Genomic DNA, 114,140 nt, shown 5'->3' with positions numbered 1-114,140 from the left:
TGTTCTCGTGCTTCACCAGCGCGTCGAGTGCCTCTTCCATCACCGCGCGCGCGCTCGCCGTGTACCGGTAGAGCAGCCCGTGCACCTCACGGTCCGCGTCGTTGCGGTTCTCGCACTGCTTCGAGTACTCCTCGAAGGCCTGCAGGCTGCTCACGATCTGTGACAGGTGATTGGGGCACTCGCACTTCACGCTGCTCGCGTACTCCAGCAGCGTGCCCAGCTGCTCCTGCGTATAGCGCGGCGGCTTGGGTTTGGCCGACACCGTCACCGTGGCCATCGTGGCCGAGCCCGGCGCGTTCATCTGGATGGGCGAGACCGGCGCCGGTGGCGGCGCGGGCGGAGGCGGAGGCGTCCGGGAAATCTCCAGCACCGGGGCCGTCTGGGGCTTCAACACGTCGTCCAGCACCGCCAGGTGCACGTGCGCCCGCAGCAGCGAGAGCGAAATGGGCCCCTGCAGCAGCCGCACCTTGCCCGCCGGATACTGCTGCAACACCCCGCGCCGTGCGAACCGGTACGTCACGATCGCGTGCTTGGCCCGCGAGTTCTCCAGCAGCGCCGGCACCACGTCCGTCTGCACCGCGTTCAGCTCCAGGAAGTCCAGGGCCAGCACGTCCGGCCGCATCGCCGGCACTTCGTTGCGGAAGGCCTCGATCGACGTTCCCGACCACACCACCTGCACGTCCCGAAGCGCCTGCGGATTCTCCCGCAGCTGCGACGGAAAGGACTCTCCCAGAAGGGCCAGCTTCACCATGACACTCACCTCGTGATCGCCGCCCAGCGTGAACCGATCCAGCCTCCCGTTCAACGCGCCCCGCGCTCCCCTCCCGGAGAGCGGGGACAGGCATCCACTTCCCGACGCCTCACCCCCTCGGAGCGTCCAACAATGAACGTCTCCCGTGTCTCCCCGGTTGCTCCCTCGGACTCCAGGACAGTGAGCTCCGGAAGCCCCCTGACACAGCCGCGTCCACGCCTCCCGGACAGGGTCTGGGCCCCGTGTTGTTGGCCAGGTCACCTTCCCCCCCCACCGCGGTGGGGGCGCGTCCGTTCACCACCGGGCGGCAGCCTGCCCGATCCCTTCCGCGAGGCGGGTGGGGGCTACAGGTTGGCACCTCGTGGACCACTCGGAAGCCGGGTGGAGGTCGGGGCATGGGCAACCGGTGGTGGAGTGCACAGGGATGGGTGAGCCTCGCGGTGGTATGGCTGGCCTGCGGAGGGACGCTCAAGGATCCTTCCCAGACGAGGAGCGGGCTCTGCCAGCCGCGGACGTGTGAGGAGCAGGGCTTCAACTGCGGGGTGACGATCGACGGCTGCGGGGGCGTGCTGCGCTGTGGCACCTGCCCCTCGGGCGAGGCGTGCGGCGGAGACGGCCAGCCCAACGTGTGCGGTCCGGCCAGCTGCACCCCCGCCACTTGCGACTCCCTGGGCGCCCACTGCGGCGACGTGCCGGATGGTTGCGGCGGGCAGTTGCACTGCGGCACGTGCACCTCGCCGGACACCTGCGGCGGCGGCGGCGTGGCCCATGTCTGTGGCCGGGCGCCCTGCACCCCCACCACCTGCGCGGGGCTGGACAAGAATTGCGGCACCCTCTCGGATGGCTGTGGCGGAACGCTCGAGTGCGGCACCTGCGCGGCGGGCGAGACGTGTGGCGGCGGCGGCGCGCCCAACGTGTGTGGCCAGGCCCCCTGCACGCCCACCACCTGCGCGGCGCTGGGCAAGAATTGCGGCATCCTCTCGGATGGCTGTGGAGGGACGCTCGAGTGCGGCACCTGCACCGGCAACGCGACGTGCGGCGGCGGCGGCGTGCCCAACACGTGCGGCCAGCCCCCCTGCGTGCCCCATACCTGCTCGGAGAAGAAACAGGACTGTGGCCTGCTGCCGGATGGGTGTGGCGAGGCCGTGCTGGACTGTGGCACCTGCTCCGCGGGCGAGACGTGCGGCGGGGGCGGCGCACCCAACACGTGCGGCCCGGCCTCGTGCAGCCCCGCCACGTGCGCCGCCCAGGGAAAGAATTGCGGCCTGGTCTCCAACGGCTGTGGCGGCCTGCTCGACTGCGGCATGTGCTACGGCGGCCAGACGTGCGGCGGCGGCGGCATCCCCAACGTCTGTGGCAGCGCGCATTGTCTGCCTTCCACGTGCGAGGAGTTGGGCAAGGACTGTGGCCTCGTGCCGGACGGCTGCGGGGGAATGCTGGACTGCGGCACCTGCGCGGCGGGCCAGACGTGCGGCGGTGGCGGCACCCCCAACGTCTGCGCGGTGGCCGGGTGCAGGCCCTCCTCGTGCGGCCTGCTGGGCAAGAATTGCGGCACGGTGGCGGACGGCTGCGGCGGAACGCTCGAGTGCGGCACCTGCGCGGCGGGTGAGACGTGTGGCGGCGGCGCGGGCGGCGCCAACGTGTGCGAGCAGACGGCCAGCGTGTGCGTGGATCAGGACCTGGGCAGCGCGCTGCCCGTGCGCCTCAAGGGCAGCACGCGCAACGCCCGCGATGACCACCAGGCCTCCTGCGGCGGCCAGGGAGCGCCGGACCGGGGCTTCCTGTGGACGGCGCCGCGCACGGGCACCTACGGCTTCGACACGGCACGCTCGGCGATGCACACCCTGGTGAGCGTGCGGCAGGGAGGCTGTGGGGGCGCGGAGCTCGCGTGCGCCACGGGTGGCATCAGCTACGGAGGCGGGGCCCGGGTGTCGGTGCGCCTCGCCGCGGGACAGCGGGTGCTGGTGGGGGTGGACTCGCCCCAGGGCGGCGACTTCAGCGCGGGAGACTTCGAGCTGCACATCACCGAGCAGACGGCCGCCGAGGCCACCAGTTGCTTCGACGGCGCGGACAACGACGGGGACCGGTGGGTGGACTGCGCGGACACGGACTGCCACGCGGACGTGCTGTGTGACGGGCGCGGGTGCGCGGACATCAACCTGGGCAGCGCGCTGCCCGTCACGTTCCTCGGGGACACGGTGCACGCGGGGGACGGCTTCCAGGGCACGTGCGGGCAGCTGCTTCAGCAGGACCGGGCACACCTGTGGACCGCGCCCCGGGATGGCACCTTCGTCTTCGACACCTCGGGCGGGGACACCTCGGGCAGCGACGGCAACGCGCTGTATGTGCTCACCGGGTGCCGGGGCCAGGAGCTCGCGTGCGCGTCGAGCCGCACGGGCACGCCCCGGGTGAAGCTCACCCTGGAGAAGGGGCGCACGGTGCTCGTGGTGGTGGACGGCATGGCCCGGAGCGACACGGCCTGGCCCATCCGCTACACGCTGCGCATCTCCGAGCACGTCGCCAGCCCGTGACGAAACACGAAGCGCCGGGCTCCCCCAGGGGGAACACCGGCGCTCGCGCACGTCCTCACGTCATTGTCCCGCTCAGACGTCTGGCTCAGGCGTCTGGCTCAGACCTCGTAGCCGGTCTGCTCGAAGACAATCACCTTGTGCGACTGGGGGAAGAGGATGACGGTCAGCCGGAACCAGCCCGTCGAGCCCGCCGCCACCAGCTGCTCGTAGTAGTGCGTCACCACCTGCACCGTCTCCGTCCCGTTCCCGTAGGTGGAGAGGATCTGGGAGTGCAGCGGCTGGAACTCCGAGTACAGGGTGTTCTTGAAGTCCGCGTAGGAGAGGGCCTGGGTCGAGCCGAAATAGGCATACGCCTCGTGCTCCTGGAACCCGAGGACGGCCGCGTCCGCCTGGGCGAGGGTCGCCGAGCCCGAGAAGTCGAAGCGGCGCAGCGAGCCCTCCGTCCAGCGGTACTTCGCGTTGCCCGTATTGAGCGTCGACTGGAGCGCCGAGGTGATGGAGCCCTCGGACAGCGCGAGCTCCGCGAGTCCCTGGCCCACCTGGGCCGCCGTCTCCTCGCGCGAGGTCTCCACGTCCCCACCGCACGCCGCCAGCACGGCCACAGACACCAGGCTCAACGTCTTCATCACGTGACGCATCATCGGACACCCTCTCGAGTTGAAAGCCGATGCCATGTGTCACGCGCCCCCCCTGAATTCAAGTGACAGGAATGAGAATCATTTCATGAGAAGGAATGAGTCTCACGAGGGCTCGCGATCGAGCGCGTCCAGGGGCGTGCGCGCCTCGAGATCCTCCTGGCGGTGGGCCTGGACCTCGGCCACTTCCTGGCGGCGGATCCACCCCTGGCTGGCGGCGTGGCGCGCGGCGGTGACGGTGTCGTCCACGGTGAGCATCTGGCTGCCCGCCGCGCGGATGTCCTCGGCGATGGCCGCCAGCTCCCGCTCGCGGCCCGAGCGATGCCACACATTGCGGATGTACACGCAGCGCACGCGGCCGGGGTACTCGCGCACGATGGTGCGGTAGTGCTCGGCGTCCTCCTGGCCGCTGTCCCCGATGAGCAGGAAGGGCAGCGGGGCGAACGCATCCATCAGGCCGCGGATCTTCTCCAGCTTGTGGCCATGCCCTCCCCCGGGCGCGAAGCCGGTGCGGCTCAAACCCCAGTCACGCAACAGCAGCGGACCCGCGGGGATTTTGTGCAGGCCGAGGAACTCGTCCAGGTGCTCGTACAGGTTCCACGGGCTGGAGGAGACGTAGAAGATGGGGTTGCACGCCGAGCCCGTGCTGCCCTGGCTCAGCGCCTGGTAGAAGGCATCCACGCCCTCGAAGGGCAGGCGCGTGCGGTGCTCGGTGAGGAAGAGCGTCCAGAAGCGCTTGAGGACGTTGGTGACCTCGGTGACGATGACGGTGTCGTCGATGTCGCTGATGACGCCCAGTTCCGCCTCGGAGCCGGACACCAGCACCGGAGCGCACACGCGCGTCACCCCCCGCCGGGACCGGGGCGAGAGCAGCTCCAGCTCCACGTCGTGCCAGCCCGCCTTCACCCCCTCGGGAGGCTCCACCCACAGCTCGAGGAAGCCCTCCTCGTCCGTCGTCCCCTCCCAACGCTTGTCTCCCCAGCGCACCGCCACCCGGGCGTTGGGGATCTCCAGCGTCATGTAGCGCTTCCACGAGGCGATGGCGCTGCCCACGAGCGTGTAGCGCTTCCAGGGCGGGCGCACCTTGCGATCCTCCAGCACGCGCGCCTTGATGAGGCTCGCGCGCGGCGTCCCATAGCCCCGGTAGGGCAGGATGCGCGGAGGACGGGCCAGCCGGAGCTTGTGCCGCAGCCGCCAGCTCAAGGTCTCGGCGTGGTGCTCGAGCTGGAAGGCGAGCCGGACCAGGGCGTTGGGCCGTTTGCGGGTCATGCACCTAGAGCTACTGACTTCCGCCCGTGGTGACAATGGCCCTGACACGGCTTCTCACCCGCGTGGCCGGGCCGGCGCTCGCGCCAGGAGCACCCGCGGGTGGAGCAGCAGCGCGGCCGCCTCGCGCAGTGTCCAGTAGAAGCGATCCGTGGCGCTCAGGGTGCGCCCGGGCATGAGCGCGGGACTCGTGGCCACCTCCAGGCCGTGGAGCCGGAAATACTGGCGGGCCCGGAGCAGGTGGAAGGGATCCGACACCACCACCGCGCGCCGCAGCCCGAGCGTTCCCAGCACCCGCGCGCACAGCCGCGCGTTCTCCTCGGTGGAGCGGCTCTGGTCCTCCAACAGGCAGGCATGCTCGGGAACGCCGAGCCTCATGGCCAGCTCGCGCATGACGTGGGCCTCGGCGGGCGGGTGCAGGCCCACGCCCCCGGAGAAGAGCAGCCGGGGCGCCAGCCCCTGGTGGTAGAGCGCCACCGCCCGCTCCACCCGCGCGCGCAGGGCCGCGGAGGGCTCGCCTCCGGGCAGCACCCGGGCCCCGAGCACCACCACCACCTCGGCGGCGACCGCCCGCTCCTTCTGGCCGAACCGGTCCACCACGAAGGCCAGGCCGAACAGCCCCCCGGTCAGGGCGCCCACGCCCAGCAACAGCCCGCGCCGGAGCGAACCCGGCGTCTGACGCAGCGCGAGGGGAGGCATCGTCCGGCGGACCCTAGCAAAAGCCCGCAAAAGGAATCGGGGAGGAGCCGTCCCCACGGCTCCCCCCCGACTCACTTTCCCCTGCACTCCCCCGAGTGCACTGCCCCGTACGTCCTCCCCATGTTCAAGTGTTGATGCGAATCCCCGACCCGCCGCCCTCGACCCGACGCCCGTCCAACCCGCCGCCCACCGACCCCGCCACACTCACCCTTCACCGTCGCGAGCAGAGGTAAAGCACTCCGCATGCCAGGAATGGAGCCCCGGTCTCTCTCCTGATTCCAGGCACTTACGCGTGCCCCAGCTCCCCGGACCCCGCGCGGGGCGGTAAAAACGACTTACCGGCTCCAAAGCGGGACAGACCTTGCTTCCACGAAGACGGGCAGCGGGGCGCCGTCCCGCCCGGACGGCCGCCTCGCGCTCGCCTCCTCGCTCGCCGGGTACCCCTCCCAAGACGTAGGCCAATGTGACGCGCCCTTGATTCCATCCCCTGCGCGGGGTTAGTTAGTTAGCAATAGCTAACCAATTCAGCGGGCGGTTTCATGGGGCGTCCCCGACAGGTCCTGGACGAGGAGATTCTGGAAGCGGCACGGGCCTGCTTCATCGAGCACGGGTCGTCCGTGAGCACGGAGACGATCGCCGCGCGCCTGGGCGTCTCCGGTCCGGCGCTGCTCAAGCGCTTCGGCAGCAAGCGGGAGTTGCTCAAGGCGGCCTTCGCGGTGGGAAGTGCTCCCCCGTGGCTGCCCATGGTGGAGGAGGGACCGGACAATCGGGACATCTCCGTGCAGCTGCGTGAGCTGGCCCTCACCATCGATGCCTTCTTCCGCAAGATGGTGCCGGCCTTCTCGGTGCTGCGCGAGGCGGGCCTCACGCCCGAGGAAATCCGGGGAGACTCGGAGGACTCTCCGGCGGCGCGGGCCCAGGACTCGATGACGGCCTGGTTCAAGCGGGCCCAGGAGCGGGGCCTGCTGCGTGAGGGAGACCCCAGCCTCATGGCCGGCCTCTTCATGGCGGGGGTGCAGTACCGCTACTTCCTCGCCCACATCACCCAGCAGCGCGTGCCCACGGAGGAGGAGGATCCGTTCGTGGAGCGCCTGCTCAACACGCTCTGGCGGGGCATCGCGCCGCCGGGGCAGGCCTCATCCGCCGGGTAGCCGCCCCCGGAGCACGCGCCCACCGGGCAGCCGCACCGCCCACCTCCACCGCCGCGCCTCCCCCATGCGCAGCATCCGGAAGACGAGCCCCCGGCGCGGGGCCAGTCCACCCGTGGCGGTGATCCGCCAGCGCACCCCGAAGCCGAGCACCTCCGCCTCCGCCTCCCGGGGAAGACGTCCCTTCTCGTGCAGCGCCAGGGCGAAGCGGTAGCCCTCCACGCCCGCGTGGGGCTCGAAAGCGCGCGGGGGATTCGCCCGGGCCCAGGCATCGAACTCCCCCGCGAAGGCCTCTCCGAGCGCCCGCTCGAGCACGGGCCACGCGCGCCGCACTCCCCGCCGGCGCTTGGCGAGCAGCGTGTCGGCCGTGATCCGGACCCGCTCGGCGTCGAAGCCCGCGGGCACCGGCTCCCCCAGCTCCAACGCGCGCATCAGCTCCGCCTGCGCCCGGGCCAGCTCCTCGCGCGCGCGGCTCATGCCGCCTCCCGGCGCGCCACGCCCCGGGCCATCGCCGCCCGCATCGCCACCAGCTCGCCCGCGAGCTCCTCCACGGGCGGGAAGCGATCATCCCGCTCCAGCAGCGCCGGCACCGGGCCCACCCGCGCCGTCAGCTCCTCCAGCAGGGCCAGGGGTCCCTCGGGCAGCGCGTGCGCATGCGTGTCGTGGTACAGCCCGCCGTGCCGCACCCCGCCCGCCACGTGCACGTAGGCCAGACGCTCGCGCGGCACCGCCGCCAGCACCGCCCGCGCGTCCGTGCCCAGGTTGAGCGCGTTGGCGTACAGGTTGGCCACGTCCAGCAACACCCCCGCCCCCGTGCGCTCGAGCACCCCCGTGAGCAGCCCGGCCTCGGAGAAGGCGGGATCGGGCCACTCGAAGAGGCTCGCCACGTTCTCCAGCGCCAGGGGCACGGGCAGCGCCGCCTCGGCCCGCCGGATGTTGTCCGTGAGCACCTCCAGGGACGCCTCGTGGCGCGCCACCGGCAAGAGGTGCCCGGACTCCAGGCCCCCCGCGCGCACGAAGGCCAGGTGCTCGCTCACACACACCGCGCCCAGCCGCTCGGCGAGCCGCGCCAGCCGGGAGAGCCGCGCGGGCGAGGGAGGCTCGGCGCCACCCAGCCCCAGCGACACCCCATGCACCACCACCGGCACCCCGCGCTGCTTGAGCCGCAGGAGCGGCTCGGGCAGCGCGCCCCGGTCATCCAACTGCTCGGCCAGCACCTCCACGAAACCCAGTCCCTCCCAGGTGTCGATGAAGTGCGCGAGCTGCCGCCGCCAGCCCAGTCCCACACCCTCGAGCCGCTTCAATCCCCACCTCCTCCGCCTCCCCCACAGCCGCCGCAGCCGCTGCTCCCGCTGCTGCAACTGCTCGAGCTGCCGCAACTGCTTCCACCGCTGTCACTGCTCGAGCTGCTGTCACTGCTCGAGCCGCTGTCACTGCTCGAGCCGCCGCAACTGCTGACACCGCCGCAACCGTCGCTGTCGCTGCCGCCTCCGGAACCACCACCTTCCACGGGGCTCGGGGGCATCAGGTAGGAGCGCAAGGGGTTGCCGAAGAGCAGGGCGATCCCCCCCACCCCGAAGAGGCCCGCGGCCATGGCCACGTCGCGCGCGCTCATCGTGTTGCCGCTGCCCTCCGAGGAGGCCGTGGTCCGCAGGGGCGTATAACGGATGCGCAGCATCCTCAGCGCCTCCCTGCCCCGGGGGGTGAGCCGGGCGCGTCCGCTCAGCAGCAGCAGTCCCGACGCTCCTCCCAGCAAGAGCAGCAGCACGAGGTAGCTCACGGGCCTGTCGCGCCACAGGCCCACCATCACCTTCATGACGCCGAGCGCGAGTGCCGCGACGAAGAGCAGCCGGGGATGGAGCCTGTAGCGGGCGTCCTGCTCGGGCGTGCGCATGAAGCCGCGCCCCTGGAGGGAGTGATGAAGCCGGGAGAACTCCGCCCGGGCCGCGTCGCGCAACCCCTGGATCGACGCCTCGCCCCTGGCCACCGTGGCATGCACGATGCGCTCGAGCTCCAGCGCCCGTGAGGGCAGGGCCTTGGCGACACTCAATTGCCCTCCCTCGAAACTCAACGCACCGTCGTGCACGAGCGCCACCACGGCCGCGTCCACCGCGGCATTGTCACTCTCCAGCGTGGCGGCCAGGTAGGGGCTCAGGTCCAGGTCATCGGGCGTGGGGAGGCTGGAGGGCAGGTTGAGCAGGCGTTTCCAGATCAGCGCCCCCACGAGGACGAGCAGGAGGAACGGCCCGTACACGAAGAGGAACTGCTGCCCATTCCAATCCAGCGGATTCATCGAACGCTCCCGGGCGCCCCCCCACCCTGGCACTCCGCCTGGAAGGGGGCAGCGCGTGTCCCCACTCTACACCGGGCCCACGTGACGTCGCCGTGACATCCCCGGGACACTCCTGGCACACCGGCCCCGGGGAAGCGCGCTCAGTCGCCCGCGCCGAGCGCCCGGTCCAGGTTGTACGCGGCGCTGATGAGCGACAGGTGGGTGAGGGCCTGGGGGAAGTTGCCGAGCGCCTCGCCAGCGGGGCCCGTCTGCTCGGCGAACAAGCCCAGGTGGCTGGCGTAGCCGAGCATCCGCTCGAAGAGGAGCCGGGCCTCGTCCAGCAGGTCCGGCCGGGTGACGCTCGCGCGCGTCATCGCCTCCACGAGCCAGAAGGTGCACAGGTTGAACGTGCCCTCGCGGCCGGTGAGCCCGTCCTGGCTGGCCTCCGTGTCGTAGCGGAACACGAGCCCGTCCGACGTGAGCCCCCCTTCCTTCGGCGGCTTGCGGATGAGCTCCACGGTGGAGAGCATGCGCGGGTCCACCGGCGACAGGAAGAAGACCAGCGGCATGAGCAGCACGGAGGCGTCCAGGGCCTGGGAGCCGTAGTACTGCACGAAGGTGCCCCGCTCCTGGCACCAGCCCTCGTTCATGATCTCCTCGAACATGGCGTCGCGCTCGTGGATCCACCGGGCCAGGTCCGAGGGGAAGCTGCGCTTGCCGGCCAGGCGGATGGCCCGGTCCAATGCCACCCAGCACATCATCTTCGAGTACACGAAGTGCTGCCGCCCCGAGCGCACCTCCCAGATGCTCTCGTCCTTGCGCCGCCAGTTGTCGCACAGCCAGTTCATCAGCCGGCGCAGGTGGCTCCAGAAGTCATAGCTGATGGGCGCGCCGTGCTTGTTGTACAGGTACACGCCGTCCATCAGCTCGCCGTAGATGTCGAGCTGGAGGTGGTTGTGCGCCGCCTCGTTGCCGATGCGCACCGGACGGGAGTCGCGATAGCCCGCCAGGTGCGACAGCTCCTCCTCCTGGGGCACCTTGCTGCCATCCAGCGCGAACATGAGCGGGAGCGGCTCGTCCGGGCCCAGCTCCGCGATGCGCTGCTCCAACCAGCGCATGAACGCACCCGCCTCGTCCGAGAACCCGATGCGCAACAGCGCGTACACCGTGAAGGCCGCATCGCGGATCCACACGAAGCGGTAGTCCCAGTTGCGTCCGCCGCCGGGGGACTCCGGCAGGCTGCACGTGGGCGAGGCCACGATGGCCCCCGAGGGCTCGAACGTCATCAGCTTGAGCGCGAGCGCCGAGCGGTACACCACCTCGCGCCAGCGCCCCCGGTAGGTGCACTGCGACAGCCAGTGCCGCCAGTAGATGACCGTGTCGCGGAACAGCCCCTCGGCGGACTCGTGCCCCATGGCCTGCCGGGCGCAGGACTGGGGCGCGCCCTCCGTCAGGGCGAACACCATGGACTGGCCCTCGCGCAGGGTGAAGCGCGAGGTGACCCGCTTGCCATCCGTCTCCAGCTTCGCCTTCGTGGCGAGCGTCAGGCTGAGCGTGGGAGACAGGAAGCTCGCCCCGTGGTCGAGCATCCGCACCGAGTGCTCATCCCGCGCGTAGTTGAAGGCGGGCAGGCACTCCATGCGAAAGGTCATCTCCCCGCGCACCACGCGGATGCGCCGCACCACCATGCGCACCGACTCCTGGGTGCCCAGGGGCATGAAGTCCACGAGCTCGCCCACGCCGTTCTCGCTGTAGAAGCGAGTCACCAGCACGTTGGTGTCCGGCCAGTAGAACTGCTTGTGCACCACCTCCGGATGGCCCGGCAGGTGCTCCGGCTGGATGCGGAAGTGGCCTCCCTTGTCCGCGTCCAACAACGCGGCGAAGACGGTCGGGCTGTCGAAGTGCGGAAAGCACAACCAGTCGAGCGTGCCGTCAGTCGCCACCAGTGCCACCGTGCGCAGATCTCCAATCACGCCATGGTCCTCGATGGCGGGTGGTCGTGCTGTCTTCTCCCCGTTCATGGGCCTCTCCCTCACTGCACCTGGAGGTAGGGAGTGGACCCCGGCACCCGCCAGCCCGAAGCACTCACGGAGGCGCTGGGAATCCTCCAGATGTCCGCATGCCGACCCTCCGGCGCGCCGGGCGGAGGGTTACCCGAGGGCCGAGTCCCGGAGCGTGCGCACCAGCGCCCGCGCGGGCGAGCCCCACTCGGCCTTCACCTTCAAGGGCAGACACACCAGCTCGTGCACGCCCACCTTCACCTCGCTCAGGTCCAGGCCCTCGATGAGCCACATCCCGGCCTCGCGCAGCAGCTGGTGCACGCCGAGGCCCTCCGCGTGGAAGCCCGCGCGCGACACGTAGTCCACGCCCACGCACGCCACGCGCCGCTCCACGAGCAGCCGCGCCGCCGCGTCCGACAGCATCACGAAGTCCTCGCCGTGCGGCCGCTTCCACCACTCGCGCGAGGAGTTGCGCGTGCGCAAGAGCAGCCGCTCTCCCTCGCGCGGCTCGTACTCGGCCAGCGAGTCAGCGCGGATGCAGTCCACGTCATCCAGGTGCAGCACGCGCGCCTTGCCCACCGTCGCGCTCAAGGGCAGCCGCTCGGTGTCCTCCAGGTCCAATTCCAGACTCGGAGGCGCCGTCACATACGTCCCCATCCACGCGGCCCGCTTCAACCACTCGGCCTGTTGCGCGGCGCTCTCGGGCAGCGACGCCCGAGCCGCGGCCACTTCTTGTCCGGACGGCTCCTCCGCGAACGGTATCGAGATGTCCAGCCAGGCTCCTTGCATGCGTTCCTCCTCGAGTGGTCAGACGGGCCCCCCCGCATCTCACCCTAAACCCCCGCCCCCCAGCGAGGCGAGGGACGCATTGTCACCCGCTTCTCACCCTCGGGAAAAGACGATGACGTCCTTGACGCCGCTCTTTTTGTCACCATCCACCACCTCGGCGTAGTCCTCGGGAGGATGGCGCGCGGTGATGAGGGATTCGAGCGGCCCGGACCACTTCTGCTGGAAGTGCCGCAGGTCCTCCAGCGCCGCGTCGAAGTCCTCCGCCGCGGCGTTCACCGTGCCGAGCAGCACCTGATTGTCGAGCACCACCCGCTTCATCAGCGCGCCCTCGTCCACCTTCTGCTTCTCGCTCGGCGGCACGCCGGTGAAGACGAACACCCCGTTGGGCGCGAGCCCCTTGAGCAGCTCGAAGGCGGCACTCGCCACGCCCGCCGCCTCGTACACCACGTCCGCTTTCCCCCGCTGCTTCACGAGCTCCTTCACGGGGTGCTCCTCGGAGGACACGTAGGGCACACCCACCGCCTCGCTCAGCTCCGCCTTCTTGTTGGGCTTGCGGGAGTGCGAGTACATGGTCGTCTGGTAGCCCGCGCGCACGAGCGCCATGGCCCCGAGCAGCCCCACCGGCCCGGCGCCCAGCACCACCGCGTGCGAGGCCCGCTCGCCCTTGAAGGGCACCCGCTGCTGGATGAGCTTCACCTGGCGCAGGCTCTTCTCCGCGATGGTCAGCGGCTCGGTGAGCACGGCCACCTCGCGCAGCTCGCGCGGCACCCGGTGCAGGTAGCGCGCGTCCTCCACGAAGAACTCCGCGCAGAAGCCGTGCGCGCCCTGAATCCCCCGCTCCGTGTACTCCCCCGTCACGCAGAAGTCCGAGTGGCCCTCGCGGCACGGCGTGCACTGCTCGCTCGGACAGGGCCGGCGCACCCGCGGCACCACGAGGTCCCCGGGCTTCAGGTCCTTCACCGCCTCGCCCACCTCCACCACCTCGCCCAGGCACTCGTGGCCGACGATGAGGTAGTCCTCTCCCTCGGGTGCCGCGCCATGCTCGCCCCGCGCCACCTCCCGGTCCGTGCCGCACACCCCCACCTCCAGCGTCCGCACCCGCACCTGCGTGGGGGAGCCCAGCCGCGGCTCGGGTACATCGATGACCTTGACCTCGCGGTCCTTGAGGAACACCGCTACCGCCTTCATCGCACCACCTCCCGTGGGCCCCTGTCGTGCATCACCTCGCCCCCGGGTGCAGCCCCCTCGTGTGCGTCCCCCGCGGGTGGTGGACACTCGGCGGCCCCGGATGCGCACCGGTCAACAGGGCCGCCCACGCGTTTCTCGCGTGCCCTGACCCCGGGTCCAGGTCTATGAGGGGAGCGTGAGCGATACCCCGTCCCCGAAAACCTCCTCACGCTCCCTGTTCATCGGAGGCGCCAGCTTCCTCCTGCTCTCGGTGCCCTTCTTCGTCTTCGGCCTGGGCTTCCTCGACACCAAGGCGCGCATCGAGCTGAAGTGCGAGCGGGGCGGCCCCTGCACCCATACCCGCGTGGGCTGGCTCACGCGCGAGGCGCCCACCACCTTCCAGCTCGGCGAGTTGCAGGGCACGCGCATCGATCGGCGCCGCAGCTCCCGGGGCGAGGACGAGAGCATCTACCGGCCCATGCTCGTCACCACGCGAGGCGACTTCCCCATCGCCGCCCACTGGATGGAGCAGGAGAAGCAGGCCCGGAGCGCCACCGTCTCGGTGGATCGCTTCCTGAACACGCCCGGAGCGCCCGGCTTCAGCATGTGGCACGACGACCGGCCCCGCGCCAGCCGCATTGGTGTCCTGTTCACCGCGACGGCCAGCCTCGTGATGCTCTTCGGGCTGTGGCTTACCTGGCGGGCCGTGCGCCGCCGGGGCGAGGAGCGCCGCGCGAGTTGAGCCGGGCCCCCTCCTCCTCCAGGGGGTTCGAAGCCTAACGTTGCCCTCCGGTGCCGAGCCCTGGAGGAGTGCGCCATGATGAACCTTCTGTCCGATGACATGCGCCGCGATCCCTATCCCGCGTATGAGCGGGCGCGCGACGTCTCTCCCGTGCTTCACGAGCCGGGCGCGGATGTGTGGATGGTTTTCGACCACGAGGGCGTCAAGCGCGCGCTCCACGAGCACGAGACCTTCAGCTCGGTCGTGTCACCGCCGGACAACAAGACTTCCCGCTGGCTCGTCTTCACCGATGCACCGCGCCACACGAAGCTGCGCGCCCTCATCATGCGAGCCTTCACCCCGCGCGCCGTGGCCAACCTCGAGCCCCGCATCCGGGAGTGGTCCCATCAGCTCCTGGATGGGCCGCTCGAGCGGGGGAGCATGGATCTGGTCGAGGAGCTGGCGGTTCCCCTGCCGCTGTGGGTGATCACCCAGATGTTCGGCGCGCCCCAGGAGGATCTGCCACGGTTCAAGCGCTGGAGTGATGTGATCATGGCCCTGAGCTACTTCCTCGCGGGAGGAGCGGAGGCCGAGCGGGCGGGGCGGGAGTTCCGCGCGGTGACGGACGAGATGCAGGTGTATCTCACGGAGCTGATTTCCCAACGGCGGGCGGAGCCGAGGGAGGATCTGCTCACCCAGCTCGTCGCGGCCGAGGTGGATGGCGAGCGGCTGACGGAGGAGGATCTCCTCGGCTTCTTCCAGTTGCTGCTGTCGGCGGGGCACGAGACGACGACGAACCTTCTCAGCAACGCCCTGCTCTGCCTGCTCGAGCATCCAGAGCAGCTCGCCCGTCTGCGGGCGGACCCGGGCCTGTTGCCCCTGGCCATTGAGGAGGTGCTGCGCTACCGCTCGCCCGTCCAGACGATGTTCCGCGTGACGAGGCGGGATGTCGCGCTGCACGGCCAGGTGATTCCCGCCGGCAAGCTGGTGATGCCGATGATTGGCTCGGCGAATCGGGACCCGAGGAAGTTCCCCGACGCGCACCGCTTCGACATCACGCGAGACCCCAACCCGCACCTCGCGTTTGGCCATGGCATCCACTTCTGCATCGGGGCACCGCTGTCACGGCTGGAAGCGCGGATCGCCCTGGGCGTGTTCCTCGAGCGGGTGAAACACTTCGAACTCGCGAGTGACACCCCCTGGGAACCGCGCCGGGCCATCCACGTGCACGGCCCCGTCCGCCTGCCCCTGCACCTGGAGGGAGTCAGGCGAACCACACGGCCCTGACACTCCATTTCGTCCTCGGGCGTCTCCAAGAGGTGGACAGTCGCGAGGTCGCTGAAATCTTCATCGGGTGATGTGCACGAGCCCTCACCCTCGGGGCGCGCGCTTGGGCAGCTCGATGATCATCTCGGTGAACTCCCCCTCCACGGACTCCATGCGGAGACTCCCCTGATGGCCTCCCACGATGATGTCGTGGCTGAGCGAGAGTCCGAGCCCGGTCCCCTCCCCGACTGACTTCGTCGTGAAGAAGGGATGGAACACCTTGTCACGCAGCTCACGGGGAATGCCCGTGCCATTGTCGCGGATCCTCACCCGCACGGTCTCCCCGAGATCCTCTGTGCTGGCCTCGAGCCGGGGAGTGAACGCCTCTCCCGACAGCTCCTTCTTCCGCCGCAGCGCGTGACAGGCGTTGTCCACCACGTTGATGAACACCCGGCGGATCTCCGGCACGACCAGGTCCACCTCTCCCACCCGCGGATCCAAATCCTTCCGCAGCTCGAGCTGGAAGTCCGGCTCCCTGGCGAGGAACGCGCGGTGGCTCAGCGAGATGCTCTCCTCGAGCACGGCGTTGAGCTTCGCGGGCTCCCGAGTGCCGGTCCGCTCCCGCGAGTGCACCAGCATGCCATTGATGATCTGCGTCGCGCGCCCCCCGTGCTCCTGGATCTTCTCCACGCTCTGCCGCAGTTGCGCGAGCACATCCTCCAGTTCCTCCGTGCCCTTCCACTCCGGCCGCGCGGCCAGTTCCTCCTCCATCTCCTGCGCGAACTCCTCCGAGAGCACCGCGAAGTTGTTGATGAAGTTGAGGGGGTTCTTCAACTCGTGGGCAATCCCCGCCGTCAGCGAGCCGAGCGAGACCAGCTTCTCCTGGGCCATGAGCTGCTTCTGCATGTCCCGTAGCTGCGCCATGGCCCTGCCCAGCTCCTCGTTCTTCGCCTGGAGTTCTCGCGTGCGCTCGTCCACCCGCTGCTCCAGCGCGTGGCCGCGCTCCTCCGACTGAGCGAAGAGGAACGCGTTGCGCAGCGCGAGCGCCGCCTGGGCGCAGAGCACACGGAGGGCCTCCAGCCGGCCCGCATTGAAGGCTCCCGTAGTGCTGTTGTCCTCCAGGTAGAGGATGCCCACCAGCTCGTCCTGGTGGAGCAGCGGCGCACAGGACACCGACCGGAGACGCCGCTCCATCACATGGGCGTCCTGGGTGAAGAGTCCCCGCGCCAAGGCGTCCTCCAGCACGATGCTCTCGTGCGTGCGTGCCACGGAGTGCACGATGGCGGCCGGCAACAGGGCCGTCCCCTCCACCGGCTCGGAGAGACGGAGGGTCGAGGCCAGCTCGGCCCGCTGCTCGGCCACGATGACGAGCCGTCCCCCCCGCGCGAGCACGAGCAGCCCCCGCTGGGCACCGGTGCTCTCGAGCACGCTCCGCATCAGCCGCTCGATCAGTGGCTCGAACAGAAGCTCTCCGGAAATGGCTCGCGCGGCCTGGCTCACGGCGGCCAGCTCCCGCACCTGTCCTTCCGTGCCACTCACGGAACGATTGCTCCCGAGGGAGCTCCGGGCCTCCAGGGGCGCTCGCTCGAAGGCCTCCGGGTAGCGTTTCTCCAGATCAGCCACCTTGGCCGTGGCGCCCCAGCGGCCGTATGCCACCGCGGCTTCCCGGAAGCTGTCGTGGGCCAGCCGGCTCCGCCCGAGGGAGAGGAAGAACTCTCCCTCGAGTTCATGGCCCAAGGCCTCCTCGTTCCAATAGAGATTCTCCCTCGCGCTCGCGATGGCCTGCTCGTAATACCCGGCCGCCGCGGGTGAATCCCCTCGCACGCGGGCCCGCTCGGCCTCCACCAGGTGATAGCGGTGCAACGAGTTCATCGGTGCGTTCTCCGCCCAGCGCTTCAGCCGCTCCTGGTTCGCCGCGACCTTCTCCAGGTAGCGCACCCGCTCCGGCTCGGAGGCGCCGCGGTACGCCGAAAGCAGCGCGAGCGACTGATGAAAATTGAATTCCAGATAGGCGAGCTGGCCAAAATGGCTGTGCACGTACGGCTCTCCCGCCTCCGACATGGCGACCGCCAGCGCCGGGTCCCGGAAGTAACAGGCCAGCACGGTCTTCAGCAGGTAGATGCGTGAGATGCCCTTGTTGTACCCCGTGGCCTGGAAGGCGGGCAGTTCCGCCTCCTCGTCGAAGGCCTCGCCCTCGAGGCGCGTGGGATTCCCGGAGCGGCCCATCAAGTTGAAGCAGGCCTGCTGCACCGGCCTGATCGCGAGCATGCCCACCTTCAACTTCCACTGATCCAGCAACTCCAGGGCGCGCGCGTTCTCCCGGACCAGCTCGTCGAGCGACTGGCCGGCGAAGAAGCCATGGGTGGAGAGGCTCATGGCGCAGTAGGCGATGAACTCCACGTCTCCGGCCTCCACGGCGGCCAGGATGGCCTCCCTCAACAGGGGAAGCGTCTCTCGCAGGTGCCTCTTCCAATGGAGGATGTAGCTTGCCCGGACCATGGACACGTTGGCCTCGAGGTGTTTCGCGCCGGTGCGCTCGAGCAACTCCATGGCGACGTCGCTGTAGAGCAGGCCGGTGTCCACGTCATACAGACGGTTCGCCAGCGTCGCTCCATAAATGGAGTAGAAGATCGGTGCCTCGCGCGCATTGCCATGCAAAAGGCACAGCTTCATCATCTCCATCGAGACGAGCTCCTGCGAATAGCCCGTGTTCATGAAGAGCGCCGGCATCAGTCTCATGGTGGCGTTGCAGGTTGCCATCCAGCGGGGATCGGTCATCGGAGGCAGGTTCAACAGCGCCTCCTTGCTCCAACCCTTCATCTGCTGCCGCATCTGGGCGAGGAGCTTGTCGAACTCCGGCGGGGACAAGCGCGTGGGGAGCTCCAGCCCCAGCAGCTCCAGGATCTTGTGGCTGTATTCGATGGCCCGCTGGATGTCCTTCTCCGCCCACGCGAAGGCGATCCGGGTGTTGTAGACCTTCACCTGATCCAGCGGATCACTGACCCTGGCGAGCACGAATTCACAGAGCGCCTCGCCCGGCCCGGTGCGGGAGTTGAGGTTCTCGGCCTCCATGGCCTCCAGGTGCAGGTCGAAGCAGAGCGGATAGTGCCGCGTCCACGCGTCACCTGGCAGGAAGGACAATCCCGTGGAGAAGAAGCGCAGGGCCGATTCGAACGCCGCGCGGGCCTTGGCCTTCCTCCCCGCCAGGAGATTGAGCCGCGCCACCTCGCAACGCTCCGCCTCGTCCCTGACGAAGGCACATCCCAGATTGAACTGGTGGGCCAGTTCGAGCGCCTGCTCCTCCACCTGCTCGGCGGGCGTATGTGCCAGCAGGAGCCGCCCGATCCGCAGGTGCAGCTCCGCACACGTGCCCTCCGGGATGGTGGAGGAGATGGCCTGTTGGACACACGCATGCACGAAGCGGTACGTGACGTCCGCCTTCGCTCCCCGCTCCGCCAGCCACCAGTCGGTGTCCAGGGGAAGGATGAGACCTGCTTCCATGGCGGGGTACAAGGCGGCGGCCGTTGCCGCGGGTGGCTGTTCGCGCACGGTGGCCAGGGACGCGAGCTGGAACCGGTTGCCGATGCACGCGGCGAGCTCCAGCGCATGCCGCGTGTCCTCGGGCAGCTTCCGAAGCCCGCGTGTCAGCCATGGGAGGACGTCACCGGCCGGCCCTTCCGCGTGGAGGGCCTCCATGTCCCAGGTCCACTCGGCCGCCTCCGGGCTGAAGTCGATGAGTCCATCCTCGTAGAGCGTGCGCAGCAGCTGTCCGATGAAGAAGGGGTTGCCCCTGGAGCGCTCCCAGAGCAGCCGCGCGAGTGGCGCCGCGCGTCCGGCGTCCCAGTGGAACATGTCCGAGACGAGCTGAACCACGTGGCCAGGTTCGAGCGGAGGCACCGTGAGGGAGGTGACGCGCGTGCCGTGCTGCTCCAGCTCCTCCTTCATCCGCGACAGGGGATGGGGACTCCCCACCTCGTCTTCGCGATAGGCGCCGACGAGCAACAAATGGTTCAGCCGCGGCTCCATCAGGAGCGTGCGGATGAGCTGGAGCGAGGCCGCATCCGCCCACTGCAGCTCATCGAGGAAGAGCACCAACGGGTGTTCCTTCGAGACCAGGGCCGCCACGAAGCGCGGGAACACGACATCGAAGCGATTGCGTGCCTCCTGGGCGAACAGTCCGGGCACGAGCGGCTGGGGACCGATGAGCTGCTGGAGCAGGGGCAGCACGTCGGTGATCACCTGGCCGCTGTCCCCCAGGGCCTCGGAGATCCGCTGGCGCCAGGAGTCGCGCTGCTCCTGGCTCAGGTTCAACAGCTTCTGGAGGAAGTCGGAGAAGCCCTGGAGCAGCGGTGCATGGGGAATGTCGCGCCGGAGCGGGTCGAACTTCCCCGAGACGAAGTGGACGCGTCGCTCCAGCGTGGGCCGCTGGAGCTCGTGGATCAACACGCTCTTGCCCGCCCCCGGCTCTCCCCCCACCAGCACGAGCTCGGCCGGTCCACGCGCCACCCGGTCGAGTGTCTTCAGGAGCAGTTCCACCTGGGGCTCACGGCCATAGAGCTTGCGCGGGAGCTGGAACTGGCCGGGGACATCCTCCTGGCCCAGGACGAAATCCCGCCGCCCCGTCTCCAGCTTCGGCTCCCGCTTCGAGGCGTTGAGGCAATGCTCCAGATCCGCCTTGAGCCCGAGGGCACTCTGGTACCGCTCCTCGGCCATCTTCGCGAGCAGCTTCATCACGATGTCCGAGAAGGGGCGGGGAATGGCGGGGTCCAGCTCATGCGGAGCAACCGGCCGCTGGGCGATGTGCAGGTGGACGAGTTCCATCGCGTCCGCCGACTCGAAGGGAACCCGGCCCGTCATCATCTCGTAGAGGGTGACGCCCAGGGAGTACAGGTCCGAACGGGAGTCGATGACGCGGTTCATCCAGCCGGTCTGTTCGGGCGAGAGGTAGCGCGGGCTCCCCTCCAGGAGGTGAGCAGCGAGCACACCCGGCGCCTCCCGGGGCAACAGCGAGGCCCGGGCGAAGTCGATGAACCGGACCTCACCGCTCCTGGGTTCGATGACGATGTGGCAGGGGTTGACGTCCTCGTGGATGAGCTGGCGCCGATGGAGGGAAGCGAGCGCCGCGGCCAGCTTGATGCCGAGTTGGAGGGCCTCGTCGGGGTGGAGCCGGCGCTCGTCGAGGAGGGAGCGGAGCGACCGGGCACCGGAATCCTCCATCACGAGGACCCAGCTGCTCCGCACCGGCTCCAGGGCCAGGAACACCACCGCGCCATCCCCCGAGACCCTCCGGCCCAGCTCGTACTCGCGCTGGAAGCGGACCGTCTCCTCGAGGCTGGGAGACTCCCGTGCCAGGAGCTTGAGCACCACGGGCCGCCCATCACTCTCTCGATGCCCTCGGTAGACCAGGGTTCGAGCGCTGCCGTGGAGCCGTTGCTCCAGCGTGTATCCGGAAATCCCCAACACCACTCACTCCTCGAGCCGCGTGTCGAGGGTCGAACGGCTACCCTTCTCCACTCGCCCTGGAAGGAGGCAACTGCTGGCCATTGCCGATCAGCACGGAAGCGGTCGACTCCGAGGTGGACACCTCTTCCTTCTCCTTCTTCTTGTAGTAGCGCACGTCGTAGACGGTCACCGGCTCCTTCGTTCCAGGCAGCTTTCTCTCGCCGGCCCCCACGCACTCGAAGCTGCCCTCCACCTGCTGACGAAGGCTGTCCCGGATGAGGATCTGATCCCGCTCGGCCGATGAGGCCAGCCGCGCCGCGGTGTTCACCGCGTCCCCGAGCACCGTGTAATCCAGCCGGCCCAGCCCCTTGGCGCCGATGCTGCCGGAGAGCAGCTCCCCCGAGTCCAGACCGATGCTGGCCCCATGGACATACGGGGACTGCTCGCCATAGCGCGAGGCCATCGTCCGCAGCTGATCCCGGGCCGCCAGGCAGGCCACCAGCGCCCGCTCGAGGTGCCCCGACTCGCGGAACACGGCCATCACCGCGTCGCCCACGAACTTGTCCACCACGCCGCCCCGGGCGAGCAACTCGGGGACGATGACCTCGAAGTTGGCGTTCAGCCTCCGGATGACGGCGTCGGGCTGCTCCTGGCGCGTCACCGGCGTGAAGTCCTTCACGTCGATGAAGGCCACCGTCGCCTCCACCCGCTCTCCCGTCACCACGTCCGGGCCGCGCAGCAGGGGCAGCGCCCGCTCGATGATGCCGCTGTGGACGAACATCCGGAACAGGAGGTTCTCCTCCATGGAATGCAGCATCTGGCGCGACGTCTTCACGTGCTGGATCGTCTTGGTGATCGTCACCTCGAGATCCTGGAAGTCGATGGGCTTGACGAGGAAGTCGAACGCACCGCGATTCATCGCCACGCGGATGTTGTTCATGTCGCTGTAGGCGGAGACGATGATGACCTTGACGAGCGGATTGACCTCTCCCACCCGCGAGAGGAACGTGAGCCCGTCCATCCGCGGCATGTTGAGGTCGGACAGCACCACATCCGTGTCGGGATGCTGGCGCAGCTTCTCCAGGGCGTCCTCGCCATCGCAGGCGAAGACGAACTCGTAGAGCGACTCGCGGATCTGCTTGCGGAAGCGCTGCTTCATCAAGAGCTGCACATCCGGTTCATCATCGATGACCAGGATCTTCGCCGCCCGGGAGGCACGGCGCTGATCCACCAGCGCGGCGAAGGCCGCCGCCATCTCGCTCGCGGACTGGAAGCGGCGCGCGGGCTCCGTTTCCAGGGCGCGCTTGAAGAAGGCATCCACCTCCTTGCCCAGCTCGGGCAGCAGGCTCGAGGGGGACTCGGCGACGAGGGAGGCTCCCCGGGAGACGAGCGCGCTGGGGGCGTCATCGCGAAAGGGGAAGAAACCGGTGAGCGCCCGGTAGGCCACCACCGCGAGCGACCAGAGATCACTGCGGTGGTCGATGCCGGCTCCCCCCAGTAGCTGCTCGGGGCTCATGTAGCGCGGCGTTCCCATCACCTCGCGAGGCGGCTTCATCGCGACCGCGCCGCTGCTGCCCAGCCGCGCCAGCCCGAAGTCGAGCACCTTCACCACTTCCTCGGTGTCGACCCGGGCCAGGAAGAGGTTGGCGGGCTTGAGATCCCGGTGGATGATGCCCGCCGCATGCGCGGAGGCCAGGGCCTTGGCCACCTGGTTGAGCAGGGAGGAGACCCCCGCCAACGGCAGCCGGCCCTGCCGGCCGAGCCGGGTCTCGAGATCCTCTCCCTCGAGCAGCTCCATCACGATGTAGGGCGTTTCCTGATCGACGCCATAATCGTGGATCTGCACCACGTGCGGGTTGTGCAGCCGGGCAACCGCCTTCGCTTCCTGCTCGAACTGGTAGCGGGCCGAGGGCGAGGCGACGAAGTGCGGGGCCATCAGCTTGACCGCGACCCGCCGCTGGAGTTGCGAGTCCAGGGCCACCCAGATGGCCCCCATGCCACCACCCCCCAGGTTGTGCTCCAAGCTATACCTGCTGGCAATCAGGCGTCTGGACATGGACAAGCGCTTCGAGGCCTCGCTGGAGGGTGACCAGTTGGGGGTGAAACGTGACAGCGGCCATCACGTTGGGAGCGCATCATGGCACAGTCTCCCGCCGAAGTAGAGCAGGGCTGGCGGGCCCCTCTCCCCTGGAAAAGGGTTGCGAGATGATGCACTTGCTCGCTCCTTCCGCTCCCCAGAATCCCGGGCGGCGCTCGTGGGAACAGGGCTCGAAGGAACATGCGGCGGGGCCCGCCACTTCCCTCTCCAGCCGATGGAGAGCGATCCTCCGCCCCCGAACCTCGCCTACCGAGCAGGCATCCCCGGGCCTACCCAACGGTCAGGCCATACGCTCGTGGCCACCTGCCGAGTGTGTCGGCCTTCGTGACAGACATTCCTCCAATCACCGCGGTGGCGCTGGACACCTCCAGCGCATCGACGCCTGGCGATGTGATTGCGACCAGGAACCGTGGGACCGCCATGGGCAGGCTTGAGCTCGCAAGACGCGACCTGAAAGGGACGGAACGAACGGAGGTGTGTTTTTTACAGGGTGCCCACGCCATTGTCCTGGAGTCGGACCCCACTCACTTCTCCATCTCCTTGAAATCACTCGTGTTTCAAGCGTCACGAGGGCTCGGCACGACGAATGCTATGACCCTTCCCCGTGGTCGACAGGGGTCGACACGAAGTACGGGGCAGGTCGGGCAGTACGGGGCAGTACGGGGTTGGGCGGGTCGGGGCAGTACGGGGTTGGGCGGGTCGGGGCAGTACGGGGTTGGGCGGGTCGGGGTAGTACGGGGCAGGGCGGGTTGGGGCAGTACGGGGCAGGGCGGGTCGGGGTAGTACGGGGCAGGGCGGGTTGGGGCAGTACAGGGCAGTACGGGGTTGGGCGGGTCGGGGCAGTACGGATGTGACGAGCGGCGAAAGCCACTCGAGAAGACGGCTCGGGGTATGGGGAGAGGGATTGGGGAGCCGGTCCTTGACGGCACAGTCAAGTCGCGAGGACCGGTTTGCCCGCCCCATCAGAAGCGCGTCTCTTGTCTCAGGGGCTCGGCGAACTCGGGCCTCCGGCGACGAAGGAGAGGAATGAAGGCACGGCGCGGGGCTCACACCACCCGCGCACCGTGTCCCTCTCCCGAAGCCCGAACAGGAGACGTCCATGTCCACGTCAGACGAAAACCCTCCCTCGATGAAATGGATCAGCACCTTGGAGCACGAGGCGCGCACGCTGTTGGATGCGTTGGACACGCATCCCGCCGCCCGGCGGCTCTTCGAGGGAAGCGTCGACCCGGAGAGCTACGCGCATTACCTGGTGCAGACGTACCACTACGCGCGGTGGAGCACGCCGCTGCTGGCCGAGGCGGGTAAGCGCATGCTGCGTCTGGGCCGGCACACCGCCTTGGGACAACTGCTCCTCCGGAAGGCTTCCGAGGAGCACGGGCATGAGCGCTGGCTGCTGGCGGATCTGAGGAACCTGGGCTGGTCGGCCGAGCGCATCGAGCGGACGGAACCCAGCCCCGCGGTCACCGCCTACGTCGCGTGGAATCGCTTCACCTCGCGCCATGGCAGGCCCGAGGCGTTCCTCGGCACGGCCTACGTGCTGGAGTACCTGTCCGTGCACCGCGCCAGCCAGGCCGTGGAGCGGCTGCTCGCGGCTGGACGCATTCCCCGCATCCACAAGGCCGTCACCTTCCTGCGCGCGCACGGGAGCGCGGATGTCGGGCACGTGGAGGAGCTGACGTCCCTGCTGAGTCCCCTGACGGACCCGGAGGAGCAGTCCGCGCTGCTGCTGTCCGCGCGCACCACCCGCGTTCTCTATCTGGGACTCTTCGCGCAAGGAATGCACGAGGACGCGGCGCATACCCATTGAGGGGTAGGCTGGAGTGCCTCAGGGACGCAGGGCCCGGGAGATGAAGTCCGCCCGGCCATCCGCCCCCACTCGCTTGTAGATGGCCCGCAGGTGCGTCTTCACCGTCTCCACGGAGTACTGCTTGCGTGCCCCCTTGAGCAGCCGGGTCAATTCCTCATCATCGCATCCCTCGCGCACCAAGCAGGTGGCCACCTCGATCTGCCGCCGGGTCAGGAGCGGAAGCCATTGTCTGGGCAGAAGCATGAACTCCTCCATGGTGACTTCCCAGAACCGGCCATTCTCCAAGCGCGGCAGGCGCCTGAACGTCACCTTCAATTCCTCACCCGGGCGGTAGAGCCTCCACGTGTCCCTCCCCGGGACCGGGTTGCGCTCCGTGCGCACCAGCTCCGTCAACCGCTCCACCCAGTCGCGGGGAATCCCCGAGAGATTGAGCGAGGAGCGGGAGAACCATTTCTCCAGCAGCGGGGTGACGGGCGCCGTTCGCAGCAGTTCCCGCGAGTGGTCCGTCAACACCAGGGACGCGGAGGTCTGATGCGCGAGCGCCTCCAGGAGTTGTTGGCGGGAGCCCAGCGAGGCGAACCGCAGGACATTCCGGAACGCGCTCTTCAGAAAGGGCGTGTACCACTGGAGGATGAGCCGGTGCTGCTCGGAGAAGGGTTTGGAGCGATCACTGTACAGCGCGACCGCGCCCTGGCGCTGCTGGCTCTCGGGGGAGATCAAGACCGACAGGACATGGCGCAGCCGCAGGTGCGCCTGACGGCTGCGCCGGTACGTCTCCGTGTTCTCGAGCTTCTCCCCCTGGAGCATCTCCGTGTCGCTCAGCGCCGTGTCGGGCCGTCGAGTGAGCCGCTGGAAGACGAAGTCCTGTTGGTACCACTGGTAGTAGCCCTGGAGGAAAGGGCCCGTCTCCCTGGCCTTCCAATCGAAGAACTTGGGGAGCGCTGGATCCATGAGGCACAGCGCCACATGGTCCGCCTGGAAGAGCCTCGCCAGGCCGGCCTCCGTGGACTCGTGGAGCTCCGACAAGGTCCATGAGTCGAGGAAGGCCTGCATCAACTCATAGGCGAGCAGGTGCTGCTTCTTGTTGAAGTCCGGCATGTCCATGCTGGGGCCCTCCATCGCCCGAGGCGGCCCCCAGGCCGTATCCCGGGAATGATGCGCGGGCCGCAAAGGGCAGAAAGCTCACGGTGGCGCCCTCCGTCCATCCCCCGAAAGGAGTAGGCCAATCCGAGCCGCCTCCCGAGCGAGCGGGGCGCCTCACCCGGAGGCGCCGTACTCGAGGCCTTGGAATGTCATGGGTGGAGATGCGCCGTGACCCACTCCACGATCTCGGCGGCGCGGTCTCGGGCGAACATGTGGTCTCCGCCAGCGAGCACCCGCATCCGAGCCCTGGGCAGCAGTTGCTCGAGACGGCGGCCGACCCCCACGGGGCTGATCGGATCGGCATCGCCCCAGAGGAGCAACGTCGGGATGGAGATCCGGTGGAGTTGCGTCGTGAGATCCGTCCGCTCGGACAGGATCCAGTCCGCGGCTCTTGGATATTCGACGCGATAGGCACTGCGCCAATCACTGCCACCCAGGCTCGAGACATCGATGCCGCCGGAAGTGGCCACGAGGATCAGATGGCTGATCCGCTCCGGATGGGCGAGCGCCAGCCGCACGGCGACCAATCCGCCCATGGATTGGGCCACGACCACGCTCGGCTCTTCCAGCCTGCTGGCGGCATGGGCGACAGCATCCTCCAGGCTCTGGATGACGGGCTCATGCGGCTCGTGGCCAAGGCCCGGCCAGTTCAGATAGGTCTTACGCCAACTCGCGGGCAGCAGCGCGCCGAGCGGATGCCAGAAGGACGCGGCACCGCTGGCACCGGGCAGGAACAGAAGGTGAGGAGTCATGGCACCGATGACCTTGCCACAACACGTCCGTTCGCGTCAGGCGGACCGAGGGCCAAGCTTCGCGAAGGCGCGGGCCTCGGTGAGCTGTTGGGAGCCAGGAAATATCTGGCGGGCACGCTCGGAGATGAGCGTGGCCTCCTCCGTCTTCTCCTGCTCACCGAGCGCCTCGATGAGACCCGACCAGGATTCTTCCAATATTTCCAACGCCCGCGAGGAGGCTTCACGGTAGAGCGCTTCCGCGGCCTCGGGAGAAGCGCGCACGACGCTCATGAACCGGGCCAGTCCCATGAGGGATTCAGGGGATCTGCCGGAGGCGTCGACGGCGTCATGAAGCATCCGTTCGACCTGCTCGAAGACGGCGTCCGTCCGCTCCGCGTCGTCTGGACCCCAGAGCTGGGCCCGGCTCGCCAACAGCAGGGCAGGGACGAACGTAGGACAACGGGCCCGGAGGGTGTCGAGTAGCTGTAATTGCCGGGGACTGCCCAGCTCCAGGTTCCTGGCTTCGGCGAGCAACTGCTGCAATTCGCGTGGACTGGAGTGCATGGCTCCTCAAATCTTCTCAAGAAGGCGCGAATTGTCTTTCGCGACATCTTTCAAGAGCTTCAACGCGGTCTGGATTTCCTTCTTCGAGGCCAGACTGAAGTCGTTGCGGTCGTACATCTTCTGGATTTGAAAACGGCTGAAGTCCTTGAGCTTCGCGGGGAAACCAGGAACTCTTTGCAGCCGCGCGGGAATCTCTCCCAGCTTGAGTGAAAGGTCCGCGATCTGCCTTCTCAAGGCCGTAGCGGCCGACTGCTCAATCAGCCCCGAGGACGCGGATTGCGCGATCAGGGCCTCCGCTTCCACGAACTCACCTTCCACGATGAGATGGTTGATACGAGCTTCCGCCGTGTTACGGCCAAAACCAGCGCCCCCACCTTCATCTAGATGTGCGCACGACGGTAGGACGGCCCCCAAAAGCAAAGTGGTCACAAGGAGGAAGCTTCGCTGCCTCTCAGGGAAGCAAACAATCCTTGGTAACGCGGGGCCCATGACGGGATTTTATCGAAGTTCAAACCTCGCTTCAACCCACACTGCCTCACCGGAACCTTGCTGAGCAGCAATGTCAACGATGCATCACTTCAGTGAATTGAAGACCCTTGCCCTCCGCCGCAATCACGCCACCTCCGCTCCCATCTATACCCCATTTGGGGCATGGCCGGGGCGGGACGGATTCCCTATGACGGCCGTACGGTTCAAAGGAGACAGCATGGCCGTGCAGTACGATCCGAAGATCATCGCCCAGCATGCCGAGGCGCTCTACCGCCGGGCCTCGCGCATCGTTTTCACCTCCGGCGTCATCGGATTCATCGTGGGCGCCGGGGCCCTGGGCGCCGCGTCGAACAGATCCCCGAGCAACACCGTGCTCACCCTGGTGGGCGCGCTGCTCGGCGCCCTGATGGGCATCAGCATCGGCCGGGGCCGCGCGTTCGTCTATCAACTCCAGGCACAGCAGGCGCTCTGCCAGGTGGAGATCGAATTGAACACGCGGCGCGCGGCCACCCTCACCTCCGCGCTGGCCGTGAAGAGCGATTGAGCAGGGATTTCACGGCGCGCAGCCGGGCGCGGGACCCGGGTCCGTTCCCACGATCCGCGTCGCCCACTCCTGTGCCACGGCGAACCACCGGGGCGCCTCTGGAATGAGGTTGAGCATATGCCCCTCACCGGGCAGTATCCGAGCCTCGACACACGGCACCCGTGGGCCGAGCCGGGGCGTCTCGGCGGCGAGCAACGTCTGGGCATCCGAGCAGATGCCGCTGGGAGTGGGACCGCAGAAGATCTTGTCCTCGGTGCCATTGACGAGCAGCACCGGGACGCGGATGTCCAACGGGCGCGCGATGATGGCGGACAAGGCGGAGAGCTCCGCGAGCGTGATCGTGCTCTTGGTCCGCTCGTCGAGGGCAATCACCGCGGGGTCGGCCCGGCTCGGGAGATAGAACACGGGCTCGCGCGTGCCGGGCATGGTGGTCAGGTACGCCGAATCATAGCCTCTGCCGGAGAGGATCGGATCCACCTCGGCGGGATGCAGGGACCTCTGGAATTTCTCCACACCGGCAGGCGCGGGAGTATGGCTCACGCCGCTGAGGATGACGGCATCGACATCCTGGTAGTCAGTCACCTCGTACCAGGAGGTGAAGGAGCCGTAGGAGTGGCCGACGAGCACCACCTTCTGGAAGCCGAGCGCGCCCCTGGGTCCCCACACCGTGCCCGCGCGCAGCGCCTGGACCACCTGGTGGACGACGTATGCGTTGGCCTCGATGGTGACGAGCTCGCCCGGCGGATGTGAGCTCGCTCCGCTGCCAATGCGATCCATGGCCAGGGTGGCGAAGCCCGCGTCCAGCGCCGCGTTCACGTAGGAGTAGCGCCGGGTGCCACCGGTGGGGTCCGGGAAATCCCAATACAGATGAGTATACGTGGCGCCGTGCACGAGCAGCTGCACCGTGGCGGGGGGAGGACCCCCTGGCAAGCACAGACGTGCGAACACCTGCTGATTCCTGGGCAGATCTGGCGCGAGCGCCACCGGGATCCGGTTGTTCTGGCAATTCCATCCGGCCGCGAGCGCCGGATCCCCCTGCCCAAGAAACAATCCCAGCGCCATCACAACCAGAGCCGTGTGGGTGAGCGATCGCCACGTCCACGTCGTCGTCATGTTCATACCTCCCGGGGTCAGGCGGGGATACCCTAACGCCGGGGAAAGGCTTTACACGAGGGCCCCCTCCCTCCAGGCCGCGGCAGGTGGACGAACGGGGAGGACCCAAGGCGTACGCGGGAGCTACCCGGGGGAATGTCAAAGGACTCTTCCCGACACCTCACCCTCCTCGAATTGTCTGACACCCGGGACTGTCAATCATTGTCACCGTCATCCGACCCGGGCCCGGGGCCGGCGTATCTTCCGCGCGCCGCACGCCCGGGCATGCCGCGCCAGGGCCTCGTCGAGCGCCGCGTCGTCCAGCTTCACGCCCTTCTCCCTCCACAACTTCTCCACATACAGCACGTCCTCCTTCACGCGTGCTTCCAACCTGCCCACAAGTTGTCCACGGTGCAGCAGCGGGCACACGTACCACCCCCAGCGCCGCTGCTCCCCGGGCTTGTACACCTCCCACACGTACTCGAAGCCGAAGAGCTGCTTCACCAGCCCCCGGTCCCACAGCAACGGGTCCAACGGGCCCAATATCCGCATCCGCTCGTCCGGTGCCGTCACCGGCCGGGAGCGGAAGCCCGCCGGAGCCAGGTAGCGCCGCGGTGACAAAGGCAACATCACCTCTTCCAGCACGCCCTCGCGCACCAGGGTCTCCGGCAGCGCGGAGCCTCTCACCGGGGACAGCATGGACCAGTGCGCCCCCGCCGCGCGCGACAGCAGCCCCGCCGCCTCCACGCGCTCGCCGAGCGCCCAGCGCAGGAAGCCCTCCTCCGTGGTGTACCCCGGCGCGGCCCGCGCCACCTCCGGCAGCGCCCGGCGCGGCACGTCGTAGCGCTTGCCCCCGGGCGTCCGGCCGCACACGACGATGTCACAACGCGTCCACAGCACCTCGAGCGCCATGGTGGTGGCCTTCGCCGTTCCCTTCCACCCACTCCAGTCGAGGGGATCCACCGCGCCGTGGTCGGTGAGCTCCGCGGCCGTCAGCGGGCCATGGGCCTCCAGCTCCTCCAGCACGGCGCTCAGCACGGAGGCGGGCAGCCGCTCGAGCCGCTTGACGTGGCGCCACCACGGCGCCTCCAGCGAGCGCTCGCGGTAGTGGGGAAAGGCATAGGCGGGCAGCAGGCAGCGCTCCTTCGCCCAGTGCTCGAAGGCATGGCCCGGGTAGAGGTGGCGGTACACGTCCCCCCGCGCGAGGCCGTCCACCCGCGCGAGCGCCACCAGATCCGCGTTGGTGCCGATGACGTCGAGGGGATCCAACTGGATGTGGCGCAAGTGGCGCAAGAGCGCGCGCACGCCCTCGGCCCCCGAGGGATACACGGGCGCGGCGAGGGCGAGGTGGCTGACGAGGAACGCGCGCGCCTCCTCGGCGGGCAGCGTCATGGCGGGAGGAGTCGTCTTCGGCACGGGTGGGCACGGGGCAAGGCGGACCCGCTCATCCTACCCTGGGCAACGGCTCAGCTCCTCGCCCGTCCAGCACCACGCGCCCACCGCGGCGCGCAGCTCCTTCAATCCCCCGTCACCCCGCCAGCCCGTCCGCGCGCCTCCCTCCCCGAGCCAGGACATTCCCCGGGGCAGGCGCAGCTCGAGCTGGCCGGACGAGGCCAGCACCGGCACGAGCCAGGCCTCGCCCGCGAGGCCCCGGCGGCGCGAGCACCCCATGAACGCGCAGGGAGAGCCGCGGATCCGCTGGCGCCGCTCCTCCCCGGCGCCAAACCACATCCCCACCTTCTTCACCGCGAGCTGCCGCGCGCCCGCCACCTCGTCGAACTCCAGGATGCGCAGCCAGACGTCTCCCCGGCTCCCCTCCGGCTCCTCCTGGCGCGTATAGGAGAGGAAGGCGTGCGCGGGCCGTCCCACCAGCGACGTCACGTCGAGCACCCACAGGGGAGCGGTCTCGTACCGGGGATCGTCCTGGAAGCGGTAGCGGCGGCCGTTCTTCAGCAGGAAGCCGAAGGGGCTGTCCCGCCCCACGTGCATGAGGGCCGAGGGCGCTCCCGGGGGAGGCCGGCGCCAGGCCAGCCTGCCCGAGGCCCGGAAGGCCAGGGCCTTCAACGCCATCACCTCGGCGGGCGGAAGCGCCTGGGGCGGCAGCCGCGCGTGGAGCCCGGCCAGCGGCGCCAGCTTGGAAGGCATCCGCTTCACATGGCGGGGGGCGCAGTCCAGCGGCGTCCGGCTGCACACGGCGGCCCGGCGGTTCAGGCACCTGCTCACGAGCCTGCTTCCCGGCTCGCCCCCCGTCACGGCCTCGCAGAGCGCGCGCCGCGTGGCCTCGTCCCTCGCCGGCAGCCAGCAGGACACGCCCCGGCGCCAGGGCTCGCGCAGGGAGAGCTTCACATCCGCTCCGACCGCGCAATGATCCTCCGCGTCCCCGGGTGGCTCCCCGGGCCGGGGCAGCGGCTCGATCGAGACCTCCACGTCGTGCATCGTCTGGAGCAGTTGCTGGACACGCTCGTCGGCGGAAGGGGAGTCACCCCCGCCCGGCGCACCGCCCAGTACCGCCGCGAGACACAGCACGAGGAGCATCGAGGGCATCACCCTTCTGCACGGAAATCCAAGGCAATACCCTGCTGCCTCAGTTGCTGTCCGTCCAACAAAACCCGCTCCGAAAAGGCTCACATGTGGAGCTTTCAGGACGAAGGGCCCGTCCGCACCCCTGCCTGAGTTGAGTCTTTTCTCACAGCACGAGTTTCCAATTTATCCGGGTTGTACATCTTTATGTATTGAGTGTTGTCGGCTCGAGTCGGCGCGGGTGGGCGCGACCGAGGCCGGCTGTGCCGTGCACGGGGGAGAGCCATGGACAAGAAGAGGATCGTCCGCGGGTGGGTCCGCGGGAGCCTGATGGTATTGGCGTTGGCCGGCTGCGGGCAGAAGGCCTCGAGTGGCGAGCAAGCACCCGGTGTCCAGAGCGGACCGCTCACGGGAAGCTGTGAGGTGAGGCCCCCCGTGCCCCCCGTCTTCGAGCCCGAGCTGGAGTGGGCCTGGACGGGCAGCGACGTCATGCCCTCGCACACCAACGTGATGATGGCGCCCGTGGTGGTGGACACCAACGGGGATGGCGTTCCGGACGTCGTCTTCAACTCCTACGCGGGGGAGAACTACGTCAGCGACGGCATCCTGCGCGCGGTGGATGGCGCCACGGGCGTGGAGTTGTGGGCGGTGACGGCGCAGGAGCACCGGGTGCGCGGCGCGTCGAGCATCGCGGCGGGTGACATCGACGGAGACGGGCGGGTGGAGATCTGCACCGTGGCCCAGGACAGCCGGGCCCTGCTGTGCTTCGAGCACGACGGCACCTTCAAGTTCCGCACCGCGGGGCCGGGCAACAACTGGGGGGGCCCGTCGCTGGCGGACCTCGAGGGAGACGGGCAGGTGGAGATCATCAACGGCCCCGCCGTCTTCGATCACACCGGAGCGCTCAAGTGGTTGGGCACCGATGGCGGGGGAGGCACCACCAGCGGGCCGCTCTCCTTCGCGGTGGACATCGATCAGGACGGCCAGCTCGAGGTGATCAACGACCGGGCCATCTACGAGCCCGACGGGCAACCGCGGTGCGTGAACACCGACATCGGCCATGGGCTCGCGGCGGTGGCCAACTTCGACGCCGATCCCCAGGGCGAGGTGGTGGTGGTGTGGAGCGGCTATGTGACGTTGATGGATGACCACTGCCAGTCCTTGTGGACCATGCCCATTCCGGGCGGCGGCGTGGGGGGCACGCCCAACATCGCGGACTTCGACGGGGACGGTGAGCCGGAGATCGGCGTCGCGGGCACGGATCGCTACACCGTCTTCGAGGCGGACGGCGAGGTGAAGTGGGTGAGCACCATGCGCGATCACAGCTCCAACCGCACGGGCTCGTCCACCTTCGACTTCGAGGGGGATGGGCGCTCGGAGATCATCTACGCGGACGAGGTGCGGCTGCGCATCTACGACGGCACCACCGGCGCGGTGCGCTTCGAGGTGCCCCACAGCTCCTGCACCGCCTACGAGCAGCCCATCGTCGCCGACGTGGATGGAGACCACAACGCCGAGCTGCTCGTGGCGCAGAACACCACCTGTGGCTTCGGCCCGTTCGCCGGCCTGCGCCTGTACCGGGACAGGAAGGACGGGTGGGTGAACACCCGGCGCGTCTGGAATCAGCACGCCTACTCCATCACCCACGTGAACGAGGATGGCACCCTGCCCACCCACCCGGCCACCGCCTGGTTGAGCGGCTTCAATTCCTTTCGTTCCAACAGCCAGGGCAGCCCCGGCACGTCCGCCTTCGCGGCGCCCGATGTCAGGGTTTCGGACGTCACCGCCACGTGTGACTCCACGACCTGGGCGCTGACGCTCCAGGCCCGCGTGCGCAACGCGGGCGACGCGTCGGCCTCGGCCGGACTGAGGGTGGCCTTCTACCAGGGAGATCCCGCCTCGGGCGGCCAGTTGCTGGGCGTCGCCTCGCTGCCCCAGGCCCTGCCCCCGGCGGGTGAAGCCAGTGCCACGTTGAAGCTCGCCACCGCCCCGGAACCGAGCGCCCCGCTCTGGGCCGTGGCCGATGACGACGGCACCCCGGGGACGGGCCGCGAGCTGGAGTGCGACGAGGGCAACAACGCCGCCTCCTCGGACATGGGCCTGCGCTGCGCGCCTCCCCCGGCCAGGACGTGGGTGCGCCGCGGCGCCCTGCTCCTGCCCCGGCTGAGGCACGAAGCGGTCCTCCTGGCGGATGGCCGGGTGCTGGTGGCCGGCGGCTTCAACCGCTCGGCCGAGGTGTACGAGCCCCTCGGCGCGACCTGGTCGGCCACCGGAAGCACCCTCACCTCGCACCGCGGCCACGCCATGACTCGGCTCGTCGATGGCCGGGTGCTGCTCGTGGGCGGCTCCACCCGCGCCAACGCCGAGCTGTATGTCCCGGCGCTCGGCGCGTGGGGGGCGGCGGGACTTCTCCACAAGTTGCGCTACCACCCCACCGCCACGCTCCTGCGCGATGGCCGGGTGCTCGTGGTGGGCGGCTCCACCTCCGAGGATGGCGGCGAGGTGCTGGGCTCCAGCGAGCTGTACGACCCCGCCCACGACACCTGGTCGCTCACGGGCACGCTGGGCACGGCGCGCACGCGGCACACCGCCACGCTCCTGCGCGATGGCCGGGTGCTCGTGGTGGGCGGCGTGGATGGCTCGGGCAACCCCCTGGCCTCGGCCGAGGTGTTCGACCCCGCCACGGGGAGCTTCTCGCCCGTGAGAGCCACCCAGGTGGGCCACGGCGGGCATACCGCCACCGCGCTGGCCGATGGCCGGGTGCTCGTGGTGGGCGGCCTCGGCTCCGGCGTCCCGTCCGCCGCGAGCGCCGAGCTGTACGACTCCACCACGGACACCTGGACGGCCACGGGCCCCGTGCGCACGCCCCGCCGCGCGCACACGGCCACGCTCCTGCCCGGCGGCGAGGTGCTCGTGGCGGGCGGCTACCACCCCTCCACCGGCATCCTCACCGCCGCGGAGCGGTTCGATCCCGTCAGCGGCACCTGGAGCGACACGGCCCCCATGAACGTGGACCGCTACGGCCACACCGCCACGCTGCTGGGCGATGGCACGGTGCTCGCGGTGGGAGGCGTGAGCAACCACGACTCCGCCTCCACCGAGTCCTACTCCCCCTGAGGGCCCACCCCCGGGGAGCGCTGCCTCACGCCTCGCCTCCCCGGGGCGTCGTCGCCTCGCACAGGTGCTCGATGAAGTCCGGCAGCAGCTGGGCGGAGAGGATCCAGATGCGGCCCTCGCCCAGGTCCGTGAGCTTCGCCTCGCCGAGGTAGTCCCGGTGCTCCTCCTCCACGTAGTGGATGAACACGTCCAGACCGCGCGCCCGGTACCACTCGGCGGCGCCGGCCAGGAGCGCCAGCATCGCCTGCTGGGCCTCGGGCAGCGACGCGTCCACCAGGGGGATGATGCGCAGCCCGTTGAGCACGTGGAACAGGTTGAGCCCCGCGTGCGCCGCCTCCATGACGCCCACCGCCACCGCGCGGCCGTCCTTGCGCGCCACCAGCACGTGGCGCTCGCGGCCCAGCTTCGCCCCGCTCCACTGCTGCTTGAGCCCCGCCAGGTCGAAGCGCTCGGGCACCAGATCCAACGCCTCGCGGTAGGCCACCGGGCGCGTGCGCTCGAGCCGCGCGAACAGCGCCTGCTTCTCCTCGGCCGTGGGCTCGCCCAGGCTGAAGCCCTCGGGCATCGTCCACTCGCGGCGCGCGTCCGCCTCCATCAGGTGGAAGTTGAGCACGCACGCCTGGCCCGTGTGCTGGTACCACTCGGCGAAGTCGAGCGCCGTGAAGCGCACCCAGCGCACGTTCGCCTCGCAGTACGCGAGGAACCACTTGATGTCCGGATCCGTCTGCGCCGGCTCGAAGCCGCGCAGGTAGATGTCGCGCAGGGCCTCGCGCGCCGTGCCGCGGCAGCGCTCGCCGGCGGGCAGGTGCCGCGCCAGGTGGTGCGCCATCCAGCTGCCCGAGTACGGCTTGAGCCAGGACAGGCTCGCCTCCACCGTGTCGCTCTGGGGCACGGGCCGCACCACGCGGTAGCCCAGCCGGGGCGCCCGCTCCAGGCGCTCGTGCGCCTCGCGGTACTCGGCCTTCATGCGCTCGAAGTCCGCGGGCGTCTTGCCCGACAGCCGGAAGTAGCCCGAGCGCTCGTAGAGATCCCACGTGCCCTGATCCCACTGCCCGGACACGCGCGTGTTCGGATGGCTCAGCTCCTCCACGAGCGTGCGCCAGGCCGCCGCGTCGCCGATCGGCTCCACCTTCATGCCGCAGCGGCGGCCCGCGCTGGTACCGCTGATGTTGCGCACCTCGGCCTTGACGTACACCGGCGCACGCCCCGGCAGCTCCACCTCCACCTCGGGCAGCACGAGCCCCGGGTAGAGCAGGTCCTCCCCCGGCTCGGTGGCGAAGGACAGGCCCTCGTAGCTGATGTCCATCAGCTCGCGCTGCACGCGCACCTGGGGCCAGAGCGGATGGGCGAAGCGCGCCACGCAGCCACCCCACGCCGGGGCGCGGCGCAGCCGGCGGTGGCGGTAGCGCACCACCTCGGAGGGCAGCTTCACGCTCCACAGCCCGTCCTCGTGCAGCGCCTCGTCCACCTGGAAGCGCAGCACGGAGCTGAAGCCATACACCTCCAGCAGCAAGGGGCCGGGGGGCAGCACGCCCCCACGCACCTCCCAGGCCACCCGGGCGTCGTACTTGTCGAAGAGCGCCGCGGACAGCTCCACGTCCCCGTGCTCCGAGCGCGCCATGCCCCGGCAGCGCCGCGCCGTGAGCGCCTCGAAGATGCGGCCGATGCGATCCGCGCGCACGATCCGCTCCTTCCAGATGGGGCTCGTGCGCGGCAGCTCCAGGTGCCCCTTGTCGCGCCAGCCCTCCAGCATGGAGACGATGTGGCGGCCCTGCGCGAGCTGCGGCGCCACGAAGCGCAGGCTCAGCTCCGGCAGCGCCTCGGGCGCCGGCCGATGGATCTTCATCACCTCGGCCCTCAGGGCCGTTGCCTCCCCTCCCACGCCCAACACCACGTTGGCCCGCTGCCCCGGCTTGAGCGCCGTGGGCTTCTGCAGGCACACCGTCAAATGCTCCGGGGACAGTTGCACCAACCGCCCCGCCGGAGAACGTTCACCTTCCACGGACGCCACCGCCACCAACCCCGGACCCATGCGATAGCCCAGGACGTTGTCTCGGGCACGCACGCGCTCCGCCACCTTTTTCGTCGCCATGGGGAACTCCGCCTTCGGAATTCCGCCAATGTGGACACACTCCCCGGCTTGTGCAGCCTCACCGGATGTCGCCGGGCCCTCCAATCGTCGAGCACCCGTCGCCCCCCCCGCAGGTGCTCACCCGACGACATTTGCCTCGTCCCGCGGGCGGGGCTTGCACTCCTCCCCCTTCGTGCGCAGGGCGGTCCCCTTCTGCCACCTCCCCGACATTTTCCCGCCAGCCCCGGGAGTCTCAAGAAACGGGTAAAACCCGTTCCGTTGATCGGTGGAAAGCAGTAAAACGAGCGTTCAAGGTTTCACTGGAAGGCACTCCAGTTACGCTCTCACGCGAAAAACACGGGGATGGCTTCCGCCTGGGGCGGCGGGTCCTATAGGCTTGGTTTTCTCGAATGGCTGGTTCGATGCTTCCCTCCGCGCAGGACGATGTGCGCGGCCGGCAGATGGGCAACTACGAGGTGCTCTGCCGCCTGTCCACGGGAGGCATGGCGGAAATCTTCCTCGCCTCCAGGCGTGGCCTGGCGGGGTTCCACAAGCCGGTGGTGCTCAAGAAGATCCTCCCGGACATCCAGGGCCAGGAGGAATTCGTCCAGATGTTCCTGGACGAGGCGCGCGTCACCGCGGCCTTCAACCACCCGAACATCGCGCAGGTGTTCGATCTGGACGTGGCCGGGGGCGAGCTGTTCCTGGCCATGGAGTTCGTGCCGGGGGCGACGCTCCTGGAAGTGGCGCGCGCGTGCCTGGCGGCCAAGGAGCCCATGCCCATGGGGCTGGGGCTGGCCACGGTGCGCGACACGGCGCTGGCGCTGCACTACGCGCACACCTTCACGGACGCGCTGGGCGAGCCCTCGCCCGTCATCCACCGGGACGTGGCCGAGAAGAACATCATGGTGACGTACGAGGGCGTCACCAAGCTGCTCGACTTCGGCATCGCCAAGAGCCTGATGGAGGTGAGCCGCACCCAGGTGGGCATGGTGAAGGGCACGAGCGGCTACATGTCGCCGGAGCAGATCCTCGGCCAGCCGCTGGACGCGCGCAGCGATCTGTTCAGCCTGGGCGTGGTGCTGCACGAGTGCCTCACGGGGGCGCGGCTGTTTCCGGGCAAGGCGCCCGCGGCGGTGATGAACGCGGTGCTGCGCGGCCCCATCCCCGAGCCCTCGCGCGCCAACAAGGCCGTGCCCCCGGAGCTGGACGCCATCGTGCTCAAGGCCCTCTCGCGCCAGCGCGAGGACCGGTACGCGACGACGCTGGAGTTCGCGCGCGAGCTGGAGCGCGCCGTGAGCGGCCTCATCTGGCTGCCCGAGCAGAGCGGGGCGCTCTTGCGGCGCCTCTTCGCCGAGCGGCGCGAGCAGACGCGGCAGGTGCTCGCGGGCAGCCGGACCTCCACGGGCGAGGTGAAGCTGCCACTGTCCCCGGCCGAGCCCCGGGAAGGCGCGAAGGACGCGGCGAAGGAGGGGGCCACGCCCCGCCTGCCCGTGGTCACCGCCGCCCCCGCGCAGGCCTCGCGCGGGCCCTCGTCGGCCAACACGGACATCATCCCCTATTCGCCCCTCGTGCCACCTCCGGCGGCTCCCGTCGCCGGGGGTGAGCCCCGCGCCGCCTCGCCCACGCCCCGCCCGTCCGCGCGTGCCACCGTGGATCGCTCGCGGCCCGTGCTGCCCCCACCCCCCCGGCCGCGCACGCCGGGCCGCGTGGAACCCCCTCCCGCCCCCGAGGAGAAGAAGGAGCCGGAGAAGACGGCCCTCGTCCGGCCCCGGCGCTCCACCACTTCCGAGAACCGCGCCGCCTCCCCCGCCGACAGCCGTCCCGCCTCCCCGAGGCCACGCCCTCCCGCTCCCCCGCCGACAGCCGCCCCGCCCCCCCGAGGCCTCCTCCCGCTCCCAGCCCACGCGCGCCCTGCGCATCTCCGCTCCGGACGCGGCCACGCGCGCCTCCGTCACCGCGCCGCCCTCCGCCGGGGACAGGGACGAGGACACCACCCAGCCCCATCGCCGTCCCTCCCCGCCCCCGCGTCCCGTCGACAGCCCGAGCGAGGACTCGTCGGAATACCCCACCCTCCCCTTCCAGACCCTGCCCTCCCTCCCTCCGCGCTCGAGCGCGCCGAAGACGGAGGAGGAGCTCCTGCTGTCCTCGGGCACCCACTCCATCGCGGCCGCGCGCTCCGGGCGGGGGCTCCGGGTGGCCCTGCTGGTGCTGGTGGTGCTGCTGGGGCTCGCGGCGATGCTCGTCGCCCTGCGCTGGGACGGAGGCGTGGTGTCCTCGTGGCTGCTGCCTTCCCCAGCCGTTCAGGCGGCCCCGCCCGCCGCCCCGCCGGGCCCCGCCACTCCATGAAGCGCCACGCCCCTTCCGCCGAGCGCAACCGGGAACCCCTGCTGCCCGTGCTGCGCGAGGTGCTGCCCGCCCAGGGCACCGTGCTCGAGCTGGCGAGCGGCACCGGCCAGCACGCCGTCTTCTTCGCGCGCGCCCTCCCCGGGCTCACCTGGCAGCCCACCGACCTGGACCCCACCGCGCTCGCGAGCATCGAGGCCTGGCGCCAGGAGGAGGGCCCGCCCAACCTGCGCGCCCCGCTCGCGCTGGACGTGCTGGCCGAGCCCTGGCCGGTGGAACGCGCGGACGCGCTCGTGGCCATCAACCTGGTGCACATCTCCCCGTGGGAGGCCTGCCAGGGGCTCCTCAGGGGCGCGGGACGGGTGCTCGCTCCGGGCGGGCCGCTCGTGCTCTACGGCGCGTACTTCATCGAGGGGCAGCCCCCGGCACCGAGCAACCTCGCCTTCGACGCCTCGCTGCGCGAGCGCGACCCCTCCTGGGGCGTGCGCGAGCTGGGCGCCGTCACCGCCGAGGCGCGGCGGCACGGCCTCGAGCGCGAGCGCGTCATCGAGATGCCCAGCCACAACCTCACCGTGGTGTTCCGCGCCCGGACGGGGTGAGGCCGGGGCTCAGGCGGGCAGCGGGGCGGTGAGCGCGGCGAACATGAGCTTGAGGGCCCCATCCCGGGCCACCAGCAGCTTCGTCGCCGCCACCACCCACTTCACCGTGCGCCGCGACACCTTCACCGGCCCGGGCTCGAGCACCCGGCCATTGCCGTACAGCTTGCGCAGCGTCATCACCGCGAGGAACAGCGGCCACAGGCAGAACAGGCGGATGCCGTGCTCCTCGCGGGGCAGGCCCATCACGTACTCGAAGGCCTGGCGCAGCTCCCGGTGCGCCACCGCCACCAGCCGGCCATGGGCCTCGAGCGCCGCGCCGCGGTTGCCCGGCTCCAGGAGGGCCTCGGGCGTCAGGCCGTGCTCGGCGAGCACCGTCCGGGGCAGCCAGCAGAAGCCCCGCTCCAGGTCCTCGCGCACGTCCTTGAGGATGTTGGTGAGCTGCAGCGCGTTGCCGAACGCCACCGAGCGCGGCTCGAGCATGCGCGCGCGTCCGGCGATGGCGGGCGAGTACCACTCGAAGAGCCGGGTGAGCATCTCCCCCACCGTGCCCGCCACGTAATAGCAGTACTCCAGGGTCTCCTCGAGCGAGGCGAGGCCCAGGCCCCCGCCCGAGGCGCGGCCCTTGCTGCCCATGCGCCCCATGCCCTCCGTCATCAGCCGCAGACACGTGGCCACGTGCTCGCGCACCGGCGCCGCGTGCTCCCCGAGCGCCTCCAACACCTGGCCCGTGCCCTCCACCAGCCGCACCTCGGCCGCGGGCGCCTGGGCGCGCAGCACCCGCGCGGCCTCCTGGGTGAAGCGCCGGGCGTCCTCCCGCCACCCCTCGGGCAGCGTGCTCAGGCGCGCCAGCTCCGCGAGCAGCACCGCGCTGGCCGGCCCCTGCACCTCGTCCTCCAGCGTGTCGGCGATCCGGCACAGCAGGTAGGCCACCAGCACCGCCGTATCCAGCGGCGCGGGCAGCACGGGGATGTTGAGCGCGAAGGTGCGCGACACCGCGGGCAGCACCTCGCGGCAGAAGGCGAGCGCGGAAGAATCGTTCAACATCGGCATGGTCGACGCGACGGACTCTCCCAGGTGGGCCCTGGTCTCGGAAACCTGATGCGCACGAAGAGAGGCGTCTCGGTAGGGTCGGGGGCCACGGGGGGGACTCAACTCCAAGGGAGCTCCTTCGCGTGACTCCCGGCTCGCGCCGGCACCGGGTCGTCCACCCGGGCCGACAGCCGTCCATCCATCTCCCGGGTTCGCGTCACGAGGGTCGGCATTACCCCAGCCCGCCCCCGGGTGCACGCACTCCTTGGTACACCCCTCATTCTTCCAGGAGGGAGTGTGGACCCCTGACCGCTCGCAGGCCGCCCGGCCAGGGGTAGATCGGCCCCTCTGTCTCCGCGGGCATCCCTCCATTCCGGAAATTCCTGCCGTTTCTACGGCCCCTCCGCCGAGCCAACCCCATAACCTCGCGGAATCACGGAGGCCGTTCCCGGTACGCTTCTGGCATTCCTGGGTCGCATGGCTTTCACCGAATCCGTGATCTCCGAGCAACCGGCCCAGGCCTTCACGGTCTTCGTCCCGTTCCCGCTGCAGGCGCAGATGGATCTGCTGCCGGCGGACACGCGTCACACCTTGTTGGGGGAGCTGTTCCGGCTGGCGGTCCAGGCGGCGCGGGAGCGGGAGTTCCTGCCGCGCTCGGCCCCCGTCACCCTGGAGTTCCTGCTGGCCGGCTGCGACGTGCGGCTGGAGCTGGATGCCGCGCGCGCCCGCCTCACCCTGGTGTCCCTGACCCGCACCTGGCACTGAAGCGCCGGGGGGCCTTGTCCACAGTTCGGGTTGTCCCCAGGCCCCGCTGTTTCTTCACTGGATAGAGAGTGATCTTGATCTAGAAGAGGTAACAGCAGGGGGTGTGGGCTTGTGGAAAAGTCCGTAAGCGCTCGTCATCCTTGAGCAATCCCGATCATGCTACATGTGGGGAAGTTGGCGCTTATCCCCGGCCATCCACAAGGGGGGCAAGTGCGGTGGGGTTGTCCACAGGGACTCCCGGCTCGCTCCACAGGCCGTCCACAGGGGCTGTGGGCTATGCTGCGTGCCCATGTCCGACCCTGTCCAGGGGCCCTCCTCCTCGTCTTCTCCCGTGCCATTCGATCCCCACCGGGGAGAGCGCATCGGACGCTACGAGGTCCTCTCGCAGTTGTCCGTGGGGGGCATGGCCGAGCTGTTCCTGGGCTACACGTCGGGGCCGGGGGGCTTTCGCAAGTACGCGGCCATCAAGCGCATCCTCCCGGACGCGCGCAGTGACGAGCAGTTCGAGCGGATGTTCCTGGACGAGGCGCGCATCACCGCGGCGCTCAACCATCCGAACATCGGCCAGGTGTTCGAGCTGGGGCAGGACGCGGGGGGGCTGTTCCTGGCGATGGAGTTCATCGCGGGGCAGAACCTCGATCAGGTGATCACCCTGGGCCGGCGGTTCGGGGGGACGCTGCCCCTGGGCTTCGTGCTGTCGGTCATACGCGATGTGTGCCTCGCGCTGCACTACGCGCATACCTTCACCACACCCGGGGGCAAGCCCCACCCCGTCATCCACCGGGACGTGGCGCACAAGAACGTGATGGTGACGTACGACGGGGTGGTGAAGCTCCTGGACTTCGGCATCGCCAAGGCGCGCGGCGCCCGGGCGAACACCCAGGCGGGCATGGTGAAGGGCACCACCGGGTACATGTCGCCGGAGCAGGTGCGGGGCCAGCCGCTGGATGGCCGCAGCGATCTGTTCTCCGTGGGGGTGATGCTCCACGAGCTGCTCACGGGCGAGCGGCTGTTCGCCGCCGGGTCGGAGATCCAGGAGATGCAGATGATCCTGGGGGCCTCCATCCCCGAGCCCCAGCCCCGGGGAGGGCAGGTGCCGGCGGAGATCCGCGCGGTGGCGCTCAAGGCGTTGGCGCGCGACCGGGAGCAGCGCTACGCGACGGGCCGGGACATGGCGCGGGCGCTGGAGGCCGCGGCGGGCCCCCTGCTCTTCGACGCCGAGCAACGCGCCGCCTTCATGGCCGAGCACTTCGAGAAGCAGCGCGAGGGCACGCGCCAGTTGCTGCAGACCGTGGACGAGACGCTGGATGGCACGTCGAAGGTGGCTCCAGTCGCGCCCAGGCCGGCGCCGGAGCCCATGCGCGCGCTCGAGGACGCGCGGCGTCCGGGAGTCGAGAAGCGCCCGCCCCGCTCCCCCGCGCCCCGGCACAAGACGGAGCCCGAGGTGCAGACGGATGTGGATGCCACCCCGCTGGACCGGGTGGTCACCACGGGCCGGGTGGTCACGCGGGAGTTCTCGAACGTCGCCGCCACGCCCCCGGACACGCGGGAGACGCCGGGCCCCAAGGTGGCGAAGAGTTCCCTGGGCTTGTGGGCCGGGATGCTGGTGCTGGGCGGGTTGCTGGGCCTGGGGGGCATGGAGCTCCGGCAGGCCCTCCAGGCCGAGCCAACCCCCGCTCCGGCTCCTGGCGCCGCGGAGGATCCCTCTCCCCTGCTTCCCCTCGGGCCCCCGCGTCCCCAGGCCGCCGAGCCGTCACCCGAGGCCGCGGCGGCGCCGACGAGCCCTCCGGCCACGGAGGCCGCGAAGGCGCCCGCTTCCACCACGGAGGCGGCCGGGGCCGGGGCGGCTCCCTCCGCGCGTGCGGCGAAGCAGGGGTTGCTCACGCTCGTCACCCGGCCCGAGGCCGAGGTGTTCCTCAACGGGCGCTCCCTGGGCAAGACGCCCCTGTTCAAGAAGCCCGTTCCGGTGGGACAGCTCCGGCTGCTGCTCCAGGGCCAGGACGGCAAGCGGCGCGAGCTGTTCGTGCCCGTCGAGCAGGGCAAGCCGGCGGTGCTCAACCTGACGCTGGCGGACCTGCCCGTGCGCTGAGGCGAGGCCCGCCCGCCCGGGCCTACCCTTCCGAGCTCTCCTGCGAGTTCTTCTTCCAGCCCCAACCCGTGCCGGGCGTGTTGCCGAGCGTCTCGGCGTTTTCCCGGTTCTTGTTGGCCAGATCCGTGGGGACGTCCGGGTTGCCCACGATGAGCACGCCGCCCGACTGGCTCTTGCTCTGGCTGGTGTTGATGGCGTTGGCGAGGTCCTCGGGCTTGGCGTAGTAGCTGGAGCCGTTGGAGGGATCCTTCACCAGGTAGCGGCCCTGGTTGTCCATGCCATCGATGAGCACCCAGTGCGGGCTGCCAGACACGTCGTCGGGGCTGCCGGAGATCTTCGAGTCCAGCATCACCGCCGCCTTGTCGCCGTTGCGCAGTGCCTCGTCCATGGCGCCGCGCTCCAGGCCCTTGCTGCTGTGCTTCACCTCGAGCCCCTCGGAGGTGAGCATGTCGGCCATCTCCGCCGGCGTGGTGCCATCCCCCTTGGTGAAGCGGGTCTTGAAGTCGTTGATGATGCCCTGGCCCCGCTCGCCCTCCACCTTCTCACGGCCCTCCTTGGCCCCCTTGAACATGGTGGCCACCGTCTCGCCGCAGTCGCTGTTGCCCTCCTGCTGCAGCACCGGCGCCTCGCTGTTCCACCCGCCCGCGTCCTTCTGCTCCAACGCCACCACGCTGTTCTGTGAGTTGCGCGCGTTGTTCAAATCCAGCACCGACTCCTGATGCTGTTCGATCGCCTTGTCCAGGGCCTCGATCTGCTCCTTGGGCGCGCCGTACTTGATGAGCCACTGCTTCTGGTTCTCGAGCGCCTGCTGGTAGTCGTCCTTGACCGTCTCGAGGTCCTTGGTCAGCTTGGGCGGAGGCGGAGGCGGCGTCTGGACCTCGGGCTCGGGCGTGCTGGCACTCTTGGTGACTCGTGGGAGGATGACGGAGTTCGGGGGAATCGTCAGGCTCATGGGGGACCTCCCGGGGGCGGGAAATACGCGGGTTCAGCTTCTCCCTAGTATCGCAACGTTTCGGGGATTGTTTCCAGTGGGGCTCGAAGTTTGTTCCCTCCGTGACCAGGCAAGGAGCCGAGCCGGAGTCCGGAAATGTAGGATAGGAGACGGTGACGCCGCTGACGCTGGCGGGTGAGCGTTGCGCGATGACGCCAGTTCCTGCCGGTTCCCGCCGACGCTACGCTCACCCCTCCTCGTCCTGGAGTCTTCCCGGGCGCACGCGGAAAGGGGGGAGCTGCTTGCCCATGACCACGTTCCGGTGGCGCCTCGGTGTCCTGCTCGTGCCCCTGCTGCTGCTGGGGGCGGCGCCCCCCGAGCCCGCCGCTCCCGCGCGCGCGCGCATGCGCGTGGTCTTCCTCAATGCGCTGGGGACCGGAGGGGGCTTCTCCCGCCAGTTCAGGGGCGCCATGCACGCGGCCGCCCATGACCTGGACATCGAGCTCATCGACATCGACGTGGGCCACTGGCCGGGGCAGATCCTCGAGCAGGCGCGCCAGGCGGTGAGCGGGCCCGACAAGCCCGACTACCTCATCACCTCCATCCACCGCGGCATCGGCGCCCGCGTCCTCGAGGTGGCCGAGCAGGCCCAGGTGCCGGTGTTCGTCGTCAACTCCGGGCTGGCGCTCGAGGAGCGGGCGCGCTTCGGCGGGCCGCGCGAGCACTTCGAGCGGTGGATTGGCCAGATGGTGCCGGACGACGTGGGGGCGGGTGATCGGCTGGTGCGGCTGCTGATCGACGCGGCCCGGGCGCGCGGGCGCTCTTCGGTGAAGGGGCCGGTGGAGGGGCCGGTGCGGCTCATCGCCATCGAGGGCCAGTGGGGGGACACCTCCGCGAGGCAGCGCCACCTGGGCCTGCGCCAGGCCCTGTCCGCGGAGAAGGACGTCGAGTTGCTCCAGAGCGTCACCGCCGCCTGGAGGCGGGAGGAGTCCCAGCGCAAGACGTTCCTCCTGCTGCGCCGCTACCCGGAACTCCAGGTCATCTGGGCCGCCAACGATGACCTGGCGATGGGGGCCGTGCAGGCCCTGGAGGACGCGGGCCGCCGCCCGGGCGAGGACGTGCTGGTGGGGGGCGTCGACTGGACGCCCGAGGCGCTCGAGGCCGTGCGCGGGGGCAAGCTGGTGACGAGCCTCGGGGGGCACTTCCTGGAGGGGGCCTGGTCCCTGGTGCTCCTGTACGATCACCACCAGGGGCGCGACTTCGCCTCCGAGCGGATCGACTGGCGCACGGAGTTCCTGCCCGCCACGCGTGCCAGTGCCGCGGGCTACCTGGAGGTGCTCGGCCGGCCGGATTGGGAGGCTTTCGACTTCCGGGCCTTCTCCAAGGCGGCCAACCCGCGCGTGAAGCACTACGATTTCTCCCTCCAGGCATTGTTCGCGCAGCGGCATGGCCGCATGGACACGAATGGCAACCCCTGAGTCGCACGCGCCGGTCACCTCTGGAGTCCAGGCGCGCGAGCCGGTGGCGGCCTGGGGCTCGCGCTGGCTGCGCTCGGGCAACCGGCTCGGACGACGGCTGCTGCTCTACATCCTGCTCTTCAGCATCGCCGTCAGCCTGCTGGGCACGCTGGTGCAGCTGGGCACCGACTACCACCGGGAAGTGCGGCAGCTCGAGGAGCGCTTCACGCAGATCCGCTCCAGCTACACGCAGGGCATCGCCGAGAGCCTGTGGACACTCGACGAGACGCTGCTGCGCACCCAGCTCGAGGGCATCACCACGCTGCCCGGCATCGTGCTCGTGGAGGTGGACACCGAGCTGGGCACCCACTACGTGGCCGGCGGCGGCGTGCCCCGGGAGTTCTCCCGGGAGTTCCCGCTGTACCACGGCTCGCGCCTGCTCGGGACGCTCCGGGTGGGGGCCAACCTGGCGCACACCCGCGCCGAGCTGCACAGCCGGGTGCTCGTCATCCTCGCGACCGAGGCGGGCAAGACGTTCCTCTTCGGCCTCTTCGCCTTCTTCCTCATCCAGCGCCTGGTGACGCAGCACCTGGCCACCATGGCGGCCTACACGCGCGGCCTGGACACGGAGCACCTGGAGACGCCCCTGGTGCTGCGGCGCACGGGCACGCACCGGGTGAGCCGGGACGAGCTGGACGAGGTGAGCGCCGCCATCAACGAGATGCGCGAGTCCTTGCGCAAGCAACTGGAGGAGCGCCAGCGCTCCGAGGCGGCCTCCGCCTTCCTCGCCCGGGCCGGCGGGGTGCTCGTGGAGTCGCTGGACCTGGAGAAGGTGCTGCCGCGCATCGCCTCCGTGTGCGTGGGCCCCCTGGCCGACTGGTGCGTCATCGACTTGAAGGAGGACGGGGTGCTGCGCCGGGTGGGTGGGGCGCACGTGGACGCGGCGAAGGCGCCGCTGCTGGACGAGCTCCAGCGGCGCTACCCTCCCGGCCCGGACTCGAGGGTCCCGGCGGCCGTGGCCGCGCGCACCGGCACGTGGGTGTTGGAGTCACGCGTCACCCAGGCCGCGATGCGTGCCCAGTGCGTCGACGACGCGCACGTCCAGCTCGTGTCGGAGCTGGGCCTGGGCAGCGTGCTGGCGGTGCCGCTGATGAGCCGGGGGCACGCGCTGGGCGCCATCACGCTCGCCGCGGCCCGGCCGGAGCGCTACGGGCCCGCCGAGCTCGCGCTGGCCGAGGAGCTGGCGCGGCGCGCCGCCATCGCCATCGACAACGCGCGGCTCTACCGCCAGGCGGAGCAGGCCCTGCGGCTGAGGGAGACGTTCCTCTCGGTGGCCGGGCACGAGCTGCGCACGCCCCTGTTGCCCCTCCAGTTGCGGCTGCAGAGCCTCTTGCGCCGCGGCCGGAGCGCGGCCTCCCTGGAGCCGGAGGTGCTGCTCGGGGAGATCGCCGTCGCCGAGTGGCAGACGCGGCGGCTCGGGCTGCTGGTGGACCAGTTGCTGGACGTGTCCCACCTCATCGCCGGCAACGCGCTGGTGCTGCGGCGCAAGCGCATGGACCTGTGCAAGCTGGTGGAGGGCGTGCTCGAGGGCGTGCAGCGGCAGATCTCCGACAGCGGCTCCGAGGTGGTGCGCGAGCTGTGCAGCCCGGTGGAGGGCGAGTGGGATCCGCGCCGGCTGGAGCTGGTGGTGATGGGCTTGGTGCAGAACGCGCTGAAGTTCGGCGAGGGCCGTCCCATCGACGTGCGCGTGATGGAGCGGGAGGGCTCGGTGCTCCTGGTGGTGCGCGACCGGGGCATGGGCATGTCGAAGAGCGAGCAGGAGCACATCTTCGACCGGTTCAGCCGGGGGGTGCCGGAGCAGCACTTCGGGGGGCTGGGGCTCGGCCTCTACCTCACGCGCGAGGTGGTGCGGGCCCACGGGGGCTCCATCTCCGTGGAGAGTGAGCCCGGGGAGGGCACCACGTTCACCGTGGTGCTGCCGCTGGGCGACGCCCCGGGGTCGGCCGCCTGAGGTGTGTCTGCGATTCCGGGACGACAGTCATTGTCGTGCGGGGTGACGAGCTACCCAATCAAAGCAGCGGGCCCACACCTCGAAAAAAGGGTGTGTGTTTCTCATTTTCTCACGGGAGCGGGCCTCGCGCGCTCCCGGTCCGTCGAGGGTGAAGAGGGGGGGGTACCCTTTACAAAGCCGGAGCCGAGGTGGAATCCTGGACAGCCATGGGTGACGGTAAAACCAGGAGTAGCCGGTTCCGGAGCAAGAACTCGCGCGAGCAGCCCGCGCCGGACACGGGCCGCTCCAACCGGAACGCCCAGGTGGAGGACGCTCCGCCGGTGGCCCAGGTGGGGCGCTACGTGCTGCTCAAGCAGTTGGGGCAGGGCGGCATGGGCGTCGTGTACTCGGCGTACGATCCGGACCTGGACCGCAAGGTGGCCCTCAAGCTGTTGCAGGCGGACGGCCAGCTGGACGCGGAGGCGGCGCGCGCGCGGCTGTTGCGCGAGGCGCAGGCCATGGCCCGGGTGACCCACCCGAACGTCGTCCCCATCCACGACGTGGGCATGTGGGGCGAGCACGTGTTCCTCGCCATGGAGATGGCGGACGAGGGCACGCTGAGCGGGTGGTTGGAGAAGGAGCGGCCCTGGCGCGAGGTGCTCGAGGTCTTCCTGGCGGCGGGCCGGGGCCTGCTCGCGGCGCACGAGGCGGGGCTGGTGCACCGCGACTTCAAGCCCGCCAACGTGCTGCTCGGCCGCGGCGGCCGCGTCTACGTCACCGACTTCGGCCTGGCGCGCAAGGTGGGCGAGGGCCTGGTCCCCGAGGAGCCCCTGCCCGAGCAGGCCGAGGGCCTGGTGCCCCCCGAGCGCCGCATGCTGGACACCACCCTCACCCGCTCGGGCGTGGTGATGGGCACGCCCAACTACATGTCCCCCGAACAGTACCGGGGGAGCGACATCGACGCGCGCTCGGACCAGTTCAGCTTCTGCGTGGCGCTCTACTGGGGCCTCTACCGCAAGCGCGCCTTCGAGACCTCGCGCATGCGGGCCTTCGTCACCTCGCGGCGCAGGGAGGAGCTGGCCCCGGCGCGCACCCAGACGCTGGACGTGGCGCCGGCGCCCCTGGCCAAGCGCGCCCCGGAGGCGGACCTCATCCAGGAGCCGCCGCGCGACTCCAAGGTGCCCGCGTGGGTGCGCCAGGCGCTCATGCGCGGCATGTCGCTGGAGCCCCAGGAGCGCTTCGCCTCGATGCGCGAGCTGCTGGAGGCACTGTCGCAGGAGCGGCGGCGCGTGCAGCGCCAGCGCTGGGCGGCGGCGGCGTGCGTGGCGGGCGTGGGGCTCAGCGTGGTGGGCGGGGTGGTGTACCAACAGTCCCAGGTGTGCACGGGCGCCGACGCGCTCATGGCCGAGGTGTGGGAGCCGGACTCGGGCGCCACGCTGGACAAGGCCTTCCAGGCCACCGGACGGCCCGGCGCGGGGGAGATGGCCGCGCGCGTCACCCGGGTGCTGGAGCAATACGCGGCCGACTGGAAGCGGCAGAGCACCGAGGCGTGCGAGGCCACGCGCGTGCGCGAGGTGCAGACCGAGGAGCTGTTGTCCCAGCGCGTGGTGTGTCTGGACCGGCGGCTCCAGGACATGCGCGCCGTGGTGGGCGTGCTGGCCGACGCGGACGCGAAGCTCGTGGATCGCTCGCTGGACACGGTGTACGCGCTGCCCGCGCTGAGCGAGTGCGCGGACGTGGAGTCGCTCGCCGCCCAGCAGCGCCTGCCGGTGGACCCCACGCGCCGCGCGGAGATCGCCCGGCTCGGCGGCGAGCTCGCCGGGGTGAAGGCGATGCTCGACGCGGGGCGCTACCGGCCCGCCCTGGAGAAGGGCTTCGCGCTCGAGGCCCCCGTGCTCGCCACGGGCCACCTGCCGCTCATCGCCGAGCTGCGCTACGACCTGGGCGCGCTCCAGTCCAACCTCGGCGCGTCCGCCGAGTCCGAGCGGCTGCTCACCCAGGCCTTCTTCGACGCCGAGTCCGGACGGGCCGACCGGCTCAAGGTGACCATCGCCAACCGGCTGAACTTCGTGGAGGACAAGCAGAAGCACTTCACCCAGGCGGAGAGCTGGGCGGGCCTGGGCGAGGCCACGCTGCGGCGCCTGGGAGGGGATCCGGCCCTGGAGGCCGACCTGCTGACGAACCGGGCCAACTCGGCCATCACCCAGGAGCACTACGCGGAGGCCCGCGCCCTGCTGGAGAAGGCCCGCGCCCTCCAGGAAAAGGCGCTGCCCCCCGGCCACCCCAAGCGCGCGCGCACCCTCTTCCAGCTCGGCCGCGTGCTGCTGGACATGAACGAGCGGCCCCGTGCGGTGGCGCTCCTGGAGGAGGCGCTCCAGCAGACCCGGGCCGCCGTGGGGCCCCTCCACCCGGACACCGGCCGGCGCCATGGTCTGCTCGCCGGACTGCTGCTCGAGATGGGACAGCCGGAGCGGGCCCTGGAGCATGCGCGCGCCGTGGTCGCCGCGCACACCGCCGCCTTCGGTGAGAACAGCCCCCAGGTGGCCAGTGCCCTGGACGGGGTGGGCCAGTGTCTGCTCAAGCTCGGACGCGCCGAGGAGTCGCTCACCACCTTCGAGCGGGCGCTCGCCCTCAAGCGCGCGGCCCTGGCCGCGGACGACGAGGATCTCCAGTACTCCTACGACGGCGTGGGCCAGGCCTTGATGCGGCTGGGCCGCACGCGCGAGGCGATCGAACCCCTGCGCCGGGCCGTCGCCTTCCCCACCATGAGCCCGGACGCGCTGGCCGAGTCGGGCTATGCCCTGGCGCGCGCCCTGTGGGCGAGCGACCCGGGGCCCCAGGCGCGCGGCGAGGCCCGGCGCGAGGCGGCCCAGGCCCGTGAGCGCTTCCTCCAGGCAGGGCTCGCTCCCCGGGCGTCCGAGGTGGACTCCTGGCTGGAATCCCTTCCCCGGGAGCCCTCGTCCCTCCAGGCCCTCCGGCGCTCCGTGCGCCGATAGGAATCGGACAGCGCACGGGGGGCCGTTTCGACGGGGTGTCATGGGCGTGGAAGCGTGTTAGCGTCCCTATCGTGTCGTCTTACGAGGAAGATGAGAATTTGGATGCGACGGCGACTCTTCAGCGCGTCGCTTCCGGCCGCGTGCGGATGAAACTGCTCGTGTTGTCCGGTGCCGACGCGGGCCGCGGCTATTCGCTCGACCAGCGTGAGTACATCGTGGGCAAGGCTCCCACGTGCGACATCATCCTGGCCGACAAGACCATCTCGCGCCAGCACCTGCGGATCGAGGTGCATGAGGAGCATGTGCGGGCGGTCGATCTCGACTCGCGCAACGGCTCGTTCTGCGAGGGGTTGCGCTTCTCGCAGATGGAACTGCGCCCGGGCAGCGTCATCACCCTGGGCACCACCGAGCTCAAGGTGGTGCCCGAGGACACCCGCGAGCGCTCCATGCCCCTGTCCGGGCGCGACCACTTCGGCGCGCTCGTGGGCACCAGCCGCAAGATGCGCGAGGTCTTCACCCTGCTCGAGCGCATGGCGCCGGGCGGCTCGGACGTGCTCATCCAGGGCGAGACGGGCACGGGCAAGGAGCTGTGCGCCGAGGCGCTCCACAACGAGAGCAAGCGCGCCAAGGGCCCCTTCATCATCGTGGACCTGGCGGGCATCGCCCCCTCGCTCATCGAGTCGGAGCTGTTCGGCCACGTGAAGGGGGCCTTCACCGGCGCCCAGACGGACCGCGCCGGCGCCTTCGAGCGCGCCGCGGGCGGCACCGTCTTCCTCGACGAGGTGGGCGAGCTGCCCCTGGACCTGCAACCCAGGCTCCTGCGGGTGCTGGAGCGCCGGCAGGTCAAGCGCGTGGGCGCCAATGACTACCGCACCGTGGACATGCGCGTGGTGGCCGCCACGCACGTGGACCTGGAGGGCGCCGTCAAGGCGAACAAGTTCCGCCGCGACCTCTACCACCGGCTCGCGGTGCTGCGCGTCACCCTGCCCGCCCTGCGCGAGCGCCCCGAGGACATCCCCCTGCTCATCGACACCGTGCTCGGCCGCATGGGCAAACCCCCGAGCGCCCTGTCGGATCAGACGCGCGCGCTGCTCAGCCAGTACCCGTGGCCGGGCAACGTGCGCGAGCTGCGCAACGTGGTGGAGCAGGTGGTCAACCTGGGCGAGGAGGCCCTGCCGGAGCTGCCCCCCCTGGAAACGGGTGCCGAGCAGGCCCTGGGCGGCTCCACCGCCGAGCTGGATCTGCCCTTCAAGGAAGCCAAGGAGCGGCTCATCGAGGGCTTCGAGCGCGACTACCTCAAGGGTCTGCTCGAGCGCTGTGAGGGCAACATCTCGCGCGCCTCGCGCGAGGCCGGCATCGATCGCGTCTATCTGCGCAAGCTCTTGCGCAAGCATGGCCTGGAAGATCGCGACGGCGCCTGACGCGCCAAGGGCCTCCCGCGCTCCCGGGAGGCCATTCCAATCCCTGGCGGACGCTGTGGTATAGGAAGCCGCATATCACCCACGGGTGGTAGTGCTTCCCGTTCCCCACCGATAGGAAATCCCCCATGGCCGAGTCTTCGACCCCCGGCGGTTCGCCTCCCTCCACCCCCGCCGCCACCGACAACAAGGACCAGCTGCTCCAGCAGGTGGGCGACATGATGCAGGCCATCCAGAAGATGATGGCCCTGTTCAACGGCACCGAGGTGCCTGACGCCCCGGCGTCCTCTCCTCCGGCCGACGCGAAGGCGGCGGGGGTGGACGGTGGCGCGATCCGCGAGGCCCTCGGTGGCGGCGAGTTCGGCAAGCTGCTCGGCCATGTCATCGACAACGAGTTCGGCGCGAAGCTCACCCAGGCGCTCAAGGGCCCGAACGGCGAGGCCCTCCAGCACAAGCTCTCCGAGTCCATCCAGAAGCTGATGGACCAGCAGAAGAGCAACAGGTTGGAGATCGGCAAGACGCTCCTGGATGCCTCCGAGAAGCTCAAGGGGCTGCTCAGCCGCCCCCGGGGCTCGGACCTACGCGAGACGGCTCGGATGCTCGGGGACATCCTCGGCGAGGCGCTCGGCAGGATTCAGCAGCTGGCCAGCAAGAATCCCGTCCAGCAGCTCGGCGAGAAGACCGCGGAGCTGCTCTCCCAGCAGGGCCGCTAGGGCGCGGCTGCCCGCTCGCTCCTGATGGGCTCTTTGAACCCACATGGACCCCCTGTCTTGGTTGGGTGTACAACTCCACCCTTCACGCAAGGGGTAGAGCAACATGGCCGTCCGTATCGGACAACCAGTCATTCCGAAGCAGCTCCCGTCGGACCAGAAGCTGCGTGAGGATGTCCGCAAGGACAGCCGGGACACGGGGAAACCCGCGGCGGGTAAATCCACGGGGAAACCCGCGGCGGGCGGGGCCAACGCCAAGGCCCGCACCGAGGGCACCAGCGCGGGTGCCAGGCCCCTGACGAACGAGGGCACCAGCGCGGGCGCCAAGGCGCTCGTCAACGAGGGCACCAGCGCGGGCGCCAAGGCGCTCCAGAGCAAGGACGGGATGGACGTCGGTGGCCAGGTCGGCCATCAGGCGCGTCTGGAGGGTGGTCAGGGCCTCGCGGACAAGCAGGACGCGAAGAGCCGCTTCCAGCAGTCCGTGCGCACCGGTGGCGCCCACGTCCCCACCCAGGGCCCGACCGTCTCGCCCTTCCGCGAGGCCGCCGTCGCCTCGACGCTCGAGCAGTCCGAGCAGGAGAAGTCCGAGGAGACGCCTCGGGGTGACGCCGCCCGCGAGGCCATGGAGGGCCGCGCCAAGCTGCGCGCCGCGCTCATGGATCGCCTGCTGGCGGGCATGAAGGACGTGCACGGCCGGCTCGCCAAGTTCATCAAGAACCCGGGCCGTCTGGGCGTGGTGAACCTGTCGCTGGTGCTCAGCGAGAGCTCCCTCACGTACGAGCTGTGGAAGGAGCCCAGCACCGTCCCCGAGCGCCGCACCCGCATGGCCCAGACGCTGGGCGTGCCCACCTCGCTCGGCGACAACTACCTGCTCAAGGCGTTGATGACCGAGGTGCACGACTGCTTCGAGGAGTTCAAGGCCAGCCGCCCGGGCAAGGACATCCGCCAGCAGTACGACGAGGTGCTCGAGCTCTACGAGAACGCGGGCGTGCTGCCCGTCATGCCGGGCTTCGACATGGGCCCCATGCAGGCCGAGCTCAAGCGCGTGGGCCTGCCGATGGAGAAGGAGTTCCTCCAGTCGCTGCTCGTCCACCCGCGCATCCTCGCGGTGGGCCTGGACGCGGAGGACGGTGAGGATCCCCAGGTCATGGTGGCGGGACTGCCCGTGGCCCAGCTCGGGACCATCGTCGCCCAGCTGCGCCGCCTCAATCCCCGGCTCACCAACCGCCAGGTGCTCAACCTGATGATCCTCGCCTCCACCGACCTCAAGAAGGGCATGCGCAAGGTCCTGGGCAAGGCCGAGGTGGAGAACGTGCAGGAACTGGCCAAGCAGCTCCTGCGTCTGCAGGGCGTGGAGCTGCTCTACCCCTGAAGTCCCCGGGGCGGAGTCCGTGCCGGCCGGGGCCCGAAGCAAGGCCCCGAGAGTCGCCGCTCCGCCCCCGCGCAGTCCCCTCCTGTCCGCTCGACTCGCCGGGTGGTGACTCCCGTCACCAGGGTGGTGACTCCCGTCATCGGCTCCAAAACCGCGTATGATGACCGCAGTCACCACCTTTTTTCACCTGTCTGAAAACGCCTCTCGTGAAATCAAGCACTTGGGCGTGTGGAGACAGGTGGGGTGAATGGCACACATGATGCTCTATGTAGCGCACATCAACCACATCGGCTGAGCGGTTCCCACCCCTGCTTCGAGAGTTCTCCCGCCATGCAAATCAACAACAAGCAGAGCCCGATCGTCTCCTCGACCTCGACCAGCACCGCTCCCGCCGCTCCCCAGGCGCCGGTCGCGACGCCCAAGGGTGAGACCCCGGCGGCCACGGGCTTCGGTGCGGGCTCCACGTTCGCCACCGCCTCGCGTCCGGCCGTGGCGCTCTCCGCGAACCAGGTCGCTTCCGCCGCCGCCAACGTGGGTCCCCTGGCGCTCGACAGCCAGGAGGCGAAGGACGCCATCCAGAAGTCGCTCACGCACCTGCGCTCCACCGCCCCCACCGCCGGGCGCGGCCTGGTGGCCGGGGGCGATGTCTCCTCGAAGGTCACCCCCCGCCAGGTGTTCAAGGACGAGCTGGGCATGACGCACGTGCGCCTGGATCGCACCCACGAGGGCACCAAGGTCTTCGCCGAGCAGCTCATCAGCCACCTGGACAAGGACGGCAAGGTGGCCAGCACCACGGGCACGCTGTCCAACATCCCCAAGGGCGTGGGCTCGGCGCCCGTGAAGCTCGAGGCCAAGGACGCGCTCGCCATCGCCCAGAAGCAGTTCGCCGGCACCACCGACCGCGCCCCCACCTCCGAGCGCGTCGTCGCCCAGGACAAGGACGGCAACTACCGCGCCGCCTACCACGTGCAGCTCACCAAGACCTCGTCGCTCGGCGCCGAGGAGCGTCCGCGCCGCATGAACTACCTGGTGGACGCCAACACCGGTGAGCTCTTCAAGAGCTTCGATCAGATGGGTGGCATCGAGGTGCCGCACGCCAAGGCCAGCCCCTCCACGCCCTCGGCTCCGGCCACGCCCTCCACGCCGGCTCCGGGCAAGCCCGCGGGCAAGGCGGATGACAACTCGATGTACAGCGGCAAGGTGGACCTCTCGACCACGAAGCAGGCCAATGGCACCTACACGCTGGAGGACAAGAGCCGCGGCGGGGGCGTGGTGACGTACGACGCGAAGAACAAGTCCACGGCCAGCGGCACCACGCCCTTCACCGACACGAACGACGTGTGGGGCGAGGCGGGCGACAACGCGCGCACCAAGGCGGCGGTGGACGCGCACTACGGCGCGGAGATGACGTACGACTTCATGAAGGACGTGCTCGGCCGCAACTCGCTGGATGGCAAGGGCGAGAAGCTCGTCTCCTACGTGCACGTGAACGAGCGGGACGGCGGCCCCATGGTCAACGCCTACTGGGACGGCGAGAAGATGAACTACGGCGATGGCGATGGGAAGAACGCCGGTCCGCTCACCACACTGGACATCGCGGGCCATGAAATCGCCCACGGCCTCACCGAGCGCACCGCGGGCCTCATCTACGACGGCGAGTCCGGCGGCCTCAACGAGTCCTTCAGCGACATCATCGGCTCGGGCGTGGAGTGGTACGCCGCGCAGAAGAACAAGGCGGTGCAGTTCGACTGGAAGGTGGGCGAGGACGCGTGGACGCCGGCCAATGGCTCGGGGGATGCGCTCCGGTACATGGACGATCCGACGAAGGACGGCTACTCCATCGACCACTACAGCAACTACCCGAAGCAGACGGAGGTGCACGGCTCGAGCGGCATCGCCAACAACGCCTTCTACCTGGTGACCGAGGGCGGGAAGAACCGCACGTCGGGCCTGGGGGTGGACGGGGGCATCGGCATGGACAAGAGCCAGAAGATCTTCGGCCGTGCACTCACCACGTACATGACGCCCAACACCACCTTCGCCCAGGCGCGCGAGGCCACCGTCCAGGCGGCCACGGACCTGTACGGCGCGAAGTCGGTGGAGGTGCAGAAGGTGAAGGACGCCTGGACCGCGGTGGGCGTGAAGTAGACGGGAACGAGAACGCGGGGAGGGATTTGGGAGAGTCCTTCCCCTGAACGTGGCGAGGGCCTGGAACCGGGAGATTCCAGGCCCTCGCCATGTTCGTTTTCCTCACGCCGCGCGGCGGCTCAGTCCCCGCTGCACACGTCGTTCTGCGTGCACTTGGTGGCCGTGTTGATCTGATCGAACACGTTGGAACACTCCGTCGCCTCGATGGCGTCCAGACAGAAGTTGAGCTTGTCTCCGTTGATGCGGTTGTCACACTCCGCCACGGACCAGCGGCCGTTCCAGTTGCCCTTCTCCGCGTTCATGCACTCGTCGCGCGTGGAGTACTTCTTCCCGGGGGCGATCTCGCCGCAATCCTGGTAGCGGTTGCACGTGGTGTTGGCCGCCGCGTTCACCGCGTCCGACTGCTTGTTGGTGATGTCGGCGATGGTTCCGCAGCCGAAGAGACCCGACACGCCGACGACCATGATCCATGCGTTCATTTTCATGGCCGGGAGGTAGGGATGCCCCGCCCGTATGGCAATGGCGCGGGCGCGCATCTCCGCCAGCGCGTGTCGACTAGCGGATGGGCGCGGAGAACGCCTCCAGCGGCCCGTAACCCCGGCTGAAGGCCGTCAGCACGGTGGACATCCGCCGGGCCTTTCCCACCCGTTCCCAAGACGGACCACCGTGCTAGATGGGCCCGATGGCTTTCCGGAGCCCCCCTTCCCGGATACCCCCAGCCAGGAGTCGGACGGATGAAGAACAAGACGGTGATCGTGACAGGCGCCAATTCGGGAGTGGGACTCGCCACCACGGTGGAGCTGGCCCGGCGGGGCGCCACGGTCGTGATGGCCTGTCGCAGCGCCGAGCGCGGAGAGGCCGCGTTGAAGCTCGCCCGCGAGCGCAGCGGCTCGAACCAGCTCGAGCTCCTGCCGTGTGACCTGGGCTCGCTCGAGAGCATCCGCGCCTTCGCGAGCGCGGCGCGCGAGCGCCACCCGGTGGTGGATGTGCTCATCAACAACGCGGGCGTGGTGTCGCTCCGGCGCGAGACGACCCGGGACGGCTTCGAGGCCCAGCTCGGCGTGAACCACCTGGGCCACTTCCTGCTGACGCTCCTGTTGCTCGAGCCGCTCAAGCGCGCGCCCCAGGGCCGCGTCATCACCGTGTCCTCGGGCGCCCACCGCGTGGGCAACATCCACTGGGCCGATCCCCACTTCACGCGCAGCTACAGCATGTGGCGCGGCTACGCCCAGTCCAAGCTCGCCAACATCCTGTTCACCAAGGGGCTCGCCTACCGGATGCGCGGCACCTCCGTCACCGCCAATTGCTTGCATCCCGGCGCGGTGGGCACCCAGCTCGGCGTGGACCGCGACACGGGTGGGGGCCGGGCCATCATGAAGCTGCTCTCCTATGTCTTCATCACCCCCGAGCAGGGCGCCGACACCTCCGTGTTCCTGGCCACCAGCGACGAGGTGTCCGGCGTGTCCGGAGAGTACTTCTACCGCCGCAAGCCCGCCCCCGTGTCCAAGCTCGCCGAGGACCGCGAGCAGATCGAACGCCTGTGGTTCTGGAGCGAGAAGCAGGTGGGCGAGTTCTTCCCCTCCCCCTGAGTCCTGGGAAGGCATTGCGGCGCGGCTCCTGCAAGGGTTGGGGATTCAGAGAATCATTTCTTGAGAATCGAGCGCGGGACCCCCTCTTGATATGCGATTTCTCGAGGGGTGAGACGGGCCGGCGCATGCCTTTGGGTGGTGACTGCGGTCACCAGGCGATGACTGCCGTCACCGCCCTCCTCCCCTCGGGGCGAGGGGTTTCTCACGGGCCGATGGTGACTGCCGTCACCGGAGGTGATCGCCCCCGCGGCACCCACCCTCGCCGCTTGATGTGTGGTGCGAGGGGACTCCCCTCTGTATCTCCCTGTAAGGGTTGGGGTTCCGGGAGTTTCCCCCTCTTCCACATTTGCAGTGTCCCTGGTAGTCTTTTGCTTGGCACATCGTCTGCACAACCCCCCCTCGCGCTTATCGACGTTTCTCTCTCTCCTCTCGCTCCCGGGTTCCCGTCCATGACCACGATCACCCGCACCTCGCAGACCACCACCACCACCACCGTCAGCAACGATCTTCCCAACCCGGCCCAGGCAACTCAGGTGGCGGCTCAGCTGGCGCAGGCCATCAACCAGCTGGGGCAGGTGCTCACCGCCGCCACCCAGCAGACCGGCCAGGCGATGCCCAAGGACGGCATGATGCAGGCGCAGAGCCAGGCGCCGGTGAACCTCTCGGGTGGCGGGCAGCAGACGGGGGCGATGGACCCCTACAGCGCGGCCAAGACGCTCGCGGACAACTTCCGCCTCATCGAGGGCATGGGCGTCAACGGCAAGGGCAAGGGCTCGGGTGACGGGCTCATCGGTCCGAAGGAGCTGCAGCAGATCCTCCGTCCCGACAGCGGCGCGACGCCGCAGATGCGCCAGGCCGCCCAGTTCCTGATGGACAACGAGCCCGCGCGCAACTCCATCGGGAAGATGACGCAGGCGAACCTCAACTCCTTCGCCGCCAGCGGCCCCGGTGGTGGCGCGGGAGCTCCCACCGCCAACCCCAACCTGCTGCCCGCGATGTCCTCCGCGCTGATGTCCCAGCTGGGCGGCCTGGGTGGCTCCTCCATGCCGATGCCGATGCCGACCCAGATGCCCACCGCGTCGGCCGCCATGCCGCAGCTGCCCACCGCGATGATGAACCAGCTGGGTGGCGCCGGCGCTCCGCAGATGGGCGCCGCGCCGCAGCAGACCGGGCAGATGAACCCCTACAGCGCGGTCAAGACGCTCGTGGACAACTTCCGCCTCATCGAGGGCATGGGCGTCAACGGCAAGGGCAAGGGCTCGGGTGACAATCTCATCGGTCCGAAGGAGCTGCAGCAGATCCTCCGTCCCGACAGCGGCGCGACGCCGCAGATGCGCCAGGCCGCCCAGTTCCTGATGGACAACGCGCCCGCGCGCAACTCGGTCGGCAAGATGACCCCGGAGAACATGAAGGCCTTCGTCGCCAGCGCGCCCCCCGGCAGCCTCGGGCCTGCGGCGATGCCCCAGGGCATGCCCCAGGGCATGACCACGCAGGCCCCCACCGGCAACAGCCTGATGAACATCTTCAATCAGGCCGCGGGCGGCCCCAGCACGTCGGCTCCCATGCCGCAGCTGCCCACCCAGATGGGCGGCATCGGCGCTCCGCAGATGGGCGCCGCGCCGCAGCAGACGGGGGCGATGAACCCCTACGCCGCCGCCCAGACGCTCGCGGACAACTTCCGGCTCATCGAGGGCATGGGCGTCAACGGCAAGGGCAAGGGCTCGGGTGATCAGCTCATCGGTCCGAAGGAGCTGCAGCAGATCCTCCGTCCCGACAGCGGCGCGACGCCGCAGATGCGCCAGGCCGCCCAGTTCCTGATGGACAACGAGCCCGCGCGCAAGTCGATCGGCAAGATGACCCCGGAGAACCTCAAGGCCTTCGCCACCAGTGGCCCTCCGGGCAGCAACCACATCGCCCAGCCCTCCGTCCCGACCCAGTCGCCCCTGTCGACCGGCTCGAGCAGCGTGACGTCGAGCGTGACGTCGACCGTGACGACGACCGTGGAGCAGTTCAAGGCCACGGCCTTCAAGCTCAACATCTCCTGAGCCGTCTTTCCTGAGCCGTCCCTTCCTTCCCCGCCAGGACCCGCGCACGACGCGGGGCCTCGCGGGGAAGGTCGTTTCTGGACCCCGGGGCGAGCCCCAGGAGCGCCTCAGGAGGAGAGGTGCCCGGAGTCCCGGGTGCGCGCCGCCAGCCGCAAGAGCTCGTCGTCGGAGAGCTGCTCGGTGGCCAGCGCCGAGGGCTCGGCCTTCACGCGATCCACCCGGCCATCCCGGGCCACGTGGAACTCGCCGGTGGCCTGGCCGGGAATCTTCGCGGGATCCACCCGGGCCTCGCTGAGCATGGGCTTCATCTTGTCCAGCGACACCTTCTCCTTCACCCGCCCGATGAACCAGGCGCGGATGTTGTCGCGGCACTTGTAGTCGAAGTCCCCCGGGCTCTGCGTGGCGAGCATCAGCCCCAGCCCTCCCGAGCGCGCGCGTTTGATCAGGTTCTCCATGGGCTGCTTGGTGGACGGCTGGCGCGTGGCGGGCAGGTACAGGTCCGCCTCGTCGAAGAGGATGGCCGCCTGCAACGTGGGAGAGGGATTGCGGCTGAGCCAGCGTGTCACCTCGATGAGCAGCTGGGACACCCAGAAGAGCACGTTGTTGTTGTCCCCGAGGAACTTGGTGCTCACGATGCTCAGGCGCGTGCGGCCCGCGGTCGCGTGGGCCCCCCGGCCGAGCAGCAAGTCCATGTCGAGCTTCTCCGCCCCGCTGTCGAGCAGCATCTTGGCGTCGAGCCGCAGCCGGTCCAGGTCATCGGCGAGCTTGTCGAAGAGCTTCACGTCCAGGCGCCCCACGGCGTTGACCAGGCGTGGATCCTTGTCCCCGATGAACTTCACGAGCCGCTCCAGGGAGACGCTCTCGCGCGTGAGCTGGACGTACTGATCGATGGCCTGGGCGAGCAGCGTGCGGCAGGACTTGTCCTTGGGGCTCTGGCGGTAGTCCAGCATGCCCGCGAGCGCCTCGGCGGCGTGGCGCGTGGCCTGCTGCCTGTCGAAGTCCGGCAGGGCGTCGAGTCCGTCCGGGACGATGGGGATGGCGAGCGGACGGCCACCGGGATGGCCCGGGGTGAAGAGCGCCACGTCGAGCCGATCGCGCAGCGCGGTCTGCCGCATGGCCCGGCGCGGGTCGCCCACGGTGGCCGTCCAGAAGGCGTCCGAGGCGTAGCCCGCGAGGTCTCCCTTGCGATCCACGAGGATGGAGGGCACGCCCTGCAAGGCGAGCTGCTCGATGACGTTGAGCGCGAGCGTCGTCTTGCCGCTGCCAGGGCCGCCGAGGAACGCGGCATGCCGGGTGAACTCGTCGGGATTGAAGACCACCGGCTCGCGCAAGAGGCTGTCCGTCTCGCCGACGCGCACGGGCTCGCGCTTGCGCGGGGACTCGGGGCGCGCGGGCGGCGGGGCGCGGGGTGGGCTCGCCGGCTGGATGGGGACGCCGTAGCGGGCGGTCTCCGTGAGCGAGACGTCGTCGGTGCTCGGAGCGCTCGCCGGCTGGATGGGGACGCCGTAGCGGGCGGTCTCCGTGAGCGAGGCCTCCTCGTCGCGGGAGGGGTTCAGCGGTTGGTTTGAGGCGCGGGCCTCGGCGGGGTCGGAGAAGGATTCGGCGGCGCGGGAGGCGGTGGCCGGCTCGGAGGATTCGGGGGCCTTTGCGGCGTGGGGGCGCTGGGAGGGGTGGGCCGATTTGTGGAAGACATGGCTGGTGACCGGGGTGGGAGGTGGAGGTGTGCCCGAGCGCAGTTGATCCAGCGAGAGGATGTCGCGCAGGGGCTTGAGCTGGGTGAGGGGCCGGGAGGAGCGCAACCAGGCGGCGAAGTCCGGGCGGGAGCCGTGTTCTTCGCGGAAGGCGCGCAGGGCGATCAGGGTGCGGCTGTCGCTGTCCTCGAGCACCGCGCGGCGGCCGCCCTTGCTCAGCAGCCTGCCGAGCTCCGCGGCGGCCTGGGTCTTGGGGTTGCTCGGGAAGTCGCTGGTGCGGATGACCACGGGCGTGCGGCCCCGGGATTCCTTGCGGGTCTGCTCGATCTGATTGGCGAGCCCTCCGCCTTGCGTGCCCCGGTTGCACAGGGCCACGTGCAGCTTCTCGTCACCCGGAGAGACGTCCACCTGGAGCACCTCGCCCAGGCGCCGCACGTCGAAGCGGTGGCCCGTCTCGAGCTCGTCCGCGCTCGCCTTGAGCGCCCACACGAGCAGCTCGGCGAGCGGGCCATCCTCCTCGGGTGGAGGCGTGGAATGGGTGGAGCGGAAGTCGTTCCAGGCCTGATCCAGCGCGAGGAGCGTCTTGGTCTCGGTGGGGGGCGGCTGGGTTTGATCCTGTGTGTCCTGTAGTGGGAATTGGCCGGGGAGGGCCTGCGCACGCACCGCTTGTTCACGCCAGCGTCGGCAGGCATCGAGCACTTCGCGCGTCGTCAGACCTCCGAGGCGATCGAAGCCCTCGTGAGGAAAGGGATACGTGGGTTCGGCGGGGTCGAAGGGAGCGTCCTCCATCGAGTAGAGGTGCTCCAGTCGGCGCTCGGCGATGCGGCGTGCTTCGTCGGCCGAGCGATGATTGCCCAACTTGATGGACTCGGGATCACGCTCGATGCGATCCAGGATGGAGTTTTGGAGCTTGTCCCTAAGCCCTTTCCAGAAGTTGTGCAGGCAGCTGATGACGATCAGGGACGAGGGCGCGCGCTCGGCGAAGTCACACAGCAGGTGCATGGCCTGCCGGAAAGCTTGAGGATTCGCGTCCTCGATGTCGAAGCCCTCCAACTGGTCCACGCACAACACGAGGGACTGGTTGAGGGTGGCCATGAGCTGGCCCAGGTGCTGCACCATCTCCTGGGGGTGGTTGTCGTAGGTGCGAGGCACCATTCCGCCGAGCACCTTGCGATCATTGGTTGAGAGATCCTCGCAGCGCAGATACTTGAGCACCCGGCTGCGGATCCGCGTGTCATCGCGTTGCAGGTAGAGCAGCGCGCGCAAGAGGTCCAGGTCGAGCTTCTCGAAGGCGGGCTGCTTCTGCAGGTCATCCGCGGCGCTCTCCACCAGGACGGGGATCTCCTCGGGATCCTGCTCGGGGTCCGCGAGCAGGGCGGCCACCGGACCGCACTGGGAGAGCAGCACGTCGGAGAGCTTGCGCAGGCCCGAGCGGGGCTCGCCCGGCTCGGAATAGGGCTGGTCGAGCGAGTCGATGAGGTTGGAGAGGACGTAGCGCCCGTAGTTGGACGTGGACGTCGTCATCTGCATGTAGCCCACGAAGCCAAGCGAGCGCTCATGGACGTGCGAGCGGAAGGTGCGCAGCAGGTGTGTCTTGCCGCACCCCGAGTCACCGAGCAGCAGCAGGATGCGTCCCGAGGGCGTCCCGGGAGGCGTGGTGGCACGCTGGAGCATGCGCTCGAAGGTGGAGCGCGCTTCCTGGTGGATGGACTCCACATCGAAGGGGTCTTCGCGCCACACCTCGTGGCGGTGCTGGATGGAGTGGAAGACCTCGGTGCGATCGGACAGGAAGGCGGCGAGGCGCGAGTCGTGTGGGTTCATCGGCGTTCCCCCGGGAGCCGGACGAGATGTGGAAGCGTTACAGAGCGATGAAGTGGAAGGTGGCGCCGAGGTAGCGGGTCTCCGAGGCGGAGACATCCGCCGGATCCATCAGGTTCACCATGTCGGCGCGGCTCAGGGAGAGCAGGCGCTTCTGGTTGGCCTCGATGAGCCGGTTCTTGAAGGTGCGCTCGTCCAGGGCCGGCTCCCCCAGCGCCCTCCACACATGGGAGATGAAGACGCGATCATCCCCGAACCATCCGCTCTTGGCGGCCCGGGCGGTGCTCAACACGCGCTCGGCGAAGGCGGGCAGGCTCTCGTCGACGGGGGCCGGGGTGGGAGCCGGGACGGGCTCCGGTGCGCGCGCGGGAGCGGGCGCCGCGTTGGCCTGGGGCGCGGGAGACGAGGCGGGCAGCACCCAGGATTGAAGGGCCGCCAGCCGCAGGCTCTCCGCGTCCGTGCGCCGCGCGCCCACCTTGCGGGCCGCGAGCTGCTCCAGCGCCTGGGATGCCTTCACCTCGCGCGAGGACTGGAGCACCTGGCCGAGCAGCAGCGACTGCACCGCCGCGAGCGTGAAGGGCTTGTCCGTCGTCACGCCGAGCTGCTTCCAGCACAGCTCGTCCTGCACCTGCTTGAGCGTGCGCGCGCCCACCCGCTCCAAGCCGAGCTGCTTCTGCACGAGCACCGCGCGCAGGTGCCCCGCCGCTCCCAGCTTCTCGCCCTGGCTGGTGGGCAGATCCAACGCGCGCGCCGTGAGCCAGGTGAGCCGCAGCTTCTTCCAGGTGAGTCCCTTGGGCAGGCGCTCCATTCCGAGGAACCCGAGCGCCCGCGCCCTGCCCTCCTTGGTGAGGCCCAGGCCCTTGCGTGCCGTCTGCTCGATGAGCCCCGCGGCCTCGAGCGCGCCGAGCGCCGTGTCGAGCTGGGTGCTCCATTCACCGGGACTCCAGCGGTGGGCCGTGAAGGGCTTGAGCGCGCTGGACACCGCGCTGCGCGCCCCCTTGCCCTCCGCCCGCGTCAACAGCCAGACCAACACCAGCTCTCCCACCCGAGACACCTCAGAGCCCTGCATCTCCACCCTCCCCGCGCGGCGGTGGACCTCCGAGGTCCTGTCGCCGGATCGAGATGACTTCCAGCAGAGTGTCGCGGATTTCCTCGAACCTGGCCACCACGTCATCGGCCAGGAAGCGCAGCACCCAGTAGCCATGTATCTGCAGCGCCAGGTCCTTGCGCCTGTCCCGGCGGTAGCGCTCCGGCTCCCGGAAGTGGTGGTAGCCATCCACCTCGATGGCCAGCCGCAGCCGGCGCGAGAGGAAATCCACCTCCACCGGCCGGCCCCGGAGCGGGAATTCCGCCTTCCCATTGAGATCGAAGAGGCCCCGGGTGGCGGGCAGGGATTCGAGCACCCCATACAGGAAGCGCTCCGCCTCGCTGCGCGCCCCGTCCGTCGCCTCGGACTCCTGGCCCGCCACCTCGAGCTTCCGGGCCGCCTCGCCGTAGTGGGTGAGCACCTCGTCCGGAATCCCATCGGCCGCCAGTTGCCGCAGGGGGGCTTCCAGGGCGCGGGCCTTCTGCACTCCCTGCGCTTCCAGCCGCCGCATCAGCTCCTCGGCGGAAGGCACCGCCAGCTCCACCCGGCCCTCGCGCACAATCGCCCGTGTATGGCTCTCCGGCTCGTGCAGGTAGGCCTCCAACCCGGAGCGCTCGGCCTGGAGCGCCACCACGAGCGAGGGCACGCCCTCACACGCCCTGGCGCAGACGCGGGCCGCCCGCTCGAGCCACCCTTCCTCCGTGCCCGGGTCCGACACCAGGATCGCCGGTGCCGCGCCGCCCGGCACGAGCGCATGCACCGCCCCGAGCGCGCGCAGCGCATCCCCCTCGCACGCGGCCAGCACCGCGCCCAGGAGCCCCGTGGAGTTGGGGACAACTTGTGGAAGCTGGAGCAGGGCGCGGCACGTGGCGGACACGTCCCCGGGAGCCAGCGAGGGAATCAGCGCCTGGAGCAGGACGCCGCGCTCGTGCGCCGTCTTGCCCTTCAGCCGGGAGGGCAGCTCGCCCGGGCGAAGCCCCGCGGCGGCCCCGAGGTGCTCCGCCGCGTCGGTGGTGAGCGAGCGCGCCTGGCCGAGCGTCTCCAGCCAATGGCGCAGCAGGCCCTCCGGCGTGGTGCTCGCGCAGACGCACAGGGGCAGGCCCCGCGCGTCGAGCCAGCGGCGCCACAGGGACAGGGCGGCGCCGGGGGGGCCCGCCAGCACCGTGAGTGTGGGAATGCCCTGCTCGCGCCGGCGCTGGTGCCGCTCCAGCGAGGGGGCGACGGCGGGCTCGGGACGGGGCGAGGGCATGGCTCCGAGCGTCCCCGAGGCCGGCTCCTGGCGGCAAGGCCCCCTCCCCCTTGCTTTTTCTGTCGCTTGCCCGGCTTCATCCGTCTACTCACGGGCTGTCCCTTTCTCCTTGGAGGCGTACTTCATGGCCGCGCTCACCTTCGGCTTCCTCATGGACCCCCTCGAATCGGTGCGCGTGGATCACGACTCCACCTTCGCGCTCATGCTCGAGGCCCAGCGCCGTGGCCACCAGGTGCGCTACTTCGAGCAGCCCTGGTTGCGCTTCAACGGCTCGCGCGCCGAGGCGCGCATGCGCACCGTCACCGTGCGCCGCGAGCCTGGCCGCCACTTCGACGTGCTCGGCGACGCGCTCCAGCCCCTGTCCGAGCTCGACGTGCTCTTCCTGCGCAAGGATCCGCCCGTCGACGCCGAGTTCATCCAGGCCACCCAGCTGGTGGAGCTGCACAACGGCCGCGCGCCCGTCTTCATCAACAACCCCACCGGCATCCGCGACGCCAACGAGAAGCTCTTCGGCCTGCGCTTTCCGGAGCTGATGCCCGAGACGCTCATCGCGCGCGACATGGCGCAGCTCTCGCGCTTCGTCGCCGATCACCCCGCCGGCACCATCCTCAAGCCGGTGGAGGGCTTTGGCGGCCAGGGCATCGTCTTCATGCAGCCGGGGGACCGCAACCTGCGCTCGCTCCTGGAGGTGCTGACGGTGGGAGGCCGCAAGGCGATCGTCGCCCAGGCCTACCTGCCCGAGAGCCGCCAGGGTGACAAGCGCATCATCCTCGTGGACGGCGAGCCGTGTGGCGCCGTGCTCCGCGTGCCCTCGCATGACGACCACCGGGGCAACATGGCCGCGGGCGGCACCCCCGTGAAGACGAGCCTCACCGCGCGCGAGCGGGAGATCTGCGCCCGGCTCAAGCCCTCGCTCCAGGAGCGGGGCCTGTACCTGGTGGGCATCGACGTCATCGGCGACTGGCTCACCGAGGTGAACGTCACCAGCCCCACGGGCCTCGTGGAGATCGACAAGCTGGATGACTCCAACGTCGAGGCGAAGGTGATCGACCTCGCCGAGCGGATGGCGGGCTCGCGCAAGTAAAGCCCGCCTGGGGCGCCCTACCGGCTCTCGCCCATCACCGACAGCGTGGCGGTGCAGCCCTGGCCGCTTTGCGCGTCCGTGGTGTTCACCGTCGCCGTGAGCACCCGGCGGTCCTCGACCTGGGACACCGAGCCCATGACGGTCACGTCGAGCGTCACGAGCTCGTCGCTGCCGGAGCGGGCGAGCCGGGTGGTGCGGCTGTCGATCCGGAACGAGCCGAGCACGCCCTCTCCCTCCTCGGACGTGGGCGCGTAGACGTCGCCGGACAGGGGCACCTCGAGCTGCGTGGTGGGATCGATGACGTGGAAGAGCACCCCGCGCCCGTCGCGGGTCTGTTCGAGCCGCACGCTGGGCGGCAGCAGGTAGGGGCTGAAGCCGCACTCACCCGCGGGCGTGGTGTTCTCGATGGAGTACACGCCGGAGATGTCCGGACAGTTCTCGGTGCACGGCGCCTGCGAGGTGTCACAGCCGCTCGCCACGAGCGCCAGGAGGACGACGGAGCTTCCAGCAAATCGGATCATGGCCTCCAGGGTGTGCACCCGCGCCCGGAGGGCCAGCCGGGAAACGTCCAGGCGAGCACGGGCATGTACACGGTTGGATAGAGCGGGCGCCCTGGGTCCGACAGTTGTGTGGGAGGATCCGCTCGGCGTGAGCACTGCTTCTTTTTCATCCGACGAGACGCTCGACTCGATTGGCACCGCGGGCGTGCGCGTGTGGCAGCGCCGTGGCGGCTACCGCTTCACCCTGGACGCGGTGCTCCTGGCGGCCTTCGCGGCCACGGAGGGGGGACAGGTGGAGGGGCCGCTCTTGGAGCTCGGGGCGGGCAGTGGCGTGGTGTCCTTCCTGCTCGTGTGCCAGTTCGGCCTGGGCCCCGTGGACGCGCTGGAGCTGCAACCCGAGGTGCATGCGCGCCTCACGCGAGCCGTGCTCCTCAACGGCTGCGACGGGCGGGTGCGGCCGGTGCTCGGGGATCTGCGCGAGGCCCGAGAGTCCTGGGCCCCGGGGGCGTACGCGCACGTGGTGTCCAATCCCCCCTTCCGCCCGGCGCACGCGGGAGTGCGTAGCCCGGATGACGAGCGGGCGGTGTCCAAGCAGGAGCTGACGTGTGACGCGGCCGCGGTGGTGGCCGCCGCCCGGCACTCGCTGGCTCCCGGGGGGCGGGTGAGCCTCATCTACCCGGCGGCGCGGGTGGCCGAGGTGCTCGGGCTGTTGAGCGCGGCGCGGCTGTACCCCATGGTGCTGCGCTTCGTGCACGCGCGCGCGGGCGCTCCCGCCACGCGCTTCCTCGTGCACGCGGTGCGCGACCGGCAGCGGGGGCTCGCGGTGCGTCCTCCCCTGCTCGCCCATGGCGAGGGGCCGGGGGGCTACTCCCCCGAGGTGGCGGCCCTCATGGAGCCGCCCCGGGCCGAGCGCCCCGCCCCCGTCTGGGAGGGGCACGGCGGGGAGTGAGCGGCCCTCAGGGCGTGGGCGGGAAGAGGAAGCGCAGGATGTCTCCGAAGCGCTCGGACCAGGCCTTCTCGTTGTGCCGGCCGCCCTGCACCACGGTGTACTTCAGGTTCGCGTCGCTCCAGCCCTTGGCCTTCAGCGCCTTGTACAGGTCCTCGGCGTCGGTCTCCGTCTCCGCCTCTTCGCCCGTGCCCTCGTCGGTGCCGATGTCCTCCCAGATGCGCAGGGGCAGCGGGCCGTTGAGCTGCTCCACGCGCTGGATGATGTCCCGGTCCGCCCACCACACGGAGGGCGAGATGACGCCCAGCCGGGTGAAGGTGTTGGGGTACTCGAGGCCCAGGTAGAGCGACACGAGCCCCCCGAGCGACGAGCCCGCCAGGCCCGTGGAGGCCGCGTCCTTCCGGGTGCGGTACCTGGCATCGATGAGCGGCTTGAGCTCCTCCACGAGGAACCTGCCGTACGCGTCCGCGCGGCCGGCGTCGGAGTATTTGGGCGGGAAGGGCACGTGCGTGTACTCGGCGATGCGCTCCTCCTCGGCGTTGTAGACGCCCACGATGATGAGCGGCTCCACCTCGCCCGCCTCGACGAGCTGCTGCGCCGTCTCGTCCACGTTCCACTCCCTGCCGTACGCCGCCGTGGTGGCGTCCATCAGGTTCTGCCCGTCGTGCATGTACAGCACGGGGTAGTGGCGCGAGGCGTTCTCTTCCTTGTCATAGCCGGGCGGCAGCCACACGATGACGTCGCGCTCCCGGAGCGTCTCGTCCTTGGGCTTTACCCCGAACAGGTAGTCGATGAGGCCGGTGCGCACCTGGGGGGGCGGCACACTGCCGAAGTCCGCCCACCACTCCACGGTGAAGGGGACGTGCTCGTAGCCCTCGCCGGTCCTGAACACGTGATCCTCTATCTCTTGTCCCAGCATGTCCTTCTCCACCGTCGCCCACGAACCGCGCGTCGCCTTGAAGGCCAATAATGTGCCCGGTTGGAAGGAGAGGGAAGCGGCGTACCGATTGTCCATGGCCTTGTGCAACTTCACGCCGGCGCCATTCCACTCCCCCAGCTCGGGTTGGGCGCCGGACAACCAGAGGGTGTCGTCCGGGGGCGTCGTCGCGGGCACCGTCACGAGGAAGACCGTCTGCGGGCCGGTGAGCCCCTCGGGTGGGCCCCAGCGCTCCACGGTGAAGCCCGCCTTCTCCTCGTCGGCGCGCGCGGCGTACCGCCAGGAGCCCGCCGGCCGTCCCGACAGCTCCAGCGGCACCTGCTCCTGGGGCGAGGCCATCTTCGCCGTGAAGGTGACCTCCTCACCCTCGGGCAGCTTCGCCCGGGCCGAGAAGAGCTGGCCGCCCTGGTAGAACAGCTCCAGGCCCCGCGCGGAGGCCCGGAAGGCGGGGTGCTCGCCCTGGAGGAAGATCTGGGCGTTGGCGGGGGTCTCCGGGGGCACCGTCACGTCGAACTCGACCTCGGTGTAGACCTCGGTGGGAGTGGGGCGGCAGCCCGACAGGGCCACCAGCGCCGCCAGCAGCAGCGGCGTGAGTCGCGGAAGGGGGAGGACGGACGTTCGCATGGGGGCTGTTCCGGAATTCGGGGAAGACGGGTCCACGCTACCATGCGGCCCCCACGCCGGGCCCCGAGTGCCCGCCTTCCGTGCGTGCGTCCGGGGCGCACCACACGCGGGTTTCTTCACGCTCGGGCGCCAAGACACGCCATGATGCGCCGCATATGGGAAGCACGAAGCATCGACGGTTCGGGGCCCCCCTGGCGTTCCTCCTGGGAACGCTCCCCATGGGCTCCTTCGCGCGCGCCCAGGACGAGGCGCCCGCGGCGGTACCCCCGACGGCGGCCCCCGCGGCCGAGCGCGCCGACGCGCTCCAGTCCGCTCCTCCGCCCGTGGAGGAGACCATCACCCACTGTGGGAACAAGGACGTGGGCCCGCTCGAGGGCCAGTTGCAGCCGCTCGGGCACGGCTTCTACGCGGATGGGACGCGGGTGCGGCGGGGCTGCACCCTGCTGCTGCAACGTCCAGTGAAGGACAGACCGGCCATCCCCTTCGCGCCGGACTCCTTCAAGCCGCTCGGGTGCGGCTTCTTCCGCTACGCCACGAGCATCTACTGGCACAAGGCGCTCACCGCGGGGGACTCCGACGAGGAGCCGGGGGGCGAGCGCGGCGAGGTGCTCACGCGCCTGGACCTGGCGGACGCGGAGACCTTCGAGGTGGGGCAGACGTGCCGGCCGCGCGACGCGCGCTTCTTCTACCTCAACCACACGGACCGGCCCGCGCTGCCCGCCTTCGTCGCCGTGCCGCGCGACGAGGGGGCGGGGTACGAGGAGCTGGGGTGCGGCTTCGTGCGCTACGCGGGCCGCGTCTTCTTCGGCACGCGCTCGCTGGATGGGGCGCATGCGCCCACCTTCGCCTCGGTGCAGGGGCGGCTGCCCGCCGCGGAGTGTGGCGAGGGGATGTATGGGAAGGACCGTGCCCACGTGTGGTGGCAGCACGAGCAGCTGCGTGGCGCGAGCGCGAAGGTGTTCCGCGTGCCCCGGGAGGACAACCCGGAGTTGCGCGTGGCGTGCAGCGGCAAGCGCTCGTACGTGCTCGCCGAGGCGCAGAAGAAGCCCCACCCCGTGTGCCGGGGGGCGAAGAAGCCCGCGAAGGTGAAGCTGGTGAAGAAGAACAAGTGAGCGCGGGCCCCGGGGCGCTCAGTGACACGCGCCCCGGCCCTGGTCCCCGATGCCCCCGCCCACCTGGAGGAACTCCCAGCCATACGCGCCCTCCTCCAGCGTGAGCCGCAACAGGCCGTAGCGGTCGCCGATGCGCCGCTCGCTGTTCGCCGGAGCGGGCTCCAGGGGATAGAAGGACCGGCCTCCCGTGCCCACCACGAACTCGCGCAGGCCGCGCCCGGCATCCACCTCGCCGCCGGGCGTCTGGGGCGCGAAGCGCTCGTAGAAGTGATCGTGGCCCGCGAGCACCACCTCCGCGCCCGCCTCGTCCAGCGCCTCCCACAAGGGCCGCACGAAGCCGTTGTCGCGCTCCCGCATCGACGTGAACAGGGGCCGGTGCATGTACGCCAGCGTGCAGCGCGCCGGGTGCGCCTTCAGGTCCTCGCGCAGCCAGCGCACCTGCTCCTCGACGGCCTCCGCGCGCAGCTCGGTGTTGAGCGCCACCACGTGCCAGGTGCCCACCTCGTAGCTGTAATAGCCCTGGCCCCGCGCCCCCGCGGCCGCGCCGAAGTAGTCGAAGTACGGCCCCGCTCCCTCCACGAGGTAGTCGTGGTTGCCCGGCACCGGGTGCGTGCGTGCCTTGTGCCGCCCCCACGAGGGCGCGTAGCACCGGGCGAACGCCTCCGCCGTGCCCTCCGGGTAGACGGTGTCCCCCAGCGTGGCGATCTCCCCTGGCAGCACGTCCAGCAGCGCCGCCGTGGCCTCGTCCCCGTCCGAGTCGCAGCTCGCGATGTCCCCCACCGCGAGCAGGACGGCGCTCCCGGGCGGTAGCGGAGGGCTCGGCGGGGGCTCCGGTGTCTGTCTTTGACACGCGGCCAGCCACAGCAGCGCGCCCGCCACGCGGTGCGAGGGACGGCGTTTCATGGGGACTCCCTCTCGTCCAAGGGTGAGGGTGCGAAGGTAGGCCCGATCTTCTCGGTTCTCGAGAGGTAAGTGATGGGAGGTAAATGTGGGTGGAAATCATGAAATATACAGAATGGGGAAACATTTGACGCCATGCGCCGACAAATCAGGAGTCAGGCTCACACATCATCCCCCTTCGACAGCGCTCCCGAGGTTTCCACCATGACGACCCTCTCCAAGATCTCCACCTCGTCCCTGCCGTCGTCGCGCGTGCGCACCGAGGCGCCCGCCGTGCGCGCTCCGGTCGAGGCTCCGCGCGCTCCCACCACTCCGAAGGCGGATGGCTTCGACGCGTCGGCGCGCTCGAACTTCGTGGATCGGCCCACGGGCCGGCGCCCGAGCGGCACGGAGACCCAGCCCGCCGCGCTGCTGTCGAAGACGGCGTCACTGAAGAGCGTGGGGGACTCCAAGCCGGTGCCCCTGTCGGGCCCGCCGGTGGTGGCCGTGTTCGATGGCGGGGTGGACTGGAACCACACGGACCTGAAGGACTCCATGTGGACCAATCCCTGGGAGGTCGCGGGTGACGGGCTCGACAACGATGGCAACGGCATCCAGGACGACATCCACGGCTTCAACGTGGGTTTTGGCTCGGGGGATCCGCTCCGGGGCGAGGGGACGGATCACGGCACGCACGTGGCGGGCATCATCGCCGCGGCGGACAACGGGCAGGGCAACACCGGCGTGGCGGCGGGCAAGGCGCAGATCCTGTCGGTGGGAGGCATCTACGACGGGGCGGATCTACTGACGAACTTCGAGCGCTCGGTGGACTACGTGGTGGACCTGAAGAGCAAGGGGGCGAACATCCGCGCGGTGAACGCGAGCTTCGGCGACGAGTACCGGGACGCGGCCTCGCAGAAGCGCTGGAAGGAGGCAGTGCAGAAGCTGGCGGACGCGGACATCCTGCTGGTGGCGGCCACGGCGAATGGCAATGGCAGCAACATGAACAACGTGAAGGACTTCCCGGCGAACCTGGACCTGCCCAACGTGCTGACGGTGGCGTCCATGGACAAGCGCAATGACAAGCTGGCGCGCTTCTCCTCGCACGGGGACAAGGTGGTGGAGATGGCGGCGGTGGGCGAGGACGTGCTGAGCACGGTGCCCGGCGGCGACTGGGAGGAGATGAGCGGCACGTCGATGGCGACCCCGCGCGTGGCGGCCACCGCGGCGCTGATGTTCGCGGAGAACCCGAAGCTGACGGCCGCGGAGGTGCGCGACATGTTGGTGGCCACCACGGAGAAGGATCCGGACCTCAAGGGCAAGGTGAGCTCGAGCGGCAAGCTGGACATCGACGCGGCGGTGGCCGCGGCACGCGCCTCGGCGGGGCGTGTGGCCCAGGCCGCCTGAGAACTGGTGGACGAGTGGGGCATTCACCGGTACTCCTGTTCCGCTTGGTGAGCCACCCGATTCCTCGCATCCGCATTGACTCGTCCCAGTCGGGACAGGAGCGCTTGGTCCGGCGCGAAGTGGTCCGGCTCGTCCTGCATCTGCCCTTCGACCACCAGGACCTCGCGCTCTCCGTGCGTCAGGCGCTCGACCTCTACTTGCGCACCATCGGACAAGGGCCTGAGATTCTCTCTGAGTGGTATGACCTCGAGACCGAGCCCTTCCCGCTGGACGACGACAACTGGGAGATCATCCGCGCCGTGATGGCCCCACCCCGAGGGGATCGCTTCCTCGATGACATGGAGAATCCCCAGGAGGCCCACCGATACATCAAGAATCAATTCGAGCGCGCCGTGGAATTGTCGGGTGGAACCACGGGGGTCAGTGGTTATGGCTTCTTCTATCGGGCCCGTCTGCCCTGGCGTGATCCGGGCAACACCGTCAGCCTGGTGAGCTTTTCCTGGCCCACGGAGTACCTGGAAGAACGAGGACCCAAGAGGATGCGGGAGTTGATTCTGGAACTGGCCGCCCTGTTGCCGTTCTCGTCGGGGCACGCGGGCCTCGCCTTTTCCTCCACCCACGCCTTCACTTCCTCTTTTGGGGAGATTCGTGAAGAAGCCTTTCGCCATCCGGGGATCGACGTGACCCATGGAAGTACGTCACTGGGACGGCGGATTGATGGTGTTCATTGGATCAACCTCCTGGGCCAGTCCCTGCTCGGCGAAGTAGGAGGGATTGGTGGTCTCCAGGACCGGCTGCACTCCCCGGACACCCATGTCCAGGAGATGGAGGGAGGACGAGCCGTGGTGACACTCGGGCCGTGGCCAAAGGCGGGAGACACGTCTCGGGGCGACTCCCTGCCTGACTATCGGGAGCTGGCACGAGCCTTGGAACCCTGGCTGTCCATGTGTCCGGAGGGCTACTCCCTGGTGGGCGCTTTTCCCTCCGAGACTCAGTCATGGTGGCGCCGCTTCCTCGACTCCTGATGCATGCCAACGGCAATCCGCGGTCCGCGAATCTCCGAGGCGCCCCTTTCGACCCCACCTGCCCCTCCCCGGTCACACCGCGCCAGAGCACACGCTACCGCCAGTCTCCCACGAAACTCCGCCGCCCCCCCCTCTGGGAGTGCCAGGCGGCGCGTTCGATTCTCGCCGCCTCCAATAGAGGCTGCCCGCCGCCTCAAGTCGAACCCACTCCTAAAAAGGAAGCACGGCTCGCATCAGGGGACCAAATCGGTTCTTGTCGGACCAAATTTGGACCAAATCCGTTGGCGTATAGGCAGGATAGAGGCCGTGTTGAGGGGGAGGGCTGGTGCAGCGGGGCCGAGGATGGCCGCTGACGGGTGTGTGCCGGGTCGGAGGAGAAGCCACGCAGCCTCCTTGGTCATGCCTGTCCAGGCCGCCCTCCCATGAGGGGCGTGGCAGGGGCACTAGGTCTCTTGGCTGTGGCGGCGTAAGCCTCAACACCCTACGCCCTGAGGTGGTGCTCGTGCCGGGGCCAAGCTCGCACTTACCGTGGTCAGTCCCAGGTGCTCCAAAATCGTGTGCACCCCTCCCGCTTGCTTCACGTATGCCAGCACCCGTCGTGCCTCCACACCTGCCGCAGGCGAACACGTCACCGCGAATGTCCTGCGCAGCAGCCCCGCGAAAGTCTACTGGTGGCGTCCTCTCCTTCCTCGGCTCCTGCCTCGCTCCACGCTCGCCTCCTCTGCTCCTTCCTGGAGGAGCATCACGCTCTTTTCTTCCGCACCTGCTTGGGGAGCGCTGGCCTATACCCCGGCGAGCCTGCCACAGTTGATGGAGCCGGGCCCGGGAAGTCTGATAGTGATGGACGGAGCCCAGATGTGCGGCGAGTGCGATCCCCCGTTCGCCTACCGCCAGACGTGCTTCCAGCGATTCCTGATTCCAAAGCTGGAGCCCGCGCGGGAGCCCTGGCCGGGCACGTTCGGTGGGCCGAACATGACCACCACGAGGATGCGGTGCAGGTGGGACCGTGAGGGGATTAACGCGCACTTCTGGTATCAATAATTGGACTTCATATCGCTGGCAGAGTACAGAATGGCTCATGCCCAAACCCATCGCTGCGGTGCTGCAGACAATGGAGCGTGTCATCTTCAAAGTGTCGTGGTCGCCCAAGGCAGATAAAGCCACGCTGGAGCGGCTCACGTGCAATGACATTCCCGTCAAGCTGGGGACTCCCAGGCCCGAGCAGAAGGGCTCAATCTCCGTGGAGTTCGCCGCACCGAGGTCTGGCAGCTACAACTTCAGTTGGACGCTGCTCTTTCCAGGGTTGAAGCTGAAGAATTTGAAAGCAGAGGCGACGCTCGAAGACTCGGAACCGGTCGAGGTGGACAGCACCGAGGAGGGGAAGGAGATGGAAGACCGCTGGAAGAGTAAGAGGGGGACTTGAAAATGAAGTGGCTCATTCTTTCGTCCGTTGTTCTCGTTGCGGTTGAAGCTGCGGCTCAGGTCCCGGACCGGGTCCCCATCCCGGCGACGCGCTTTCACGAGGTGATGGACGCCACCTTCAAACAGGTGGAGGCAGACTACGCTGTTACCTGGGACCGTGACACGAGCGCAGGCGTCCTCGTCGCTAGCAAGATAAGCAGGGATGAGACGCCCCGGCTTTTTCAGGCACCCTCGGCGGTGCTGGTGGAGCGTGCGGCCGCGGCGCTCAATACGAGCGTGGAGGGCGCCGAGGCGGGAATCGTCGTCACGCCGCTCTCCCTGTTTGGCGTCGACACCGGGCCCCATGTGTGGACGGCCTCGGTTGCATCTCTTGAGGGCGGGCGGACGCGCGTCACCACGGGGTACGTCTTCCAGGACTCGCACAGGCCGGGCTCCTATGCGGCCTTGGGCTTCCAGTTCCAGGGCTGCGATTTCGACCAGAAGAAGCAGGATAAGCTCAAGAAGGAACTGGCCACCTACGAGGGATACTTCCGTGAAGTGTGCGAGGTCCTCGTGCCGGCCTTGCCAGAGCCCGCGGCCAGTACCCGGGGAAACATCAGCTGGCACGATGCGCGGATAGCATGTGGGCATGAGGCCGAGCCGAGCCTTCCGCCGGGACAGATTGCCAAGGTTTATACACTGGCATTCTCCGCGACTTCCATCAGCAAGGCGCTCGAACACGGGCGGGAGAGCCTGCCCTCTGGAGATGCCGCCCGGACGGAGCTGGAGCGCCGCGCGTCCGCAGTGAGTGGACAGCTCGAGCGGCTCGAGAAGTTCTCGCCCCCGAGTGCGGATGACTGCATCGAAGACGAGTCGCTCAAGGCTGCGATCATCCGCTACAGCCAGAAGCACGGCACGACCAAGTTCGGCGTGCAGCTGCAATACGAGGCTTTCCCCATGCGCTTCGGTTTCAACCCCGACCTGGCAGAGGGTGAGGAGACACCCGAGAAGGAACTCCCCCGAGGCGAGTGGGCAAAGATTGGCATGCGCGCCGACTATGAAACGCGGCTCTGCGGCTTCTCTGTGCAGGCGGGAGTCGGCGCGGAGCGAGGACGCAAAGAGCTCGCGGACGACATCCTGTGGTCGTTGACGCCAACGGCTTCCGTCTCGCGCGTGCTAACGGTAGTAGGTGACAAGGGCGTAGGCGGCAAGTCACTGCTCGTCAAGAACGATGGGACACTTCAGCCACACCTCGTGGGAGGGCTGTTGCTGACAAGCAATATCGCCCTGCAGAAAGCGGAAGGCCAAGTGTCCCCTCTCAACGACTTTCAGGCGACCCTGTACGTGGACTTCCGGTTCACGGAAAACCTGCAGGCTCGCCTGGGTGTTCCACTCAAGGGGGAGAACGTGGAGCGTGAGGCCACGGATGCGGCACCCGTCAAGAGAGACGTGCAGTGGTCCGTGCCAGTATTCGTCACCACCGTCCTCAAGCTCTAGTGGAGTGTCCACGAAATTCTTGGACATAGTCGTGAGCATGCGTCTTTCCCTCTCCGAGTGAGCGGACGCCATAGGCCCACGGACTATGTCCAACGACTTCGTTTACAGTCTACTAGGATACCTGCCTTGGGAAGATGAAGGCGAACCCGTAGGAGAAGCAGCCACCTACAGCACCGCCGTGGCCATGGCTGGAGGGGGCCTGGCTCGGAAATCATGGAGCCGATCCAGGCCTGGGGTGCCGATGGACGACAGCACGACTTGGTCCGGCAGACCCGAGCCCGATGGGAGGCCTCCTCCAGCGTCACCCCACGCTCCCAGAGTGTTCGCGCCAGGGAAGTGGGGCCAGGGACGGTGTCAAAGGATTCGAAACGAGGGGTTTGAGCGAGAACGAGGCTCGGGCGTGGACGGGTAACCGACCGCGCTTCAAGTCTTTCCGAGGACTTGGCGCTGGCCCACCGGGCGCATCCGGCTCGGTGACTCGTGTGTAGGGGATGGGGATGGGCTGGCCGCTGAGGATGTTCCAGGAGGAGTGCTTCTATTTCATGACGTCCAGGTGCTTCCAGGGACGGCTGTTGCTGCGCCCCAGCGCGGAGGTGAACGAGGTAGTAGGAGGCGTGCTGGCACGAGCGGGGGAGGTGTCAGACGATTCGTAGGAGACGAGATGTCGAAACAAGTTTCGACCTTACCCATTTTTCCTCGGCCATTGAGGGGGCGGCCTTTCAGCGAGAAGGATGAGAGAGTCCAACAACGCCGAGGACAACAGGTCCCCGGATTGGGCCCTCACGACGCGAAAAAGCTTCCACCAGGAGAGGCTGGGCCGACTCCCGGGGAGACATAGACTACGGGGCGTCTTCTCGACCTACTTGGCGTGAGAACTCCTGGCCGACGTGGGCCAGATGAGCTTCTTGCCGAGTTCTGCGTGGAGTTCCTTTTCCCACGAGCGAGCTCCGTCTGGAGACTGGTGGTTGTACAGGTAGTATCCGAGGTTCGAGTACAGCATGCCTCCTGGCTGTCCAGCCCGGGGCCCGGATTGGGCGAAGTCCCCTGCCTCCTTGAAGCTGCTCAACGAGCGGATGCTGCTCTTGAAGAACCCCTCCTCGCGGATCTCCGCGTAGAGCTCCGCCTGTTGCCGCTCCGCAGCCGTCTTCCGATTTGCCATGTGGATATGCCTCCTTCTGTGAGCGCTGGGTTGCGCCCAACCCGGAGAAGGGGCGGCGTTTCGCGACCGAATTTCAGCCGAATTTTCTGGCCATTTTGGGCCTCATTTTTAGGCAAGGGGCCGAATGTCGTGGCGTAGACGGCTTGGCGCCAAGGCCCCGCGTGATGCCGAGAGGCGCACGTGTGCGGAGCCCGCGCCCAGCGTGCCGAGTCGGCCACGTTTCAGAGGCCAAGTACGTAACACCAGGGCTATAATCACATCTGCACACAGTGTGCGTCAGTGTCGGTGTAACTCCAGCGTTACATGTTTGACATCGAGCAGCATCCGCATGTCCCGACACTTGCGCCATTGCGGTTGCGGGCTCCTACCCCATTTTCGAGGACAGCCACCGCGGCATGACCGCGCACGTCGTCATGGGGAGGTGCAACCGAAGGAGACGAGGGGAAAAGGAAAAGGGCCGGACCCGCCAAGGTCCAGCCCTCTAACAGGAAGGAGAGCTGCGCCAACAGCCCTGCCTTCCTTCACAGCTGGAACGCGGCTTGGGGCCACGCTCCCGTCCGGCCAAGGACACGGGAAACGTAGGCACCTCCGAGGCTCGCGTCCAGTGCCGGGAGGGGTGTGCCTCGCGAGAAGTCCATCGCTGAGCGTTTCGACGCGTACGTGGAGAAGGTGGGTGGGCGGCTCTACAAGCCGTGCCGCCGCTTCCTGCGTGAGGCCCTCTTCGGGTTGGTGGAGAACCGCAGTGTTCTCCTCTCCCAAATCGGCCGGGCTCTGGAGGAGCCACGCCGACTCATTCACACGGAGAAACGGCTCTCACGCAACCTGGCCAACGAGCGCTACGAGGACGCGGCCGTGGAGGAGGACTACCTGCGCCTCGTGGCTCCCATTCTCCGGGACGAGCGCTACCCTCGGCCGGTTGTCGCGGTGGACCTCACCGACATCGCCAAGCCGCGGGCCCGGAAAATGCCGTACCTCTCCACCGTGCACGACGGCTCCAAGGACGAGCTCGCCACCGGCTACCAGGTTGTCTCCGTGGAGGCCGTGGGCGTGCGCGGCCGGCGCCTGCCGCTCCTCTCCCGGCTTTTCTCGAAGGTTTCACCTGAGCACAAGAGCCAGAACGCCACCGCGCTCGAGGCCATCTCCACCGTGAGCCCGCACGTCCCTCGCGACGCCTTCTGGGTGTTCGACTCCGGCTTCGACGGGCACATTTTCTTCCGGCGCCTGGACGAGCTCGGCCTCTCCTACGCGGTGCGCATCAAGCTCAGCAACGACAGGTTCCTCCACCTGCCCGACGGGAAGATGAAGGTGAGCGAGGCGGTGGAGTTGCTGCCGCAGCCCCATACCCACCGCACGAAGTACCACCGCCCCGAGAGCACGGGCAGGAAGCAGGAACTCCAGCTGGGATTCGTCCGTGACGTGCGGCTGCCGGCGTATACCTTTGGAGGCCGCCCCTCCACGAAGAAGTTGGGCGAGACTCGCTACTCCCTCGTCGTCGCCCGCGGCCTGGGGCAAAAGCCGCTCGTCATCCTCACCACCGAGGACGTGCGGACGCGGGAGGACGCCGGCAGGGTGGTGGACATCTACCTGGAGCGGTGGGGCATTGAGGAGGCCAACCGCTTCACGAAGCAGGGCTTCGACTTGGAGGACGTGCGCGCCCTCTCGTGGACGGGGCTGAAGCGGATGGTGCAACTCACGCACCTAGCCTACGGTTTCCTCGCCTTGCTGGTACACGGGCCGCGGAAGCAGGTGGAACGGGTGGCTGCCGGCTTCAAGGCGTTTGGCCCGGTGCCGGAGTACCTCTTCTACCGGCTGCTTGAGGGGATCGGAGGACTTATCCGGGTCAGCATGGACGGCGGGCCATGAACTATGCCCCCTTCGCAAACGGATGCGTGCGTAAATAGCCTCAGATTCTCCAGTGTGCTGGATGTAGGCTCAAGCAGCCTTTAGAAACTCAACCACTTGGCGACGCTCAGAGAATGGTAGAACAGAAGAGAATTTAGCGATCCGTTTGAGGTCGGAATCCCTATAGACATCATGGCTATCATCAAAAATAGTAACGCGATTTTCAGGCCGTTCGGCTGTTGCAATATCATACCACTTTGCGAAAACCTCATTGGCTGAAGCGTGCGCAGCCGAAGGGTTGGTCGACGAAAGACTAAGGACCGCGCTGTTAGTGCGCTTACCCTGGACCAAAAAATCGACTTCGACAGTTCGATCGCCTAGAAGTGGAAGTTCTGCATTTGGCTCGTAGGCGAGTTCGGCGTCGCCGAAGAACTCCTCGAGTTGATCCACGAAGGGGCTCTGTAGCGACACACGACGCGTAAATATGAGATCACTCACACGTAGGCACGTCTGAGCGAGTCGAATGATCGCATCAGGTAACTCGTCGGGCCGCGACACAGCGACTTCAAAGGCCCCTCCGTTCAACTCGACACGGTGCGTACGCAGCGTGTCCTCAAGAAAGGTTCGCCGCTTGGCCGACACCCATGGGCGCACTGACAAGTTTAGTAGATAGGCTGTCGTTTGTCCCAGGTCGGACAGCTTTGAAAATGGCATGAGTGGAGTCTCTTTGTCCTTAACCAAGAACACCTCGATTGGTGTGCCGTCAGGGTACAAAAAGTCTGTCTCAATACGAAGGTGTCCCTTGGGAACACGATCCACTCCCCGAATTAGGGGGTAATGAGTCATGGCCTCGTTGAGTTGCTCAAGCGTGATTTCAGGCATCATGGGCCACTCCCAACTAGTAGATCCGGTGATTCAAAGGTCCCTTCGTGTTCGATATGAGCCATCTCACAAAAAATAGTAAATAATTCATGTAGCGGCTTGCCCGCCAAATCTGGCCGATCAAGTACTTTGTCTGGTAGGTTGCGGTCCGGGCAGCGGGGCGTCTGAAGCGAGTGCTTATGAGAGCGCCCGGCCGGTCGGTGGGCTGGGCCGTCGACATCCAAGCGGCAGATCGGTCCCCTACCTTTAAGGACCACGTTAATGGTCTTGGAGCCGACCTCTTCGTTGTAGTTGATGTTCATTACGACCTCGACGCCAAGGTCGTTCTCGATAGTGATGTTGTCGGCCGTGAGATTAGGCAATAGATCTCTTTTCCGACTTAAGCGGATGTCCTTCCGGATCTTCTTTCCGGGCAGGTCCCTTAGCTGTTCAAACGCCTTCCTATCCACACCGCGCCTCCAGCGCGAACTTGGCCATGAGCGGGACCGTACTGCGAGCGAGTTCTCGCGTCAGCCCCATTCTCGCTACCTGCGTGAAACGGCGCTCACGGCAGTTCCTGCAACATGCGTACGAGCTTTGCATGGAACTAGCAGGCTGCTGAAAAAGCTCTTTGACCCCCTAGTGGCCTACTACCAGTTGGATAGGGCTCCGGCGCTGAGCCCCATATATTGGGGATTCACGGTGGCTCCGACCCTTTTTCAGCAGCCTGCTAGGGCCGCTTGGGGACACGCCCCTCCTAGCCACCCAGCACGATAAATACCTGCAGTCCGAGCCTGCTAGGCAGCAGGGCTTGGGTGTAGCCACTGTGGACGACTTCTCTCTCGGCTCTCTCCTGGGGCAAGGTCTGTCCAGGCCATGGCTACAGCGGATGGATACTGACCAACCTAGGAGCCTGTCGGAGTACTGCCGAAAAACGACTCCTACATACCAACCGTAGCGGTGTGTTTGAGTCGCACTACCCCTCATGTAGTGGGTAGCCGAGGTACTCCGACAGGCTCCTAGCAACCTTCATCTGCGCAACTGAAAGAGTTCTACCACATCCACTTCCAAGCCCTCGCAGATGCGGGCGAGGGTGGTGAAGGTAAGGTTCACGTCCTCACCCTCAACGCGCTGCAGGAGGCGCGTCGTCATGCCGCAGCGGTGCGCAGCCTCCTCCTGCGTCCAGCCCTTCTCCTCGCGCAGGTGCCGCACGGCTGCGGCCAGCCGGGCCTGCAACTCCCGGTAGGCCGCGCTCTCGTATTGCTCCACCCTCTCCGGGCGGCGTGTGCGGGGCTGCGGCATCTTGCGGCGGACCCTAGGAACGCCTACAACCGCGTACCACGACGCTAGCGTCACGTCTCTAGCGTCGTATATCGACTTCCGTCCTGGGGAGAGCGGACATGGCGCTGGTGAAGTGCAATCAGTGCAATACTGAGGTGGCCACCGACGCGGTGGCCTGTCCGAAATGCGGGACACCACGCCCGCGCGGCATGTCCACCGGCAAGGTGCTGGCCCTCGTTTTCGGGGGCCTGGGGCTGTTTTGCTTCGCCTCGGCGGGCTGGTGTCGGCGCTCAAGGGCCGTGGCGCCACGGCGGCGAGTGCCACCTGTGAGACGGCGCGACAGGTGGAGATCCGCACGCTCCTCGGGGAGTACCGCGACAACGAGCTCCGCGCGGACAGCACCTTCAAGGGGCACGTCATTCAGACGACGGGCACCGTCACCGACATCAGGAAGGACATGCTCAACGACGCCTACCTGGTGCTCAGCGACGGTGCCATGTTCGAAGCCGTCCGGGTGCAGTGCTCCCTTGGGAAAGCCCAGGCGACGAAGGCGGCCTCGCTTTCAAAGGGCGCGCGCGTCACCATCCGCGGCTGCGTCGCGGGACTGATGATGGATGTCCTCGTGCGCGACTGCGAGCTCGTCGGCCAGTAGCGCCTATGCGCGGGCGCGGCCACAACGCGTGGCGGCGCTCACGGCCAGCGCCAGACGGCGCTCACCGGCACGTTTCGGCTGAGGAGGAAGGCGCTTGGCTTGGAGTCGTCCGCCATGGGGATACGCCCGTCCCGGTCGCCCAGCACGATGCACACCGGGAACTTCCGACCATCCGGCAGCACGGCCTGGGTGTAGCGGCCCATGACGGCCGGCCGCCTCCTCTCCCCCCACTCCTCGTCGATGCCGGGGCCCGTCCAGAGCTGGCCATGGAGCAGCGTCCCCTCCGGCAGGTTCCCGTCTCCCTGGGTAATGCGGCTGATGATGGGGCCGTCCTGGTAGACGCCTGCCTCACCGGCTTCACCGGGCTGGTTGATGTCTATGATCGCCTCCAAGGGGCTGGCCGTCCGTAGCTTCAACGCCTCGGACATGGCCTCGGTGGCCTCCTGGGGGCAGTCAGCGGGCTCCGGCGGCTTCACCTGCACGGCGGGACACCCCAACCCGGCGGTGGCGCACAACCAGGCGGCGAGGAGACTTGAGGAGGCGGAACGGGGAGCGGTGGACATGGTCGGAATTCCTTTCATGGAGTGGCCAGGCCCGGGCGGCAGCGCCGCGGACGGGGGCGCGAGTGTGGCGAGCACCAACCCCAAGGCAAGGCCGAGCACGCTCAGGCCCACCATTCCGAAGAGGAGCCGGGACCTCCAGGCGCGGCGCGGAGGGGCGGCTGCGGCGGGAGGCTCCTGCCGTGCCAACTCCTCGGGTGAAGGAGGGGGGGCGCCCTGAGCCGCGCTCGCGGCTTGCGGCTGCGGCTCTCGCTCCTCGACAAGCGGCTGTACCTCTTGAGGCCCCTCGGGCTCCGGCTCCGGCCACCTCGGTGAAGGCTCCCTCTCTTCTTCCTCCTGGGGCGGCTCCTCCAGATCCTCCTCGGCCTCCTCCAGGCCCTCCTCGGCGGGGAAGATCGGCACCTTCCAGGCGGGAGAGATACTCCCCTTCTCCGCGGCCACCTCCAGCGCCTGGAGCAACGCCTCGGTGCTGGGGTAGCGATCCTCGGGCCGCTTCTCCAGCAGCTTCATGGCGATGTCGCTCAAGGAGCGCGGAGCCAGCGGGTTGAGGAGGTGGGGGGCCATGGGAGGGACGGTGGCGATGGCCGCCACCAGTTCCTTGTCCGGCAGCTCCGGGTTGAAGGGGTGCAGGTCTGTGAGGGCCTGGTAGAGCAGCACCCCCAGCGCGTACAAGTCCGCGCTCGCTCCTCCCCGGAAGGGCTTCCCCTTCTCCCATGCTTGGCTGCGGGCGTAGGCCAGCAACTCCGGCGGCACCAGGTGCAGCACGCCCTCGGGCAGGCCCATGGTCTGGGTGAGGGCGCCGGGCAGGCGCGCAGTGCCGAAGTCGATGAGGAAGGGGCGGCCGTCCGTGCGGCGGATGAGGACGTTCTCCGCCTTCAAATCCCGGTGGTAAACGCCGCGCGCGTGCAGCGCGCCCACGGTGCGCACCACGTCACTGAAGGCGCGCACCAACCGCAGGGCGTGAGGGGGCGTGCGCCAACGCCACTCGTGCCAGGTGTCCCCATCCACGTAGTCGGTGACGAGGAAGGGGTAGCCCGTGCTGGGGCTAGGCCAGAAGTCCACCCCGTACACGCGCAGCAGGTTGGGGTGGGAGGAGTAGGTGAAGAGGGCCGCAGCCTCGCGTGCCAGCCGACGGTAGGTGTTCTTCTCCTCCACGTACTCCTCTTCCGGGTACTTGTCCTCGAAGAGGTGCGCCCGGGAGTCGGAGAGGGGGCGCAGCGCCACCTTCATGGAGTAGGGCTGGCCGTCGCGCTCCACCTTGAAGACGCGCGAGGAGCCGCCGCGCCCCAGCACCTGGGTGATGAGCCAGGGCCCCACCATGTCACCGGGCTTGAGCTGATCCGGGTGCAAGGCATGCGTCGTCATGCGTCGTCGCTCCTACAGCTTCACGTTGGGAATGGAGAGGTGCCGGGTGCCGCTCTTGTCCGAGAACTCCAAGCGGAGGAGATCCTCCGCGTTCCAGAACGGCGCTTCCGTTTCCACCGCCACGAGGCCGTCCTCACCGGGAGCGAGCTGCGCCTTGTCCATGGCCACGGAGAGCACCTTCACCGGGGTGCCGTCCGCGCGGATGAGGAGCGCGGTGCCGGGCACCCACGACGGTTGGCCCGGCAGGTTGCGCACGCGGACGACGGCGAGCGCCCAGCGGCCAGCGCGGTACGCCTGTCCGCTCAGGTACTTCAGGCCATTTTGGGGGTCTGTCAGCTCAATCTCGACGCGCCGCGCCCGTACGCCGTCCAAGTCGAGTTGCCCCGAGAAGACGAGTCCGGCGTGCCCACTCACCCCGCGCTGGGCCTTCAGCACCGCGAGTTCCGCCTGACTCTCCGCCAGCGCGGCCTCGAGCGCCTCGAGCGTGCGCGGGCGGCGCACCACCTCCACCTCCTTGTCCACCACCCCGGGGCGTGTCACCAGCGTGAGCGTGGCCCGAGCCGGGGAGGCGCCATCCCGGTAGCGCACACGCACCACCAGCTTCTCCTCGGTGCCCAAGTCCACCGAGGGCTCCAGGCCGATGAGGGTGTCTCCCACCTCCACCCACTTGAAACGGACGGGGCGTCCCTCCACCTCCACCGCGGCTTTGTCCACGGGCACGTCGAAGCGCAGGTACGTGGCGATGCCGGCGGCCACGCGCACCTCTGGCCCGGGCTCTTCGGGGTTGCTGGGCAGGGTGACGCGCCGCTCCTGGCGCTCGCGGATGGGGGGCTGGGGCTGAGCTGCCGCTGTGGCGCCCAAGAGGAGCGCGAGCGGTAGCCACGGGAGAAGTCGGGCCAGAGTGGATACCTCCAAGGTCTACCCTAGCAGATGCCGCACGCTCGGCTGCCTACCCGGGCATGCGTTTCATTGTGACGCACATGCGCACAAACATCCCACACGAAATGCGGTCGCCCTGGGCCATCGGGACTTTACAATGTCCGAATTGGACGCCATATTGTCCCTCATGGACGCATCGGTGTCCTGAAACCCCCACAAGAAGGAGCGACAATGGACGTCAAGTACGCGTTCTGGAACAACAAAGGCGGCACTGGAAAGACCAGTTTGTCCTTTCAATCAATCACTCGCTATGCTGAAAAGCACCCCAAGAAGCGTGTGCTAGCAGTCGACGTGTGCCCACAGGCAAACCTATCCGAGTTGTTGCTGGGCGGCCTCAACAACCAGGGCAGCGAAAAGCTTCTCGCACGACAAGGCATGGTGCCGCGATGCAGCTTGGGGGGCTACTTCCAACTTCGACTGCCATCGCCATACTCTCCCCCTCCGTTCAATGCCCACGATTTCATTACAAAGCCACACGCATACAATAAGGGGATTCCTAAAAACATCGACCTGGTGTGTGGCGACCCACTTCTTGAGCTCCAAGCCAACGCTGTCAATACGTTGGCAAACAACCAGATCCCCGGTACGAATCCCTGGATCGCAGTTGTTGACTGGCTGAACGACTTCCTCAATCAAATCAAGGATGAATACGACACCGTTTTCTTGGACTGCAATCCGAGCTTCTCTCTCTATACACAGATCGCGCTTTCCGCAGCCGATAGGATTGTTTTGCCGGTGATGGCTGATGACTCATCACGGCGCGCGATTCAGAATGCGTTCTCGCTTATCTATGGGCTCAAGCTCCCCTCGGAAATATACTCTGCGTACGCGTTTGCTACCAAGCTGAAAGACGCAAAGCGGTCGCTTCCCAAGGTGCACTTGATCGCCAAGAATCGCCTAACTCAGTACATGGGTGCAGCATCCGCTTACGCGGCGGTCTTGGATGCAATCGAGAAGGATGTCGAAAAATTGCTCAAGTCCAATCCGGAAATCTTCACATTCAGCGAAATAGACGCGGGATTTGTTGAGATTCGAGACTTCCAGACAACCGGCGTAGTAGCATTCGCCAAGGGCTTGCCTTTTTCGAAGCTCCCCATTGGAAAGCAATCCATCAATGGCCATCGAGTTCAAGTCAAAGATGAATACCTTACAAACGCAAAGGTCTCGATGGAGGATCTTGTGTCACATCTCTGATTTCAAATCCTTGAGCATGCGTGGCCGACTGAGTATGATTGGCAGCGAACCCCGGGTCTAATGCTACGGTGGAACCTCTCCTCGGTGACGGAATACGGTCTCTCGAGGGAAGGCTCCACCGTACGTAGCCGCAGTGGCCCAGCTCAGATATCGAGACTCGTCAACTACATGGAGTGAGTGTCTCGGCACTTAACGTTTAGTGGTGAAACATCGCGAGGGGGAGCGGCAGGCTTGGTGTCTCCGCTCCTCCTTTTTTATGCGGTTGAAATGTAATAAATCTCACGTTCGACGTAGCTTGACCCCCCCCTTCGACACATGAGCCAGAGCATTCAAGGCACGGAAAAATGGGTAAGGTCGAAGAAACAAGTCCTTTGACACCTTCCCAGCCCATCTCATGGCTTTGGCACCAACGTCGGAATCGACGCGAAGCTCCGCGGATCATGCGCGACGACGATGGTCATCTCCGGGTATCGCGCTGAGATCGCGGCCATATGCGCGAGGTTCTCACGAACGAGCCGAGGCTCGACATCCGCGAGGCGCTGCGTGAGCGGGCGCTCCTCCTGCTCGGTGACGCCCTCCAGTTGCCAGGCAAGGTCTCCGACAAAGGCGTAGCGCTTGTTGTCCGGAAGCGTCACGAAGACAATCACAGAGCCCGGCGAATGGCCGGGCGCCGGGACGATCACCACCGTGCCATCTCCGTAGACATCATGGCTCTCCGCGAAGCCGAGATAGGGGTGCGCATCGAATCGATACTCTTCGAGATGCAGCGACTTGATGCTTCTTGCCGGGGCCGTGGTGAAGTCTTCACCTTGTACGAAGCTTCGTTCCGCGGGAGCTATCCAGACAGGCACTTCGGGAAAATCCGCGGCGCCGCTGATGTGGTCCCAGTGGGAGTGGGTCAAAAGGATCGCGCGCAGCCGGGTCGGGTCATACCCGCTCGATTGGAGTTGCTCGCGCGCGGTCTTGTTCAGCGAGTATCGTGTCAGGAGCCGAAAGAAGAGAGGCAGCGTCGCGAGGTGCCGTGCGATATCCCGGCCGAACCCGGCGTCGATCAAGAGATCTCCCTTGGGGTGCTTGATCAGGGTCGCGGTCATGGAGAACTCTCGCGGCTCGAAGAGAGAGCCACCGCGATACCCAAAGGACGCGCTGCGGTAGGTGGCGCCGGTCGGAAGCTGGGCAATCGACATCTCGGAAGGCGCGGAAGCCGGCGGGAGCGCGCCGATCTCGAAGGTCTTCGCTACGGAGAACGGCGACGCACGATAGGTAGACAAGAGCCCCAGCGGCAGCAGATAGAGCGAGAGAGAGAGCGCTCGCAGGGGACGAGAGAACGAGCGCAGAAAAGAAAAGCCAGCGACGCAGGCACTGCCAATCAGAGCGCCAGGAACTACCAGCCATGAGGTCGGCCCGTGAGCGCTCAAGAACAAAATCCATACTGCGAGCAGGACCGGCGCGACGCACGTCAGGAGCCATTTCATCGGGGATTGCCTGGAGCCTCGGCGCATGGGCGGAGGCGATGCGCTGCTCTCGCGAGCGGTTGGAGAGGTCGTCCACGTGGAGACTACTTCCCAGAGGGGCGGTCTTCCTAGTCAGCCGCGGCTGGTGCTTTGGCTCTGGAGGCCAACAGCTCGCTCGCCGCACACGTCGGCATTGCATCGGGTTCGACACCCTGACTGCGCAGGTAGGTCATGCCCCATTCGCGCAGCGTGAGCAGGACCGGCGCCAATGAGCGACCGAACGGCGTGAGTTCGTACTCGACCTTCGGCGGCACCTGCGGATAGACGCGGCGCACGACGACGCCGTCGTCCTCCAGCTCGCGCAGTTGCAGCGTGAGCATGCGTTGTGTGGCCTTCGGGATGCGCCGCGTGATTTCCATGAAGCGCAGCGTGCCGCCCATCAGGTGGAACAGGATCAACGGCTTCCACAGCCCGCCGATCACCGAGACCGTGGCTTCCACAGGGCAACCGCTCTTGGGGTCATGGCGCTTGGACCGCATACGTACATCCTTGATAGGAGTGTGGCTTCCACAGGGCAACCGCTCTTGGGGTCATGGCACTTGGACCGCATACGTACACCCTTGGTAGTAACCACCATTATTGTGCCTTCTTGTGGTTTTGTCAGTACCCGCCGCATTGTGGGCATCCATGGGAGGCCCCATTCGCGCACTGCTGACAGAGAAGACAGAGGCCGGGTTGTCGACGACCCTCACCCACCTCGATCCCGCCGAACTCGGCGAAGGCGACGTCACCGTCCGGGTCGAATGGTCGACGGTGAACTACAAGGACGCACTCGCGCTTTCAGGGCGCGGCCAGATCATCAAGAAGCTGCCGCTGGTAGGCGGTATCGACCTCGCGGGCACCGTCGAGTCGTCGGATGACGCCCGGTTCGCGCCGGGCGACCGCGTGCTCGTCAACGGCTGGGACCTGAGCCAGACGCACCACGGCGGCTACGCCGAGAAGGCGCGCGTGCCGGCCAACTGGCTCGTCCCCGTGCCCGACGCCTTCAGCACGCGCGACGCCATGGCGATCGGGACGGCCGGCTACAGCGCCATGCTGTGCGTGCTCGCGCTCGAGCATTCCGGCCTGACTCCCGAGGACGGCGATGTCCTCGTCACCGGTGCGAACGGCGGCGTCGGCTCCATCGCGATCGCACTGCTGTCGAAGCTCGGCTACCGGGTCGTCGCCTCCACCGGCCGCGTGTCGGAGGCGGAGCACCTTCGCGCGCTGGGCGCGGCGGACGTTATCGACCGCAATGACCTCGCGCGGCCCGGCCCGCCGCTGGGTCCGGAGCGCTGGGCCGGCGCGGTGGACGCCGTCGGCAGCCACACGCTCGCCAACATTCTGGCGCAGACGCGCTATCGCGGCGTCGTGGCCGCCTGCGGACTCGCGCAGGGCCCGGACCTGCCGACGTCGATGGCGCCCTTCATCCTCCGCGGCATCACCCTGGCCGGTATCGATACCGTGAGAGCGCCCCGCGAGTTGCGGCTGGCGGCATGGGCACGCCTCGCGACGGACCTCGAGCTGCCCAAGCTGGCCGCCGCCACGCGGGAAATCGAACTCGCCGACGTCCCCGCCACCGTCGCGCACCTGCTGCGCGGTGAGGTCAGGGGACGCCTGGTGGTGCGGATTCCCTGAACGGTCGAGTGGAACGCCGTCGGCGCGGGCCGTCCCTCGAGGCGCCGGCGATCGAACCGAATCGAGGGACGCGTCACATCCGAAACACCCAAGCACGGAAGACAGCACATGACACAACGACAAGCCACGCCCTCTCTCCTCGATATCAAAGCGCATGGCTCCACGCTGGTGGTGCGCATCGACGGCGGTCCGCTGCAGCTCTTCAGCGCCGACGTGGCGCTGCAGCTCGAAGCACTCGTGGAGCGCGTGGACAAGGATCCCGAGGTGCGTGCGGTGGTCTTCACCAGCACGCATCCGCAGCGGTTCATGAGCCATGCGGACGTGAAATGGCTGCAGGAAGGCGGCGCCGACTTCGTCGCGCGCCAGAAGTCGGGTGCGCCGCCGCCAGCGGCCTCGGAGGGCTACGTCGGGCTCGACCGCCTGCACGCGATCTTCCTTCGCATGAACAGCATCGGCGTGGTGTTCGTCGCCGCACTCGAGGGCCAGGCGCTGGGGCTCGGCGCGGAGTTCGCATGGGCCTGCGACCTGCGGGTGATGGCCGACACGGACGCCTTCATCGGTCAGCCGGAAGTGCTGCTGGGGATCATGCCGGGCGGCGGCGGCAGCCAGCGCCTGACCCGGCTGGTCGGGTCACATCGCTCGCTCGTCGCGATCCTCGAAGGCAAGCCATTCACGCCCGCGCAGGCACTGGAGTTCGGTGCGGTGGATGCGGTGGTGCCGAAGGCCGACGTCGTCGCGAGGGCCATCGAGCTCGCCCAACATCTGGGCAAGCGCGACAAGGCGGCCGTAGGCGTCATCAAGCGTTCGGTCTACTTCGGTGGCTCGCTGCCGCTGCCAGACGGCATCAAGCTCGAAGCCAAGGAGTTCCTGACGCTCAACGTCTCCGCGAATGGTCAGAAGTTGATGCTCGCCTACCAGGCGAAGACAGCCGAGCGTGGGGAGCTTCCGCTCTACGCTCCTGGTGGCTATGACGCCGCGCTACGGACAGGACAGGTCGTCTAGCTGGCGTCCCGCGCCGCCCGCCTTGGTTGATTGGTCCCATTCAGCGGCGCATGGATGCGGATGGGATTGATCCGCTTTTTTGGCTCTCCCGCACATGTTGTGCTTCGCCGGTGACGGGCAGACAAGCTGCTCTCATCCGGTCAGTTCGGGGATTCACCCACTCATCAGGTATTCGTGGCGTCCCGCAGCGCAAATGCCTGGCGGTGGTCCTTCAAATACTGTTTTTGCTCTGGGTTGAGTGGGAGCCGGAGAGGCGCAGGTACACCCAACAAGCGCCTTTCTTCCGATGTGAGGACCGATGAGTACAGCATCGCGCCTTGATCGGAGAAGCCAATCAGGCCACGGTCGAACAGCGCATCAAGTGTGGCGATCAACGGTAGACCGTTATTGGGGTCCAAGCGTTGAGCGTCTGTCGACCTGCACCAAGGCCTGGCGTGAGAGGCGCGCAGCACAGCACCGAGTGCACATCCAGTCACCGCACACCGGCCTTGCCACAACGCGAGCAATGCCTCGCGATAACGGCCTTGTCCTCTTCGCGCCTGCACAAGTGTTTCGACTTCGGTAACACCCTGGGGCGCACCAGCAGCGAGCGCGGCCACATCCGCTTCCTCGGCACGCGCATGCACCAGCTCCAGGAGTTCGTCTCCTGACTTCTCGAAAGATTGGACGGCCCTGACCGGGTTGGTACCCCAAACCCGTATCACGTCCTTGTAAGGGAGAGGGTCGGTCCGGAGATCCGCGTACCATGCAACCGTTCTGTGGAATTCCTCGCTTTCCAATGGACTGACGGTACCCGCTCCTTGCTTGACGCTAAATGAACGCTCGTCCAAGACTGTTCCCGCTGCGACGACGCCGTAGCCCTTTGCGTGAAGGAGGATCGTACTCCCTTGGGGAATGGTATCGATCTGTTGAAGGTACTCGGGTCCACCACTCGTCACGGCGATACCCCGGGTGATCCATTCTGAGTGATAGCTGTGATTTTTGTTCGATACCGCGTCTGAATTGATGAAGTAGCCTTTCATATATCCCCATGTTTTCTATCCGCAGGGGCAGGCCGGAACGGCGGCTGCCGCGGGCAGACAGCTCGGCATACCACAGTCCTCCCTCAGACGGGGGCGGAGCCGGGAGTCGCCGCGCTCGCTTCTTCGCCCGCCCCTGGTGCAACCCGGTTTCATGAGGGTGCACTCCGGCCATCACACCCGCCACCACGCCGCTCTGTCGTTTTGATGGTCAACCCGATTTCGGAGGAGAAGCCTCATGGCGGTCAAGAACAGAGCAGGGGAGAGCCGGCTGCCGACCCCGACCGATGACGAGATCGAGAGCAAGACACCGGAAGAAGAGGCGCTGCTGATCGACAGCGGCCCCGTTGAGGATGAGGACGAGCCGGAGGAGGAAGAGCTGTCGTTCAGCGACGACGATCCCGAGGACGTCGGAGTGGACTTCGTGGACGAGGACGAGCCGGAGAAGGAGGTGGCGCCATGAACGCCCACCTCGAGAAGTTCCTGGCCGTGGCACGGTCGCAGGTCGGTTACCGCTCCTCCCGGATGCCGAATGGATTACCGCGCACGAAATATGGCGCGTGGTACGGCCTCCAGCACCAGTACTGCGCGATGTTCGTGTCGTGGTGTGCCGCCAAGTCCGGAAACGGCGCGGCGTTCCGGAAGCGAGCGTTGGTGCAGGCGCTCATCGACGATTTCAGGAGGAAGCGGCGATTCGGCGCGAAGCCGCGCGTTGGCGCGCTGGTGTGCTTCGACTGGAGGCCTGGAAGACCCGGGGGCAACCACGTTGGGATCGTGGTCCAGGTGAAGAAGGACCACATCGTCACGATCGAGGGCAACACCGGCAAACCGAACGGCGTCCACCAGCGCATCCGAAAAGCGAGCATCACGGGTTACTGCTACCCGCCGTTCACCGACCGCGCCAGGCCCCCTCCGAAGAAGCCTCTGCCTGGCGCTCCAGTGCCCAAACCCGCGGCCTCGCTGACCTACACCACGAAGCCGGGCGACACGCTCTCGGCCATCTCCAACCGCTTCAAGGTGCCTGGCGGCTGGAAGGAGCTCGCGCGGGTCAACCGGATCAGCAACCCCAGCTTGCTTCAGGTGGGCGTCAAGCTGGTGATTCCCGGCGGCAGGGCGCCCCCCGCGCCGGCCAAGAGGGCCGTGCAGATCTGGCGCACGGTGGCCCCGGGCGACAACCTCTTGACGCTCTCCAAGCGCTTTGGCGTGCCGGTCACCACCCTGCTCGCGCGCAACAAGGGTCGGCCGGGTCAAGGAGAGATCAAGAACCCAAGCCTGCTGGTGGTCGGTCAGCGCATCCGTATCAAGTGAGCCCGCGTCACTTCGGCGAGCCGCCGCGCGAGGCGTTCGGCGGCGGACCGTCGGTTCCCGGCCCCCCTCTACCAGGAGCGCGGCGCTGGGCGTATGAACAGGCTCACAGCAAACATGTGAACTGCATCACTGTGGGGACGGCGGAGCCGTGGTATGAACCGGAGTCGGCCCTCCCGAGCGCATCTGGACTTTGGAGGAGCTGGGTGCGTGGGGAGATGAGCTCACGCGGAAACGGTGAGTCGTCGTTCCTTCCGCGCCCGGGATTCCATTGACTTCAAGTACGTGCCCAGGCATGGTTTAAATTGAGCCGATACGATGTTTCTCAAAAGGTTCCAAAGGGCGAGAGCCCTTGAATTCACGACATGGGGATGAAGTCGCCGATGCGTTATTTCAAGTCATGGGTGTTTGCTGCGTTTGTCGCAGGTGCTGCGATCACGGTGGGATGTGGTGAAACCGAAGCAGAGCTTGGCGTTGAGGGCCAGGAACTGAAGTCCCAGAAGTCTGGGATCAAGTCATCCGAGCATTGCCCCGTCTGCACGGACTCACAGCAGATCTGCTGTGAAAGCATCGGTGTCGGTGATGTTCCTTATTGGAGCTGTTCCACCGCTAGCCTACCATGCGATGCCAACTGTGCCGACCGCTTCACCTATGGGGGAGAGTGCTTGGGTGATCTCTGCATACCCAAGGGTCGCAAGTGCGAGCTGTTGTACTAGCGATAAGCAGACGAGTGGGAGCGCCCTGAATGGGCAAGGCGCTTCATCCTGTCCCTACCCGTCTTGGCGTTCGAGTTTCCTCCAAGCCCCCGGACATCCATGTCGTACACTGTCGGCGTGAGGCCCCTGCTGGGTGGGCTCTCCGGGGACGGCGCAGGTAGTAGGCTCGGTGCGTGCGTTTTCTGGGCTGGGATTTGAGCGACCCGTTCGCGCGCCGTCCCCGCGCCGTGGACGTGGCCGTGGTGGACCTCCACGGGCGGGTGGACTTCGAGCAGCGCGAGTGGCCCGCCCCCGACGACGAGGGGCGGCTCGATCCGGAGGCCCTCGTGACGGCGTTCCCCGTGGGCCCTTCGGACGTGGTGGTGGTGGATGGGCCCCAGGCGCTCGCGCGGCCGGGGGCCCGGGTGCGCGAGGCCGAGCGGCTCTTGCGGGCTCCGGGGCGGACTCCGGACGTGCTCCCCGTGCCGGGCGCCCCCTTCCAGGGCTTCGTGCGCGGCGGCGTGTTGCTCTTCGCGGCCCTGCACCGGCTGGGCGCCTTGCCGATGCTGGACGTGGACACGTCCGAGCCGGACCGGGCGCGCTTGTTCGAGGCGTTTCCCGGAGCCACGTGGCGCCACCTGGCTGTGGAGAAGTTGGGGAAGAAGAGCTCCCCCGAGGGGCGGGCGGCGAGGCGGGCGCGGCTCGAGGCGGCGGGGCTGCGATTCGCGCGGGGCGTGCTGCCCACGCATGACGAGCTCGACGCGGCGCTGTGCGCGTGGCTGGGGTGGCTCACCCGCACCGCGCCCGAGCGCGTCCACGCGGTGGGCCTGCCCCTGTGGCGGGACACCGAGGGCTGGCTGCGCGAGGGCCGCATCCTGGACGTGCGGCGCACCTGACCTCGGATGTCACCTCCTCGTGTATGATGCGAGGAGTCTGGCGGGAAGGCCAGGAGGAGGAGTGCGCATGGGTCGGGGAAAGCGTCCAGCCACCTACGAGGACATCGAGGCGCTGCCGCCGGGATGGGTGGGGGAGATCATCGACGATGAGCTGTGGGCGTTTCCACGGCCGGCGATGTGGCACGCGTGGGTGGCCTCGGTGCTCGGGGCGAGATTGGGCAATGCCTTCAGCTATGGGCACGGCCACGCGGGAGGCTGGTGGCTCCTGGACGAGCCGGAGTTGCACCTGGGCCGGCAGGTGCTGGTGCCGGACCTGGCGGGCTGGCGCCGGGAGCGGGCTCCGGGGTTGTTGGAGCGGGACAATCCCTTCCTCGACCTGGCGCCCGACTGGGTGTGTGAGGTGCTGTCCCCGTCCACGGCTGCGCTGGATCGGGGGCGCAAACTGGCCGTCTACCACCAGGAGGGGGTGGGCCATGCGTGGCTGGTGGATCCCCGCGCTCACTCCTTGGAGGTGTATGGCCGAGGGGAGAAGGGCTGGCGGCTCGTTTCCCGTCACGGCGGTGAAGAGACGGTGCGTGCCGAGCCCTTCGACGCCGAGCCGCTGGAACTGGGGCTGCTCTGGGCTCCGAAGTCCATGCCGGCTCCTGGGCCCTGAGGACCTCTCCTCCACGGTGGGAACCCAACAGGACGGGCCAACCCTCTTGACTTGAATGGTCAAATCCGTTTCCGTGAAGGCTCACGGAGGGGCGTCGCGTGGCGAACGAGAAGAGTGGAGAGGACAGGCGGTTGGGGCCCTTCCGGTTGGGCAGGCGCTATGGCGAGGTGGGGCCGGACCTGGGACGCCTCTACGAGGCGCGCCATATGGCGACGGGCAGGCCCGCCCTGACGTTGTTGCCTGGGGAGCGCGTGGAGTGGACGCCCGAGGGTGACTGGGCCGTGAGCCTCTTCTACAAACGTGAATCCGCGTCGGTGTCGCTGCGGGTGGATGAAGCGCCTGCGTCGGCGCGGGCCTCGGAACTGGCCGACCTCCTCGTGCTGGCGGATGCCGCGGTCCGGCGCGTGGAGGACAATCCCAGACTGTCGGAGCACCTCGCGTCGGGACCCTCGCACCGGCCCTGGCGTGCCCGGCTCGTGCCTGTTCTCGCGGGTGTCGCGGGACTCTCCCTGGCGCTCGGTGTCTGGCTCTACGCGACGAGTGATTCCAGGCGTCAACCGCTCGCACCCGTCGTGGTGTCCGAGGCTCCTTCCGAGGCGGATGCTCCGCTCCTGTCCGACTCGGAGCCACCGGTTCCAGAAGCACTCGCCTACCCATTGCCCGCCAAGCCCTTCAGGGATCAGGCCGCGGCGCCCTGCAAACCCCAGGTGGATGAAGTCGAGATCAACGGTGGATGCTGGCTGGCTGTGAAGCGAAGTCCTCCGTGCCTGGACGTCCAGGCGGAGTACCAGGGCACGTGCTATCTGCCCGTTTCGAAGCACCGGGGACGTCCGCCTCAATCCGCCCAGCCCTGAAGCCATCCCTGCCGCGTGACGTTTCACGCCCGCTCGGGTTCGGGTCAGTAGACGATGCAGTCGAACTTCTCGATGACGGCCTGAAGCTGTTCTGGCGTGCTCTCGAGCCGTTCCACCAGGGTGGGCGCGTAATAGGTCAGTGCCCTGGTTGGAGCCGGATGAGCGTGAAGATCGTCCACGAGGACGTCGCCGACCAGACCCGGCCACCTGACGCTACGCAGTTCGGAGACCCTGCGAATGGGGTCCAGAATGGTGAAGCAGGGCCACTTGGGGAAGCGCAGGGTGGTTGGGTCACAGCCCATGATGCGGCAGCCATCCAGACGGGCCTCGGTGAAGTCACAGTTCTCGATGAAACCGTGCTGATACTCCGGTTCACTCCCGTATTCGGGCCAGTGCCCGAAATCACAGCCCGTCAGCCGGCCCTTGAACCGGCAGCCCTTGAGCGAGGCTCTTACCCAGTCCTGATGGTTCTTCAATTCCTGCTTCACCTCGAAGGTGCAGTCAATGAACCGGGCGCCGAGGATGTGTAATCGCCTGGCTGATACCTTCAAGACGACGGTGCAGTTGCGCAGCGTCAGGTTGGGGCCAAGGAAATAGAGCGAGTCTTTGTCTGTCACCTCGAACCGCTCGTTTTCGAGTTCCTTGTTCTTGATGATGACGTTCTTGAGCCAGCCCATGGGCATCACTACCTCACGCGAGGCCGAGCCTCCCGAGCGTCACCTCGCGCACCCGGGGAATCCGGAAGCGGTAGAGGAAGGCATCGGCGAAGTAGTGCGCGAGCACCAGCGCGTTGGTCACCGTCACCCCAAGGGTCCATAGCGGCTCCTGGCCCAACAGCCAGCGCGTGGCCGCGCCCCCCGTCGCCGAGTCCACCAGCGGCACGAAGGGGCTCTGCGCCACGCCCACGAGGATGAGCGGCAGCATCACCCCCAGCATCGCCGCCCACACCCCTCCCCCGCGCAGCCGCGCCCCCGTCTCCCCCGGCGTGGGCTCGAGCATCCGCCCCGTGAGGAAGAGGTACTCCAAACCGTGGATGCCCGCGCTGAGCACCACCCCCCACGCCGGCCACACCAGGTACACCGCCACCACCGCCACGTGGCTCAGCACGTACAGCCGCCTCGGGCCGCTCATCCCCGCGGGCCCCCGCAGCGCCTGGACCATCCGCCCCGCGAACACCGCCCACACCCCGAGCAGCACCCACGTCGTGGCGTATGGCAGTGCCCCGTTCTCCGCCTGCCCCACGTTCACCAGCGGCACGTCCCCCGCCGCGTCCGTCACCGGCACTGCCAGCGTGCGCGCCATCATCAGCACCAGCGCGAGCGGGACGAACACTCGCTGCAGCCGCCGCTCGGCCTCGCCCAGCGCGGGCGCTCCCGACGCCCGGGCCCGCAGCCCATGCAGCGCCCACAGCCCCTTCACCTGGGACAGCGTGTGGTGCGCCGCCAAGAGGTGGATGCACGCGGCGAGCATCAGGTTGAGCTGGGGCGCGTGCTGGCCCGCGTACCACAGCACCCCCAGGCACCCCGCGAACACCCCCGAGGAGGCTCCCACCAGCAGCCACCCCTGCGAGGGCGTGGTGCGCAACAGCTCGCGCCGCGTGCCCACCAGCAGGAAGGTGAGGATGACGTGCGTGCCGTTGAAGAGCACGTACTGCGACGCCCACCGCCCCAGCGCCCACGAGTACCCCTGGTACCCCTCCCCCGTCGTGTCCGCCAGCCACACCGCCACGAGCGTGAGCAGCGCCGGCACCAGCACGAGGCTCACGTCCACCCGGGGCGAGAACAGCCACAGCCCATCGAAGCGGACGGCCGGAGCGGACGAAGCCGCCGGGGAGGAGAGCGCGGGAGCGGGCGAGGACATGAAGCGCGCACTATAGGCCCCCCGCCCCCGGGCCCGCCTCCCGCCCGGCCGCTCTTCCTTCGAGCATGCCCCTCCCGTGCGTGCCGCTCCCCTTCTCCGCCCTCGCCCCCCGTAAGATGCGCGCCCGCATGCGCTCTCGCTCCCTCCTGCTCTCCGTGCTCGCGCTCTCCTCCCTCGGAGGCTGCGCCAACTGGCGCGCTTCCACCGCCGAGCCCATCCGCCGTCCCATCTCCGACGCCCCGTCGGTTCCCCCCGAGGCCAACGTGCCTCCGATGCCGGCTCCGCCCGCGCCTCCCGCCGCGGCCCCCGAGGCGCCTCCCCCCGCCCCCGACGCTCCGCCCGCGCCCCCTGCTTCCGCTGCCGCGCCGGCCGGCGCCGCTCCCCTGGCCACCACCGCCGCCGAGGTGGACGCGCTCTACGCCCGGGGCGTCGAGGCCCTCAAGGCCAAGGACGCCCCCGCCGCCCTCGAGGCCTTCTCCGCCTGCGCCCGCTCCGCCCCCGAGCGCGTGGACTGCCAGTGGGAGCTGGGCTGGGCGTATTCGCTGCTCAACCGCTGGCAGGAGGCGCTCGCCGCGTGGAGCGTGGTGCAGCGGCTCGACCCCGCCCACCCGGACCTGGAGGATGCCCTCACCCAGGCCCGGGGCCAGACGGCCCTCCAGCGGCAGCTCGCCGAGCCCGCCGCGCCCCCGGGCTCGCGTCCCCCGCCTCCCGCCGACGCCCGCCTGCGCATCCGTGCCGTGGGGGACGTGATGCTCGGCACCTCCTTCCCCGAGGGCCTCCTGCCCCCGGACGATGGCGCCGCGAGCCTCGCCACGGTGGCGCCGCTGTTGCGCGACGCGGACCTCACCTTCATCAACCTCGAGGGGCCCCTGTGCGACCACGGCGCGACGCAGAAGTGCCGCCGCGGGGGCAACTGCTACGCCTTCCGCTCGCCCACGCACTATGGCCGCTACCTCAAGGACGCGGGCGTGGACCTGGCCTCCACCGCCAACAACCACTCGGGCGACTTCGGCGAGCTGTGCCGCCGCGAGACCGAGGCCACGCTCGATTCCCTCGGCATCGCCTGGAGCGGCCCCGCGGGCACCGTCGCCACCGTGGAGAAGAACGGCCTGCGCGTGGGCATGGTGGCCTTCCACACCTCGGCCAACTGCAACCACGTCAACAACCATGCCACCGCCGCCGCCCTCGTGCGCCAGGTCAAGGCCGCGCATGACCTGGTGCTCGTCTCCTTCCACGGCGGCGCCGAGGGCGGCAAGGCGCTCAACATCCCCCAGGGCACCGAGATGTTCTACGGCGAGAACCGGGGCGACCTGCGCGCCTTCACCCACGCCGTCATCGACGCGGGCGCCGACCTCGTCATCGGCCATGGCCCCCACGTCGTGCGCGCGCTCGAGTTCTACAAGGACAAGCTCATCCTCTACTCCCTGGGCAACTTCGCCACCTATGGCTCCTTCAACCTCAAGGGGCCCCAGGGCCTGGGGATGATCGCCGACGTGGAGCTCGACGCCCAGGGCCGCTTCCTCTCCGGGCGCCTGTTGCCCACGCGCCAGGAGGGCCGCGGCATCCCCCAGCCGGACCCCTCGGGCGAGGTGCTCCCGCTCGTGCGCCGCCTCACCGGCGAGGACTTCCCCACCACCGGCGCCCTGGTCGGCCCCGATGGCCGCATCACTCCCCGCAAGGTCTCCGCCTCGCGTGAAGTGAAGTAATCCGTGCTCCAACGGGTTTCCATGTGAGCGATTGGGACCCCCACGAATGTACTGGGATTGAAAAGAATGGCGTGACGCTCGTGAGCGAGGAAGCGAGCGTGCATTTCCTGTCATCCCGAGGGGGGGAGGGCCTGCGCGGCGGGGGCGGATGCGATACAAGGAGAGGGCCGTGCGCGCCCTCCATCTGTCTCGCTATTCGTCGCTCCGGGCCTTCGGGCATCGGGATTTCGTCCACGTGTGGTGGGGAACGCTCATCTCCAACATCGGCACGTGGATGGAGACGCTCGCCCTGGGCGTCTTCGTCACCACGGTGACGGGCCGCGCCGAGGCCACCGGAGGCATCGCCGCGCTGACCTTCCTGCCCGCGGTGGTGCTGTCGCCGGTGGGCGGCGCGCTCGCGGACCGGTTCGATCGGCGCAAGTGGCTCGCCGCGGGCACGCTCGTGCAGGCGCTGCTGGCGCTGGTGCTCACCGTGCTCGCGCTCACCGGCCGGCTCACCGTGCCCGCCGTGGCCGTGCTGTCGCTGCTCAACGGGTGCACCAACAGCCTCATCAACCCGGCCTTCTCCGCGCTCATCTCCCAGTCGGTGCCCCCGGAGGACCTGTCGAGCGCGGTGAGCCTCAACTCGGCCCAGTACAACCTCGGGCGCATCATGGGCCCGGCGATCGCCGCGGGCGTGCTCGCCGCGGGCGGCATCGCCTGGGCGCTGGCCATCAACACGCTGTCCTTCGTGGCGGTGCTCGTGGCGCTCTGGCTCGTGCGGCCCTCGGAGCGCCCGGTTTCGCGCGGGAGCGAGCCCCTGTGGTCCGGCATCCGGCGCGGCGCCGAGGTGGCCCGGGACGACGCGGGCATCCGCCTGTCCATGGTGGGCGCGCTGGCCGTGTCGGCGCTCGTGGCGCCCTTCATCGGGCTGGTGCCGGTGTTCGCCATCCGCGTCTTCCAGCAGGGCGCGGCGGCCACCTCGCTGCTCGTCACCATGCAGGGCGTGGGCGCGGTGCTCGCGGCGATGCTGCTCGGGCCCCTCATGGAGCGGCTGGGGCGCCGGCGCCTGCTCGAGGCGTGCCTCGTCCTGCTCGGGCCCATGGCGGCGGTGTACTGGATGACGCCCACGCTGCACGCCGCGGCGCTCGCGATCGTGGGCCTCGGCGCGCTCTACATGGCCACGCTCACCTGCATCAACACCACGTGCCAGCTGCGCGTGCCGCGCGAGCTCCAGGGCCGCATCAGCAGCCTCTACAGCATGATGATCGCCGTGGGGTACGCCGCGGGGGTGTGGTTGCAGGGCCTGTTCGCGGACCGGTGGGGCGTGCGCCTCGTCACCGGGGGCTCGGCGCTGTTGTTCCTCGCGCTCGTGCTCACCCTGCGGCTCATGCGCCCGCGCGCCTTCGAGGCCACCGAGGCCCCGTGCGTGGTGGACCCGGGGCACCGCGCCGCGCCCGCGCTGCACCTGGAGGGCAACGACTTCTGAGGCCGCCCGCGCGGGGTGCACCGCGCGGGCAGGCGGGAGGACGGCTTCTTTCCGCGTCCGCTACTTCGCTTCCACGGTGAGCACCATCCAGCGCTCGGTGCCGTGGTCGATGCGGATGTTGCTCGCCCCGGCCTCCTGGAGCTGGTGCACCACGCGCTCGAGGAACTGCAACTGCTCCTGGGTGGCGTCCACGAACACGTTCTTCGCGCCCGGGCCCTTGCCGGGCTTGGGCTTCTTGGCCGCGGGGGGCGCGCCGGCGGCGGCGGCGGACTCGACGGTGGGCACCACGCGCAGCGGCGTGGCCGTGGGCTCCTCGGCGGGCGCGTCGGTGTCGGCGTCGGCGTCGCTGTCCGCCTGGGACTCCTCGGCCCGGTCGGCGCGGGCCTCCGTCTCGCTCAGCGCCTGCTCGCGCAGCTCGTTGAACGTCTTGGCGTTGAGCGAGGCGCCGAAGCGGTCCTTGTACGTCTCCATCGCCTCGTTGCGGCTGATGTCGGGCTGGGAGCGGAAGAGCTCAAGCAGGAACGCACGGCGCTCCTCGATTTGGTCCTGGGAAATCCTTGCCATCTGTGGGGAACCTCGGGGGGGTAATCGCGGTGTGCCGCGCGCGGGGCACGGCACGCCGGGCGGCGCAAACTACCCGAGCCCCGCCGCGAGAGGAAGTCACCTCTGGCGCGGGTGCGTCGCTCAGCGCGGCTGGGGAAAGATGGCCGCCATCTGCCGCAGCTGGGCGAGCAGCTGGCCGTCCTCGCTCCACAGGTCGGCGAGCTCGTCCGCGTAGCCGAGCGCGGCGTGCCGGGACTGGCCCGCGCGCAGGTAGAAGGCCTCGGGCGAGGCGGAGGCGAGCGGCAGGGGAGCGTAGAAGTGCACCGTGTAGTCCATGGTGGCGCCCAGGGCGGGGCCGTCCACGCGGGCGAACGCCGCCGGGGGATAGGCATCCAGCAGGCCCACCACGAGCGGCGCGTCGAGCGGCTCGGCCACGCGCGGGCGGATCCACCCGCCCAGCCGCGCCTCGGAGGCTCCGGAGGAGGGCGGCGCGCCCACGCACCAGCGGTAGTCGAATTGAGCGCAGAAGGCGGGCATCGCCTCGGTGGGCGCCGAGGGCAACGCGTGGGGCGCGGGCACCTCTGGCGGGCGCGCCTCGGTGAAGACGAGCGGCGTGTCGCGCGAGGTGGCGAAGGTGGCGCTCGCCAGGCACGCCACCTGCCCCGCCTGCTCCAGCCGCGCGGACAGGTGCGAGACCTGACGTCCGGCGCGCTCCAGGCGCACGGTGATGAGCGCGTCCTGCTCGGTGACGGGGGCGCAGAAGTGCACGGTGAGCGAGCGCGGCATGCGCTCGGGCTCGTTGAGCTCGCGCATCATCGAGCGCAGGAGCGCGCCGCCCAGCAGTCCGCCGTAGGAGCCGCGTCCCTGGAACCAGTGGGGAAGCACGCGGCCGGCATAGCGCCCCTCTCCGAGCGCGTTCCAGGTGGTGGAGCTGGCGAAGGGAGGACCGTGCGGGGGGGCTTTCATGGGCGGGGTCCCTATACCCGCCGCGAGGGGCGCATGCCACGTACCCGGAGTCAGCGGGCCCTCGGCGACACCTGACTTTTCCATCCCGGTGGGAGGGGTGTGACGTAGGAGGTGTGCTGGGTTCTTGAATTGCGGATTTCATGGAGATAACCTGGATTTCCATGAACTTCCTGCGTGGCTGTCTGGCCATGTTCCTGCTGGTGGGCCTCTCCGGGACAGAGGGCGCGGCGGCTCCTGTGGCCGAGGTGGTGGCCACGCAGGTGGTGGCGGCGGACTCCCTGCGCACCCATACCTTCAGCCTGCTGGCGCGAGGCCAGGTGACGGAGGCCATCGACTACTGGGTGCTGACGACGGGCAAGGAGGCCCCGGCCTGGTTGTTGGCGATGCGCACGTCGTTCGACGCGGGCAAGCAGGTGGCGGGGGCATGCCAGGGCGTCGCCCAGAACATCTACACGGCCTTCACCCAGTTGGGCGGCAGGCCCGAGTTCGTGCAGCTGACGACCCGCTCCCAGAAGGAGGCCGGGTACATCATGTTCAAACTGACGAACGGCAAGGACGTGAATATCAGCCACACGGGCTACCACGTGCTGGTTCGGATGCAGGGCCGTGCCTATGACGCCTATACGGGCGCCGCCGGAATGCCCTGGGCGGAATACATGAGCAGGCTGGGTGCACGCACGGAGATCACCGAGAAGGTCGTCGAGACCGTGGCGAGGGTGCCATGAATCCATCCACTCCTCCGCCCACGGGACTCAAGCCCGCGGTGCCTTTGCTGGAGCTGCTGCTGCGCGTTCGTGAGGACATGGACACGCGCCCGGTGGGTCCCTACCGGTACATCGGGATGCCCGATGTCGATTGGGTGAACTGTTTCAAGGGCGGGTACCGCGAATGTCTTGATGTGCTTGGCGTGGACGAGGGATCCGACGTGTTGTTCGGTGTCTGGTTGAGGGATGTCAAACTCGCCTGGCCCGGAGAAGGCTGGGAACCCGCGTACCTGCGCGAATGTGGCGGTGATCAGACACGCGCACTGCGCAAGTACCTGGACCATGTCGCGGAGTTCCGCTCGCTCTCTCCCGAGGAGCTGGCCGCGATTTCCTGGCGCATCCCGGAGGACGTCCAGTTCGCCACGCGCACTCCCCAGTTGATGCCCACGCGTGAGCCTCGGCCCACCCTGGACTTCCTCATGGAGATCCGCCGGGAGATTGGCGACACCGAGGGACGTCTGGGTCTGTTCATCGGCCCCATCACGGTGCGGCGCATGGAGGGACTCATCGCTGGCTATCGCCTGTGCCTCGGTCTCGTGGGGGCCCGGGACGAGGAGTACGTCCGGTTCGAGCGCTGGCTGCAGGACGAGAAGGGCGTACCCGTGGGCCAGGAGTGGGCCCAGCCCTTCCTCACCGCCTGCCAGGGAGACCACGAACAGGCCATCCGCCGGCTGCTCGGCTTCGCCGCCGAGTTCCGTGCCGCCTGAGCGCTTTTGCAACTGTCCACCGACAACCGGGGCAGGTTTGGATTCATGGTGTTCAATCTGGCGAATGGCAAGGAAGCAAGTATCAGCCACACGGGCTATCACGTGTTGGTCCGGATGCAGGGCCGCGCCTATGACGCCTATACGGGCGCCGCCGGAATGCCCTGGGCGGAGTATTTGAGTCGATTGGGGACGCACTCGGCCGTCACCGAGAAGGTCGTCGAGACCGCGGCGAGGGTGCCATGAATCCATCCACTCCTTCGCCCACGGGACTGAAGCCCGCGGTGCCCTTGCTGGAACTGCTGTTGCGCATCCGCCAGGACATGGAAACGCGCCCGGTGGGCCCCTACCGGTACATCGGGATGCCCGATGTCGATTGGGTGAACTGCTTCAGGGGTGGTTACGGAGCGTGTCTTCATTCAATGGATGTGGACGAGGGGCCGGACCTGCTGTTCAACACCTGGTTCCGTGACATCAAACGCGCGTGGCCGGCGGAGGGTTGGGAGTCTGTCTATCTGAGCGAATGCGGCGGAGATCAGACGCGCGCGCTGCGCAAGTACCTGGACTACGTCGCGGAGTTCCGGGCGCTCTCCCCCGAGGCGCTGGCCGCGCTTCCCTGGAACGATCCGGAGTGTGATCAACTCGCCACCAGCACGCCCCGCCTGGCGCCCGCGCGGATGCCCGCGGTCACCTTGGATTTCCTCATGGAGATCCGTCAGAGGATCGGCGACAGCGTAGGGCGGTTGTTCATGTTCATCGGCCCCATCACGGTGCGGCGCATGGAGGGACTCATCGCTGGCTATCGCCTGTGCCTCGGTCTCGTGGGGGCGCGGGACGAGGAGTACGTCCGGTTCGAGCGCTGGCTCCAGGACGAGAAGGGAGTCCCCGCGGGCCAGGAGTGGGCCCAGCCCTTCCTCGCCGCCTGTCAGGGAGACCATGAGCAGGCCATTCGCCGGTTGCTCGGCTTCGCCGCCGAGTTCCGCGCCGCCTGAGTGCTCCTCGTGGGGGGCCGTCGCGCCCGCCGTGCTCCGGAAGCGGGCGGGCGGGCGGGCACTCTTCCGGCTCCGGGTAGCCGTGGGGCGAGGGTCCGCCCCACATTGACGGATGCGCGCAACCCCGCGCGTCCGCATCCGAGGAGCCTTCCCATGGCCGGCAACGAGAAGCCGAGGAAGTACAGCCCCGTGCACCCGCACGAGAACCCGAGCAACAAGCCGCCTTTCGCCAAGGATCGCGTGGAGCGGGGTCTGGAGGCCGATGACACCCGGCCCCTCTACGCCGCCGACTCCACCCATGACTCCCAGGAGCAGAAGTTCTACCTGGACGGCGACGGGGAGCAGAACCTCTCCGACATCCGCACCCCCATCTCCGAGGCCGATGAGGAGCTCCGCCGGCGCCACGTCCGCACCGAGTCCGAGGAAGACGAGGCGGACGCGCGCTGAGCGTCAGGGCTTGGGGGCCGGTGTCTTCGCCGGCTCCCTCGCCACCAGCTTGCCGAGCCCCAGCGGCTCCACCTGCTGCTGGATGACCTCGGGGTCTCCCACCAGGACGATCTGCATGGCGTCCGGGCCCAGGTAGGCCTCGGCCACGCGCTGCACCTCGGCGGGCGTGGCCTTCTCCAGGCCCGCCACCGTGCGCGCGTACTCATCCAACGGGCGCCGGCGCAGGAAGAGCTCCGAGGCGCTCGCGCCCAGGCCCTCCACCGACTCGAAGCTGCCGGGGAACGCGCGGATGAGGCCCTCGCGCGCCGGCTCCAGCTCCCGCGGGGTGATGGGGCGCTCGCGCAGGCCCTTGAGCTCGTTGACGAACTCGCTGACCGCCGCGCCCGTCACGTCCGCGCGCACCGACGAGGACGCCGTCAGCGGCCCCACGCCCAGCCGCGCGTCCGAGCCCGAGTTGGCCCCGTAGCTGTAGCCCTTGTCCTCGCGCAGGTTCATGTTCAACCGGCTGCCGAAGAAGCCGCCGAACACCGTGGTGGCCAGGTCCAGCGCGGACTCGTCCGCATGTCCCGCGGCGATGCCCGGCCGGCCCATGAGGACGATCGTCTGATCCAACCCCGCCTTGGGCACGAACACCACCTGGCCCCGCGCGGGCGTGGGGGGCGCGGGCGGCACCGGCGGCAGCACGGCCTTGCCCTTCCAGTCGCCGAAGGACTTCTTCGCCAGCGCCACCGCCTGCTCCAGCGTGATGTCACCCGTCATCACCAGCGCCGTGGTGCGCGGGCCCACGTTCGCCTCGTAGAAGGCCTTCACGTCGCGCACCGTCACGCCGCTCACCGTCTCGGGCAGGCCGCTCGTCGGGTGCCCATAGGGGTGCGCCGCGCCGAACACCACGTCCAGGAACGCGCGCTGCGCGAGGAAGCCCGGGCTGCCCAGGGCACGCACCAGCTCGGCCAGCTGCAACTTCTGGCGCCGCTCGAAGTCCTTGGGCGAGAACGTGGGCTGGCGCACCACCTGGGTGATGAGCGCCAGCGCCGCCTCGGTGTTGCGCTGGAGCACCCGCACGCCCAGGATGGCCCCGTCCGAGCTGACGCTCACCGAGGGCGACACGCCCAGGTTCTGGAAGGCCTGGTCCAGGGCGAGCGTGTCCTTTCCGGCCGCTCCCTCCAGCATCATCTTGTAGGTGAGATCCGCCAGGCCCCACTTGCCCTTGGGGTCCGTCGCGCTGCCCGCGGCGAAGGCGGTGCCCACGTAGACGAGCGGCAGCTCCTTGCGCGTGCTCACCAGCACGGTGAGCCCGTTGTCCAGCACCGCCTGCTCGAAGCGGGGCAGCACCAGCTCGGGCGCGGGGCTGGCGGTGGGGGGCTGATCCCGGAAGGACTCGGGGTCCGTGGAGGGCGTGGCGGGGGCCTGGGGACCGGGGGCCGTGGAGGGCCCGGACGTGGGCTCGGGCGTGGGCTGGGGCGCCGAGCGGCAGGCCGCGGCGAGCAGCGCCAGGGTGGAGACGGCGAGGAACAGGCGGCGCATCACGGCTTCTCCTTCGAGGGGGCGGGGGACGGGCTCGGCGTCGAGGGCACGGCGTGGAGCACCACGCGCTCGGTGGGCTTGAGCGTGTCGCGGGCGAAGTCGCGCACGCGCTCGGGCGTCACCGCGTCGTAGCGCTCCAGGTCGTGCACGAGGAAGCCCGGGTCGCCCCGGAAGTGGTTGTAGCTCTGCAGCGTGTCGGCCTTGCCGCCAAAGCCCCCCACCGACTGGAGCCCGGCGAGCATCTGCGTCTCGAAGCGCGTGCGCGCCTGGTCGAGCTCCGCGGCCGTGGGACCCGCGCGGCGCATCTCCTCGAGCACCGCGTCGATCTCCTTGACGAGCGCGTCGCTGGACACGCCGGGCCGGGCCACCGCCTCCACGGTGAAGACGGACTGGGCGCCGAGGCTCTGCTGGGAGGCGCTCACGCTCTGCGCGAGCCCCTTGTCCACCACGAGCCGCTTGTAGAGCCGGCTGGACTTGCCCGTGCCGAGCACGTTGCCGAGCATGTCCGCGATGGCATCGCCCTCGCTCAGGTACGGCGGGGTGAGCCAGCCGATGACGACCAGGGGCAGCGTGCCGATCTTCTCGTCGTGGCGGACAATCTTCTCCCCGGTGAGCTTCACCGGGGCCACCTCGGGGCGCGCGGGCTTGGGGGTGCTCGGCAGCGTGGCGAAGTACTTCTCGATGAGGGCGCGCGCCTCTTGGGGCTCGAAGTCACCCACCACGGCGAGCGTGGCGTTGGCGGGGGCGTACCACTTGCGGAAGAAGGCCTTCACGTCCTCCACGGTGGCGGCGTTCAGGTCCGCCATCGAGCCGATGACCTTGCCGTGGTAGGGGTGGGGCGCGGGGAAGAGCGTCTGCCAGAACTTCTCCTGGGCGATGCCGTAGGGGCGCGTCTCCACGCCCTGGCGGCGCTCGTTCTTCACCACCTCCTGCTGGGTGTGCAGCTTCTTCTCGTCGAGCGCGTCGAGCAAAAAGCCCATCCGGTCGCTCTCCAGCCACAGCGCGGTGGCCAGCTGGTTGCTCGGCACGGTCTCGAAGTAGTTGGTGCGATCGAAGTTGGTGGTGCCGTTCAAGTCCGTGCCGCCGAGCTGCTCGAGCAGGGCGATGTGGACGTCATCCGGCACGTGCTTGGAGCCCTGGAACATCATGTGCTCGAAGAGGTGGGCGAAGCCGGTGCGGCCGGGCTGCTCGTCGTAGGAGCCCACGTGGTACCAGACGTTGACGGCGACCACGGGCAGCTTGGGGTCGCGCGCGAGCAGCACCTCCAGGCCATTGGGCAGCGCGTACTTGTCGTAGGGGATGGCGAGTGCCTCGCGTCCGGGCGGCAGCGGTTTCGCCTCTTGTTGGGCGAAGGCCGGCAGGCCAAGGGCGAGGGCGGTGGCGGCGATGAACGCTTTCATGCGAGCGGGGCCCTCCTCGGGGTGGGTGAGAGGGGTCCCGCTTAGCACGTGCCCTCGCGAGGGCGGAGCGTGATTGGACGCGCCCACGTTGGGGGCTCAACCTCCGGCGGTCCGGACCCCTGGCGCGCCTCAGGGCCGGGTGGCGATCACCACGCACAGTCCGGCCCGGGCGTAGTGCTCGGGCAGGGGGTCGCGGTGCACGGCCACGTGGAAGCCCTGGGCCTCCAGGAGCGAGCGGGCGCGGGGCAGCAGGAAGGTGAGGTAGTACATGACGAAGGGAGGCCGCCAGAGCGCGTTGCGCACGTGCATGGCCGCGTTGAAGGCGCGCGCCATCCAGTAGCCCGGGCGCCAGGGCGAGGGCCGGTCCGCGGTGACGAAGAGGAAGCGTCCCCCCGGGCGCAGGGCCCGGTGGATGCCCTCCACGAGGCGGGGCTCGTCGCGCTCGAGGATGTGGCCGAAGGCGCCGAAGCTCGTCACCAGATCGAACGCCTCGTGCCACGGCAGCGCCAGGGCGTCGCCGCGCACCAGCTCCACGCGGGCCTCGCCGGGCGCGTGCTCCACGTTGCGCCGGGCCTCGTCGAGCATGCCCTGGCTCACGTCCACGCCCACCACCTCCTGGCGGCACAGGGGGCGCAGGTGGCGCAGGGCGGCTCCCGTGCCACAGCACACGTCCAGGGCCCGCTCCACGCTCCGGGGCGCTCCGGCCAGGGCGAAGCTCGCCGTCAGCACGTCCTCGGGCGTGCGGAAGGGCGTGTAGTCGAACTTCGGGGCGAGCAAATCATAGCCTCGCTCCACGGACTGCAAGCCCTGGTGGATCAGCTCTCCGAGACCGGGTCCCTTGGGATGGAACATGCCGTGATGTGAGCCGATGTCGTGGCCCGATGCATCACTCAATGCATCATGGGAGAGGGCTCATCCATGAGCCTGCCGGGGGAGATGTCCGCTTCCGCCCGGGCCTCGAAGGCGTTGCAGCCGCAGTCCCCGGCCACCATCAGGTCGAAGTCCTCCAGCTCCGGCTGCCGGCATTGGGCGATCTCCCCTCCGCTGGGGTGCGTGCTCTGGCTGTTGAAGTAACGGCAATCCTTGCAGTGGCCTGAGTCGTGGTTCGCCATGGGTGTACCCTCGTGGGCGGGGAAGCCTCCCCGTCAGAGATGGGGGCGCGCGGGGCCCGTCACAAGGCCGCCCCCGGGGGAGCGCTCCCCGGGTTCCTCCTGGACGGCCGCTGTGCCCTCCTGCGTTCGAGGGGAGACAGGGCGCGGGGAATGCCGGGGCCCGCGTGCCTGTCCACCGGGAAGGGCGCTACACTGGTCCTCCCCGTTTCCTGGAGGTCCTTCATGCGCTCTTCCCGCGCCGTATGGCTCGCGCTGGCCCTCACCGCACTGCCCGTCCAGGCGCGCGAGCCGAGCCAGACAAGGCGTGTCTCGCTCGACGTGGTGCGGGCTCCGGTGGAGGAGGTGCTGCGGGGGCTCGCGGAGATGGGCGGGCTGAACCTGGTGCTCTCCGAGGAGGTGCGGGGCACGGTGACGCTCACGCTGCGCGACGTGCCGTGGACGCAGGCCTTCCAGGGGGTGCTGGTGTCCCAGGGGCTGGGCATGGAGCGCAAGGGCAACATCCTGCGGGTGGCGCCCCTGCGGGTGCTCCAGGAGGAGGCCGAGACGCGGGCGCGGCTCGCCCAGGCGCGCAAGGACGAGGGCCCGTTGCGCACCTGGTTGCTTCCCGTGAGCCACGCGCGGGCGGCGGAGCTGCTGCCCCAGGTGCAGGCGCTGTTGTCGCCCCGGGGGCGGGTGAGCGTGGACACGCGCACCAACACGCTCATCGTCACGGACGTGGAGGCGCCCGTGCTGCCGTAGGCCGGGGCTCAGTCGCCGACGATGCCCACGCGCACCCGGTGGTACTCGGTGCCGGTGGCCACCTTGAGGGTGAAGTCCGCCACGTCCTCGGCGTAGACCTGTCGGCCGCCGGTGGGCAGGGCCTCCACGGCGATGCGGTACTTGCCCGTCTTCAGGCCGCTGGGCATGACGGGCGGACACACCACCACCCAGTCGAGCTCGCTCTCCTGGAGGGCCTGCAGCGCGCCGCGGTGATCCTCGAAGGCGTGGCGCAGGAAGGGGGGCAGGCCGTGCTCGCCGGTGAGGCCGCCGGCCGCGTGGGGCAGCAGTCCCGCGGCGCCCACCGAGACGAGCCGCTGGACGCCCTCGGCCTTCATGGCCGTGAGGATGGCGCGCGTGGCGTGGGTCACCACCGAGACGGGGTGGGTGGCGTCGCGGGCGCCGATCGCGCTCACCACGACCTCCGAGCCGCGCAGGGCCTCGGCGACGGTGGTGCCATCCTCCAGGCTGCCCTTCTTGATGAGGAGCTTGCCGTGCTTGAGCCCCAGGCGCTTGGGATCCCGGACGTACGCCGTCACCTCGTGCCCCTGCCCCAGCGCGTCGTGCACCAGCGTGTGCCCGACGCGTCCCGTCGCTCCAAAGACCGTCAACCGCATGGGTGTTGCTCCTCCGGAACCCTCCCGAGTGCATGCGCGGAGCTCCCCGCGGAGTCTCCGATGCACGGGAGTTGCCGGGAACCCGCAGCGGGCGGGTGCTGGCCCCCGGTATAGCGAACCCGGTGCCAGCTTGTCCCGGGGGTGTGCGGGGGGAAGGAGCGTCCCGGCTGGGCGACGGGTCCTCCCCGACCGCGGACGTCTCAGGTGATGAGAGGAGGCTGCCCGTGGGGGGTGTACTCCCGCCCGAGCAGGGCGCTCAGCTTGCGCTGCTCCTGCTGGACTCCATCCAGGCCCTGGTCGAGATGCCGCAGGCCCGTGTTGGTCCGCTCGATGCCCTGCTCCAGCATCTCCAACCGGGTGTTGTGGTGGTCGAACTTCTCGGAGACCTCGACCCGGAACGCGTTCATCTCCCGATGGAAGGTCTGGCGCCAATCGATGTCTCGCGACTCTGCCTGCTCTCGCAGACGCTGGATGTCCGCGGACAGTTGCCGGTCGCGCTGCTTGCTGGCGGCGGCTTCCTGGCTGACCCGGGCGGTCAGATCCAACAGATATTTCGTCTGGGCTTCCAGCTGCTTCGACTGGGCTTCCAGCTTGTTTTCCAGCACTTGCTGGCGCTGCTCCATGCGCTGAAAGCCCTGCCCCATCAACGCGAGGATCCGCTGCTCGCCCGGCGTGAGGGCCGGATCATCCTTCACCGTGGACATTGAATTGCACTGATCCATCGACGCACTCCTCTCGTGGAGACCGCGCGAGCAAGATGACTCATCAGGTCACCCGCAGTCAACCCACTCGAAAGGTCATGGAAGGGAGTGCGTCGGGCCGCCTACTCGCCCGTCAGCTTCGCCTCGAGCTCGTCCAGCTCGCGCTTCACGCCGAGGTCCGACTCGCGCAGCTTCTCCACCTTGCGCACCGCGGAGATGACGGTGGAGTGGTCCTTGCTGAAGCGCGCGCCGATCTCCGGGAACGAGGCCTTGGTCAGCTTGCGGCTCAGGTACATGGCCACCTGGCGCGCGTGGGCGAGCGCCTTGTGGCGCCGGTCCTCCTTGAGCGCCTCGGCGGGTACCTTGTAGTAGCGCGCCACTTCCTTCTGGATGGTCTCCACGTCCACCACCTGGCGCGTGGGCAGCACGTCCTTGAGCACGTGCGCCGCGAAGTCCACCGTCACCGGCTGGCGGCTCAGCGAGTGGATGGCGCTCACCTTCACCAGCGCCCCCTCCAGCTCGCGCACGTTCTTCTGGATGGCCCGGGCGATGAAGTGCGCCACCTCGTCCGGCAGGTCCAGGCCCTCGAGCACCGCCTTCTTCTGGAGGATGGCCACGCGCGTCTCGAAGGTGGGCTCCTGGATGTCCGTGATGAGCCCCATGCTGAAGCGGCTGCGCAGCCGCTCCTCGAGCCCCGGCACCTCCGCGGGCACCATGTCGCTCGTCAGGATGATGGCCTTGCCCAGCTCGTGCAGCGTGTTGAAGGTGTGGAAGAACTCGCGCTGCGTCTCTTCCTTCCTCCCGAGGAACTGCACGTCGTCGATGAGCAGCACGTCGCACTCGTCGCGGAACTTGCGCCGGAACTCCGGCATGCGCTGCTCGCGCACGCTCTCGATGAACTCGTTGGTGAACTGCTCGCTCGACAGGTACACCACGCGCTGGCTCGGGTCGCGCTCCCAGATTTTATTGCCGATGGCGTGCAGGAGGTGCGTCTTGCCCAGGCCCGTGCCGCCATAGATGTAGAGCGGGTTGTAGGCGCGCCCCGGGCTGTCGCTCACCGCCGCGGCGGCCGCCGCCGCGAGCTGGTTGCTGTCGGCCACCACGAAGGTCTGGAAGGTGAAGCGCGCGTTCATGCGCGGGGGCCGGGCGCCCTCGGGCTTCTGCGAGGACGGCGGGGGCTGGAGCGCGGGCGCCGGGGCGAGGCCCGGCACCACCTCGTAGGCGAGCTGCGTCGGCCCGTCCGTCACCCGCGCGAGCGTGGACTCGAGCAGCGGGCGGTAGTGGTCGTCCAGCCAGTCGCGGTAGAAGCGGTCCGGCACGCCCATGACCAGGGTGTCCTCGCGCACCTCCAGGGGCCGCATCCGGCCAATCCACCCGAGCGCGTACTCGAGCTTGTCCTGGCGGAGGCAGTCCAACATCCTCTCCCAGAGGTTCTCGGCACTTGAACTGGCGGGAAGGGGGCGGGCGAGCGCGTTCACGAAAGGGCTCCAGGCCACCGGCGGAGCGCCGGGTGGGAGTCCCGGGTGCTAACACGCACCCCCGAGCGATCAAGTTCACGGCCCC

Annotated in this window: 96 protein-coding genes (1 of these 96 running past the window's edge); 47 read left to right on the top strand and 49 right to left on the bottom strand. The window is 68.7% G+C overall.

Annotated features, from left to right (window positions below; translation table 11 throughout):
• Nucleotides 1–751: the 5' portion of a hypothetical protein gene (locus tag F0U63_RS00480; protein WP_395842568.1), read on the bottom strand. 11 nt of this gene lie to the left of the window's left edge; only the first 751 of its 762 coding nucleotides appear in the window; its start codon is at nucleotides 749–751; its stop codon lies beyond the left edge, outside the window.
• Between the two features lie 395 nt (nucleotides 752–1,146).
• On the opposite strand from F0U63_RS00480, the gene F0U63_RS00475 reads away from it, so the two are divergent.
• Complete coding sequence (locus tag F0U63_RS00475) at nucleotides 1,147–3,282, top strand: tryptophan synthase alpha chain (protein WP_395842566.1); 2,136 nt, start codon at nucleotides 1,147–1,149, stop codon at nucleotides 3,280–3,282.
• 98 nt (nucleotides 3,283–3,380) lie between these two features.
• Here F0U63_RS00475 and F0U63_RS00470 read toward each other — a convergent pair whose 3' ends face one another.
• The 3 genes from F0U63_RS00470 to F0U63_RS00460 all read right to left on the bottom strand — a co-directional run bounded on the left by F0U63_RS00470 (nucleotide 3,381) and on the right by F0U63_RS00460 (nucleotide 5,882).
• Nucleotides 3,381–3,923 carry a hypothetical protein gene (locus tag F0U63_RS00470; protein ID WP_395842563.1) on the bottom strand — a complete coding sequence of 181 codons (543 nt, stop codon included), beginning with the start codon at nucleotides 3,921–3,923 and terminating at the stop codon, nucleotides 3,381–3,383.
• Nucleotides 3,924–4,022: 99 nt separating this feature from the next.
• Nucleotides 4,023–5,186 carry an App1 family protein gene (locus tag F0U63_RS00465; RefSeq protein WP_395842561.1) on the bottom strand — a complete coding sequence of 388 codons (1,164 nt, stop codon included), beginning with the start codon at nucleotides 5,184–5,186 and terminating at the stop codon, nucleotides 4,023–4,025.
• A gap of 54 nt (nucleotides 5,187–5,240) precedes the next feature.
• Nucleotides 5,241–5,882 (bottom strand): YdcF family protein, encoded by a 642-nt coding sequence (locus F0U63_RS00460; RefSeq protein ID WP_395842559.1) that lies wholly within the window; start codon nucleotides 5,880–5,882, stop codon nucleotides 5,241–5,243.
• Between the two features lie 539 nt (nucleotides 5,883–6,421).
• Here F0U63_RS00460 and F0U63_RS00455 point away from each other — a divergent pair.
• Complete coding sequence (locus tag F0U63_RS00455) at nucleotides 6,422–7,033, top strand: TetR/AcrR family transcriptional regulator (protein ID WP_395842557.1); 612 nt, start codon at nucleotides 6,422–6,424, stop codon at nucleotides 7,031–7,033.
• Here F0U63_RS00455 and F0U63_RS00450 read toward each other — a convergent pair.
• From F0U63_RS00450 to F0U63_RS00425, 6 genes are all read right to left on the bottom strand, one after another.
• Nucleotides 7,019–7,507 carry a hypothetical protein gene (locus F0U63_RS00450; protein WP_395842555.1) on the bottom strand — a complete coding sequence of 163 codons (489 nt, stop codon included), beginning with the start codon at nucleotides 7,505–7,507 and terminating at the stop codon, nucleotides 7,019–7,021. The two genes, F0U63_RS00455 and F0U63_RS00450, sit on opposite strands and share 15 nt — an antisense overlap.
• Entirely contained in the window at nucleotides 7,504–8,334 is an 831-nt protein-coding gene (locus F0U63_RS00445; protein WP_395842552.1) for a DUF692 family multinuclear iron-containing protein, read from the bottom strand. The genes F0U63_RS00450 and F0U63_RS00445 overlap by 4 nt, the downstream gene beginning before the upstream one ends.
• Nucleotides 8,331–9,323, bottom strand: coding sequence for a TIGR04222 domain-containing membrane protein (locus F0U63_RS00440; protein ID WP_395842550.1), 993 nt, complete (start codon nucleotides 9,321–9,323; stop codon nucleotides 8,331–8,333). The genes F0U63_RS00445 and F0U63_RS00440 overlap by 4 nt, the downstream gene beginning before the upstream one ends.
• 140 nt (nucleotides 9,324–9,463) lie before the next feature.
• On the bottom strand, nucleotides 9,464–11,323 hold the full coding sequence (locus F0U63_RS00435) for a glycoside hydrolase family 15 protein (protein ID WP_395842548.1): 1,860 nt from the start codon (nucleotides 11,321–11,323) through the stop codon (nucleotides 9,464–9,466).
• Nucleotides 11,324–11,452: 129 nt separating this feature from the next.
• Nucleotides 11,453–12,091, bottom strand: a complete 639-nt coding sequence (locus F0U63_RS00430) for a cyclase family protein (RefSeq protein WP_395842547.1) — start codon at nucleotides 12,089–12,091, stop codon at nucleotides 11,453–11,455.
• Nucleotides 12,092–12,184: 93 nt separating this feature from the next.
• Entirely contained in the window at nucleotides 12,185–13,279 is a 1,095-nt protein-coding gene (locus tag F0U63_RS00425) for a glucose 1-dehydrogenase (RefSeq protein ID WP_395842545.1), read from the bottom strand.
• 175 nt (nucleotides 13,280–13,454) lie between these two features.
• On the opposite strand from F0U63_RS00425, the gene F0U63_RS00420 reads away from it, so the two are divergent.
• Complete coding sequence (locus F0U63_RS00420) at nucleotides 13,455–14,000, top strand: hypothetical protein (protein ID WP_395842543.1); 546 nt, start codon at nucleotides 13,455–13,457, stop codon at nucleotides 13,998–14,000.
• Nucleotides 14,001–14,075: 75 nt separating this feature from the next.
• Nucleotides 14,076–15,266, top strand: coding sequence for a cytochrome P450 (locus F0U63_RS00415; protein ID WP_395842541.1), 1,191 nt, complete (start codon nucleotides 14,076–14,078; stop codon nucleotides 15,264–15,266).
• An 84-nt stretch (nucleotides 15,267–15,350) separates the two neighbouring features.
• On the opposite strand, the gene F0U63_RS00410 is transcribed toward F0U63_RS00415, so the two are convergent.
• Together F0U63_RS00410 and F0U63_RS00405 are read right to left on the bottom strand one after the other, a co-directional pair.
• Entirely contained in the window at nucleotides 15,351–20,708 is a 5,358-nt protein-coding gene (locus tag F0U63_RS00410; protein WP_395842538.1) for an AAA family ATPase, read from the bottom strand.
• Between the two features lie 37 nt (nucleotides 20,709–20,745).
• Nucleotides 20,746–22,743 (bottom strand): protein kinase, encoded by a 1,998-nt coding sequence (locus tag F0U63_RS00405; RefSeq protein ID WP_395842535.1) that lies wholly within the window; start codon nucleotides 22,741–22,743, stop codon nucleotides 20,746–20,748.
• Nucleotides 22,744–23,884: 1,141 nt separating this feature from the next.
• Here F0U63_RS00405 and F0U63_RS00400 point away from each other — a divergent pair.
• Nucleotides 23,885–24,595, top strand: coding sequence for an iron-containing redox enzyme family protein (locus F0U63_RS00400; protein WP_395842533.1), 711 nt, complete (start codon nucleotides 23,885–23,887; stop codon nucleotides 24,593–24,595).
• A gap of 18 nt (nucleotides 24,596–24,613) precedes the next feature.
• Here the strand turns inward: F0U63_RS00400 and F0U63_RS00395 are convergent, their stop codons facing one another.
• From F0U63_RS00395 to F0U63_RS00380, 4 genes are all read right to left on the bottom strand, one after another.
• The gene (locus F0U63_RS00395) at nucleotides 24,614–25,699 is read right to left on the bottom strand and encodes a hypothetical protein (RefSeq protein ID WP_395842530.1); all 1,086 of its coding nucleotides are present in this window, start codon (nucleotides 25,697–25,699) and stop codon (nucleotides 24,614–24,616) included.
• A 188-nt stretch (nucleotides 25,700–25,887) separates the two neighbouring features.
• Entirely contained in the window at nucleotides 25,888–26,490 is a 603-nt protein-coding gene (locus tag F0U63_RS00390; RefSeq protein WP_395842528.1) for an alpha/beta fold hydrolase, read from the bottom strand.
• 36 nt (nucleotides 26,491–26,526) lie between these two features.
• Nucleotides 26,527–27,033: a hypothetical protein gene (locus F0U63_RS00385; protein WP_395842526.1), complete on the bottom strand. Its 507-nt coding sequence runs from the start codon at nucleotides 27,031–27,033 to the stop codon at nucleotides 26,527–26,529.
• A 6-nt stretch (nucleotides 27,034–27,039) separates the two neighbouring features.
• Nucleotides 27,040–27,336, bottom strand: coding sequence for a hypothetical protein (locus F0U63_RS00380; protein ID WP_395842524.1), 297 nt, complete (start codon nucleotides 27,334–27,336; stop codon nucleotides 27,040–27,042).
• A gap of 403 nt (nucleotides 27,337–27,739) precedes the next feature.
• Between F0U63_RS00380 and F0U63_RS00375 the strand changes: the two genes are divergently transcribed.
• On the top strand, nucleotides 27,740–28,066 hold the full coding sequence (locus F0U63_RS00375) for a hypothetical protein (protein WP_395842521.1): 327 nt from the start codon (nucleotides 27,740–27,742) through the stop codon (nucleotides 28,064–28,066).
• 9 nt (nucleotides 28,067–28,075) lie between these two features.
• Here F0U63_RS00375 and F0U63_RS00370 read toward each other — a convergent pair whose 3' ends face one another.
• The 3 genes from F0U63_RS00370 to F0U63_RS00360 all read right to left on the bottom strand — a co-directional run bounded on the left by F0U63_RS00370 (nucleotide 28,076) and on the right by F0U63_RS00360 (nucleotide 31,702).
• A complete protein-coding gene (locus tag F0U63_RS00370; RefSeq protein WP_395842519.1) occupies nucleotides 28,076–29,179 on the bottom strand; it encodes an alpha/beta hydrolase in 1,104 nt (367 codons plus the stop codon).
• A gap of 210 nt (nucleotides 29,180–29,389) precedes the next feature.
• Entirely contained in the window at nucleotides 29,390–30,550 is a 1,161-nt protein-coding gene (locus F0U63_RS00365; RefSeq protein WP_395848549.1) for a winged helix-turn-helix domain-containing protein, read from the bottom strand.
• Nucleotides 30,551–30,607: 57 nt separating this feature from the next.
• A complete protein-coding gene (locus F0U63_RS00360) occupies nucleotides 30,608–31,702 on the bottom strand; it encodes a hypothetical protein (RefSeq protein ID WP_395842517.1) in 1,095 nt (364 codons plus the stop codon).
• 261 nt (nucleotides 31,703–31,963) lie between these two features.
• On the opposite strand from F0U63_RS00360, the gene F0U63_RS00355 reads away from it, so the two are divergent.
• On the top strand, nucleotides 31,964–34,795 hold the full coding sequence (locus tag F0U63_RS00355) for a kelch repeat-containing protein (protein ID WP_395842515.1): 2,832 nt from the start codon (nucleotides 31,964–31,966) through the stop codon (nucleotides 34,793–34,795).
• A 25-nt stretch (nucleotides 34,796–34,820) separates the two neighbouring features.
• Here the strand turns inward: F0U63_RS00355 and F0U63_RS00350 are convergent, their stop codons facing one another.
• Nucleotides 34,821–36,887, bottom strand: coding sequence for a PilZ domain-containing protein (locus F0U63_RS00350; RefSeq protein WP_395842514.1), 2,067 nt, complete (start codon nucleotides 36,885–36,887; stop codon nucleotides 34,821–34,823).
• Between the two features lie 389 nt (nucleotides 36,888–37,276).
• Here F0U63_RS00350 and F0U63_RS00345 point away from each other — a divergent pair, with 389 nt between their 5' ends.
• Nucleotides 37,277–39,811: a DUF938 domain-containing protein gene (locus F0U63_RS00345; RefSeq protein ID WP_395842511.1), complete on the top strand. Its 2,535-nt coding sequence runs from the start codon at nucleotides 37,277–37,279 to the stop codon at nucleotides 39,809–39,811.
• A 9-nt stretch (nucleotides 39,812–39,820) separates the two neighbouring features.
• On the opposite strand, the gene F0U63_RS00340 is transcribed toward F0U63_RS00345, so the two are convergent.
• Nucleotides 39,821–40,861: a phytoene/squalene synthase family protein gene (locus tag F0U63_RS00340; protein WP_395842508.1), complete on the bottom strand. Its 1,041-nt coding sequence runs from the start codon at nucleotides 40,859–40,861 to the stop codon at nucleotides 39,821–39,823.
• 456 nt (nucleotides 40,862–41,317) lie between these two features.
• Between F0U63_RS00340 and F0U63_RS00335 the strand changes: the two genes are divergently transcribed.
• Nucleotides 41,318–41,605: a hypothetical protein gene (locus tag F0U63_RS00335; protein WP_395842506.1), complete on the top strand. Its 288-nt coding sequence runs from the start codon at nucleotides 41,318–41,320 to the stop codon at nucleotides 41,603–41,605.
• Nucleotides 41,606–41,894: 289 nt separating this feature from the next.
• On the top strand, nucleotides 41,895–43,694 hold the full coding sequence (locus tag F0U63_RS00330; protein ID WP_395842504.1) for a serine/threonine-protein kinase: 1,800 nt from the start codon (nucleotides 41,895–41,897) through the stop codon (nucleotides 43,692–43,694).
• 22 nt (nucleotides 43,695–43,716) lie between these two features.
• Here the strand turns inward: F0U63_RS00330 and F0U63_RS00325 are convergent, their stop codons facing one another.
• The gene (locus F0U63_RS00325; protein WP_395842502.1) at nucleotides 43,717–44,646 is read right to left on the bottom strand and encodes a hypothetical protein; all 930 of its coding nucleotides are present in this window, start codon (nucleotides 44,644–44,646) and stop codon (nucleotides 43,717–43,719) included.
• A gap of 287 nt (nucleotides 44,647–44,933) precedes the next feature.
• On the opposite strand from F0U63_RS00325, the gene F0U63_RS00320 reads away from it, so the two are divergent.
• From F0U63_RS00320 to F0U63_RS00290, 7 genes are all read left to right on the top strand, one after another.
• A complete protein-coding gene (locus F0U63_RS00320) occupies nucleotides 44,934–46,103 on the top strand; it encodes an ABC transporter substrate-binding protein (protein ID WP_395842499.1) in 1,170 nt (389 codons plus the stop codon).
• On the top strand, nucleotides 46,090–48,093 hold the full coding sequence (locus tag F0U63_RS00315; protein WP_395842497.1) for an ATP-binding protein: 2,004 nt from the start codon (nucleotides 46,090–46,092) through the stop codon (nucleotides 48,091–48,093). Before F0U63_RS00320 ends, F0U63_RS00315 begins: the two co-directional genes overlap by 14 nt.
• A gap of 206 nt (nucleotides 48,094–48,299) precedes the next feature.
• Nucleotides 48,300–51,068, top strand: a complete 2,769-nt coding sequence (locus tag F0U63_RS00310; protein ID WP_395842495.1) for a tetratricopeptide repeat protein — start codon at nucleotides 48,300–48,302, stop codon at nucleotides 51,066–51,068.
• A 68-nt stretch (nucleotides 51,069–51,136) separates the two neighbouring features.
• Nucleotides 51,137–52,489, top strand: coding sequence for a sigma 54-interacting transcriptional regulator (locus F0U63_RS00305; protein WP_395848548.1), 1,353 nt, complete (start codon nucleotides 51,137–51,139; stop codon nucleotides 52,487–52,489).
• A 125-nt stretch (nucleotides 52,490–52,614) separates the two neighbouring features.
• A complete protein-coding gene (locus tag F0U63_RS00300; RefSeq protein ID WP_395842492.1) occupies nucleotides 52,615–53,199 on the top strand; it encodes a hypothetical protein in 585 nt (194 codons plus the stop codon).
• A 103-nt stretch (nucleotides 53,200–53,302) separates the two neighbouring features.
• On the top strand, nucleotides 53,303–54,568 hold the full coding sequence (locus tag F0U63_RS00295; RefSeq protein ID WP_395842490.1) for a hypothetical protein: 1,266 nt from the start codon (nucleotides 53,303–53,305) through the stop codon (nucleotides 54,566–54,568).
• 330 nt (nucleotides 54,569–54,898) lie between these two features.
• Nucleotides 54,899–56,716 carry a M4 family metallopeptidase gene (locus tag F0U63_RS00290; protein WP_395842487.1) on the top strand — a complete coding sequence of 606 codons (1,818 nt, stop codon included), beginning with the start codon at nucleotides 54,899–54,901 and terminating at the stop codon, nucleotides 56,714–56,716.
• A 119-nt stretch (nucleotides 56,717–56,835) separates the two neighbouring features.
• Here F0U63_RS00290 and F0U63_RS00285 read toward each other — a convergent pair whose 3' ends face one another.
• On the bottom strand, nucleotides 56,836–57,195 hold the full coding sequence (locus F0U63_RS00285; RefSeq protein ID WP_395842485.1) for a DUF6184 family natural product biosynthesis lipoprotein: 360 nt from the start codon (nucleotides 57,193–57,195) through the stop codon (nucleotides 56,836–56,838).
• Nucleotides 57,196–57,450: 255 nt separating this feature from the next.
• Here F0U63_RS00285 and F0U63_RS00280 point away from each other — a divergent pair, with 255 nt between their 5' ends.
• Nucleotides 57,451–58,305, top strand: coding sequence for an SDR family oxidoreductase (locus tag F0U63_RS00280; RefSeq protein ID WP_395842482.1), 855 nt, complete (start codon nucleotides 57,451–57,453; stop codon nucleotides 58,303–58,305).
• A 449-nt stretch (nucleotides 58,306–58,754) separates the two neighbouring features.
• A complete protein-coding gene (locus tag F0U63_RS00275) occupies nucleotides 58,755–60,350 on the top strand; it encodes a hypothetical protein (RefSeq protein WP_395842480.1) in 1,596 nt (531 codons plus the stop codon).
• A 107-nt stretch (nucleotides 60,351–60,457) separates the two neighbouring features.
• Here the strand turns inward: F0U63_RS00275 and F0U63_RS00270 are convergent, their stop codons facing one another.
• Nucleotides 60,458–62,830 carry a helicase HerA domain-containing protein gene (locus F0U63_RS00270; RefSeq protein WP_395842477.1) on the bottom strand — a complete coding sequence of 791 codons (2,373 nt, stop codon included), beginning with the start codon at nucleotides 62,828–62,830 and terminating at the stop codon, nucleotides 60,458–60,460.
• Between the two features lie 9 nt (nucleotides 62,831–62,839).
• On the opposite strand from F0U63_RS00270, the gene F0U63_RS00265 reads away from it, so the two are divergent.
• Nucleotides 62,840–63,226: a hypothetical protein gene (locus F0U63_RS00265; RefSeq protein ID WP_395842475.1), complete on the top strand. Its 387-nt coding sequence runs from the start codon at nucleotides 62,840–62,842 to the stop codon at nucleotides 63,224–63,226.
• A gap of 673 nt (nucleotides 63,227–63,899) precedes the next feature.
• On the opposite strand, the gene F0U63_RS00260 is transcribed toward F0U63_RS00265, so the two are convergent.
• Entirely contained in the window at nucleotides 63,900–64,928 is a 1,029-nt protein-coding gene (locus tag F0U63_RS00260) for a hypothetical protein (RefSeq protein WP_395842472.1), read from the bottom strand.
• Nucleotides 64,915–66,195, bottom strand: coding sequence for a DUF559 domain-containing protein (locus F0U63_RS00255; protein WP_395842469.1), 1,281 nt, complete (start codon nucleotides 66,193–66,195; stop codon nucleotides 64,915–64,917). Before F0U63_RS00255 ends, F0U63_RS00260 begins: the two co-directional genes overlap by 14 nt.
• A 124-nt stretch (nucleotides 66,196–66,319) precedes the next feature.
• On the opposite strand from F0U63_RS00255, the gene gshB reads away from it, so the two are divergent.
• Nucleotides 66,320–67,279, top strand: coding sequence for a glutathione synthase (gene gshB, locus F0U63_RS00250; RefSeq protein ID WP_395842466.1), 960 nt, complete (start codon nucleotides 66,320–66,322; stop codon nucleotides 67,277–67,279).
• 17 nt (nucleotides 67,280–67,296) lie between these two features.
• Here the strand turns inward: gshB and F0U63_RS00245 are convergent, their stop codons facing one another.
• Nucleotides 67,297–67,800: a hypothetical protein gene (locus F0U63_RS00245; RefSeq protein WP_395842463.1), complete on the bottom strand. Its 504-nt coding sequence runs from the start codon at nucleotides 67,798–67,800 to the stop codon at nucleotides 67,297–67,299.
• A gap of 127 nt (nucleotides 67,801–67,927) precedes the next feature.
• Here F0U63_RS00245 and F0U63_RS00240 point away from each other — a divergent pair, with 127 nt between their 5' ends.
• Nucleotides 67,928–68,728 carry a tRNA1(Val) (adenine(37)-N6)-methyltransferase gene (locus F0U63_RS00240; protein ID WP_395842461.1) on the top strand — a complete coding sequence of 267 codons (801 nt, stop codon included), beginning with the start codon at nucleotides 67,928–67,930 and terminating at the stop codon, nucleotides 68,726–68,728.
• Nucleotides 68,729–68,735: 7 nt separating this feature from the next.
• Here the strand turns inward: F0U63_RS00240 and F0U63_RS00235 are convergent, their stop codons facing one another.
• The gene (locus F0U63_RS00235) at nucleotides 68,736–69,644 is read right to left on the bottom strand and encodes an alpha/beta hydrolase (protein WP_395842458.1); all 909 of its coding nucleotides are present in this window, start codon (nucleotides 69,642–69,644) and stop codon (nucleotides 68,736–68,738) included.
• Between the two features lie 88 nt (nucleotides 69,645–69,732).
• On the opposite strand from F0U63_RS00235, the gene F0U63_RS00230 reads away from it, so the two are divergent.
• Nucleotides 69,733–70,074, top strand: coding sequence for a hypothetical protein (locus tag F0U63_RS00230; protein WP_395842455.1), 342 nt, complete (start codon nucleotides 69,733–69,735; stop codon nucleotides 70,072–70,074).
• 430 nt (nucleotides 70,075–70,504) lie between these two features.
• Entirely contained in the window at nucleotides 70,505–71,398 is an 894-nt protein-coding gene (locus tag F0U63_RS00225) for a hypothetical protein (RefSeq protein WP_395842452.1), read from the top strand.
• An 18-nt stretch (nucleotides 71,399–71,416) separates the two neighbouring features.
• On the opposite strand, the gene F0U63_RS00220 is transcribed toward F0U63_RS00225, so the two are convergent.
• Nucleotides 71,417–72,301: a metallophosphoesterase family protein gene (locus F0U63_RS00220; protein WP_395842449.1), complete on the bottom strand. Its 885-nt coding sequence runs from the start codon at nucleotides 72,299–72,301 to the stop codon at nucleotides 71,417–71,419.
• A 201-nt stretch (nucleotides 72,302–72,502) separates the two neighbouring features.
• Here F0U63_RS00220 and F0U63_RS00215 point away from each other — a divergent pair, with 201 nt between their 5' ends.
• The 5 genes from F0U63_RS00215 (at nucleotide 72,503) to F0U63_RS00195 (ending at nucleotide 78,260) form a co-directional block, all read left to right on the top strand.
• Entirely contained in the window at nucleotides 72,503–73,684 is a 1,182-nt protein-coding gene (locus F0U63_RS00215; RefSeq protein WP_395842446.1) for a S8 family peptidase, read from the top strand.
• Between the two features lie 104 nt (nucleotides 73,685–73,788).
• Nucleotides 73,789–74,709, top strand: coding sequence for a type VI immunity family protein (locus tag F0U63_RS00210; protein WP_395842444.1), 921 nt, complete (start codon nucleotides 73,789–73,791; stop codon nucleotides 74,707–74,709).
• 1,078 nt (nucleotides 74,710–75,787) lie between these two features.
• A complete protein-coding gene (locus tag F0U63_RS00205) occupies nucleotides 75,788–76,132 on the top strand; it encodes a hypothetical protein (RefSeq protein ID WP_395842442.1) in 345 nt (114 codons plus the stop codon).
• A gap of 2 nt (nucleotides 76,133–76,134) precedes the next feature.
• Entirely contained in the window at nucleotides 76,135–77,607 is a 1,473-nt protein-coding gene (locus tag F0U63_RS00200; RefSeq protein WP_395842440.1) for a hypothetical protein, read from the top strand.
• A gap of 497 nt (nucleotides 77,608–78,104) precedes the next feature.
• The gene (locus F0U63_RS00195; protein ID WP_395842437.1) at nucleotides 78,105–78,260 is read left to right on the top strand and encodes a hypothetical protein; all 156 of its coding nucleotides are present in this window, start codon (nucleotides 78,105–78,107) and stop codon (nucleotides 78,258–78,260) included.
• A 206-nt stretch (nucleotides 78,261–78,466) separates the two neighbouring features.
• Here F0U63_RS00195 and F0U63_RS00190 read toward each other — a convergent pair whose 3' ends face one another.
• Nucleotides 78,467–78,766: a hypothetical protein gene (locus tag F0U63_RS00190; RefSeq protein ID WP_395842435.1), complete on the bottom strand. Its 300-nt coding sequence runs from the start codon at nucleotides 78,764–78,766 to the stop codon at nucleotides 78,467–78,469.
• Between the two features lie 618 nt (nucleotides 78,767–79,384).
• Between F0U63_RS00190 and F0U63_RS00185 the strand changes: the two genes are divergently transcribed.
• Entirely contained in the window at nucleotides 79,385–80,629 is a 1,245-nt protein-coding gene (locus F0U63_RS00185) for a transposase (RefSeq protein WP_395842433.1), read from the top strand.
• 69 nt (nucleotides 80,630–80,698) lie between these two features.
• Here the strand turns inward: F0U63_RS00185 and F0U63_RS00180 are convergent, their stop codons facing one another.
• From F0U63_RS00180 to F0U63_RS00170, 3 genes are all read right to left on the bottom strand, one after another.
• Nucleotides 80,699–81,493, bottom strand: a complete 795-nt coding sequence (locus F0U63_RS00180; RefSeq protein WP_395842430.1) for a DUF1828 domain-containing protein — start codon at nucleotides 81,491–81,493, stop codon at nucleotides 80,699–80,701.
• Nucleotides 81,490–81,939 (bottom strand): hypothetical protein, encoded by a 450-nt coding sequence (locus tag F0U63_RS00175; RefSeq protein WP_395842428.1) that lies wholly within the window; start codon nucleotides 81,937–81,939, stop codon nucleotides 81,490–81,492. Before F0U63_RS00175 ends, F0U63_RS00180 begins: the two co-directional genes overlap by 4 nt.
• Nucleotides 81,940–82,498: 559 nt before the next feature.
• On the bottom strand, nucleotides 82,499–82,738 hold the full coding sequence (locus tag F0U63_RS00170) for a helix-turn-helix domain-containing protein (RefSeq protein ID WP_395842426.1): 240 nt from the start codon (nucleotides 82,736–82,738) through the stop codon (nucleotides 82,499–82,501).
• Nucleotides 82,739–83,009: 271 nt separating this feature from the next.
• Between F0U63_RS00170 and F0U63_RS00165 the strand changes: the two genes are divergently transcribed.
• A complete protein-coding gene (locus tag F0U63_RS00165) occupies nucleotides 83,010–83,402 on the top strand; it encodes a hypothetical protein (RefSeq protein WP_395842424.1) in 393 nt (130 codons plus the stop codon).
• Nucleotides 83,403–83,440: 38 nt separating this feature from the next.
• Here the strand turns inward: F0U63_RS00165 and F0U63_RS00160 are convergent, their stop codons facing one another.
• Both F0U63_RS00160 and F0U63_RS00155 read right to left on the bottom strand, forming a co-directional pair.
• Nucleotides 83,441–85,327, bottom strand: a complete 1,887-nt coding sequence (locus tag F0U63_RS00160) for a serine/threonine protein kinase (protein ID WP_395842421.1) — start codon at nucleotides 85,325–85,327, stop codon at nucleotides 83,441–83,443.
• 12 nt (nucleotides 85,328–85,339) lie between these two features.
• Complete coding sequence (locus F0U63_RS00155) at nucleotides 85,340–86,188, bottom strand: DUF2381 family protein (protein ID WP_395842418.1); 849 nt, start codon at nucleotides 86,186–86,188, stop codon at nucleotides 85,340–85,342.
• A 249-nt stretch (nucleotides 86,189–86,437) separates the two neighbouring features.
• On the opposite strand from F0U63_RS00155, the gene F0U63_RS00150 reads away from it, so the two are divergent.
• Complete coding sequence (locus F0U63_RS00150; RefSeq protein WP_395842416.1) at nucleotides 86,438–87,460, top strand: ParA family protein; 1,023 nt, start codon at nucleotides 86,438–86,440, stop codon at nucleotides 87,458–87,460.
• Between the two features lie 392 nt (nucleotides 87,461–87,852).
• On the opposite strand, the gene F0U63_RS00145 is transcribed toward F0U63_RS00150, so the two are convergent.
• On the bottom strand, nucleotides 87,853–88,935 hold the full coding sequence (locus tag F0U63_RS00145; RefSeq protein ID WP_395842414.1) for an MBL fold metallo-hydrolase: 1,083 nt from the start codon (nucleotides 88,933–88,935) through the stop codon (nucleotides 87,853–87,855).
• 107 nt (nucleotides 88,936–89,042) lie between these two features.
• Nucleotides 89,043–89,453: a winged helix-turn-helix transcriptional regulator gene (locus F0U63_RS00140; RefSeq protein ID WP_395842411.1), complete on the bottom strand. Its 411-nt coding sequence runs from the start codon at nucleotides 89,451–89,453 to the stop codon at nucleotides 89,043–89,045.
• A 148-nt stretch (nucleotides 89,454–89,601) separates the two neighbouring features.
• Here F0U63_RS00140 and F0U63_RS00135 point away from each other — a divergent pair, with 148 nt between their 5' ends.
• Nucleotides 89,602–90,591, top strand: a complete 990-nt coding sequence (locus F0U63_RS00135) for an MDR family oxidoreductase (protein ID WP_395842408.1) — start codon at nucleotides 89,602–89,604, stop codon at nucleotides 90,589–90,591.
• A 108-nt stretch (nucleotides 90,592–90,699) separates the two neighbouring features.
• Entirely contained in the window at nucleotides 90,700–91,593 is an 894-nt protein-coding gene (locus tag F0U63_RS00130) for an enoyl-CoA hydratase/isomerase family protein (protein ID WP_395842405.1), read from the top strand.
• A gap of 164 nt (nucleotides 91,594–91,757) precedes the next feature.
• Here F0U63_RS00130 and F0U63_RS00125 read toward each other — a convergent pair whose 3' ends face one another.
• The gene (locus F0U63_RS00125) at nucleotides 91,758–92,615 is read right to left on the bottom strand and encodes an HNH endonuclease (RefSeq protein WP_395842403.1); all 858 of its coding nucleotides are present in this window, start codon (nucleotides 92,613–92,615) and stop codon (nucleotides 91,758–91,760) included.
• A gap of 235 nt (nucleotides 92,616–92,850) precedes the next feature.
• Here F0U63_RS00125 and F0U63_RS00120 point away from each other — a divergent pair, with 235 nt between their 5' ends.
• The 5 genes from F0U63_RS00120 to F0U63_RS00100 all read left to right on the top strand — a co-directional run bounded on the left by F0U63_RS00120 (nucleotide 92,851) and on the right by F0U63_RS00100 (nucleotide 97,017).
• Complete coding sequence (locus F0U63_RS00120) at nucleotides 92,851–93,075, top strand: hypothetical protein (RefSeq protein ID WP_395842401.1); 225 nt, start codon at nucleotides 92,851–92,853, stop codon at nucleotides 93,073–93,075.
• Entirely contained in the window at nucleotides 93,072–93,920 is an 849-nt protein-coding gene (locus F0U63_RS00115; protein ID WP_395842399.1) for a LysM peptidoglycan-binding domain-containing protein, read from the top strand. The genes F0U63_RS00120 and F0U63_RS00115 overlap by 4 nt, the downstream gene beginning before the upstream one ends.
• A gap of 886 nt (nucleotides 93,921–94,806) precedes the next feature.
• Nucleotides 94,807–95,508, top strand: coding sequence for a DUF429 domain-containing protein (locus tag F0U63_RS00110; protein WP_395842396.1), 702 nt, complete (start codon nucleotides 94,807–94,809; stop codon nucleotides 95,506–95,508).
• 67 nt (nucleotides 95,509–95,575) lie between these two features.
• Nucleotides 95,576–96,163: a Uma2 family endonuclease gene (locus F0U63_RS00105; RefSeq protein WP_395842393.1), complete on the top strand. Its 588-nt coding sequence runs from the start codon at nucleotides 95,576–95,578 to the stop codon at nucleotides 96,161–96,163.
• Between the two features lie 98 nt (nucleotides 96,164–96,261).
• Nucleotides 96,262–97,017, top strand: a complete 756-nt coding sequence (locus F0U63_RS00100) for a hypothetical protein (RefSeq protein ID WP_395842391.1) — start codon at nucleotides 96,262–96,264, stop codon at nucleotides 97,015–97,017.
• A gap of 44 nt (nucleotides 97,018–97,061) precedes the next feature.
• Here F0U63_RS00100 and F0U63_RS00095 read toward each other — a convergent pair whose 3' ends face one another.
• Nucleotides 97,062–97,694 carry a hypothetical protein gene (locus F0U63_RS00095; RefSeq protein ID WP_395842389.1) on the bottom strand — a complete coding sequence of 211 codons (633 nt, stop codon included), beginning with the start codon at nucleotides 97,692–97,694 and terminating at the stop codon, nucleotides 97,062–97,064.
• Nucleotides 97,695–97,707: 13 nt separating this feature from the next.
• Complete coding sequence (locus F0U63_RS00090; RefSeq protein ID WP_395842386.1) at nucleotides 97,708–98,877, bottom strand: hypothetical protein; 1,170 nt, start codon at nucleotides 98,875–98,877, stop codon at nucleotides 97,708–97,710.
• 128 nt (nucleotides 98,878–99,005) lie between these two features.
• On the opposite strand from F0U63_RS00090, the gene F0U63_RS00085 reads away from it, so the two are divergent.
• Together F0U63_RS00085 and F0U63_RS00080 are read left to right on the top strand one after the other, a co-directional pair.
• The gene (locus F0U63_RS00085) at nucleotides 99,006–100,583 is read left to right on the top strand and encodes a CapA family protein (RefSeq protein WP_395842383.1); all 1,578 of its coding nucleotides are present in this window, start codon (nucleotides 99,006–99,008) and stop codon (nucleotides 100,581–100,583) included.
• A gap of 169 nt (nucleotides 100,584–100,752) precedes the next feature.
• Nucleotides 100,753–102,051 carry an MFS transporter gene (locus tag F0U63_RS00080; RefSeq protein ID WP_395842381.1) on the top strand — a complete coding sequence of 433 codons (1,299 nt, stop codon included), beginning with the start codon at nucleotides 100,753–100,755 and terminating at the stop codon, nucleotides 102,049–102,051.
• Between the two features lie 60 nt (nucleotides 102,052–102,111).
• Here the strand turns inward: F0U63_RS00080 and F0U63_RS00075 are convergent, their stop codons facing one another.
• A complete protein-coding gene (locus tag F0U63_RS00075; RefSeq protein WP_395842378.1) occupies nucleotides 102,112–102,615 on the bottom strand; it encodes a hypothetical protein in 504 nt (167 codons plus the stop codon).
• Between the two features lie 120 nt (nucleotides 102,616–102,735).
• Nucleotides 102,736–103,560, bottom strand: coding sequence for an acyl-CoA thioesterase (locus tag F0U63_RS00070; protein WP_395842377.1), 825 nt, complete (start codon nucleotides 103,558–103,560; stop codon nucleotides 102,736–102,738).
• Nucleotides 103,561–103,721: 161 nt separating this feature from the next.
• Here F0U63_RS00070 and F0U63_RS00065 point away from each other — a divergent pair, with 161 nt between their 5' ends.
• From F0U63_RS00065 to F0U63_RS00045, 5 genes are all read left to right on the top strand, one after another.
• Entirely contained in the window at nucleotides 103,722–104,285 is a 564-nt protein-coding gene (locus tag F0U63_RS00065) for a hypothetical protein (RefSeq protein ID WP_395842375.1), read from the top strand.
• A complete protein-coding gene (locus F0U63_RS00060) occupies nucleotides 104,282–105,031 on the top strand; it encodes a hypothetical protein (protein ID WP_395842373.1) in 750 nt (249 codons plus the stop codon). The genes F0U63_RS00065 and F0U63_RS00060 overlap by 4 nt, the downstream gene beginning before the upstream one ends.
• Before the next feature lie 45 nt (nucleotides 105,032–105,076).
• Nucleotides 105,077–105,274: a hypothetical protein gene (locus tag F0U63_RS00055; RefSeq protein WP_395842372.1), complete on the top strand. Its 198-nt coding sequence runs from the start codon at nucleotides 105,077–105,079 to the stop codon at nucleotides 105,272–105,274.
• Entirely contained in the window at nucleotides 105,271–106,020 is a 750-nt protein-coding gene (locus F0U63_RS00050; protein ID WP_395842370.1) for a hypothetical protein, read from the top strand. The genes F0U63_RS00055 and F0U63_RS00050 overlap by 4 nt, the downstream gene beginning before the upstream one ends.
• 153 nt (nucleotides 106,021–106,173) lie before the next feature.
• Nucleotides 106,174–106,467: a hypothetical protein gene (locus F0U63_RS00045; protein ID WP_395842368.1), complete on the top strand. Its 294-nt coding sequence runs from the start codon at nucleotides 106,174–106,176 to the stop codon at nucleotides 106,465–106,467.
• Between the two features lie 3 nt (nucleotides 106,468–106,470).
• Here the strand turns inward: F0U63_RS00045 and F0U63_RS00040 are convergent, their stop codons facing one another.
• The 4 genes from F0U63_RS00040 to F0U63_RS00025 form a co-directional block, all read right to left on the bottom strand.
• Nucleotides 106,471–107,991, bottom strand: coding sequence for an insulinase family protein (locus F0U63_RS00040; RefSeq protein ID WP_395842366.1), 1,521 nt, complete (start codon nucleotides 107,989–107,991; stop codon nucleotides 106,471–106,473).
• Nucleotides 107,991–109,391, bottom strand: a complete 1,401-nt coding sequence (locus tag F0U63_RS00035; protein ID WP_395842364.1) for a M16 family metallopeptidase — start codon at nucleotides 109,389–109,391, stop codon at nucleotides 107,991–107,993. The genes F0U63_RS00040 and F0U63_RS00035 overlap by 1 nt, the downstream gene beginning before the upstream one ends.
• Nucleotides 109,392–109,520: 129 nt before the next feature.
• Nucleotides 109,521–110,243: a class I SAM-dependent methyltransferase gene (locus tag F0U63_RS00030; protein ID WP_395848547.1), complete on the bottom strand. Its 723-nt coding sequence runs from the start codon at nucleotides 110,241–110,243 to the stop codon at nucleotides 109,521–109,523.
• Between the two features lie 38 nt (nucleotides 110,244–110,281).
• Entirely contained in the window at nucleotides 110,282–110,503 is a 222-nt protein-coding gene (locus F0U63_RS00025; RefSeq protein WP_395842362.1) for a hypothetical protein, read from the bottom strand.
• Nucleotides 110,504–110,725: 222 nt separating this feature from the next.
• On the opposite strand from F0U63_RS00025, the gene F0U63_RS00020 reads away from it, so the two are divergent.
• Nucleotides 110,726–111,241, top strand: a complete 516-nt coding sequence (locus tag F0U63_RS00020) for a secretin and TonB N-terminal domain-containing protein (RefSeq protein ID WP_395842360.1) — start codon at nucleotides 110,726–110,728, stop codon at nucleotides 111,239–111,241.
• 8 nt (nucleotides 111,242–111,249) lie between these two features.
• Here the strand turns inward: F0U63_RS00020 and F0U63_RS00015 are convergent, their stop codons facing one another.
• From F0U63_RS00015 to dnaA, 3 genes are all read right to left on the bottom strand, one after another.
• Nucleotides 111,250–111,876, bottom strand: coding sequence for an NAD(P)-dependent oxidoreductase (locus tag F0U63_RS00015; protein WP_395842358.1), 627 nt, complete (start codon nucleotides 111,874–111,876; stop codon nucleotides 111,250–111,252).
• A 200-nt stretch (nucleotides 111,877–112,076) separates the two neighbouring features.
• Complete coding sequence (locus F0U63_RS00010) at nucleotides 112,077–112,598, bottom strand: hypothetical protein (RefSeq protein ID WP_395842356.1); 522 nt, start codon at nucleotides 112,596–112,598, stop codon at nucleotides 112,077–112,079.
• 101 nt (nucleotides 112,599–112,699) lie between these two features.
• A complete protein-coding gene (gene dnaA, locus F0U63_RS00005; protein WP_395842354.1) occupies nucleotides 112,700–114,055 on the bottom strand; it encodes a chromosomal replication initiator protein DnaA in 1,356 nt (451 codons plus the stop codon).
• Nucleotides 114,056–114,140 lie beyond the last annotated feature (85 nt).

This window comes from Cystobacter fuscus (genome assembly GCF_044360685.1).
GTDB lineage: Bacteria > Myxococcota > Myxococcia > Myxococcales > Myxococcaceae > Cystobacter > Cystobacter fuscus_C.
This window is presented reverse-complemented; position numbering and strand designations above follow the sequence as displayed.

Coding starts and splice junctions, on each gene's coding strand:
- F0U63_RS00450 (WP_395842555.1), bottom strand. CDS start 7,507: ATGAGCCGCGCGCGCGAGGAGCTGGCCCGGGCGCAGGCGGAGCTGATG.
- F0U63_RS00090 (WP_395842386.1), bottom strand. CDS start 98,877: ATGTCCTCGCCCGCTCCCGCGCTCTCCTCCCCGGCGGCTTCGTCCGCT.
- F0U63_RS00150 (WP_395842416.1), top strand. CDS start 86,438: ATGGACGTCAAGTACGCGTTCTGGAACAACAAAGGCGGCACTGGAAAG.
- F0U63_RS00315 (WP_395842497.1), top strand. CDS start 46,090: ATGGCAACCCCTGAGTCGCACGCGCCGGTCACCTCTGGAGTCCAGGCG.
- gshB (WP_395842466.1), top strand. CDS start 66,320: ATGGCCGCGCTCACCTTCGGCTTCCTCATGGACCCCCTCGAATCGGTG.
- F0U63_RS00225 (WP_395842452.1), top strand. CDS start 70,505: ATGGGCTCCTTCGCGCGCGCCCAGGACGAGGCGCCCGCGGCGGTACCC.
- F0U63_RS00465 (WP_395842561.1), bottom strand. CDS start 5,186: ATGACCCGCAAACGGCCCAACGCCCTGGTCCGGCTCGCCTTCCAGCTC.
- F0U63_RS00430 (WP_395842547.1), bottom strand. CDS start 12,091: ATGCAAGGAGCCTGGCTGGACATCTCGATACCGTTCGCGGAGGAGCCG.
- F0U63_RS00160 (WP_395842421.1), bottom strand. CDS start 85,327: ATGACGACGCATGCCTTGCACCCGGATCAGCTCAAGCCCGGTGACATG.
- F0U63_RS00335 (WP_395842506.1), top strand. CDS start 41,318: ATGGCTTTCACCGAATCCGTGATCTCCGAGCAACCGGCCCAGGCCTTC.
- F0U63_RS00460 (WP_395842559.1), bottom strand. CDS start 5,882: ATGCCTCCCCTCGCGCTGCGTCAGACGCCGGGTTCGCTCCGGCGCGGG.
- F0U63_RS00310 (WP_395842495.1), top strand. CDS start 48,300: ATGGGTGACGGTAAAACCAGGAGTAGCCGGTTCCGGAGCAAGAACTCG.
- F0U63_RS00300 (WP_395842492.1), top strand. CDS start 52,615: ATGGCCGAGTCTTCGACCCCCGGCGGTTCGCCTCCCTCCACCCCCGCC.
- F0U63_RS00345 (WP_395842511.1), top strand. CDS start 37,277: ATGGCTGGTTCGATGCTTCCCTCCGCGCAGGACGATGTGCGCGGCCGG.
- F0U63_RS00470 (WP_395842563.1), bottom strand. CDS start 3,923: ATGATGCGTCACGTGATGAAGACGTTGAGCCTGGTGTCTGTGGCCGTG.
- F0U63_RS00045 (WP_395842368.1), top strand. CDS start 106,174: ATGGCCGGCAACGAGAAGCCGAGGAAGTACAGCCCCGTGCACCCGCAC.
- F0U63_RS00295 (WP_395842490.1), top strand. CDS start 53,303: ATGGCCGTCCGTATCGGACAACCAGTCATTCCGAAGCAGCTCCCGTCG.
- F0U63_RS00255 (WP_395842469.1), bottom strand. CDS start 66,195: ATGCCCTCGCCCCGTCCCGAGCCCGCCGTCGCCCCCTCGCTGGAGCGG.
- F0U63_RS00365 (WP_395848549.1), bottom strand. CDS start 30,550: ATGACGCTGCCCGCCGAGGAGGCGCGCGCGTTCCTCGTCAGCCACCTC.
- F0U63_RS00235 (WP_395842458.1), bottom strand. CDS start 69,644: ATGCTGGGACAAGAGATAGAGGATCACGTGTTCAGGACCGGCGAGGGC.
- F0U63_RS00425 (WP_395842545.1), bottom strand. CDS start 13,279: ATGAAGGCGGTAGCGGTGTTCCTCAAGGACCGCGAGGTCAAGGTCATC.
- F0U63_RS00030 (WP_395848547.1), bottom strand. CDS start 110,243: ATGTTCCATCCCAAGGGACCCGGTCTCGGAGAGCTGATCCACCAGGGC.
- F0U63_RS00370 (WP_395842519.1), bottom strand. CDS start 29,179: ATGACGACGACGTGGACGTGGCGATCGCTCACCCACACGGCTCTGGTT.
- F0U63_RS00260 (WP_395842472.1), bottom strand. CDS start 64,928: ATGCAGGGCTCTGAGGTGTCTCGGGTGGGAGAGCTGGTGTTGGTCTGG.
- F0U63_RS00145 (WP_395842414.1), bottom strand. CDS start 88,935: ATGAAATGGCTCCTGACGTGCGTCGCGCCGGTCCTGCTCGCAGTATGG.
- F0U63_RS00330 (WP_395842504.1), top strand. CDS start 41,895: ATGTCCGACCCTGTCCAGGGGCCCTCCTCCTCGTCTTCTCCCGTGCCA.
- F0U63_RS00215 (WP_395842446.1), top strand. CDS start 72,503: ATGACGACCCTCTCCAAGATCTCCACCTCGTCCCTGCCGTCGTCGCGC.
- F0U63_RS00440 (WP_395842550.1), bottom strand. CDS start 9,323: ATGAATCCGCTGGATTGGAATGGGCAGCAGTTCCTCTTCGTGTACGGG.
- F0U63_RS00055 (WP_395842372.1), top strand. CDS start 105,077: ATGGTGTTCAATCTGGCGAATGGCAAGGAAGCAAGTATCAGCCACACG.
- F0U63_RS00085 (WP_395842383.1), top strand. CDS start 99,006: ATGCGCTCTCGCTCCCTCCTGCTCTCCGTGCTCGCGCTCTCCTCCCTC.
- F0U63_RS00015 (WP_395842358.1), bottom strand. CDS start 111,876: ATGCGGTTGACGGTCTTTGGAGCGACGGGACGCGTCGGGCACACGCTG.
- F0U63_RS00135 (WP_395842408.1), top strand. CDS start 89,602: ATGGGAGGCCCCATTCGCGCACTGCTGACAGAGAAGACAGAGGCCGGG.
- F0U63_RS00375 (WP_395842521.1), top strand. CDS start 27,740: ATGGCCGTGCAGTACGATCCGAAGATCATCGCCCAGCATGCCGAGGCG.
- F0U63_RS00130 (WP_395842405.1), top strand. CDS start 90,700: ATGACACAACGACAAGCCACGCCCTCTCTCCTCGATATCAAAGCGCAT.
- F0U63_RS00190 (WP_395842435.1), bottom strand. CDS start 78,766: ATGGCAAATCGGAAGACGGCTGCGGAGCGGCAACAGGCGGAGCTCTAC.
- F0U63_RS00060 (WP_395842373.1), top strand. CDS start 104,282: ATGAATCCATCCACTCCTCCGCCCACGGGACTCAAGCCCGCGGTGCCT.
- F0U63_RS00275 (WP_395842480.1), top strand. CDS start 58,755: ATGACCACGATCACCCGCACCTCGCAGACCACCACCACCACCACCGTC.
- F0U63_RS00140 (WP_395842411.1), bottom strand. CDS start 89,453: ATGCGGTCCAAGCGCCATGACCCCAAGAGCGGTTGCCCTGTGGAAGCC.
- F0U63_RS00320 (WP_395842499.1), top strand. CDS start 44,934: ATGACCACGTTCCGGTGGCGCCTCGGTGTCCTGCTCGTGCCCCTGCTG.
- F0U63_RS00390 (WP_395842528.1), bottom strand. CDS start 26,490: ATGACTCCTCACCTTCTGTTCCTGCCCGGTGCCAGCGGTGCCGCGTCC.
- F0U63_RS00020 (WP_395842360.1), top strand. CDS start 110,726: ATGCGCTCTTCCCGCGCCGTATGGCTCGCGCTGGCCCTCACCGCACTG.
- F0U63_RS00245 (WP_395842463.1), bottom strand. CDS start 67,800: ATGATCCGATTTGCTGGAAGCTCCGTCGTCCTCCTGGCGCTCGTGGCG.
- F0U63_RS00350 (WP_395842514.1), bottom strand. CDS start 36,887: ATGGCGACGAAAAAGGTGGCGGAGCGCGTGCGTGCCCGAGACAACGTC.
- F0U63_RS00285 (WP_395842485.1), bottom strand. CDS start 57,195: ATGAACGCATGGATCATGGTCGTCGGCGTGTCGGGTCTCTTCGGCTGC.
- F0U63_RS00065 (WP_395842375.1), top strand. CDS start 103,722: ATGAACTTCCTGCGTGGCTGTCTGGCCATGTTCCTGCTGGTGGGCCTC.
- F0U63_RS00435 (WP_395842548.1), bottom strand. CDS start 11,323: ATGAACGGGGAGAAGACAGCACGACCACCCGCCATCGAGGACCATGGC.
- F0U63_RS00075 (WP_395842378.1), bottom strand. CDS start 102,615: ATGGCAAGGATTTCCCAGGACCAAATCGAGGAGCGCCGTGCGTTCCTG.
- F0U63_RS00355 (WP_395842515.1), top strand. CDS start 31,964: ATGGACAAGAAGAGGATCGTCCGCGGGTGGGTCCGCGGGAGCCTGATG.
- F0U63_RS00115 (WP_395842399.1), top strand. CDS start 93,072: ATGAACGCCCACCTCGAGAAGTTCCTGGCCGTGGCACGGTCGCAGGTC.
- F0U63_RS00095 (WP_395842389.1), bottom strand. CDS start 97,694: ATGGGCTGGCTCAAGAACGTCATCATCAAGAACAAGGAACTCGAAAAC.
- F0U63_RS00050 (WP_395842370.1), top strand. CDS start 105,271: ATGAATCCATCCACTCCTTCGCCCACGGGACTGAAGCCCGCGGTGCCC.
- F0U63_RS00195 (WP_395842437.1), top strand. CDS start 78,105: ATGGGCTGGCCGCTGAGGATGTTCCAGGAGGAGTGCTTCTATTTCATG.
- F0U63_RS00290 (WP_395842487.1), top strand. CDS start 54,899: ATGCAAATCAACAACAAGCAGAGCCCGATCGTCTCCTCGACCTCGACC.
- F0U63_RS00070 (WP_395842377.1), bottom strand. CDS start 103,560: ATGAAAGCCCCCCCGCACGGTCCTCCCTTCGCCAGCTCCACCACCTGG.
- F0U63_RS00325 (WP_395842502.1), bottom strand. CDS start 44,646: ATGAGCCTGACGATTCCCCCGAACTCCGTCATCCTCCCACGAGTCACC.
- F0U63_RS00200 (WP_395842440.1), top strand. CDS start 76,135: ATGAAGTGGCTCATTCTTTCGTCCGTTGTTCTCGTTGCGGTTGAAGCT.
- F0U63_RS00405 (WP_395842535.1), bottom strand. CDS start 22,743: ATGTCCAGACGCCTGATTGCCAGCAGGTATAGCTTGGAGCACAACCTG.
- F0U63_RS00270 (WP_395842477.1), bottom strand. CDS start 62,830: ATGGAGGACGCTCCCTTCGACCCCGCCGAACCCACGTATCCCTTTCCT.
- F0U63_RS00220 (WP_395842449.1), bottom strand. CDS start 72,301: ATGAAACGCCGTCCCTCGCACCGCGTGGCGGGCGCGCTGCTGTGGCTG.
- F0U63_RS00025 (WP_395842362.1), bottom strand. CDS start 110,503: ATGGCGAACCACGACTCAGGCCACTGCAAGGATTGCCGTTACTTCAAC.
- F0U63_RS00415 (WP_395842541.1), top strand. CDS start 14,076: ATGATGAACCTTCTGTCCGATGACATGCGCCGCGATCCCTATCCCGCG.
- F0U63_RS00125 (WP_395842403.1), bottom strand. CDS start 92,615: ATGAAAGGCTACTTCATCAATTCAGACGCGGTATCGAACAAAAATCAC.
- F0U63_RS00180 (WP_395842430.1), bottom strand. CDS start 81,493: ATGATGCCTGAAATCACGCTTGAGCAACTCAACGAGGCCATGACTCAT.
- F0U63_RS00280 (WP_395842482.1), top strand. CDS start 57,451: ATGAAGAACAAGACGGTGATCGTGACAGGCGCCAATTCGGGAGTGGGA.
- F0U63_RS00395 (WP_395842530.1), bottom strand. CDS start 25,699: ATGGACATGCCGGACTTCAACAAGAAGCAGCACCTGCTCGCCTATGAG.
- F0U63_RS00475 (WP_395842566.1), top strand. CDS start 1,147: ATGGGCAACCGGTGGTGGAGTGCACAGGGATGGGTGAGCCTCGCGGTG.
- F0U63_RS00400 (WP_395842533.1), top strand. CDS start 23,885: ATGTCCACGTCAGACGAAAACCCTCCCTCGATGAAATGGATCAGCACC.
- F0U63_RS00205 (WP_395842442.1), top strand. CDS start 75,788: ATGCCCAAACCCATCGCTGCGGTGCTGCAGACAATGGAGCGTGTCATC.
- F0U63_RS00340 (WP_395842508.1), bottom strand. CDS start 40,861: ATGCCGATGTTGAACGATTCTTCCGCGCTCGCCTTCTGCCGCGAGGTG.
- F0U63_RS00040 (WP_395842366.1), bottom strand. CDS start 107,991: ATGCGCCGCCTGTTCCTCGCCGTCTCCACCCTGGCGCTGCTCGCCGCG.
- F0U63_RS00455 (WP_395842557.1), top strand. CDS start 6,422: ATGGGGCGTCCCCGACAGGTCCTGGACGAGGAGATTCTGGAAGCGGCA.
- F0U63_RS00360 (WP_395842517.1), bottom strand. CDS start 31,702: ATGCCCTCGATGCTCCTCGTGCTGTGTCTCGCGGCGGTACTGGGCGGT.
- F0U63_RS00105 (WP_395842393.1), top strand. CDS start 95,576: ATGGGTCGGGGAAAGCGTCCAGCCACCTACGAGGACATCGAGGCGCTG.
- F0U63_RS00010 (WP_395842356.1), bottom strand. CDS start 112,598: ATGGATCAGTGCAATTCAATGTCCACGGTGAAGGATGATCCGGCCCTC.
- F0U63_RS00035 (WP_395842364.1), bottom strand. CDS start 109,391: ATGAAAGCGTTCATCGCCGCCACCGCCCTCGCCCTTGGCCTGCCGGCC.
- F0U63_RS00120 (WP_395842401.1), top strand. CDS start 92,851: ATGGCGGTCAAGAACAGAGCAGGGGAGAGCCGGCTGCCGACCCCGACC.
- F0U63_RS00385 (WP_395842526.1), bottom strand. CDS start 27,033: ATGCACTCCAGTCCACGCGAATTGCAGCAGTTGCTCGCCGAAGCCAGG.